107 protein-coding genes (2 of these 107 cut by a window edge) are annotated in these 113,464 nt (G+C 70.2%); 76 read left to right on the plus strand and 31 right to left on the minus strand.

What is annotated here, in order from left to right:
* From OHA25_RS32775 to OHA25_RS32790, 4 genes are all read right to left on the minus strand, one after another.
* On the minus strand, positions 1-637 hold the 5' portion of the coding sequence (locus tag OHA25_RS32775) for an RNA polymerase sigma factor (protein WP_327580799.1). The gene continues 626 nt to the left of window position 1, outside the view; 637 of the gene's 1,263 nt are visible here — the first part of the coding sequence; its start codon is at positions 635-637; its stop codon lies beyond the left edge, outside the window.
* Positions 634-1,014, minus strand: coding sequence for a YciI family protein (locus OHA25_RS32780; protein ID WP_305921245.1), 381 nt, complete (start codon positions 1,012-1,014; stop codon positions 634-636). The genes OHA25_RS32775 and OHA25_RS32780 overlap by 4 nt, the downstream gene beginning before the upstream one ends.
* A gap of 13 nt (positions 1,015-1,027) precedes the next feature.
* Positions 1,028-1,441 carry a hypothetical protein gene (locus tag OHA25_RS32785; RefSeq protein ID WP_327580800.1) on the minus strand — a complete coding sequence of 138 codons (414 nt, stop codon included), beginning with the start codon at positions 1,439-1,441 and terminating at the stop codon, positions 1,028-1,030.
* Between the two features lie 209 nt (positions 1,442-1,650).
* Positions 1,651-2,601: an MBL fold metallo-hydrolase gene (locus tag OHA25_RS32790; RefSeq protein WP_442941926.1), complete on the minus strand. Its 951-nt coding sequence runs from the start codon at positions 2,599-2,601 to the stop codon at positions 1,651-1,653.
* Positions 2,602-2,687: 86 nt separating this feature from the next.
* Between OHA25_RS32790 and OHA25_RS32795 the strand changes: the two genes are divergently transcribed.
* Complete coding sequence (locus OHA25_RS32795) at positions 2,688-3,098, plus strand: single-stranded DNA-binding protein (RefSeq protein ID WP_327580802.1); 411 nt, start codon at positions 2,688-2,690, stop codon at positions 3,096-3,098.
* Between the two features lie 228 nt (positions 3,099-3,326).
* Here OHA25_RS32795 and OHA25_RS32800 read toward each other — a convergent pair whose 3' ends face one another.
* Positions 3,327-4,748 carry a DUF1015 domain-containing protein gene (locus OHA25_RS32800; protein ID WP_327580803.1) on the minus strand — a complete coding sequence of 474 codons (1,422 nt, stop codon included), beginning with the start codon at positions 4,746-4,748 and terminating at the stop codon, positions 3,327-3,329.
* 299 nt (positions 4,749-5,047) lie between these two features.
* Between OHA25_RS32800 and OHA25_RS32805 the strand changes: the two genes are divergently transcribed.
* Together OHA25_RS32805 and OHA25_RS32810 are read left to right on the plus strand one after the other, a co-directional pair.
* A complete protein-coding gene (locus OHA25_RS32805; RefSeq protein WP_305921250.1) occupies positions 5,048-5,470 on the plus strand; it encodes a tetratricopeptide repeat protein in 423 nt (140 codons plus the stop codon).
* A gap of 184 nt (positions 5,471-5,654) precedes the next feature.
* On the plus strand, positions 5,655-6,629 hold the full coding sequence (locus OHA25_RS32810) for an HAD-IIA family hydrolase (RefSeq protein WP_327580804.1): 975 nt from the start codon (positions 5,655-5,657) through the stop codon (positions 6,627-6,629).
* Between the two features lie 126 nt (positions 6,630-6,755).
* Here OHA25_RS32810 and OHA25_RS32815 read toward each other — a convergent pair whose 3' ends face one another.
* Positions 6,756-7,103, minus strand: coding sequence for an SCP2 sterol-binding domain-containing protein (locus OHA25_RS32815; protein WP_327580805.1), 348 nt, complete (start codon positions 7,101-7,103; stop codon positions 6,756-6,758).
* Between the two features lie 127 nt (positions 7,104-7,230).
* Between OHA25_RS32815 and OHA25_RS32820 the strand changes: the two genes are divergently transcribed.
* The 13 genes from OHA25_RS32820 to OHA25_RS32880 all read left to right on the plus strand — a co-directional run bounded on the left by OHA25_RS32820 (position 7,231) and on the right by OHA25_RS32880 (position 20,190).
* Complete coding sequence (locus tag OHA25_RS32820) at positions 7,231-7,449, plus strand: hypothetical protein (RefSeq protein ID WP_305921253.1); 219 nt, start codon at positions 7,231-7,233, stop codon at positions 7,447-7,449.
* The gene (locus OHA25_RS32825) at positions 7,446-8,258 is read left to right on the plus strand and encodes a TlyA family RNA methyltransferase (protein ID WP_305921254.1); all 813 of its coding nucleotides are present in this window, start codon (positions 7,446-7,448) and stop codon (positions 8,256-8,258) included. Before OHA25_RS32820 ends, OHA25_RS32825 begins: the two co-directional genes overlap by 4 nt.
* Positions 8,255-9,154: an NAD kinase gene (locus OHA25_RS32830; protein ID WP_327580806.1), complete on the plus strand. Its 900-nt coding sequence runs from the start codon at positions 8,255-8,257 to the stop codon at positions 9,152-9,154. The genes OHA25_RS32825 and OHA25_RS32830 overlap by 4 nt, the downstream gene beginning before the upstream one ends.
* Before the next feature lie 117 nt (positions 9,155-9,271).
* A complete protein-coding gene (gene recN, locus OHA25_RS32835) occupies positions 9,272-10,981 on the plus strand; it encodes a DNA repair protein RecN (protein WP_327580807.1) in 1,710 nt (569 codons plus the stop codon).
* Between the two features lie 73 nt (positions 10,982-11,054).
* Positions 11,055-12,251: a putative cytokinetic ring protein SteA gene (gene steA, locus OHA25_RS32840; protein WP_327580808.1), complete on the plus strand. Its 1,197-nt coding sequence runs from the start codon at positions 11,055-11,057 to the stop codon at positions 12,249-12,251.
* The gene (locus tag OHA25_RS32845) at positions 12,248-13,225 is read left to right on the plus strand and encodes a copper transporter (protein ID WP_327580809.1); all 978 of its coding nucleotides are present in this window, start codon (positions 12,248-12,250) and stop codon (positions 13,223-13,225) included. Before steA ends, OHA25_RS32845 begins: the two co-directional genes overlap by 4 nt.
* A 1-nt stretch (position 13,226) precedes the next feature.
* The gene (locus tag OHA25_RS32850) at positions 13,227-14,090 is read left to right on the plus strand and encodes a hypothetical protein (RefSeq protein WP_327580810.1); all 864 of its coding nucleotides are present in this window, start codon (positions 13,227-13,229) and stop codon (positions 14,088-14,090) included.
* A gap of 111 nt (positions 14,091-14,201) precedes the next feature.
* The gene (locus tag OHA25_RS32855) at positions 14,202-15,956 is read left to right on the plus strand and encodes a murein biosynthesis integral membrane protein MurJ (RefSeq protein ID WP_327591072.1); all 1,755 of its coding nucleotides are present in this window, start codon (positions 14,202-14,204) and stop codon (positions 15,954-15,956) included.
* 3 nt (positions 15,957-15,959) lie between these two features.
* Positions 15,960-17,141 carry a glycosyltransferase gene (locus OHA25_RS32860; RefSeq protein WP_327580811.1) on the plus strand — a complete coding sequence of 394 codons (1,182 nt, stop codon included), beginning with the start codon at positions 15,960-15,962 and terminating at the stop codon, positions 17,139-17,141.
* Between the two features lie 183 nt (positions 17,142-17,324).
* Positions 17,325-18,308: a TerC family protein gene (locus OHA25_RS32865; protein ID WP_327580812.1), complete on the plus strand. Its 984-nt coding sequence runs from the start codon at positions 17,325-17,327 to the stop codon at positions 18,306-18,308.
* A gap of 107 nt (positions 18,309-18,415) precedes the next feature.
* Positions 18,416-19,066 (plus strand): phosphatidylserine decarboxylase, encoded by a 651-nt coding sequence (locus tag OHA25_RS32870; RefSeq protein WP_327580813.1) that lies wholly within the window; start codon positions 18,416-18,418, stop codon positions 19,064-19,066.
* Positions 19,053-19,877: a CDP-diacylglycerol--serine O-phosphatidyltransferase gene (gene pssA, locus OHA25_RS32875; RefSeq protein WP_305921264.1), complete on the plus strand. Its 825-nt coding sequence runs from the start codon at positions 19,053-19,055 to the stop codon at positions 19,875-19,877. The genes OHA25_RS32870 and pssA overlap by 14 nt, the downstream gene beginning before the upstream one ends.
* A 37-nt stretch (positions 19,878-19,914) precedes the next feature.
* Positions 19,915-20,190 carry a hypothetical protein gene (locus OHA25_RS32880; protein WP_327580814.1) on the plus strand — a complete coding sequence of 92 codons (276 nt, stop codon included), beginning with the start codon at positions 19,915-19,917 and terminating at the stop codon, positions 20,188-20,190.
* Positions 20,191-20,254: 64 nt separating this feature from the next.
* Here the strand turns inward: OHA25_RS32880 and OHA25_RS32885 are convergent, their stop codons facing one another.
* Positions 20,255-20,914 carry an MBL fold metallo-hydrolase gene (locus tag OHA25_RS32885; RefSeq protein ID WP_327580815.1) on the minus strand — a complete coding sequence of 220 codons (660 nt, stop codon included), beginning with the start codon at positions 20,912-20,914 and terminating at the stop codon, positions 20,255-20,257.
* A 466-nt stretch (positions 20,915-21,380) separates the two neighbouring features.
* Here OHA25_RS32885 and uvrA point away from each other — a divergent pair, with 466 nt between their 5' ends.
* Positions 21,381-24,221, plus strand: a complete 2,841-nt coding sequence (gene uvrA / locus OHA25_RS32890) for an excinuclease ABC subunit UvrA (protein WP_327580816.1) — start codon at positions 21,381-21,383, stop codon at positions 24,219-24,221.
* A 50-nt stretch (positions 24,222-24,271) separates the two neighbouring features.
* On the opposite strand, the gene OHA25_RS32895 is transcribed toward uvrA, so the two are convergent.
* Complete coding sequence (locus OHA25_RS32895) at positions 24,272-25,006, minus strand: DUF2306 domain-containing protein (RefSeq protein WP_327580817.1); 735 nt, start codon at positions 25,004-25,006, stop codon at positions 24,272-24,274.
* Between the two features lie 253 nt (positions 25,007-25,259).
* Here OHA25_RS32895 and OHA25_RS32900 point away from each other — a divergent pair, with 253 nt between their 5' ends.
* The 7 genes from OHA25_RS32900 to whiA all read left to right on the plus strand — a co-directional run bounded on the left by OHA25_RS32900 (position 25,260) and on the right by whiA (position 32,569).
* Complete coding sequence (locus OHA25_RS32900) at positions 25,260-25,691, plus strand: Rieske (2Fe-2S) protein (protein ID WP_327580818.1); 432 nt, start codon at positions 25,260-25,262, stop codon at positions 25,689-25,691.
* A 104-nt stretch (positions 25,692-25,795) separates the two neighbouring features.
* On the plus strand, positions 25,796-26,263 hold the full coding sequence (locus OHA25_RS32905; RefSeq protein WP_305921270.1) for a Rieske (2Fe-2S) protein: 468 nt from the start codon (positions 25,796-25,798) through the stop codon (positions 26,261-26,263).
* A 46-nt stretch (positions 26,264-26,309) separates the two neighbouring features.
* Complete coding sequence (locus tag OHA25_RS32910; RefSeq protein WP_327580819.1) at positions 26,310-26,774, plus strand: Rieske (2Fe-2S) protein; 465 nt, start codon at positions 26,310-26,312, stop codon at positions 26,772-26,774.
* A gap of 371 nt (positions 26,775-27,145) precedes the next feature.
* Positions 27,146-29,143, plus strand: coding sequence for an excinuclease ABC subunit UvrC (uvrC, locus tag OHA25_RS32915; protein WP_327591073.1), 1,998 nt, complete (start codon positions 27,146-27,148; stop codon positions 29,141-29,143).
* Between the two features lie 387 nt (positions 29,144-29,530).
* Positions 29,531-30,397 (plus strand): RNase adapter RapZ, encoded by an 867-nt coding sequence (gene rapZ / locus OHA25_RS32920; protein WP_305921273.1) that lies wholly within the window; start codon positions 29,531-29,533, stop codon positions 30,395-30,397.
* A 200-nt stretch (positions 30,398-30,597) separates the two neighbouring features.
* Entirely contained in the window at positions 30,598-31,515 is a 918-nt protein-coding gene (locus OHA25_RS32925) for a gluconeogenesis factor YvcK family protein (RefSeq protein WP_327591074.1), read from the plus strand.
* A gap of 73 nt (positions 31,516-31,588) precedes the next feature.
* On the plus strand, positions 31,589-32,569 hold the full coding sequence (gene whiA / locus OHA25_RS32930) for a DNA-binding protein WhiA (RefSeq protein WP_185103354.1): 981 nt from the start codon (positions 31,589-31,591) through the stop codon (positions 32,567-32,569).
* A gap of 505 nt (positions 32,570-33,074) precedes the next feature.
* Here the strand turns inward: whiA and OHA25_RS32935 are convergent.
* A complete protein-coding gene (locus tag OHA25_RS32935) occupies positions 33,075-33,704 on the minus strand; it encodes a hypothetical protein (RefSeq protein WP_327580820.1) in 630 nt (209 codons plus the stop codon).
* A 183-nt stretch (positions 33,705-33,887) separates the two neighbouring features.
* On the opposite strand from OHA25_RS32935, the gene gap reads away from it, so the two are divergent.
* The 5 genes from gap to OHA25_RS32960 all read left to right on the plus strand — a co-directional run bounded on the left by gap (position 33,888) and on the right by OHA25_RS32960 (position 37,889).
* On the plus strand, positions 33,888-34,892 hold the full coding sequence (gene gap / locus OHA25_RS32940; RefSeq protein WP_327580821.1) for a type I glyceraldehyde-3-phosphate dehydrogenase: 1,005 nt from the start codon (positions 33,888-33,890) through the stop codon (positions 34,890-34,892).
* 274 nt (positions 34,893-35,166) lie between these two features.
* Entirely contained in the window at positions 35,167-36,354 is a 1,188-nt protein-coding gene (locus tag OHA25_RS32945) for a phosphoglycerate kinase (RefSeq protein WP_327580822.1), read from the plus strand.
* A 3-nt stretch (positions 36,355-36,357) separates the two neighbouring features.
* Entirely contained in the window at positions 36,358-37,140 is a 783-nt protein-coding gene (gene tpiA, locus OHA25_RS32950) for a triose-phosphate isomerase (RefSeq protein ID WP_305921277.1), read from the plus strand.
* Positions 37,141-37,239: 99 nt separating this feature from the next.
* Positions 37,240-37,470, plus strand: coding sequence for a preprotein translocase subunit SecG (gene secG / locus OHA25_RS32955; RefSeq protein WP_305921278.1), 231 nt, complete (start codon positions 37,240-37,242; stop codon positions 37,468-37,470).
* A 74-nt stretch (positions 37,471-37,544) separates the two neighbouring features.
* Entirely contained in the window at positions 37,545-37,889 is a 345-nt protein-coding gene (locus tag OHA25_RS32960; RefSeq protein WP_127934367.1) for an RNA polymerase-binding protein RbpA, read from the plus strand.
* A 52-nt stretch (positions 37,890-37,941) separates the two neighbouring features.
* Here OHA25_RS32960 and OHA25_RS32965 read toward each other — a convergent pair whose 3' ends face one another.
* Together OHA25_RS32965 and OHA25_RS32970 are read right to left on the minus strand one after the other, a co-directional pair.
* Complete coding sequence (locus OHA25_RS32965; protein WP_327580823.1) at positions 37,942-39,549, minus strand: amidohydrolase; 1,608 nt, start codon at positions 39,547-39,549, stop codon at positions 37,942-37,944.
* 19 nt (positions 39,550-39,568) lie between these two features.
* Positions 39,569-40,945 carry an NAD(P)/FAD-dependent oxidoreductase gene (locus OHA25_RS32970; RefSeq protein WP_327580824.1) on the minus strand — a complete coding sequence of 459 codons (1,377 nt, stop codon included), beginning with the start codon at positions 40,943-40,945 and terminating at the stop codon, positions 39,569-39,571.
* 220 nt (positions 40,946-41,165) lie between these two features.
* Here OHA25_RS32970 and OHA25_RS32975 point away from each other — a divergent pair, with 220 nt between their 5' ends.
* Positions 41,166-42,188, plus strand: coding sequence for a GNAT family N-acetyltransferase (locus OHA25_RS32975; RefSeq protein WP_327580825.1), 1,023 nt, complete (start codon positions 41,166-41,168; stop codon positions 42,186-42,188).
* A gap of 9 nt (positions 42,189-42,197) precedes the next feature.
* Here the strand turns inward: OHA25_RS32975 and OHA25_RS32980 are convergent, their stop codons facing one another.
* Positions 42,198-42,800: a Clp protease N-terminal domain-containing protein gene (locus tag OHA25_RS32980; RefSeq protein ID WP_442941927.1), complete on the minus strand. Its 603-nt coding sequence runs from the start codon at positions 42,798-42,800 to the stop codon at positions 42,198-42,200.
* 74 nt (positions 42,801-42,874) lie between these two features.
* On the opposite strand from OHA25_RS32980, the gene OHA25_RS32985 reads away from it, so the two are divergent.
* From OHA25_RS32985 to OHA25_RS32995, 3 genes are read left to right on the plus strand one after another with little or no spacing between them, the layout of a single operon-like run.
* Positions 42,875-43,639, plus strand: coding sequence for a hypothetical protein (locus OHA25_RS32985; RefSeq protein ID WP_327580826.1), 765 nt, complete (start codon positions 42,875-42,877; stop codon positions 43,637-43,639).
* A gap of 47 nt (positions 43,640-43,686) precedes the next feature.
* Entirely contained in the window at positions 43,687-44,556 is an 870-nt protein-coding gene (locus OHA25_RS32990; RefSeq protein ID WP_327580827.1) for an oxidoreductase, read from the plus strand.
* Positions 44,557-44,568: 12 nt separating this feature from the next.
* Complete coding sequence (locus tag OHA25_RS32995) at positions 44,569-45,144, plus strand: TetR/AcrR family transcriptional regulator (protein ID WP_327580828.1); 576 nt, start codon at positions 44,569-44,571, stop codon at positions 45,142-45,144.
* Between the two features lie 31 nt (positions 45,145-45,175).
* On the opposite strand, the gene OHA25_RS33000 is transcribed toward OHA25_RS32995, so the two are convergent.
* Positions 45,176-45,922 (minus strand): class I SAM-dependent methyltransferase, encoded by a 747-nt coding sequence (locus OHA25_RS33000; protein ID WP_327580829.1) that lies wholly within the window; start codon positions 45,920-45,922, stop codon positions 45,176-45,178.
* A 99-nt stretch (positions 45,923-46,021) separates the two neighbouring features.
* Here OHA25_RS33000 and add point away from each other — a divergent pair, with 99 nt between their 5' ends.
* On the plus strand, positions 46,022-47,059 hold the full coding sequence (gene add, locus OHA25_RS33005; protein WP_327580830.1) for an adenosine deaminase: 1,038 nt from the start codon (positions 46,022-46,024) through the stop codon (positions 47,057-47,059).
* Positions 47,060-47,137: 78 nt separating this feature from the next.
* Here add and pgl read toward each other — a convergent pair whose 3' ends face one another.
* The 6 genes from pgl to tkt are packed head-to-tail and all read right to left on the minus strand — an operon-like array spanning position 47,138 to position 55,305.
* Positions 47,138-47,911 carry a 6-phosphogluconolactonase gene (pgl, locus tag OHA25_RS33010; protein ID WP_327580831.1) on the minus strand — a complete coding sequence of 258 codons (774 nt, stop codon included), beginning with the start codon at positions 47,909-47,911 and terminating at the stop codon, positions 47,138-47,140.
* 32 nt (positions 47,912-47,943) lie between these two features.
* Entirely contained in the window at positions 47,944-48,858 is a 915-nt protein-coding gene (locus OHA25_RS33015) for a glucose-6-phosphate dehydrogenase assembly protein OpcA (RefSeq protein WP_327580832.1), read from the minus strand.
* Positions 48,858-50,459 carry a glucose-6-phosphate dehydrogenase gene (gene zwf / locus OHA25_RS33020; protein ID WP_327580833.1) on the minus strand — a complete coding sequence of 534 codons (1,602 nt, stop codon included), beginning with the start codon at positions 50,457-50,459 and terminating at the stop codon, positions 48,858-48,860. Before zwf ends, OHA25_RS33015 begins: the two co-directional genes overlap by 1 nt.
* A gap of 1 nt (position 50,460) precedes the next feature.
* A complete protein-coding gene (locus tag OHA25_RS33025; RefSeq protein ID WP_327591075.1) occupies positions 50,461-52,113 on the minus strand; it encodes a glucose-6-phosphate isomerase in 1,653 nt (550 codons plus the stop codon).
* The gene (tal, locus tag OHA25_RS33030; RefSeq protein WP_327580834.1) at positions 52,113-53,204 is read right to left on the minus strand and encodes a transaldolase; all 1,092 of its coding nucleotides are present in this window, start codon (positions 53,202-53,204) and stop codon (positions 52,113-52,115) included. Before tal ends, OHA25_RS33025 begins: the two co-directional genes overlap by 1 nt.
* A 7-nt stretch (positions 53,205-53,211) precedes the next feature.
* A complete protein-coding gene (gene tkt / locus OHA25_RS33035; RefSeq protein ID WP_327580835.1) occupies positions 53,212-55,305 on the minus strand; it encodes a transketolase in 2,094 nt (697 codons plus the stop codon).
* A 273-nt stretch (positions 55,306-55,578) separates the two neighbouring features.
* Here tkt and OHA25_RS33040 point away from each other — a divergent pair, with 273 nt between their 5' ends.
* Together OHA25_RS33040 and OHA25_RS33045 are read left to right on the plus strand one after the other, a co-directional pair.
* On the plus strand, positions 55,579-56,523 hold the full coding sequence (locus OHA25_RS33040) for a heme o synthase (RefSeq protein ID WP_327580836.1): 945 nt from the start codon (positions 55,579-55,581) through the stop codon (positions 56,521-56,523).
* Positions 56,524-56,612: 89 nt separating this feature from the next.
* Positions 56,613-57,806, plus strand: coding sequence for a PrsW family intramembrane metalloprotease (locus tag OHA25_RS33045; RefSeq protein WP_327580837.1), 1,194 nt, complete (start codon positions 56,613-56,615; stop codon positions 57,804-57,806).
* Positions 57,807-57,811: 5 nt separating this feature from the next.
* On the opposite strand, the gene OHA25_RS33050 is transcribed toward OHA25_RS33045, so the two are convergent.
* Positions 57,812-58,792 carry a COX15/CtaA family protein gene (locus OHA25_RS33050; protein WP_327580838.1) on the minus strand — a complete coding sequence of 327 codons (981 nt, stop codon included), beginning with the start codon at positions 58,790-58,792 and terminating at the stop codon, positions 57,812-57,814.
* Between the two features lie 96 nt (positions 58,793-58,888).
* Between OHA25_RS33050 and OHA25_RS33055 the strand changes: the two genes are divergently transcribed.
* From OHA25_RS33055 to OHA25_RS33090, 8 genes are read left to right on the plus strand one after another with little or no spacing between them, the layout of a single operon-like run.
* Positions 58,889-60,031 carry an NAD(P)/FAD-dependent oxidoreductase gene (locus OHA25_RS33055; RefSeq protein ID WP_327580839.1) on the plus strand — a complete coding sequence of 381 codons (1,143 nt, stop codon included), beginning with the start codon at positions 58,889-58,891 and terminating at the stop codon, positions 60,029-60,031.
* Positions 60,028-60,279, plus strand: a complete 252-nt coding sequence (locus OHA25_RS33060) for a (2Fe-2S)-binding protein (RefSeq protein WP_327580840.1) — start codon at positions 60,028-60,030, stop codon at positions 60,277-60,279. The genes OHA25_RS33055 and OHA25_RS33060 overlap by 4 nt, the downstream gene beginning before the upstream one ends.
* Positions 60,276-61,766 (plus strand): FAD/NAD(P)-dependent oxidoreductase, encoded by a 1,491-nt coding sequence (locus OHA25_RS33065; RefSeq protein WP_327580841.1) that lies wholly within the window; start codon positions 60,276-60,278, stop codon positions 61,764-61,766. The genes OHA25_RS33060 and OHA25_RS33065 overlap by 4 nt, the downstream gene beginning before the upstream one ends.
* Before the next feature lie 24 nt (positions 61,767-61,790).
* Positions 61,791-62,684 carry a dihydrodipicolinate synthase family protein gene (locus OHA25_RS33070; RefSeq protein ID WP_327580842.1) on the plus strand — a complete coding sequence of 298 codons (894 nt, stop codon included), beginning with the start codon at positions 61,791-61,793 and terminating at the stop codon, positions 62,682-62,684.
* Entirely contained in the window at positions 62,681-63,682 is a 1,002-nt protein-coding gene (locus tag OHA25_RS33075; protein WP_327580843.1) for a proline racemase family protein, read from the plus strand. Before OHA25_RS33070 ends, OHA25_RS33075 begins: the two co-directional genes overlap by 4 nt.
* Positions 63,679-64,647: a proline racemase family protein gene (locus OHA25_RS33080; RefSeq protein ID WP_327580844.1), complete on the plus strand. Its 969-nt coding sequence runs from the start codon at positions 63,679-63,681 to the stop codon at positions 64,645-64,647. The genes OHA25_RS33075 and OHA25_RS33080 overlap by 4 nt, the downstream gene beginning before the upstream one ends.
* A complete protein-coding gene (locus tag OHA25_RS33085) occupies positions 64,644-65,906 on the plus strand; it encodes an ornithine cyclodeaminase family protein (RefSeq protein WP_327580845.1) in 1,263 nt (420 codons plus the stop codon). The genes OHA25_RS33080 and OHA25_RS33085 overlap by 4 nt, the downstream gene beginning before the upstream one ends.
* A 12-nt stretch (positions 65,907-65,918) precedes the next feature.
* The gene (locus tag OHA25_RS33090) at positions 65,919-66,587 is read left to right on the plus strand and encodes a GntR family transcriptional regulator (RefSeq protein ID WP_327580846.1); all 669 of its coding nucleotides are present in this window, start codon (positions 65,919-65,921) and stop codon (positions 66,585-66,587) included.
* 279 nt (positions 66,588-66,866) lie between these two features.
* Here the strand turns inward: OHA25_RS33090 and OHA25_RS33095 are convergent, their stop codons facing one another.
* On the minus strand, positions 66,867-67,781 hold the full coding sequence (locus tag OHA25_RS33095) for an EamA family transporter (RefSeq protein ID WP_327580847.1): 915 nt from the start codon (positions 67,779-67,781) through the stop codon (positions 66,867-66,869).
* An 81-nt stretch (positions 67,782-67,862) separates the two neighbouring features.
* Between OHA25_RS33095 and OHA25_RS33100 the strand changes: the two genes are divergently transcribed.
* The gene (locus OHA25_RS33100) at positions 67,863-69,068 is read left to right on the plus strand and encodes an MFS transporter (protein WP_327580848.1); all 1,206 of its coding nucleotides are present in this window, start codon (positions 67,863-67,865) and stop codon (positions 69,066-69,068) included.
* A 7-nt stretch (positions 69,069-69,075) separates the two neighbouring features.
* Here the strand turns inward: OHA25_RS33100 and OHA25_RS33105 are convergent, their stop codons facing one another.
* Together OHA25_RS33105 and OHA25_RS33110 are read right to left on the minus strand one after the other, a co-directional pair.
* Entirely contained in the window at positions 69,076-69,867 is a 792-nt protein-coding gene (locus tag OHA25_RS33105) for an ABC transporter permease (RefSeq protein ID WP_327580849.1), read from the minus strand.
* Complete coding sequence (locus OHA25_RS33110) at positions 69,864-70,772, minus strand: ABC transporter ATP-binding protein (protein ID WP_327580850.1); 909 nt, start codon at positions 70,770-70,772, stop codon at positions 69,864-69,866. Before OHA25_RS33110 ends, OHA25_RS33105 begins: the two co-directional genes overlap by 4 nt.
* Positions 70,773-70,918: 146 nt before the next feature.
* Between OHA25_RS33110 and OHA25_RS33115 the strand changes: the two genes are divergently transcribed.
* The 13 genes from OHA25_RS33115 to OHA25_RS33175 all read left to right on the plus strand — a co-directional run bounded on the left by OHA25_RS33115 (position 70,919) and on the right by OHA25_RS33175 (position 86,376).
* Positions 70,919-71,695, plus strand: coding sequence for a VOC family protein (locus tag OHA25_RS33115; RefSeq protein WP_327580851.1), 777 nt, complete (start codon positions 70,919-70,921; stop codon positions 71,693-71,695).
* A gap of 94 nt (positions 71,696-71,789) precedes the next feature.
* Positions 71,790-73,031 (plus strand): multidrug effflux MFS transporter, encoded by a 1,242-nt coding sequence (locus OHA25_RS33120; protein WP_327580852.1) that lies wholly within the window; start codon positions 71,790-71,792, stop codon positions 73,029-73,031.
* A 90-nt stretch (positions 73,032-73,121) separates the two neighbouring features.
* Entirely contained in the window at positions 73,122-73,820 is a 699-nt protein-coding gene (locus OHA25_RS33125) for a helix-turn-helix transcriptional regulator (RefSeq protein ID WP_305921504.1), read from the plus strand.
* Complete coding sequence (sufB, locus tag OHA25_RS33130) at positions 73,817-75,229, plus strand: Fe-S cluster assembly protein SufB (RefSeq protein ID WP_305921309.1); 1,413 nt, start codon at positions 73,817-73,819, stop codon at positions 75,227-75,229. Before OHA25_RS33125 ends, sufB begins: the two co-directional genes overlap by 4 nt.
* On the plus strand, positions 75,229-76,350 hold the full coding sequence (sufD, locus tag OHA25_RS33135) for a Fe-S cluster assembly protein SufD (protein WP_327580853.1): 1,122 nt from the start codon (positions 75,229-75,231) through the stop codon (positions 76,348-76,350). The genes sufB and sufD overlap by 1 nt, the downstream gene beginning before the upstream one ends.
* Positions 76,347-76,664 (plus strand): non-heme iron oxygenase ferredoxin subunit, encoded by a 318-nt coding sequence (locus OHA25_RS33140; protein WP_327580854.1) that lies wholly within the window; start codon positions 76,347-76,349, stop codon positions 76,662-76,664. Before sufD ends, OHA25_RS33140 begins: the two co-directional genes overlap by 4 nt.
* A gap of 5 nt (positions 76,665-76,669) precedes the next feature.
* Positions 76,670-77,416, plus strand: coding sequence for a Fe-S cluster assembly ATPase SufC (gene sufC, locus OHA25_RS33145; RefSeq protein WP_327580855.1), 747 nt, complete (start codon positions 76,670-76,672; stop codon positions 77,414-77,416).
* Positions 77,413-78,669 carry a cysteine desulfurase gene (locus OHA25_RS33150; protein WP_327580856.1) on the plus strand — a complete coding sequence of 419 codons (1,257 nt, stop codon included), beginning with the start codon at positions 77,413-77,415 and terminating at the stop codon, positions 78,667-78,669. The genes sufC and OHA25_RS33150 overlap by 4 nt, the downstream gene beginning before the upstream one ends.
* A 2-nt stretch (positions 78,670-78,671) precedes the next feature.
* Entirely contained in the window at positions 78,672-79,112 is a 441-nt protein-coding gene (gene sufU, locus OHA25_RS33155) for a Fe-S cluster assembly sulfur transfer protein SufU (protein ID WP_305921314.1), read from the plus strand.
* 56 nt (positions 79,113-79,168) lie between these two features.
* Positions 79,169-79,468 (plus strand): metal-sulfur cluster assembly factor, encoded by a 300-nt coding sequence (locus OHA25_RS33160; RefSeq protein ID WP_305921505.1) that lies wholly within the window; start codon positions 79,169-79,171, stop codon positions 79,466-79,468.
* 308 nt (positions 79,469-79,776) lie between these two features.
* A complete protein-coding gene (locus OHA25_RS33165) occupies positions 79,777-81,642 on the plus strand; it encodes a DEAD/DEAH box helicase (RefSeq protein WP_327580857.1) in 1,866 nt (621 codons plus the stop codon).
* Between the two features lie 206 nt (positions 81,643-81,848).
* The gene (locus OHA25_RS33170) at positions 81,849-84,392 is read left to right on the plus strand and encodes a glycosyl hydrolase 2 galactose-binding domain-containing protein (RefSeq protein WP_327580858.1); all 2,544 of its coding nucleotides are present in this window, start codon (positions 81,849-81,851) and stop codon (positions 84,390-84,392) included.
* Positions 84,393-85,041: 649 nt separating this feature from the next.
* Positions 85,042-86,376, plus strand: a complete 1,335-nt coding sequence (locus OHA25_RS33175) for a transposase (RefSeq protein WP_327580859.1) — start codon at positions 85,042-85,044, stop codon at positions 86,374-86,376.
* Between the two features lie 109 nt (positions 86,377-86,485).
* On the opposite strand, the gene OHA25_RS33180 is transcribed toward OHA25_RS33175, so the two are convergent.
* The 4 genes from OHA25_RS33180 to OHA25_RS33195 form a co-directional block, all read right to left on the minus strand.
* Complete coding sequence (locus OHA25_RS33180; protein WP_327580860.1) at positions 86,486-87,439, minus strand: carbohydrate ABC transporter permease; 954 nt, start codon at positions 87,437-87,439, stop codon at positions 86,486-86,488.
* A complete protein-coding gene (locus tag OHA25_RS33185) occupies positions 87,439-88,350 on the minus strand; it encodes a carbohydrate ABC transporter permease (protein ID WP_327580861.1) in 912 nt (303 codons plus the stop codon). Before OHA25_RS33185 ends, OHA25_RS33180 begins: the two co-directional genes overlap by 1 nt.
* A gap of 56 nt (positions 88,351-88,406) precedes the next feature.
* On the minus strand, positions 88,407-89,633 hold the full coding sequence (locus OHA25_RS33190) for an extracellular solute-binding protein (protein WP_327580862.1): 1,227 nt from the start codon (positions 89,631-89,633) through the stop codon (positions 88,407-88,409).
* 243 nt (positions 89,634-89,876) lie between these two features.
* Positions 89,877-90,893, minus strand: a complete 1,017-nt coding sequence (locus OHA25_RS33195) for a LacI family DNA-binding transcriptional regulator (protein ID WP_327580863.1) — start codon at positions 90,891-90,893, stop codon at positions 89,877-89,879.
* 199 nt (positions 90,894-91,092) lie between these two features.
* On the opposite strand from OHA25_RS33195, the gene OHA25_RS33200 reads away from it, so the two are divergent.
* Together OHA25_RS33200 and hisG are read left to right on the plus strand one after the other, a co-directional pair.
* Positions 91,093-91,356, plus strand: coding sequence for a phosphoribosyl-ATP diphosphatase (locus OHA25_RS33200; protein WP_020547470.1), 264 nt, complete (start codon positions 91,093-91,095; stop codon positions 91,354-91,356).
* A 60-nt stretch (positions 91,357-91,416) separates the two neighbouring features.
* Positions 91,417-92,262: an ATP phosphoribosyltransferase gene (gene hisG / locus OHA25_RS33205; RefSeq protein ID WP_327580864.1), complete on the plus strand. Its 846-nt coding sequence runs from the start codon at positions 91,417-91,419 to the stop codon at positions 92,260-92,262.
* A 33-nt stretch (positions 92,263-92,295) separates the two neighbouring features.
* On the opposite strand, the gene OHA25_RS33210 is transcribed toward hisG, so the two are convergent.
* Positions 92,296-93,603, minus strand: coding sequence for an aminotransferase class V-fold PLP-dependent enzyme (locus OHA25_RS33210; protein WP_327580865.1), 1,308 nt, complete (start codon positions 93,601-93,603; stop codon positions 92,296-92,298).
* Between the two features lie 44 nt (positions 93,604-93,647).
* A complete protein-coding gene (locus tag OHA25_RS33215; protein ID WP_327580866.1) occupies positions 93,648-94,676 on the minus strand; it encodes an EAL domain-containing protein in 1,029 nt (342 codons plus the stop codon).
* 131 nt (positions 94,677-94,807) lie between these two features.
* On the opposite strand from OHA25_RS33215, the gene OHA25_RS33220 reads away from it, so the two are divergent.
* Complete coding sequence (locus OHA25_RS33220; RefSeq protein ID WP_327580867.1) at positions 94,808-95,470, plus strand: acVLRF1 family peptidyl-tRNA hydrolase; 663 nt, start codon at positions 94,808-94,810, stop codon at positions 95,468-95,470.
* Between the two features lie 134 nt (positions 95,471-95,604).
* Complete coding sequence (locus OHA25_RS33225) at positions 95,605-96,210, plus strand: Uma2 family endonuclease (RefSeq protein ID WP_327591076.1); 606 nt, start codon at positions 95,605-95,607, stop codon at positions 96,208-96,210.
* A gap of 41 nt (positions 96,211-96,251) precedes the next feature.
* Here OHA25_RS33225 and OHA25_RS33230 read toward each other — a convergent pair whose 3' ends face one another.
* Positions 96,252-97,076 carry an NAD(P)H-binding protein gene (locus OHA25_RS33230; protein WP_327580868.1) on the minus strand — a complete coding sequence of 275 codons (825 nt, stop codon included), beginning with the start codon at positions 97,074-97,076 and terminating at the stop codon, positions 96,252-96,254.
* Positions 97,077-97,172: 96 nt separating this feature from the next.
* Here OHA25_RS33230 and OHA25_RS33235 point away from each other — a divergent pair, with 96 nt between their 5' ends.
* The 13 genes from OHA25_RS33235 to OHA25_RS33295 all read left to right on the plus strand — a co-directional run bounded on the left by OHA25_RS33235 (position 97,173) and on the right by OHA25_RS33295 (position 112,077).
* On the plus strand, positions 97,173-97,748 hold the full coding sequence (locus OHA25_RS33235) for a TetR/AcrR family transcriptional regulator (protein ID WP_327580869.1): 576 nt from the start codon (positions 97,173-97,175) through the stop codon (positions 97,746-97,748).
* Positions 97,749-97,835: 87 nt separating this feature from the next.
* Positions 97,836-98,855, plus strand: a complete 1,020-nt coding sequence (locus OHA25_RS33240) for a LacI family DNA-binding transcriptional regulator (RefSeq protein WP_327580870.1) — start codon at positions 97,836-97,838, stop codon at positions 98,853-98,855.
* A gap of 87 nt (positions 98,856-98,942) precedes the next feature.
* On the plus strand, positions 98,943-99,602 hold the full coding sequence (locus OHA25_RS33245) for a DUF1961 family protein (RefSeq protein WP_327580871.1): 660 nt from the start codon (positions 98,943-98,945) through the stop codon (positions 99,600-99,602).
* Between the two features lie 124 nt (positions 99,603-99,726).
* Positions 99,727-100,356 carry a YesL family protein gene (locus OHA25_RS33250; protein ID WP_327580872.1) on the plus strand — a complete coding sequence of 210 codons (630 nt, stop codon included), beginning with the start codon at positions 99,727-99,729 and terminating at the stop codon, positions 100,354-100,356.
* A gap of 20 nt (positions 100,357-100,376) precedes the next feature.
* Positions 100,377-101,912: an extracellular solute-binding protein gene (locus tag OHA25_RS33255; protein ID WP_327580873.1), complete on the plus strand. Its 1,536-nt coding sequence runs from the start codon at positions 100,377-100,379 to the stop codon at positions 101,910-101,912.
* Positions 101,913-101,963: 51 nt separating this feature from the next.
* A complete protein-coding gene (locus OHA25_RS33260) occupies positions 101,964-102,926 on the plus strand; it encodes an ABC transporter permease (protein WP_305921337.1) in 963 nt (320 codons plus the stop codon).
* Positions 102,927-102,934: 8 nt separating this feature from the next.
* Positions 102,935-103,810 carry a carbohydrate ABC transporter permease gene (locus tag OHA25_RS33265; RefSeq protein WP_327580874.1) on the plus strand — a complete coding sequence of 292 codons (876 nt, stop codon included), beginning with the start codon at positions 102,935-102,937 and terminating at the stop codon, positions 103,808-103,810.
* On the plus strand, positions 103,807-104,427 hold the full coding sequence (locus tag OHA25_RS33270) for a rhamnogalacturonan acetylesterase (protein WP_327580875.1): 621 nt from the start codon (positions 103,807-103,809) through the stop codon (positions 104,425-104,427). Before OHA25_RS33265 ends, OHA25_RS33270 begins: the two co-directional genes overlap by 4 nt.
* Positions 104,424-107,006: an exo-rhamnogalacturonan lyase family protein gene (locus OHA25_RS33275; protein ID WP_327580876.1), complete on the plus strand. Its 2,583-nt coding sequence runs from the start codon at positions 104,424-104,426 to the stop codon at positions 107,004-107,006. The genes OHA25_RS33270 and OHA25_RS33275 overlap by 4 nt, the downstream gene beginning before the upstream one ends.
* Positions 107,007-107,117: 111 nt before the next feature.
* The gene (locus OHA25_RS33280; protein ID WP_327580877.1) at positions 107,118-108,716 is read left to right on the plus strand and encodes an ABC-F family ATP-binding cassette domain-containing protein; all 1,599 of its coding nucleotides are present in this window, start codon (positions 107,118-107,120) and stop codon (positions 108,714-108,716) included.
* Positions 108,717-108,829: 113 nt separating this feature from the next.
* Positions 108,830-109,045 carry a helix-turn-helix domain-containing protein gene (locus OHA25_RS33285; RefSeq protein ID WP_020547488.1) on the plus strand — a complete coding sequence of 72 codons (216 nt, stop codon included), beginning with the start codon at positions 108,830-108,832 and terminating at the stop codon, positions 109,043-109,045.
* Positions 109,046-109,169: 124 nt separating this feature from the next.
* Positions 109,170-109,991 carry an enoyl-CoA hydratase/isomerase family protein gene (locus tag OHA25_RS33290; protein WP_327580878.1) on the plus strand — a complete coding sequence of 274 codons (822 nt, stop codon included), beginning with the start codon at positions 109,170-109,172 and terminating at the stop codon, positions 109,989-109,991.
* Between the two features lie 199 nt (positions 109,992-110,190).
* The gene (locus OHA25_RS33295; RefSeq protein ID WP_327580879.1) at positions 110,191-112,077 is read left to right on the plus strand and encodes an ABC transporter ATP-binding protein; all 1,887 of its coding nucleotides are present in this window, start codon (positions 110,191-110,193) and stop codon (positions 112,075-112,077) included.
* On the opposite strand, the gene OHA25_RS33300 is transcribed toward OHA25_RS33295, so the two are convergent.
* Positions 112,055-112,930: a sulfotransferase family protein gene (locus OHA25_RS33300; protein WP_327580880.1), complete on the minus strand. Its 876-nt coding sequence runs from the start codon at positions 112,928-112,930 to the stop codon at positions 112,055-112,057. The genes OHA25_RS33295 and OHA25_RS33300 overlap by 23 nt on opposite strands.
* 158 nt (positions 112,931-113,088) lie before the next feature.
* Here OHA25_RS33300 and OHA25_RS33305 point away from each other — a divergent pair, with 158 nt between their 5' ends.
* Positions 113,089-113,464, plus strand: the 5' end (the start) of a protein-coding gene (locus OHA25_RS33305; RefSeq protein ID WP_327580881.1) for a S66 peptidase family protein. Its footprint extends 518 nt past the window's final position; the window shows 376 of its 894 coding nt (coding positions 1-376); its start codon is at positions 113,089-113,091; its stop codon lies beyond the right edge, outside the window.

A 113,464-nucleotide genomic window follows, 5' to 3' on the forward strand; every position in this document is an offset into this window, starting at 1 on the left:
CCGCCGCCAGATCGGTGCGCTGCAGGTCCGGGCCGGCCGTGGCGACGTACCCCTCGTTGAAGACGAGGTAGAGCACCTGCAGCACGGCGTCGAGCCGGGGTGCGTACTCACTCGGTGGCGGCGGCTGGAAGCCGATTCCCGAGGTCTTGATCTGTTTCTTGGCCCGGCTGATCCGCTGCGCCAAGGTCGGCTCCGGGACGAGGAAGGCGCGCGCGATCTCGGGGGTGGTGAGCCCGCCCACGGCCCGCAAGGTGAGCGCGACCTGGGACGGCCGGCTGAGCGCCGGATGACAGCACACGAACAGCAGCACCAGCGAGTCGTCCGTGGGCAGGCCGGCATCCGCCGGTGACGCCAGATACTGCTCGGGAAGGATCCGGACCGCCTCGGCGGCCTCCCGGTCGCGGCGGGACTGCTCGCTGCGCAGCATGTCGATCAGACGTCGCGAGGCGACCCGGATCAGCCAGGTGCGCGGCTCCTGCGGGATCCCGTCGGCCGGCCACTGGGCCGAGGCCGCGACCAGGGCCTCCTGCACCGCGTCCTCGGCGGTGTCGAAGTGCCCGTAGCGGCGGACGAGCGCGCCGAGGACCTGCGGCGCGTGCTCGCGCAGCAGGTCCTCGATCCGGGGCGGCACCGTCACGACAGGGGCGTGTCCTCCGCCAGCGGACCCTGGCCGATCGGCCGCACCTCCACCGTGTCGCCGACCGCCGCGACAATGCGGGCGGCGATCGCCATGGCCCGGTCGTGGCTGGCGCAGTCCACGATCCCGAAGCTCGCCAGCACCTCCTTGGCCTCCGCGTAAGGGCCGTCCACGGCGACCGGGCCGTCCTCGCGCATCCGTACGGTCCGGGTCAGGGACGGATGCGCCAGCCCTTCCGTGGAGACGAACTCGCCCGACTCGGTGAGCTCTTTGCCGAGGTTCTCGTAGAACGCGCACATGGCCTGGAACTCCGGGCTGTTCACGTCGACCGAGTCCCAGTCCGCCTTTTTCGTGTACGCCAGCAGCAGGTACTTCAAGCGTGCCTCCTGGTCACCTGTCGGTCCGGGTTCCGATGGTGTCATAGCCGCCACCGGGCCAGACCCACGATGCGGTGAACGAGTCGCCGTCCTCACCGACGGTGGTCCGGCAGTACGCAGGGGAGCCCTTCTCGCCGCCCCAGATGGTGAGACTGCCGTCGTCGTGCGGCTCGTACACGTAGTCCAGGGTGTTGCCGGTGGAATCGTAGAAGCGGGACTTGATCTCCTCGCTGGGCTCGGCGCCGAAGAGCCGCTCGTGGCCGATCACCTCCAGGCCCTTGATCTGGCGGCCCTCGTGGACCAGGTCGACGTGCTGGAGGAGGAAGAAACCACCTTCCATCCACTCGAACCGCACCGTCCCCTTGGCGCCGCCCGACAACTGCCAGGTGCCGACCATCCCGGCCAGCTTGCGCATCTGCTCGCTCATCGCCGTCTCCTCGTTCTGGCTTCACTCGCCCCTCTGGGCGGGTTCTGCTGATACCTCGGAGCCGGCACACCGGTTTTCGACATCCTCCCCGCTGTTTCTCCAAGATTTTTTCGGGAGCGCTATTCCTGCGGGCCGCGCGGCCGCGCGGCCTGGTCGGCGAATGTGCGGTGCCTGCCCCTCGCCGGCGGAGATCATGAGAACACTGAGGCTCAGGGAGAGACGCGGTCGAGCCAGTGGAGGATGCCCGCGACGTTCGACGGGGCGCCACTCAGCAGCTCGAACTGCTCCGCCGTCGGGTCATCCGACTTCAGTGCGGTATAGCGCTGCTTCGTCCGGTCCCTGACCATGGCGACGGCGTGGTCCAGATCCATGCCCTCGGAATGGGCCTGCCGAGTGAGGTCGACCCAGACGCGAAGCTCTTCGGCGGAGCGTTCGAGCGTCTCCTGGACCGCCTCTACCGGGCCGTAATGGCTGAACAGCAGCCGTTGCGGGCCGAGCGCCCCGAACAGCGCGATCGAGTCCAGTGCTGTCTGCAGGTCGAAGTCCGGTGGGGGCGTGGCCGGACGCAGGTCGCCCGTCTGGGGGAGGTAGACGCCGGCCGCGTCGCCGACGTACAGGTCGCCCGTGGCGGAGTCGACGAGGCCCACGTGGTGCTTCGCGTGGCCGGGGGAGTAGTGGCTGTTCAGCGTGCGTCCGTTGCCCAGATCGATGGCGCCGGTGTCGCCCAGGGCGACGATGCGCTCGGCCTCGGTGGGTGACAGTTCGCCGAAGAGGGTGTCGAGCCGGTCACCCCACACCATGCGGGCGCTCGCCATCAACCGTGACGGTTCGGCCAGGTGGCGGGCGCCCTTCTCGTGGACCACGACCTGCGCCGACGGGAAGAATCCGGCGATGTCGCCCACCCCGCCGGCATGATCCAGATGAATGTGGGTCACGACGACGGTGGCCAGATCCTCCGGGCCGACGCCCAGCGAGGCGAGCGCGTCGCGCACCACGGGAGCGGAGGTCGAAGTGCCGGTCTCCACCAGGCATGGGCGGTCGCTCAGGATCAGATAGCCGGCCGTGATGCCGGAGTAGCCGGCCATCCTGGTGTCGATCTCATAGACGTCGCCGCCTAGAGCGGTGATGTTGTCCACAGGCACTCCCGAGCGCGCAACCATTGTCCCCAGAACGGCGTTCGAGCCGATCCGGCCTCCCCTTCATCGTAAAGAGTGATCTCCACCAGAGCATCGACAGGAGGATGGCAGTGGACCGAAACGAGGTCGTGCTGATGGGGAGGCTCTCGGCGGCCGTCGAAGAGTTTTCGTTGCCGAGCGGCGACACCGCGACGAAGTGGCGCATCATCGTGCGGCGCCGGCGGCGGGACAGGCGAGGGGGCATCGTGACGGACAGCATCCCGTGCGTCACCTACAACGGCGAAGCGGCCGCCGTGGTCCGTGGTCTCAAGCCTCGCGACTACATCGAAGTGACGGGCGCGTTCCGCTGCCGCGTCTTCGGCCCTGCGGCGGCCAAGATCTGGAAGTACGAGGTGGAGGTGAGCACCGCCAAAGCGGTCACCGCGGCCGCGCCTCTTCCCGCGCCGGAAGACGACCGCCCTGCGGAGGTGCCTGCCGCCCTGGTGCCCAGACAGGTGTCCCGCTTGGCCCAGGCAAGCTGACCCGCCCCCTCCCGACCGGTTCGGGCCGACTCCCGACCGGTCGGGGCTGGGGGGCGGGGCCGGTCCTCTGCGCGAAGCGAGGATTTGGGCGCCGCTGCGGGACGGGGCGGCGCTCGCGGCATCCCTTTGTGCGCGGAGCGAGGCTGGAGGCAGCTGTTGCGTTGGTCGGACGGCGTGGGGGTGAGGGGATGGGTTCCGCTCTGGCGGAGGACCGCGGGGTTGCGCTGCTCAGTCGATCGCGAACGTGCGGAGGACCAGGCCTGTTCTGGGTTTGGGGCCGAAGGAGGTGGACTTGCGGGGGACGCGTTCACCGCCCGCGGCGACGGCCAGCACGTCGTCGATCGCCAGTGGCTTGAGGATCACGGCGGTGCCCCCGGTTCGGGCGGCCAGCCGTACTGCGGCCTCCGCGTCGTGGTGGACGATCCGTACGGTCTCCTCGTCGTCACGCATGCCCCAGACCTTGGGCAGGATGAACTCGGTGAGGATGGAGGTGTTGAGGGCGTTCCAGCGGTCGGAGTGGTCGGGCGGCATGGCATGGGCGAGCTGGACAGGATCGGGATCCGTGAGGAGGTGCACGCCGTTCCCGCCGGCGAGCAGGAACGCCGGTTCCTGGGCGTTCTCGAGCTCGGCCAGGCCCTCGGCCAGGTCGTCATAGTCGCGGACCCGCCACGAGCCCCTGGCCTTGGCGGTCGCCTCGGCCGGCGGGAGGCCGGGGATCACGCGATGGATGGCCTTGAGGTCGGGCGGATAGGCGGTGGAATCGACGAGCAAGGCGAGGCCGTAGTCCCACGGGGCGAGCAGGCCTCCCACGGGGGATGGCCGGCCCTCCTCGGCGTGCTCGGCGGCTCGGTTGTCGCGTTTCGGGTGGTCGGGGCGCGGAGGTTGGCGGGTGGCTCGTTCTTGGCGTTGGAGTACGCGGTACGTCGCGTACCTGTGATGGCCGTCGGCGATCAACGCCTGCCGATCACGGAGGTCGGCGTTGATCGCGGCGATCTCTGTCTCGTCCGTGATCGCCCATAGGCGGTGCGTGAGGCCGTCCTCCGTGTGGGCGGTCACGAGGGGGTGGCGCTTCGTGGCCACCTCGTCCACCAGGCGGGAGGCGGCGCGGTCAGCGCCCTCGTAGAGGAGGAAGATCGGTTCGAGGTTGGCCTTGGTGGTGCTCATGAGCGCGAGCCGGTCGGCGACCGGGCCCGGCATCACGTCCTCGTGGGGCAGGATGATGTGCTGGCCGGGGTCGGCCAGGCCCACGTCGCCGATCAGGCCGCGCTGGACGACGTCCGGTCCGCTCTGCTCGTACACGTAGAGCGCCGGAGCCTCGTCCGGGACCAGGATGCCCGCCTCCAGCCAGGCGCGCAGCGTATCCCGGGCGTCGGCGTACCGTGCTTCGAGCGGGACCGCGGCGGGTGGGGCGCCCGTAGCGCCGGAGTCGGTCGTTGTGGCTGTGGGGGAGGAGTTGCCCGGATCGGGGCAGGGGAGGATGAGGCGGACGACGTTGTTCGGGTGAAGCTTCAGGAGGGCGTCCACGTCCGCGTCAGAGATCAGGTCGTAGGGTGGGGAGGTCACCTTGGCGGGATCTTCGACGGCGAAACGCACCCCTCGGAAGGGCCGCAGCACGAGTCCGTTCGGCACCGGCAGTTCAGGAATCCCCATACCGGGCATGCTCCCATAAATGCTTGCGCCTTCCGGGAGTCGCCCCTTGGTTGCAGCCGTGCCCGCTCCACAGCGGGGCAGAGCGGGTCTGTCGTCCAGCGGCCAACTGCACACCCACCTGGAAGGAGGGGGCTTGCTCTCAAGACTTCCGGTCGGCTCCCGGACGACCGTGGCGTCCGGGCGGTTGACAACGTCCAGGTGGCACGTTGTAACCATGGTATCACTCATCGTCACTTCAGGCTTACTCCGTCCTGAAGGCGGAGTCTCCGGCAAAGGATCAAGAAAGGGAGTCTTCACCCATGGCTCCAGATGGAAACCCCAATGATGAGAACTCGGGCACTCCCCGGGGCACTGTTTACGATTGGTACCAGCGCGGGGTCAAGCTGCTCCAAGAAGGCAGTCCCGCCGCCGCGGCCGCCCTGCTCGAGCGTGCCGCCGCGGCCGAGCCGGAATCGCGCAGCATTCTTGAGGCGCTGGCCCGGGCCCAGTTCAATTCCCGGCAGTACGCCGAGGCCGCGGCCAGTTTCCGGCAGATCGTGGACGCCAATCCGGCGGAGGATTACGCCTACTTCGGGCTGGGGTTGTCGTTGTGGCGGACCGGTGATGTGGAAGGGGCGCAGGAACCGCTGGCCATCGCGGTCGCCATGCGACCCGATGAGCGGCATTACGTGTCGGCGTTGAAGAGCGTCCGCGCAACCTTGCGCGCTCGCCGGGAAATGTAGGCTCATTGCGTTTCGTTGCCGGGCGCTTTCCCCGGGCGTTGTGGTGGCGGGGCATTGGCCGTCAGGGGCCCGGATGGCCCGGTGGTGGGTGACCAGGCCCGTCGGGGCTGGTGGCGCGTGAGGAGGCCGGATTGTTCGGCGCTAGAGTCTCACGCGGCCTGAGAGGCAAACGGGAAGAGGCGCTGTGCTGATCGACGGGTACGACACCCTGCTGCTCGACCTCGACGGCGTGGTCTACTTGGGCAGCCACGCGGTGCCCGGGGCGCCGCAGGCCCTGGAGGAAGCGCGCGGGCAGGGCGTGCGGCTGGCCTACGTCACGAACAACGCCTCCCGTACACCGGCCGCCATCGCCGCCCATCTGCGCGAGCTCGGCGCGCCTGCCACGGCCGAGGATGTGGTGACCTCGGCACAGGCCGCCGCGCGGCTCATCGCGGAAAGAGTGCCGCCCGGGTCGAACGTGCTCGTGGTCGGCGGCTCCGGGCTGCGGATGGCCGTACGGGATCGAGGGCTTCGACCGGTTTCGACGGCCAACGAGTCGCCTGTCGCCGTGGTGCAGGGGATCGCGCCGGGGCTGTCGTACGGACTGCTGTCCGAAGGCGCGCTGGCGGTGCGGCAGGGTGCGTGGTTCGTGGCGTCCAACCGCGACAGCACGATGCCCACCGGCCGGGGTGAGTTGCCGGGCAACGGGGCTATGGTGCGGGTCATCGCCGCGGCCACCGGGGTGGAGCCGGTGTACGCGGGCAAACCGGATCCGCCGCTGCACCGGGAGTCGATGATCCGTACGGGGGCTCGGCGGCCGCTGGTCGTGGGGGATCGGCTGGACACCGACATCGAGGGTGCGGCCAATGCCGGGGTGGACAGCTTGCTGGTGCTGACGGGAGTGGCCGCGGCCGTCGACGTGCTGACGGCGGAGCCGCGGCACCGGCCCACATACATCGCGGCGGATCTGCGAGCGCTGCGCCTGCCCTATCCCGAGGTGCGGCACGGGGCCTGCGGGGGCTGGCGGGCCCTGTGGAAGGACGGGGCGCTGCGGCTGGAAGGGGACGGGAGCAGGATGGACGGGCTGCGGGCGGCTTGCGATGCGGCTTGGGCGGCGGCTGGAGAGGGACGGGTCGAGGAGGACGCGGTCAAGCCTGTGCTGGACCGCATCGCCGGGTGAGCTGATGCGCGCGTCGGGGCTTGGCGCGTGGTAGGGCCGCCTGCACCACGTTGCTGGTCGCCCATCGCCAAATGATTAACGCTGTCAGTAAATAACGTGGGCGACAGGGGTGGTCGATCGGCTCGTCTAGATCAGCTTTCGTAGCCGCAACAGGTCTCCGAAGCTCGCGTCGATTTTCACCCGGCCGCCGAGCAGCGCACGCGCCAGGTCCAGCTCCCCGTCGACCAGCGCGATCAGGTCGTCGCTCGCGATCGTGATCTTCACGTTGGCGGGCTTGCCGTCCGCCGGCGGCTGCTCCGTGAACGGGTCGAGCCCCCCGTGATGCAGCCGGCCATAGAAGATCACGTCAAGGTCGGGCACACGGCAGCTGACCGTGCGTTCCACCACGTGCTTGGCCCGGTCCTCCTCGTCGATCTCGTCGAACTGGGCGACGAGCTTCACCAGTGCCGCCCGGCACTCCTCGACGCTTGCCATGATGCGCATCCTTTCTCTTCCTTTACGGACCGTAGCGTTCCACATCGCTAGCACCCCCGTATGACCTTCAACGCGTGACACGCCTGCCAAGGTCCCGCGCGCTCGCGGGAGGCGTTACGGTCGAATCATGAGTGAGCTGCCGGAGGAGACCGGCGACGAGCGGGTCGACGCCATCGTGGCCGGCCTCGGCCGTCTGGGCGAGCTGCCGGTCGGCGCCCACGTGGCCGTCTTCGACGAGGCGTTTTCCGAGCTCGAGGCCACGCTGGCGGCCGTCGAGGCCGCGGAGGCCACGCAGGTCCCAGCAGCCCCAATAGCCGCGGGCGAGCCGGCGCCGGGTGAGCGGTGACCCGGAGGATCCGCCTCGACAGCGAGCTGGTGCGCCGGGGCCTGGCGAGGTCACGCGAGCAGGCGGCCCAGCTCATCGACGACGGCCGGGTCACCGTCGGCGGCCAGCTGGCACGCAAGCCCGCCACCCAGGTCGACACCGCCTCCCCCATCGTCGTCGCCGCCTCGGATGACGGCCCCGACTACGTTTCGCGCGGAGCGCACAAGCTGCTCGGCGCGCTGGACACGTTCCGGAGCCTGACCGTCGAGGGCCGCAGGTGTCTCGACGCGGGGGCCTCCACGGGCGGGTTCACCGACGTGCTGCTGCGCCGCGGCGCGGCGCACGTGCTGGCCGTCGACGTCGGCTACGGCCAGCTGGCCTGGTCGTTGCGGACCGACGAGCGAGTGACGGTGATGGAACGGGTCAACGTCCGCGATCTGACCCCCGGCATGGTCGGCGAGCCGCCCACACTGATCGTGGGCGATCTGTCGTTCATCTCGCTGCGGCTGGTGCTGCCCGCTCTGGCCGCGGTCGCCGCCCCCCAGGCGGATTTCGTGCTGCTGGTCAAGCCGCAGTTCGAGGTGGGCAAGGACCTCGTCGGGGCGGGCGGCGTCGTGCGCGATCCCGAGCTGCGGCGGCAGTCCGTGCGCGACGCCGCCGCCAAGGCCCGGGAGCTGGGGCTGACCGTGCGCGGCGTGACCGCCAGCCCGTTGCCCGGACCGTCGGGAAATGTGGAATATCTGCTCTGGCTGGGCAAGGGAGAGGGCGAGCCGCCGGTCGCCGACCTCGAAGCCGAAATCCAGCGTGCCGTCGCGGAAGGGCCGCAATGAACCGGACCGTGCTGGTCGCCGTGCACACCGGGCGGGACGCCGCCGTCGAGAGCGCCCGCCTGGTCATCAACCGGCTGGTCGACGCCGGGATCACCGTCAGAGTGCTCGAGTCCGAGGCGGGCGAGATCGGTTGCTCCGGGGTCAAGGCGGTGCCCGGCGACCCGAGCGCGGTCAAGGACGCCGAGGTCATGATGGTGCTCGGCGGCGACGGCTCGCTGCTGCGCGCCGCCGAGCTGGCCAGGCCCGCCGGCACACCGCTGCTGGGGGTCAATCTCGGGCATGTCGGGTTCCTGGCCGAGGCGGAGGTCGACGACCTGGCGTCGGCGGTCGACAGCGTCGTGGCCGGCCGCTACGACGTCGAGGAGCGCATGACGATCGATGTGATCGCCCGGCTGAACGGCCGCGTGCTCGCCGACACGTGGGCGCTCAACGAGGCCACCGTCGAAAAGCAGGAACGCATGCTCGAGGTGGTCACCGAGATCGACGGCCGGCCCCTGTCGCGCTGGGGCTGCGACGGCGTGATCTGCGCCACGCCGACGGGTTCGACCGCCTATGCCTTCTCGGCGGGCGGGCCCGTGGTGTGGCCGGAGGTCGACGCGCTGCTCATGCTGCCCATCAGCGCCCACGCGTTGTTCGCCAAGCCTCTGGTGGTCTCACCACGCTCCACGCTGGCCGTGGAGATCCTGCCGGACACACCGGGCGGCGTCCTGTGGTGCGACGGGCGGCGCCGCTTCGAGCTGCCGTCCGGCTCGCGGGTGGAGGTGCGCAGAGGCGCCGAGCCCGTGCGCCTGGCGCGGCTGCACGGGGTGGAGAGCACCGGCGCGCCGTTCACCGACAGGCTGGTCGCCAAGTTCGAGCTTCCTGTTCAGGGCTGGCGCGGAAGGGTGCGACCCTGAGTGAATGGGAGGCGGAGCGCGTAGGATCACGTGGGCACACGTGTTCGGAGACGATCCGTGGACCATCAGTGAGACGATCCGTGTGACCGAAAGACACGGCAGTGACGGGAGTGGGCAGTGCGACCAAGGGTCGAGGAGGTCCGCATCCAGGGGCTCGGCGTCATCGACGAGGCCGTGCTCGAGCTTTCGCCGGGGTTCAACGTGGTCACCGGCGAGACGGGCGCGGGCAAGACGATGGTCGTCACCGGGCTCGGGCTGTTGTTCGGCGGCCGGGCCGACCCCTCGCGCATCCGCCCGGGCGCCGACCGTGCGAGCGTGGAGGGCACGCTGGTCATCGAGTCCGGCGGGCGGGTCGCCCAGCAGGTCGAGGACATCGGCGGCGAGGTCGAGGACGGCATGCTGATCATCTCGCGGGCCGTGTCGGCGGAGGGCCGGTCCAGGGCCTGGCTCGGCGGCCGCACGGTGCCCGTCGGCACCCTGACCTACCTGGCCGACGACCTGGTGGCGGTGCACGGGCAGATGGACCAGCAGCGGCTGCTCCAGCCCGCCAGACAGCGGGCCGCGCTGGACCGATACGCCGGAAACGAGCTGGTCAAGCCGCTGCGGGCCTACGCGCAGACGTACAAGCGGCACAAGCAGGTCGCCGCGCTGCTGGAGGAGCTGACCACCAGGGCGAGGGAGCGGGCACAGGAGGCCGACATGCTGCGCTTCGGCCTGGAGGAGATCGAGAAGGTCGACCCCAAGCCGGGCGAGGACGCCGACCTGCGCTCGGAGGAGGAGCGGCTCTCGCACGCCGACGCGTTGCGCAGCGCCGCGACCACCGCGCACACCGCGCTGCTCGGCGACCCGATGGAGGCGGCCGGCAGCCCTCATGATGTGATCTCGCTGCTCGGCGAGGCGCGTGCGGCCGTGGAGACGGTGCGCGACTTCGACACCCAGCTCGCCGGCGTGGCCGACCGGCTGGCCGAGGCCGGATACCTGATCTCCGACGTGGCCACGGATCTGGCGGCGTACGCCGAGTCGATCGAGTCCGATCCGGCGCGGCTGGCGGCCGTGCAGGAACGCCGCTCCGTGTTGTCCGGACTTATCAGGAAATATGCCGAGGACAGTGCCGGGGTCCTGGCGTGGGCGCAGCAGGCCGCGGACCGGCTGGCCGAGCTGGAAGGCGACGACGAGCGCATCGACGAGCTGACCCGCGAGCACGATGAGCTGACCGACAAGCTCACCGACCTGGCCGGCGAGCTGACCAGGGTGCGCGAGGCCGCCGCCGAGCGGTTCGGTCAGGCCGTCACCGAGGAGCTGACGGCGCTGGCCATGCCGCACGCCAGGGTCGTCGTGCAGCTCAGCCGGAGCGCGGAGTTCGGCCCCGAAGGGGTCGACGAGGTGGAGCTGCGGATGGCCGCCCACCCCGCCGCGCCGCCACTGCCGCTCAACAAGGGCGCCTCCGGCGGTGAGCTGAGCCGGGTGATGCTCGCGATCGAGGTGGTGTTCGCCGGGGCGGATCCGGTGCCGACGTTCGTGTTCGACGAGGTCGACGCGGGTGTCGGCGGCAAGGCGGCGGTGGAGATCGGGCGCCGGCTCGCCCGGCTGGCCCGCACCGCCCAAGTGATCGTCGTCACGCACCTGCCGCAGGTGGCCGCGTTCGCCGACCAGCACCTCGTGGTCGAGAAGGCGAGCGACGGCAGTGTCGTGCGCAGCGGCGTCACCGCGCTCGACCACGAGGGCCGGGTGCGCGAGCTGTCCCGCATGCTGGCCGGCCTGGAAGACTCCGAACTCGGCCGGGCGCACGCCGAGGAACTCCTGGGGCTCGCCGCGACGGATCGGTGATCCTGGGTGACATAGCGGACACGCCGCGTCATGCGTGGCCTCTGCGCTGTTTCGCTCTGGCAGGATGGTCTTGATGAAGGTTCCGGGAAGCAGGATGCCGGGCCTCCGCGGCAGGAAGGTCGGTGACCTTCCCGGCATAACGGCAGTGGCGAGAATCGACCGGCGCACCAAGAGGCTCACCAAGCGCCTCCAGCCGGGGGAAATTGCGATTATCGACCATGTCGACGTGGACCGGGTCAGCGCGGAGGCGCTTGTCGCATGCGGAGCGGCGGCCGTCGTCAACGTCGCGTCCGGCATCAGCGGCCGCTATCCCAACCTGGGGCCGCAGATCCTGCTGGACGCGGGCGTGCCGTTCGTCGACAACGCCAACACGGAGCTGTTCGAGCGGGTCAAGGACGGCGACGTCGTCAGGCTCTGCGACGGGGTCGTCTATCTCGACGAGGACGCGGTCGGCAAGGGTGAGCAGCAGACCGCCGAGGCCGTCGAGGCCGCCATGGCCGAGGCGCGCGCCGGGCTGGCCGTGCAGATCGAGGCGTTCGCCGTCAACACGATGGAATACGTCCGCGGCGAGGGCAAGCTGCTCATCGACGGGGTCGGCGTCCCCGAGATCCGGACGAAGCTGGAGAGCAGGCACGTCCTCATCGTGGTGCGTGGCTACCACTACAAAGAGGACATCGCCACCCTTCGCCCTTACATTCGCGAATACCGGCCCATCCTCATCGGCGTCGACGGCGGGGCCGACGCGCTGATGGAGGCCGGCTACCTGCCCGATGTGATCGTGGGCGACTTCGACTCGGTCTCCACCAAGGCCCTGACGTGCGGCGCGGAGCTGGTCGTGCACGCCTACCGCGACGGCCGGGCCCCCGGACTGGAGCGCGTGCACCAGCTCGGCCGTGAAGCCGTGATCTTCCCCGCCACCGGCACCAGCGAGGACATCGCGATGATCCTGGCCGACGACAAGGGCGCCGAGCTCATCGTCGCCGTCGGCACCCACGGCACGCTGGAGGAGTTCCTCGACAAGGGGCGCTCCGGCATGGCCAGCACCTTCCTCACCCGGCTGATCATCGGGAGCAAGCTCATCGACGCCAAGGGCGTGAGCAGGCTCTACCGCAGCCGCATCTCCACCCCGTCGCTGCTGCTCCTCGTGATCACCGCGTTGATCACGATCGTCGTCGCACTCGTCTCCGCGCCGATCGGCCGCACCTGGCTGAACGGCCTGCAAGACGCCTGGAACGCGTTCATCTTCTGGCTGGTCGGACTCTTCTCGTGATCGATTTCCGCTATCACCTCGTCTCCATCGTCGCGATCTTCCTGGCGCTGGCGGTGGGCATCGTGCTGGGCACCACCTTGCTCCAGGACCCCGCGATCGACCTGGCCAAGAGGACCAGCGACGAGCTGACCAACACCAACAACGGGCTGCGGGCCGACCTCGACATCCTGCGCGGCAGAGAGGCCGGCAACGACGCGTTCGTCACCGCCCAGACGCCGGAGCTGGTGTCCGGCGCCCTGGTCGGCCAGCGCGTGCTGCTCATCGAGTCGCCCGGCTCGAGCACCGCCGTGCGCGAGGCCACCCAGCAGGTGATCGTCCAGTCGGGAGCGGAGGTCTCCGGTCGCCTCACCCTGGCCGAGAAGTTCCTCGACCCCGCCGGCAAGGGCGTGCTCGACGGCCTGGTCAACCAGCTCAAGCCAGCCAACATGATCTTCCCGGCCACCGCAACCAGCTGGGACCGGGCCGCCTCGCTGCTCGCCGCGTCCCTCATGACCAACGACCCCGCCCAGGCCAACACGCCCAACGCCGCCACCGGTGACGTCCTCAGCGCGTTCGAGACGGGCGGGCTGCTCAGCACCGATGGCGATCCCGCCAAGCGGGCCACGCTCGCCGTGATGTTCGCGCCGGAGAAGCCGTACGAGGGGGAGAGCGCCGAGGTACAGGCCGAGGCGCTGGCCTCGGTGGCCGACGGGTTCGACGCGACGGGCAAGGGCACGGTGCTGGCCGGGGCCGCGGCCCCCACCACCGTGACGGGCGACGCGATCAGCTCCGTCCGCGACGAGAGCGAGATCTCCAGGCGCGTCTCGACCGTCGACACCGCCGATATGCCCGCGGGCCGCGTCGTGATCGTCTACGCTCTGCGGGAGCAACTGGCCGGGCGCGCCGGCCAATACGGCGTCGGCAAGGGGGCCTCGGCCATGCTGCCCCCGGTGACGTCCGCCAGCCCCACCCCCACCAATCAGTCAGGGAGCTGACATGCCTGCCATCCGGGCCCGTGGCCTGCTCTCCGCCCTCGCCGGCGCCGCGATCGGCGCCGTGGCCGCCCGCGCCGCCTACGCGGCGTTCACCCGCAACCGGCCGGCCGACCTGGCCGGCCGCTGGACGCGGAAGAACCACCGCGGCGAGCCCATCACCCTGCTCGAGGGCCCCGCGTTCGTCGCCGGCGCCGGCGCGGCGGCCGCACTCACGCCCGGCCTGCCCGGCAAGCTGCGGCTGGCCGCCCTGGTCGCGGGCGTCGGCAGCGGCACGCTCGGCGCCTACGACGACCTTTACGGCACGACGGCGTCCAAGGGCTTCAAGGGGCACCTGACCGCGCTCGCCCGTGGCGAGGTCACCAGCGGCGCCGTCAAGATCCTCGGCATCGGCGCCACGGGTCTCGGCGCGGCCGCCCTCGTGTCCAACGGACCCGCCGACACGCTGGTCAACGGCGCCGCCATCGCCGGCGCCGCCAACCTGGCCAACCTCTTCGACCTGCGCCCGGGCCGCGCCATCAAGGTCGGGCTGCTGACCGGCGGCCCGCTGCTGGCCGCCTCGCTCTTCCGCGCCACGCCCGCGGCGGCGGCACTGGCCGCCGTGCCGCTCGGGGCCGCGGCGGCGCTGCTGCCCGAGGACCTCGGCGAACGCGCCATGCTCGGCGACGCGGGCGCCAACGCCCTCGGCGCGCTGCTCGGGCTGGCCGCGGTCACCAAGCTGAGCAGGCCCGGCCGCTACGCGCTCCTGGGGACCGTCGTGGCGCTCACCGCCGCCGCCGAAAAGGTCAGCTTCACCAAGGTCATCGCCGGCAACCCCGTGCTCAACCGCCTCGACATGCTCGGCCGCCGGCCCGTCGACCCCGTGTGACGCGATTGTCGGTGCGACCTGCCAGGATGATGTCCGCGTGACCGGGTGTTCGACGCGGACCGGGGAGGCCGGGTGGGGGTGGTGACGGCGCGAGGCGTCGCCGGTGGGGCCATGCTCATCGGGGCGATCACCGTGCTCGCGCGCATCACCGGCTTCGCCAAGCAATATGCCTTCGCGCAGACGGTCGGGACCAACTGCCTGGCCACGGCCTATATGACGGCCAACCAGATCCCCAACATCGTGTTCGAAGTGGTCGTCGGTGGAGCGCTGGCGGGGATGGTGGTCCCGGTGCTGGCCGGAGCGGCGGCCAGGCGGGCGCCGGACGGCCCGGCGCGGGGCGGTGCGCCCGACGGGCCGTCGGAGGCCGGGCCGGCGCAGGCCGGGGGGCCGGACGGCTCGGCCGGGCTCGCCGGGGCGCCCGACGGGCCGATGGGGGTCGGCTCGGCGCAGGCCGGAGGGTCGGCCGGGCTCGCCGATGCGTCCGCGCAGGCGGACGGTCAGGACGCTGCGCGGGTGAGCTGGATCAGCTCGGCGCTGCTCACCTGGGTGATCGTGGTGCTCGTCCCGGTCGGCGTGCTCACGGCCCTGTTCGCCGGGCCCATCGTCGGGGTGTTCTTCGGCTCCGCGATCGACGGGTGCACCGACGTCGGGGCGGTGACCGCGGTCGCCGCCCGCATGCTGGTCGTCTTCGCGCCCCAGATCCCCCTCTACGGCGTCGCGGTGGTGCTCTACGGCGTGCTGCAGGCGCACAAGCGGTTCGCCGGACCCGCCGTCGCGCCCCTGGTGTCCAGCATCGTGGTGATCGTGGCCTATCTGCTGTTCGTGCCGCTCAGTGGTGGCGTGACCGATCCCGCCGCCGTGCCGGGGCCGGCCGAGCTGGCGCTGTCCGTGGGCACCAGCCTGGGGGTGCTGTCGCTGGTGCTGGCCGTGCTCGGGCCCCTGACCCGGCTGGGACTGCGGTGGCGGCCGGTCCTGCGGTTCCCCGACGGTGCGGCCGCACACGTGCGCAGGCTCGCCCTGGCGGGCATCGCCGCCTTGCTCGCCCAGCAGGCGGCCATGATCGTGGTGTTGGTGCTGTCCAACAACGCCATCGGCAACGGGGCCATCGCCGTTTACAACTACGCGTGGGCGATCTACCTGGTGCCGTACGCGGTGCTGGCCGTACCCATCGCCACCAGCGCGTTTCCCCGCCTCTCCGCGCAGGCCGGGGACCCGGCGGGGTTCGCGGCGCTGACGGCGCGCACCACGCGAGCCGTGGTGCTGGTGTCCGGGCTGGCCGCAGGGGTGCTGGCCGCCGCCTCGGGACCGGGGGCGGTGGTGTTCCTGGGGATGAAGAGCGACGTGCCCGCGCCCGAGCTGGCGCGGGCCATCGCGCTGTTCGCGCCCGGGCTCATCGGCTACGGGCTCATCGCGCATCTGAGCAGGGTGCTCTACGCGGCCGGGCGCGGCCGGGCGGCCGCCACCGGGACGGTGGCGGGCTGGGTGGTCGTGATGGTCGCGCAGGCCGCCTTCGTGGCGGTGCTGCCCGAGGGGTGGCAGATCGGCGGGATGGCGCTGGGGATGAGCGTGGGGATGAGCGTGGGCGGGGCGTTGCTGCTCGGCTCCGTGACGCGGGCCAGGGGACGGGCGGCAGCGGCCGGGCTGCTCAGGGCCTTGTGCGCGGCTGTTGCCGGTGGGCTGCTGGGATACCTGGCGGGAGGCGCCGTGGTGGGATGGCTCGCGGCGCAGGGTCTGTGGCCGAACGTGGGCGCCGCCGCCCTGGCCGCAGCCGTGGCACTGGCGGCGGGGGGCGTGGTGGTGGCCATGGTGGACCGGGCCGACGCGGGTGCGGTGGCCGGGCTGCTCAGGCGGAGCGGGAGGAGCTGAGCCGTGCGGGTGGCGTTCGTGCTGGGCACCACGTCCGGCGGCACGGGGCGGCACGTCCTGATGCTGACCGAAGGGCTGGTGCGGCGCGGGCACCGGGTGCTCGTCGTGGGACCGCGCAGCGTCGAGGAGCAGTTCTCCTTCGCCGCCGCGGGGGCCCGGTTCGTGGAGGTGGCCGTGTCGGATCGGCCACATCCGGGCAACGACCTGCGTGCGGTGCTCGCGATCAGGCGGCTGACCCGGGAGGCCGAGGTCGTGCACGCCCATGGGCTGAGGGCGGGGGCGCTGGCCGCGCTCGGAGCGGGCGGCCGGCGAGGGAGGCCGGCGGCGCTCGGGGCGGGCGGCCGGCGGGGGAGGCCGGCGGCGCTCGGGGCGGGCGGCCGGCGGGGGAGGCTGGTCGTCACCCTGCACAATGCGCTGACCGCGGGCGGCCTCGTCGGATTCGTTTACGGGGTGCTCGAGCGGATCGTCGCGCGGAGAGCCGATCGGGTGCTGGTCGTGTCGCCGGATCTCGGAGAGCGCATGACCCGGCTCGGGGCTCGGGACGTGCGTGCCGCCGTGGTGCCGGCGCCTGCCCTGCGGCCGGCCAAGCGCACACCCGAGGAGGTCAGGGACGAGCTGGGGGCCGGGCAGCGGCCCCTCATGCTGACGATTGCCCGGCTCGCCCAGCAGAAGGGACTCGAAACGCTCCTCGATGTCGCCGCCGGGCCCTGGAGGGAGAGGACCGGCCTGCCGGCGGACCTGGCCGGGGGGCCGCTGTTTCTGGTCGCCGGAGAGGGGCCGTTGCGGGCGGAGCTGGAAGGCAGGATCCGGCGGGAGGCGCTGCCTGTGAGGCTGCTCGGAAATCGGGATGACATTCCCGACCTGCTGGGCGCGGCCACCGCCGTGCTCACCGCCGCCCGGTGGGAGGGGCAGCCGCTCAGCATCAGGGAGGCGCTCATGGCCGGGAAGCCAGTGATCGCTACTGCTGTGGGAGGAATTCCGGAGATTGTGGGGGACGCCGGGATCCTCGTTCCCTACGGGGATGTCCAAGGCTTGCGTGGTGCCGTACGGACGCTGCTGGAGGAGCCGGGAGCTGCGGAAACGCTCGCCGCGGCGGCCGCGCGGCGCGGGCGCGAGATGCCCGGCGGCGACGCCGCCGTGGCGAGCGTGCTGGAGGCGTACGGGCCGCAAGATCCAACGGGATGATTAGGTGGGGATAAGGCGTTCTCGTATACTGCCTGGGTTAGGGAGGGGAGTATCCCTTCGCGACAGCCTCGTCATCACGGTGCAGCCCCGCTCCACGGGGCCCCCGGGGCTGCCGGTCCGCGCTTTTCGCGGGCGGGAGAGACCTCCGGCACTGAGTCCTGCAATGCCGGAGGGTCTTGAGACGTGAGCGTACCCGTGTGGGCCTGGATCGCCGTGATCGGCGGTCTCATCGTTGTCCTTGCCATTGACTTGTGGATCGTCGACCGCGGAGAAGCACGTGAGTTCTCCATGCGGCAGGCCGGCTACTGGGTGACGTTCTATGTCGTCCTCGCCATAGCGTTCGGGGTGGTCATGTGGACCACGGTGGGGGCGGACAAAGCCGGGGAGTTCTTCGCCGGCTATATCACTGAATACAGCCTGAGCGTCGACAATCTCTTCGTCTTCTTCATCATCATGAGCAGGTTCGCCGTGCCCCGGGCCTACCAGCACAAGGTCCTGCTCGTCGGTATCCTGCTCGCGCTGGTCATGCGCGGCATCTTCATCGCGCTGGGCGCCGCGGCGCTCGAGCGGTTCAGCTGGCTGTTCTACGTGTTCGGCGCCTTCCTCGTCTACACCGCGATCAACATCGTCCGCCAGCACCTCAAGGGCGAGGAAGAAGAAGTCAACGAGAACATTCTGCTCAGGTGGGTGCGTAGGACGCTCCCGTCCACCGAGGGCTACGTCGGGTCCAAGGTCACCGTCAAGATCGACGGCAAGCGCCTGGTCACGCCGATGCTCATCGTGATGATCGCCATCGGCAGCACCGACCTGCTGTTCGCGCTCGACTCGATTCCCGCGATCTTCGGGCTCACCAAGGACCCCTTCATCGTCTTCACGGCCAACGCATTCGCCCTGATGGGGCTGCGTCAGCTCTACTTCCTCCTGGGTGGCCTGCTGCAGCGGCTCGTCTACATCAGCTACGGTTTGGCGTTCATTCTCGGGTTCATCGGGGTTAAGCTTGTCATGGAGGCGTTGCACGCCAGCCATGTCTCCTGGGCGCCCGAAATTCCCATCTGGGTCTCGCTCTCGATCATCGGCGCCACCATGGTCATCACCACTGTGGCCAGTCTGGTGAAAGCCCGCATGGACGCGCGCAAGGGCGAGGAGACGACCCCGGAGCAGGTCTAGCGAAAAGGGCTTCGAGGCGCTTTGCTTGTGTAGTTGTGCCGTGCATAGTTGCTGGTTCTGTAACATCACGGCAAAGCGCCCAGTCCAGTCACCACCAAAGGTTGTACGTGTCCGACGATTCTGCTAAGCCCACCCGCCCGAGCTCTGTCAGGCTCGCCCGCGGCGTGTCTCCTTGGCTCCTTCCGACGGCGGCCGCGGCGGCCGCGACCGCGCTGCTGACGCGCAAGGACCGGCGATGGGCGCTCGCGGCGCTGCCGCTGAGCGCGCTCACCGGGGGCATGCTCTGGTTCTTCCGCGACCCCGACCGGACCCCGGGAGAGGGCCGCGTCCTGTCGCCCGCCGACGGCGTGGTGCAGAGCATCGACCCGTGGCCGGACGGCCGCACCAGGGTCGCGATCTTCATGAGCCCGCTGAACGTGCACGTCAACCGTGCCCCTCTTGCGGGAAATGTCACCTCCGTGCAGCATGTGGCAGGTGGGTTCCTGCCGGCGTTCAACAAGGACAGCGACCAGAACGAACGCGTGGTGTGGCATTTCGAGACCACGCTGGGCGACATCGAGATGGTGCAGATCGCGGGCGCGGTGGCGCGCAGGATCGTGCCCTATTTGAGCGCGGGCGCGAAAGTCGTGCCAGGCGAGCGGATCGGGCTCATCCGGTTCGGCTCGCGGGTCGACATCTACCTTCCCGAAGGGATCTCTCCCGCGGTGTCCGTGGGTGAGAAGACGGTTGCGGGGGTGACCAGAATTGACCGAGGCTGACGCCGGTAGTTGGCAGGCGGAAGAGGAAGAGCCTCGAGGTCCCGTCGGCAAGGCGTTCCGCCTCTCCGCTGCCGACTCCCTCTCGCTGGGCAACGCGGTCTGCGGGTTCCTCGCGGTGTGCGTCCTGGCGTACTCCGCGATCCAGCAGCTCCAAGTCGAGGGCGGCCGTTTCACACCCAACCCCAGCTACTTCGCCACCGCCATCGTGCTGCTGCTCATCGGGGCGACGTGCGACCTGTTCGACGGTCTCGTCGCACGGCGCTTCCGCGCCTCGGCGATGGGGGCCGAGCTCGACAACCTCGCCGACGTGATCAGCTTCGGGTTCGCGCCCGCGTTCATGGTCGTGATCTGGGGCGGGTTCACCGATCAGGTGCCGTTCACCGCGGTGCTGGTGGCGGCGGCGTCCGTGCTGGTCGCCGGGGTCGTCCGGCTGGCCAGGTTCGCCTGCGTCAAGACCAAGAGCGGCGACTTCATGGGGCTGCCCATCCCGATGGGCGCCATGACCGTGATCTCCATCGTGCTGCTGTTCCAGCCGAGCATCTGGGCGCTGCTCGCCGTGCTCGGCGTGGCGTGGCTGATGGTCAGCCGGATCGAATACCCGAAGCCGAAGGGGCAGCTCCTGGCGGTGGTCCTCGGGTGGATCATGGTGAACGTGGCGTTCCTCACCGTCTGGGTGGCCTGGCCGGAAGGCGGCGACCTGCCGATCAAGATCGGCGCGTCCATGCAGATCGCGCTCGTGGCGGCCATCCCGTTGCGGATGTTGTTCTACAAGCGCGAGCAGCGTAAAGAAGCCGAGCGCATCAGCAACTGACCGGGATTTTTCGTCTTACTTCGGCTTTGATGGAGCCATGTCGGCCACGCCGCGCGAGCACACGCGCACGTACTACCTCGGCAAGCTGGCCACGGAGCTGGAGCAGCGCGGGCTGACGGCGGCACTGCGGCCGTATCCGCCCGCGTTGCGGATCAGCGACCCCGACACCGTCATGCTCGTGGAGACGGTCGACTGCGTGCCGATGTCGGAGGGCTGGTTCTATCGGTGGTCGTGGGGCGAGCTCGTCGGGCTCGCTGACGATCCCGCCCTCGCGGCCGAGCGCATCGTCCGGGTCCTGGCCGCCCGCCGGTGAGCCTTGTGCCCCCGGCGGCCGGCACGGCGCCGGTCACCAGCCCTGCCGACCGGCCGGGCGCCGGTTACCAGCCGCGGGCCTTCCACTCCGGGAGGGAAGGGCGTTCGGCGCCGAGGGTCGTGTCCTTGCCGTGGCCCGGGTAGATCCAGGTCTCGTCGGGCAGGCGGTTGAAGACGCGCTCCACGACGTCGGTGTAGAGCTGGTCGAAGCGCTCCGGGTCCTTCCAGGTGTTGCCGACGCCGCCGGGGAACAGGGAGTCGCCCGTGAACAGGTGTGTGCCCGCCTCCTCGCCTCCGTCGTACAGGAGCGCGATCGATCCTGGCGTGTGGCCACGCAGGTGGATGACCTCCAGGGTGACGTCGCCGACGGTGATGGTGTCGCCGTGCTCCACCGTGCGGTCCACCGGCAGCGGGAGTGCGGCCGCGTCCAGCGGATGGGCGATCACCTGGGCTCCCGTGACCTTGACGACCTGCCCCAGCGCCTGCCAGTGGTCGCCGTGCTGGTGCGTCGTGACGATCGCGCCGATCGGCTGGTCGGCGATCAGGGCGAGCAGGCGATCGGAGTCGGCCGCCGCGTCGATGAGCAGGCCGTCACCGGTCTGCGTGGAGCGCAGCAGATAGGCGTTGTTGTCGTACGGGCCGACGGCGAGCTTGCAGATCGTCAGCGCGGGCAGCTCGCGCACGTCGGCGGGACCGCCGACCTGGACGTCACCTGTGTAGGTCATCAATAGTCCTTCGGGGGCGTCGCGGGCAGATCTGCGGGGGCCGGTCAGCCACGGCGGCGGCTCTGGAAAGCCTGTCCCCCCGGGGCCTGGCATGAACGACTGCCCCGCAGGCACCAGGGTAACGCCCCGGCCGTCCGACCTGCCGGTCAGTCAGGCCAGCATGTCGCGTGGCGTGCCCTGGACGACGGGTCCGCCGCCGAGGTCGCGTCCGTGGGCGACTCCGCCTGCAGCGCGGATAGGACCCGCCATATCTGGATATTTCAACATCTGGGCTCCTCGTCTGAGGGCGGGCATAAAGCCGCAGGTCGGATCGTTAGATGTCGAAGGCCTCCTGCCGAGGTGGCTGATGGCCGTAACCTGTGAGGGACGGATTTTTCGGGGGCCGGGATGCGGGCCGCCGAATTTGTCGGAGCTCCCGTCTACCATCCCCCGTGGACCTATCCGCCTTTCGACTTCCGGGATCGCCGTGGCAGACCGCCTGATCGTGCGTGGTGCACGAGAACACAACCTCAAGGACGTCTCGCTCGACCTGCCGCGAGACTCGCTGATCGTCTTCACCGGCCTGTCCGGCTCGGGCAAGTCGAGCCTGGCCTTCGACACGATCTTCGCTGAGGGGCAGCGGCGCTACGTCGAATCGCTGTCGGCGTACGCTCGCCAGTTCCTCGGGCAGATGGACAAGCCCGACGTCGACTTCATCGAGGGCCTGTCCCCGGCGGTGTCGATCGACCAGAAGGCCACCAGCAAAAACCCCCGCTCGACCGTTGGCACGATCACCGAGGTCTACGACTACCTGAGGCTGCTGTGGGCCAGGATCGGCAAGCCGCACTGCCCGGTGTGCGCGCGCCCGATCGCCAGGCAGATGCCGCAGCAGATCGTCGACCGGGTGATGGACCTGGAGGAGGGCACCAGGTTCCAGGTGCTCGCCCCGGTCGTGCGCGGACGCAAGGGTGAATACGCCGAGCTCTTCCGCGAGCTGCAGACCAAGGGCTTCGCCAGGGCCAGGGTGGACGGCACCGTCGTGCGGCTGGAGGACCCGCCGACGCTGAAGAAGTACGAAAAGCACGACATCGAGGTCATCGTCGACCGCCTGTCGGTCAAGGAGTCGGCGCGGCGCCGGCTCAACGACTCGGTCGAGACGGCGCTGCTGCTGTCCGGCGGCACGATCACGCTCGAGTTCGTCGACCGGCCCGAGGACGACCCCGGCCGCGAGCGGTTCTACTCCGAGCACCTCTACTGCCCCTACGACGACCTGTCGTTCGAGGAGCTGGAGCCGCGCTCGTTCTCGTTCAACTCGCCGTTCGGCGCCTGCCCCGAGTGCACGGGCCTGGGCACGAAGATGGAGGTGGACCCCGACCTGGTGGTGCCCGACCCGGAGCGCACGCTCCGCGAGGGCGCGCTGCATCCCTGGTCGGGCGGCCACACCAGTGAATACTTCGTCAGGCTGATCGAGGCGCTGGGCAACACCGTCGGGTTCACGCTCGACACCGCGTGGGAGGGGCTGCCGAAGAAGGCGCAGAAGTCGCTGCTGTACGGCCACGACGAGCAGGTGCACGTCCGCTACAGCAACCGTTACGGCAGGCAGCGCTCCTACTACACCACCTACGACGGCGTCATCCCGTGGGTGCAGCGCAGGCACGCCGAGGCGGAGAGCGACTCGAGCCGCGAGCGGTTCGAGGGCTACATGCGCGAGATCCCGTGCCCGGCCTGCAAGGGAGCCAGGCTCAAGCCGGTGACGCTGGCGGTGACGGTCGCCGACAAGTCGATCGCCGAGGTCGCGGCCATGTCGATCGGCGAGTGCGCGAAGTTCCTGGCCGCGCTCAAACTGTCCGACCGCGACATGCAGATCGCCGAGCGGGTCGTCAAGGAGATCAACGCCCGCCTGGGCTTCCTGCTCGACGTCGGCCTCGACTACCTGACCATGGACCGGGCCGCCGCCACCCTCGCGGGTGGCGAGGCGCAGCGCATCAGGCTCGCCACCCAGATCGGCTCCGGCCTGGTCGGCGTCCTCTACGTGCTGGACGAGCCGTCCATCGGCCTGCACCAGCGCGACAACATGCGCCTGCTCGACACGTTGGTCAGGCTGCGTGACATGGGCAACACGCTGATCGTGGTCGAGCACGACGAGGACACGATCGCGGCCGCCGACTGGGTGGTCGACATCGGTCCCGGCGCGGGCGAGCACGGCGGCCAGGTCGTGGTGTCCGGCACCGTGCAGCAGCTGCTGTCCAGCGAGGAGTCGCTGACGGGGCAATACCTGTCCGGGCGCAGGAGCATCCCCATCCCCGCCATCCGCCGCCCGCGCAACAAGAAGCGGCAGATCACGGTCAAGGGGGCGCGCGAGCACAACCTCCAGGGCGTGGACATCGAGTTCCCGCTGGGGCTGTTCACGGCCGTGACGGGTGTGTCGGGGTCGGGCAAGTCGACGCTGGTCAACGACATCCTCTACAACGCGCTGGCCAAGGAGCTCAACGGAGCGCGCACGGTGCCGGGCCGGCACTCGCGGATCAACGGCATGGATCTCGTGGACAAGGTCGTCCACGTCGACCAGTCGCCGATCGGGCGCACCCCGCGCTCCAACCCGGCCACCTACACCGGCGTCTTCGACCACGTTCGCAAGCTCTTCGCGGCCACGACCGAGGCGAAGGTGCGGGGCTACCAGCCCGGGCGCTTCAGCTTCAACGTCAAGGGCGGGCGCTGCGAGGCGTGCGCCGGCGACGGCACCATCAAGATCGAGATGAACTTCCTGCCGGACGTCTACGTGCCGTGCGAGGTCTGCCACGGCGCCCGCTACAACCGGGAGACGCTGGAGGTCCACTACAAGGGCAAGACGATCTCCGAGGTGCTGGACATGCCGATCGAGGAGGCCCTGGGCTTCTTCGACGCGATCCCCGCGATCAAGCGTCACCTGCAGACGCTCCACGACGTGGGTCTCGGCTACGTCCGGCTCGGGCAGCCGGCCACCACGCTGTCCGGGGGCGAGGCCCAGCGCGTCAAGCTGGCCTCCGAGCTGCAGCGGCGGCAGACCGGGCGGACGATCTACGTGCTGGACGAGCCGACCACCGGGTTGCACTTCGAGGACATCCGCAGGCTGCTCGGCGTGCTGGGGCGGCTGGTCGACGGCGGTAACACGGTGATCGTCATCGAGCACAACCTCGACGTGATCAAGACGGCCGACTGGATCATCGACATGGGTCCCGAAGGCGGCTCACGCGGCGGGACCCTGGTCGCCAGCGGCACGCCCGAGGAGGTCGCGCTGGTGGAGGAGAGCCACACCGGGCGCTTCCTGCGGAAGATCCTGTCCTTCTGAGGTCACCCGGCCTGGTGGCCGCGAGGGTCATGCGCCCTGGCGGGCATGGGTCATGCGGTTTGGCGGGCGCGGCGGCGGCGTTTGGCGGCGTCGCCGCGCTCCAGCCACCACTCGGCGAAGAGCAGCGGCAACACCCAGCCGAGCCAGGCGCTCAGCGCCGACACCGCGCTCGCCAGAAGTGTCTCGTCGCCGTGGAAGGTGGTCTCCAGTTGCGGCGACAACACGATGAAGAACACGGTCCCCCACAGGCGGTTCGTGATGATCGACATGGTGAGGGCGAAGCTGCGCACCATCCACCGGCGATGGTCGACGAATCTGCGCTGCCTGGCCATCCTCCAGCCCGCCAGCGTGCATCCCAGCCAGACAAGTGCCAGCACGACGCCGCTGGCGGCGGTCACCGGGCCGAAATACGGGGTGGTCACGGAGACGATCAGACCGAGCAGGCCGGCGGGGAGGCAGCCGGCGAAGACGTACACGCGGCCGATCAGGCGATGGGCGCGCGGGTAGCGGCCGCGGAACCACGGCCAGACCTGCAGGCAGCACGTGATCATCGCGATCGAGCCGAAAACGACGTGCAGCGACAGGACGACGAAATGCGGCGGGAAGAAGTCCGGGGCGGGGACGCGCGACTGGCTCGGGTCCATGGACAGGTACGGGGGCAGGGAGAAGGCGACGAACGCGACCGCCACCACCGCCAGCGGCGCCACCCATGGACGGCGCCACCATCGGGGACGGCGGGGTGGGGCGGGGGAGACCGGTGGCTGCTGCTCTGTCGAAAGCGTCATGGCCGCAAGGGTCAAGGCGGTCGCTGACCGCCGGCCTACCAGCCGCTGACGTGCCGCCCTGGAGGGCGGTCAGAGGTGCCCGCCGGGCGCTGCGACCTGCCACCCGCGGACGGGACCGGCGGGCGGCGCCCATAGACTTGACTCTGGGTGACGACTTGACCGCAGTGGGTCAGCATCGACTGTTAAGGGGCAGCAGGCCGCGCCACCGAATGTCACACGCTGACCACGAAGAGATATGGGATAGCTCTCGAACATGAACACCTGGGGTTCGACGGAAGTGGCCGCTGAAAGCGGCCTCGGACGGCGCGAGATGCTGGGGGCGGCCGGAGTCGCGGCGTGCGGGCTGGCGCTCGCGGCATGCGGCACGGGGGACATCAAGGCTCAGCAGAGCATCAAAGGCAAGGTCATCGCCAAGACGGCCGACGTGCCGGTGGGCGGCGGCAAGCTGATCGAGGACCTGAAGATCGTGGTGATGCAGCCCGCGCAGGGCGTCTACAAGGCCTACAGCGCGATCTGCACGCACATGGGCTGCGCCGTGAGCATTCCCGAGGGCAAGATGATCAAGTGCGCCTGCCACGGCAGCGAGTTCGCCGCTGACAGCGGCAACGCCACCAAGGGGCCCGCCACCGCTCCGCTGACCGCATTCCCGGTCAAGGTCGAAGGCGACGGCATCGTGATCGTCTGAACCGGTAATTGTGCGTAGTCGCCGGGATTGGTCTCGGGCACGCTGAACCGGCGCCATGGCGCTGGCCGTACCTGAAGTGAAGACAATCCTGGGAGGAACGCACAATGACGGAAACGACGCGCCGGACAATGATGCTCGGCGCCGGTGGCGCGGGGCTGGCGGCGGTTCTGACAGCGTGTGCGAGCTACGGTTCGCCGACGACGGAAGCGAGCGCCGACCCTCCGGCCGAAGAGCCGGCCGAGGAGGCGTCGTCCGCGGCACCCAAGAAGAAGCAGGCATCGAAGGGCAAGGCGCTGGCCGCCACCAGCGACATCCCCGAAGGGGGCGGGAAGGTCTTCGAGGGTCAGAAGATCGTGGTCACGCAGCCGACCGCAGGCGATTTCAAGGCGTTTACGGCCGTCTGCACCCACGCGGGCTGCACGGTGGCCACCGTCTCCAACAACACGATCAACTGTCCTTGTCACGGCAGCAAGTTCAGCATCGAGGACGGCTCCGTCACTGATGGGCCCGCGGGCGAGCCGCTCGCGGAAAAGAAGATCACGGTGGACGGAGACAAGATCAGGCTGGCGTGAACACGCGTCTCATGAATTTCTCACCTGGGTGCGTTTGGGTGAGCGCATGGGAGAAGACCTTCGTAGCCGCCGGGTGGTGATCGCAGGCGTGGGCGCAAGCGGCCTGGCACTGGCGATCACCGCATGTGGCGGCGGTACCGATACCGCGACGAGCGCCGGTGGCGCCACCGAGTCGAGCGCGCCTCAGTCCAGCGCCGCTAAGTCCAGCGCCGCGCCGCAGGGCGGGAGTGCGCTGGCCACGACCGCCGACATCCCCGTCGGCGGTGGCACGATCTTCAAGGACCAGAAGATCGTGGTCACGCAGCCCACGTCGGGTGAGTTCAAGGCGTTCAGCGCGGTGTGCACGCACAGCGGCTGCGCGGTCGGCAGCGTCGCGGACGGACAGATCGTCTGTCCTTGTCACGGCAGCAAGTTCAACATCGCGGACGGGGCCGTGACGAACGGGCCCGCCGACAAGCCGCTGCCCGAGCAGCAGATCAAGGTCGACGGCGACCAGATCACGCTCGCGTAGCGCCGCCGCCGGGAACGGCCCGGCGCGAGCTGGGCCGTCCAGCGGCCGTTCGCGCCGGCCGGGCCGGGCGAGTGCCCGTGTGCCCGTGTGCCCGTGTGCCCGTGTGCCCGTGTGCCGATCAATGTCGGCCAGTGCCAGTCGGCCAGTGCCAGTCGGCCAGTGCCAGTCGGCCAGTGCCAGTCGGCCAGTGCCAGTCGGCCAGTGCCAGTCGGCCAGTGCCAGTCGGCCAGTGCCAGTCGGCCAGTTGTGCCGGTGTGTTGGCCAGTGCCAGTTGGGCAGTGCCGGTGTGTCGGCGAGTGCCCGTGTGTCGGCCAGTGTCGGTCGGAACCGGGGTGGTGTTGGTCTTGGTCGCGTTTGGGGGCGCGGCCGGGATGCCTGGTCTAGCCGGTCGTGCCCGCGACGGGGCGACCTTGTCGGTGTGGGCTACTAGGCTTTTGTTCGTGGCGAGATCAGCGGGCAGCCCTTTGAGTTTCCGGCCCAAGCCGGGTTCGATCCCCGATTCCCCGGGGGTCTACCGGTTCAGGGACGCGCACGGCCGGGTGATCTACGTAGGCAAAGCCAAGAGCCTGCGGCAGCGGCTCAACTCGTACTTCGCGGACTTCTCCGCGCTGCACCCGCGAACGCAGACGATGCTGACCACCGCCGTCGACGTCGACTGGACGGTCGTCGGCACCGAGGTGGAGGCGCTGCAGCTCGAATACTCCTGGATCAAGGAGTTCGACCCGCGCTTCAACGTGAAATACCGCGACGACAAGTCCTACCCCTACCTCGCGGTCACCTTGGGAGAGGACTTCCCGCGCGTGCAGGTCATGCGTGGGGCCAAGCGCAAGGGCACGCGCTATTTCGGGCCCTACTCGCACGCCTGGGCCATCAGGGAGACAGTCGATCTGCTGCTGCGGGTCTTCCCGGTGCGCACCTGCAGCGCGGGGGTGTTCAAGCGGGCCGGGCAGATCGGCCGCCCCTGCCTGCTCGGCTACATCGACAAGTGCTCGGCGCCCTGCGTCGGCCGGGTCAGCCCAGAGGAGCACCGCGCGCTGGCCGAGGACTTCTGCGACTTCATGGCAGGCAACACCAGCCGCTTCATCAAGCGTCTGGAGAAGGAGATGCGCGAGGCCGCCTCCGAGCAGGAATACGAGCGCGCCGCGCGGCTCAGGGACGACATCCAGGCCCTGCAGCGGGCGCTGGAGAAGCAGGCGGTCGTGCTCGGCGAGGGCACCGACGCCGACGTGATCGCGCTGGCCGAGGACCCGCTCGAGGCCGCCGTACAAGTCTTCTACGTGCGCGGCGGCCGCATCCGCGGCCAGCGCGGGTGGGTGGTCGACAAGGTCGAGGAGACCACGCCCGGCGAGCTGGTCGAGCAGTTCCTGCTGCAGATGTACGCCGAGGCCGCCCCCGAGTCGATGCCCCGCGAGGTGCTCGTGCCCGCCCTGCCGCCCGACAACGAGGCGGTCACGGAGCTACTGGGCGAGCAGCGCCGCGCCCGCGTCGACGTACGCGTGCCGCAACGCGGCGACAAGCGGGCGCTGATGGAGACCGTCGAGCGCAACGCCAAGGAGTCGCTCGCGCAACACAAGATCCGCCGCGCCAGCGACCTGACCACGCGCAGCAAGGCGCTGCAGGAGATCGCCGACGCGCTCGACCTCGACCAGGCGCCGCTGCGCATCGAGTGCTACGACGTCTCCCACCTGCAGGGCGAGAACGTCGTGGCGTCGATGGTGGTGTTCGAGGACGGGCTGGCGCGCAAGATCGAATACCGGCGCTTCGCGGTCAAGACCAAGGAAGGCGACGTCGCCTCGATCTACGAGGTGATCATGCGGCGGTTCCGCCGCTACCTGGAGGAGCGTTCCGCCACCGGCGAGCTGGCACCCGACGACCAGGACGCGCACGGCCCCATCGACCCCGAGACGGGCAAGCCGCGCAAGTTCGCCTACCCGCCCAACTTGGTCGTGGTCGACGGCGCGGGCCCCCAGGCGGCCGCCGCCCAGCGGGCGCTCGACGAGCTCGGCATCGACGACGTGTCCGTGTGCGGGCTCGCCAAGCGGCTGGAGGAGGTGTGGCTGCCCGGCGACGACCAGCCGGTGATCATGCCTCGCTCGAGCGAAGGCCTCTACCTGCTGCAACGCGTCCGAGACGAAGCGCACAGGTTCGCCATCACCTACCATCGTTCCAAGAGGGCGAAGACGGTGAAGGAGAGCGCGCTCGACAGCGTGCCCGGCCTCGGCCCCGCCCGGCGGCAGGCGCTGCTCAAGCACTTCGGCTCCGTGAAGAAGCTGCGTGAGGCCACCGCCGACGAGATCTGCGAGGTTCCGGGCATCGGCCCTTCGATCGCTGAGGTCATCGTCTCGACGCTGAAGGGAGACTCGCCTTGATGCCGCCACGGTCATTCAGAGCGGCGAGCCTGGGGCGGAGAGCGGTCGCTTGCGTGGCCGGCGGAGCCCCGTGCGAGCGCGACCATGGGCACAGAGCGGGGAGCTTGGGGCGGGGAGCGGTGGCTTGCGTGGCCGGCGGAGCCCCGTGCGAGCGTGACCATGGACACGAAGCGGCATGGCCAAGGCGCGTTCCCGCATTCGCTAGTGTGAAAGGGCGTGCCGCGATGACTCAACCGGGCGTGCCGGGCGGCCGCCGTGCGGTGAGCGCCCGGGCCGCTGAGCCGGCGGACGACGCCGGCCGGAGAGGGCGTAGACATGGACACCGGTGAGGCAAAGCCGGACGGGCGAAGCACTGGTGAGACGGTGCCGGACGGGCGGAGTGAGGCGATGAGCACCGGGCCGGCGTTCGTCATCGTGACCGGCATGTCCGGAGCGGGACGCAGCACCGCGGCCAAAGCGCTCGAGGACCTGGGCTGGTTCGTCATCGACAACCTGCCGCCGGGCCTGCTGTTCGCGATGGCCGAGGAGGCGGGCAAGGTCAAGCTGGCCGCCGACAAGGTGGCGGCCGTCGTGGACGTGCGCAGCCTCGCCTTCACCACCGACCTCAACGCCGCCATCGAGGAGCTCGAAGGGCGCGGGGTGCGGGTGCGCGTCGTGTTCCTGGAGGCCAGCGATGAGGAGCTGGTGCGGCGCTTCGAAAACGTCCGCAGGCCTCACCCGCTGCAGGGCGAGGGACGGCTGGTCGACGGCATCGCACGGGAGCGGGGGATCCTGCGGGAGGTGCGGGCCAACGCCGATCTGGTGATCGACACCTCCTCGCACAACGTGCACGATCTGAGAAACAAGATCGTGGCATACTTCGGCGGCGAGGACCGGCCGGGGCTGCGGGTCAACGTCGTGTCCTTCGGGTTCAAATACGGTCTGCCGGTCGACGCCGACCTCGTCGTGGACTGCCGGTTCCTGCCCAACCCGCACTGGGTGCCCGAGCTGCGGCCGATGAACGGGTTGGAGGCGCCGGTCCGCGACTACGTGCTGGGGCAGCCGGGGGCCAAGGAGTTCCTGGACGCCTACGAGGAGGTCCTGCGGGTGGTCGCCGCCGGCTACGCGCGTGAGGGCAAGAGTTACGCGACGCTGGCGGTGGGCTGCACGGGTGGCAAACACCGCAGCGTGGCCATGGCCGAGCAGGTCGCCGCCCGCCTGCGCGACCGCGGGATGGAGGTCCAGGTGAGCCACCGGGATGTGGGGCGGGAGTGACCGATGAAGGTTTCGAAGCAGCGACTGTGCCGGATCCGGCAGGCGGCGGTCCCATCCCGGTAGAGCGTTCGCGGCCGGCTGATGCTCCCCTGCGCGACGTGGGCGACGCCTCGGCAGGGCGTGGTGTGGCCGGAGGCGTCCCGCCTGGTGAGGAGGGGCGGTTCGGCCCTCCCGGGCGGCACGCGGAGTTCGGGCCGGGCGTGGTCGCGCTCGGCGGCGGGCACGGGCTGTTCGCGTCCCTGTCCGCATTACGAATGGTCACCGACACGCTGACCGCGGTGGTGACCGTGGCCGACGACGGCGGCTCCAGCGGGCGGCTGCGCCGTGAGCTCGGTGTGCTGCCGCCCGGCGACCTGCGCATGGCGCTGGCCGCGCTCTGCGGCGACGACGAGTGGGGCAGCACCTGGAGCGAGGTCGTGCAGCACCGCTTCCGCAGCGAGGGCGAGCTGCACGGGCACGCCGTCGGCAACCTGCTGATCGTGGCGCTGTGGGAGCTGCTGGGCGACCCCGTGGCCGGGCTCGACTGGGTCGGGCGGCTGCTGGGCGCGCACGGGCGGGTGCTGCCGATGGCGTCGGTGCCGCTGGACATCGTGGCCGAGGTGGAGCTCGACGGCGTCATCTCGACCGTACGCGGTCAGGTGGCGTGTGCTCTGACACCGGGTCGCGTCCAGGCCATCTCGCTGGTCCCCGAGGACCCGCCCGCACGGCCCGAGGCCGTCACGGCGGTGCTGGAGGCGGACTGGGTGGTGTTCGGTCCGGGGTCGTGGTTCACCAGCGTGCTGCCGCACCTCAAGGTGCCCGAGCTGGCCAGGGCCCTGCACGAGACCCGGGCCAAGCGGCTGGTCACGCTCAACCTGGCTCCCCAGGCGGGCGAGACCGACGACTTCTCCCCCCAGCAGCATCTGGAGGTGCTCGCGCAGCACGCGCCTGACCTGTCGATTGACGTCGTGCTGGCCGACACCGGAGTGGTCGACGACCCCGACGCGCTGGAGAAGGCCGCCGCCGCGCTCGGCGCGCGGCTCGTCATGGCCGACGTGGCCGCCGCCGACGGCTCTGCGCGGCACGACCCACGACGTCTTGCCTCCGTCCTGGACGAGATTTTCCTCCAGAAGCGTTGATCCTGGTCGGCGTGGCGCGAAGGTGCGAGAGACTGACGAGAGCCGGTCTGAATGGGGGAGAGGACTAACGCTTATGGCGATGACAGGTGTGGTGAAAGACGAACTGAGCCGCCTGCCGGTGCTGAAGCCGTGCTGCCGCAAGGCGGAGGTTTCCACGTTGCTGCGGTTCGCCAGTGGCCTGCACCTCGTGGGCGGGCGGATCGTGATCGAGGCGGAGCTCGACACCAACGCCACCGCGCGGCGCCTGATCAAGGACATCGGCGAGGTGTTCGGCCACAAGGCGGAGGTGCTCGTTCTCGCGCCCGCCGGGCTGCGCAAGGGCTCTCGCTACGTCGTGCGCGTCTACCGCGACGGTGAGGCGCTCGCCCGCCAGACGGGCCTGATCGACAACCACGGCCGCCCGGTGCGCGGCCTGCCCCGCCAGGTGGTGGCGGGGGCGGCATGCGACGCTGAGGCCGCCTGGCGCGGCGCCTTCCTGGCGCATGGCTCGCTCACCGAGCCGGGGCGGTCGATGTCGCTCGAGGTCACCTGCCCGGGGCCGGAGGCGGCGCTCGCGCTGGTGGGCTCGGCACGGCGGCTGAAGATCCACGCCAAGGCGCGGGAGGTGCGCGGGGTGGACCGGGTCGTCGTACGCGACGGCGACGCGATCAGCGCCCTGCTCACCCGCCTGGGGGCGCACGACAGCGTGCTGGCCTGGGAGGAGCGGCGGATGCGCCGCGAGGTGCGGGCCACCGCCAACCGCCTGGCCAACTTCGACGACGCCAACCTGCGGCGCTCGGCCCGTGCCGCGGTGGCGGCCGGGGCGCGGGTGCAGCGGGCGCTGGAGATTCTCGGGGAGGAGGCTCCGGAGCACCTGGTGGTGGCGGGGCGGCTGCGGGTGGAGCACAAGCAGGCGTCGTTGGAGGAGCTGGGGCAGATCGCTGATCCGCCGCTGACCAAGGACGCGATCGCGGGGCGGATCCGGCGGCTGCTCGCCATGGCCGACAAGCGCGCCTCCGATCTCGGCATCCCCAACACCGAGGCCAACCTCACCGTCGACATGCTCGCCCCTTGACGGCGACACCAGCTGAGGGCGTCGTCTGCTGCGGCCGATGATGGGCCGTGCGGCTGGGGTCGTGGTGGTGGCGGTGCGGCTGGGGTCGTGGTGGTGGCGGTGGCGGCGGTGCGCCTGCAGGCCCGTTGATGGTGGCCCTGCGACTATGCGGGGCCGTGATGGTGGGGCTATGTCTGGTTCTGCAGGGCCGTGATGGCGCTTTGTGTGGTTCTGCGGGGTCGCGATGGGGCTTTGTGTGGTTCTGCGGGGCCGTGATCGTGCTTTGTCCGGATCTGCGGGGCCGTTGTGGTGGCGGGGCTTTAGGACCCGTTCTTTACGGCGAGCCGAGTGGGCCGCACGCGCCGACGTGGGTTTCCGTCCGTCATGGCCGGTCGTGAAGGCTCACGGGTCGCTCGCCGTGACGGAGCGCATGCTTGACCAGCTTCCGTGGTCGGATGACCCGGGGCGGGGCCGTTCGTGCGTGTCCCCTTCTTGGGTGAGCTGGGCGGCGTCAGCCCGGACCGCGTCAGTCGCCGGCCGGTTTGCGGGGTGTGAACAGGTCACCCGCCGGCTGCTTGGCCGGGGACTGGGCGGGCTCGAACGGGGCTCGGTAATCGGGCTCCTCCGGCTCCTCGGTCGCCGCCTCGGTGCGCTGGGCGCGGCGGACGCGTGACACCACGCGCAGAGTGAGCAGCAGGAGTGCGGCCAGGGCGGCCACGCCGATGGAGAGCCAGATCGGCCACGTCTGCCCCAGCGGGGAGCTGTAGATGCTCAGGGCGGGGAAGAAGCCCCCGAAGAAGTTGTCGAGGGTGATGTCGGCCAGGTCGATGGGCGTGCCCCGTCCCCGCGTGAGGGCGCCCCAAATGATCGCCTTGCCGATGATCTGGCCACCGGCCACGGCGCCGCCCGCGTACAGCGCCGCCACGGCCGGCAGGGCGACGCTGCGCGGACGTGCCATACCCATGGCCAGGGCGACGATCAGCGCGACCACGAGGGACAGCGCGATCGAGAGGGGATACCCGTTGCCGAACGTCCGGACTTCGATGGGAAGGCTTCTCTGGAACGCGATGGCCATCCCCATACCGGCCGCGCAGACCAGCGCCGCAACGAGTCCTGCGGCTAGTCCGGGAAGCAGCCCGGACCGCTTATGTGACATCTCAGCCCCCAGAGAATGCACGAATTTACTCCGATGAGTCGGGCACTTTACTCGAACGCCTCAAAACTAGTGTGCAGAACCGTCATTCAGACTGCGGGGGTGGCAGTGGTCTAAACCAATTTGGGTCCGATAAGGTTCGTGGTTGAGGTTCAGCCCGCCATCTGTTCGAGGAGTTCGGTTCCCGTGAGCATCCGCGTAGGCGTCAACGGCTTCGGCCGTATCGGTCGCAACTTCTGGCGCGCTGTCGCCGCCAGTGGCAAGGACATCGAGATCGTCGCGGTCAATGACCTGACCGACAACGCGACGCTCGCTCACTTGCTGAAGTACGACAGCATCTTGGGCCGCCTGCCCTATGAGGTGAAGGCCACCAGCGATGAGATCATCGTGAACGGCAAGGCGATCAAGGTCTTCGAGGAGCGCGACCCGGGCAAGCTGCCCTGGGGCGACCTCGGTGTGGACGTGGTCCTGGAGTCGACGGGTCTGTTCACCGACGCCACCAAGGCCAAGGTGCACGCCGACAACGGCGCGAAGAAGGTCATCATCTCCGCCCCGGCGAAGAATGAGGACTTCACCGTCGTCATGGGCGTCAACGACGGCGACTACGACCCGGCCAAGCACACGATCATCTCCAACGCCTCCTGCACCACCAACTGCCTGGCGCCGATGGCCAAGGTCCTGCACGACACCTTCACCATCGAGAAGGGTCTGATGACCACCATCCACGCCTACACGCAGGACCAGAACCTGCAGGACGGCCCGCACAAGGACCTGCGCCGCGCCCGCGCCGCCGCGCTCAACGTGGTGCCCACCTCCACCGGCGCCGCCAAGGCCATCGGCCTGGTCCTGCCCGAGCTCAAGGGCAAGCTCGACGGCTTCGCCATGCGGGTGCCGATCCCCACGGGCTCGGCCACCGACCTCACCGTCGACGTCAGCCGCGACGTCACGGTCGAGGAGGTCAACGCCGCGGTCAAGGCCGCCGCCGAGGGCCCGCTCAAGGGCATCATCAGCTACACCGAGGACGAGATCGTCTCCTCCGACATCGTCACCGACCCGGCCTCCTGCATCTTCGACGCCGGCCTCACCAAGGTCATCGGCAACCAGGTCAAGGTCGTCGGCTGGTACGACAACGAGTGGGGCTACTCCAACCGGCTCGCCGACCTGATCGAGCTGGTGGGCCGCGGTCTCTGACGCCGGATCCCGCGAGGGAGCGCCGCCGCCTGGACCCCTGCTTCGCATGATCGGTCTCGCCGCCCACTCGTCGCATCGTGCGATGCCCGGGCCGGCGAGAACGACCTCCCTGTGAGCGTCGCACCGATCACCCGCGCGAGGTGCCGGATCGCAGGAGAGCCGATCCGAGGACGAGCGCCGGGAGCGGAGCGACCGGGGCGCCGGAAGGCGGCGGCATGGGCGACTGAGCCGGCTCACGGAGTGAGGCCATGTACACAGTGACGGGAGAATGAGCATGCGCACGCTCGATGATCTCGACGTGAAGGGGCGGCGCGTGCTCGTACGCGCAGACCTCAACGTCCCCCTCGACGGGGAGACGATCACCGACGACGGCCGCATCCGCGCGTCGGTGCCGACGATCAAGGCCCTGCTGGACGGGGGCGCCAAGGTCGTCGTCTGCGCCCATCTGGGCCGGCCCAAGGGCCAGGTCAATCCGAAATACTCGCTCAAGCCCGTGGCCAGGCGCCTGGGCGAGCTGCTCGGCCAGGACGTGGCCTTCGCCGCCGACGTGGTGGGCGACAGCGCACGCAGCACCGTTGAATCGCTCCAGGACGGCCAGGTGGCCCTGCTGGAAAACCTGCGATACGAGCCGGGCGAGGAGTCCAAGGACGATGCCGCGCGCGGCGCCTTCGCCGAGCAGCTGGCCGGGCTGGCCGAGCTCTATGTCGGCGACGGGTTCGGCGCGGTGCACCGCAAGCACGCCAGCGTCTACGACGTGCCCAAGCTGCTGCCGCACGCGGCGGGCGGGCTGATCGTGGCCGAGGTGGAGGTGCTGAAGAAGCTCACCGAGGATCTCGAGCGGCCCTACGTGGTGGTGCTGGGCGGCGCCAAGGTCTCCGACAAGCTCGGCGTCATCGCCAACCTGCTGACCAAGGTCGACCGGCTGCTGATCGGCGGCGGCATGGCCTACACCTTCCTCAAGGCCCAGGGCCACGAGGTCGGCAGGTCGCTGCTCCAGGAGGACCAGCTCGACCAGGTACGCGGCTTCCTCGAGGAGGCGGCCAAGCGGGGCGTCGAGCTCGTCCTGCCCGTGGACGTGCTGGCCGCGACCACGTTCGCGGCCGACGCCGAGCACGAGGCGGTCGAGGCCACCGCGATCCCGGCCGACCGGGAGGGGCTCGACATCGGGCCCAGGACGCGGGAGCTGTTCGCCGCCAAGCTGGCCGACGCCAGGACGGTCTTCTGGAACGGGCCCATGGGCGTGTTCGAGTTCGACGCGTTCTCCGGCGGCACGAGGGCGGTGGCCGAGGCGCTGATCGCCGCCGACGCCTTCACCGTGGTGGGCGGTGGCGACTCCGCCGCCGCCGTACGCAAGCTGGAGCTTCCCGAGGACGGCTTCTCGCACATCTCCACCGGCGGTGGAGCCAGCCTCGAATACCTGGAGGGCAAGACCCTCCCCGGACTCGCCGCCTTGGAGGAGTGACCATTGAGCACGCGCAAGCCGCTCATCGCCGGCAACTGGAAGATGAACCTCAACCATCTCGAGGCCATCGCGCTGGTCCAGAAGCTCGCCTTCGCACTCAACGACAAGGACTTCGACAAGGTCGAGGTCGCCGTCCTGCCCCCGTTCACCGACCTGCGCAGCGTCCAGACCCTCGTGGACGGCGACAAGCTCAGGATCGTCTACGGCGCCCAGGACCTCTCTCAGCACGACGGCGGCGCCTACACCGGTGAGATCTCCGGCGCCATGCTGGCCAAGCTGGGCTGCACCTACGTCGTGGTCGGCCACTCCGAGCGGCGGCAATACCACGGCGAGGATGACGACCTGGTCAACGCCAAGGTCCAGGCCGCCTACCGGCACTCGCTGACGCCCATCCTGTGCGTCGGGGAAGGGCTGGCGGTGCGCCAAGAAGGCGGCCACATCGCGCACAGTCTCGGCCAACTCGACGGAGCGCTGCGCAAGATCTCGGCCGAGCAGGCAAAATCGATAGTGGTGGCCTACGAGCCGGTGTGGGCGATCGGCACCGGCGAGGTGGCCACCCCCGAGGACGCCCAGGAGGTCTGCGGAGCATTGCGAATCAGACTCGCTGAGCTCTACGACGCCGAAGTGGCCTCGGCGGTCCGTATCCTTTACGGAGGTTCGGTCAAGTCAGGCAATATCGCAGGGATCATGGCACAGGCGGATGTCGACGGCGCACTGGTGGGCGGCGCCAGCATCGACGCAGGTGACTACGCCAAGATCTGCCGATTCTCCGAAATGCCTGGCTAACTGAGTCGTTCTGGGGGTGCGACTTGACAACAGGTCGTACCCTCAAGAGGCAAGTTTGAATCGTCACGCGTAACAGAGCATTGAAGGAACAGGCATACCGTGGAAATCGGAATCTCCATCGCCCTCATCCTGGCGAGCCTTCTCATGATCCTGCTCGTCCTGCTCCACAAGGGCAAGGGTGGTGGCCTGTCTGACATGTTCGGCGGCGGCTTCTCGTCGAACTTCGGTGGTTCCTCGGTGGTGGAGCGCAACCTTGACCGGCTGACCGTCATCACGGGCACGGTCTGGTTCGTCTGCATCATCGCGCTCGGCCTGCTCCTGCGGCCCTGAGCAACAAGTTAAACGCGTGACAGTGATTCTCCCCCCGTGTCCGCACACGGGGCGATCGAGCGAGGAGTTCATCCGTGGGTAGTGGCAACGCGATCCGTGGCAGCCGAGTCGGCGCCGGCCCTATGGGGGAGGCCGAGCGTGGCGAGGCGGCTCCGCGAGTGCGGGTCTCGTTCTGGTGCGCCAACATGCACGAGACGCGCCCCAGTTTCGCCAGTGACGCGGCGGTCCCCGAGCTGTGGGACTGCCCGCGTTGCGGCCTCCCAGCCGGACAGGACGAGGAGGCCCCGCCTGCCCCGCCTAAGAACGAGCCGTACAAGACGCACCTGGCGTACGTGAAGGAGCGCAGGAGCGACAAGGACGGCAAGGCGATCCTCGAGGAGGCACTGGAGCGCCTGCGCGCCAACAAGTCCCCCTGGTAGTCGAGTCACCGCGAAGGGCCCCGGGCGATCGCCCGGGGCCCTTCGCGGTTCGTCAGGAGCTTTCGTAGACCGGCTCGCCGTCCACGAACGTCATGCGCACCCGTGTCGTCCAGATGTCCTGCGGCGGCAGGGCGAACGGGTCGCGGTCCAGGACCACCAGGTCGGCCGGGCGGCCGGGCTCGAGCACACCGGCGGGGGAGCGGTTGATCCAGGCGGAGCCGGAGGTGTACGCGGCCATGGCGGTGGCCAGATCGAGGCGCTGCCCGGGCAGGAACGGCGTTCCCGCGGTCGGGTAGCCGGCGTGGACCGAGCCGCCCGGCTCCGTGCGGTTCACCGCCACGTGCATGCCCTGCAGCGGGTCGGCGTCCGAGACCGGCCAGTCGCTGCCGGCGCAGAAGCGCGTGCCGTGGTCGAGCAGGTCCTTGAACGGGTACTGCCACGACGAGCGCGGCTCACCCAGGTACGGCAGCGTCAGCTCGTCCATCTGGGCGTGGTGGGTGGCCCACAGGGGCTGCAGGTTGGCCGTGACGCCCAGGGCGGCGAAGCGCGGCACGTCCGAAGGCTCGATGATCTGCAGGTGGGCGATGTGGTGGCGGTTGGCCGGGTTCGTGCCCTCGAAGCTGTCCAGGGCCTCGCGGACGGCCCGCTCGCCGATGGCGTGGAAGTGCACCTGGAAGCCGAGCCGGTCCAACTCGGCGACGTACTCCTTGAGCTTGTGCGGGTCCACGTACGACAGGCCCGTGCCGCCGCACAGGCAGTACGGCTCCAGCGTCGCGGCCGTGAAGTTCTCCGTGATGCCGTCCTGCATGATCTTGACCGAGGTGGCCTTGAAACGATCGAGGCCGTCGGCGGCGGCCCGGCGCTCGACCAGGTCACCGATCTGGTCCAGGCCGCGCGTCCTGTCCCACCACAGAGCGCCGGTCACGCGGGCCCTCAGCCGCCCTGAGCGGGCCGCGGACACGTAGGTGGGCAACTGGTCGACGGAGCCCGCGTACGAGCCCACGATGGCGTCCTGCCAGCCTGTGATGCCCAGGGAGAACAGATGCCGCTGCGCGTCCTCCAGCGCGTCGTCCAGATCCTGGGCGGCCGGTCGGGGGGTGAGCAGGCCGACCAGGTCCATGGCGCCCTCGTGCAGCACGCCGGTGGGCGCCCCGTCGGGGCCGCGCTCGATGCGGCCGTCCACCGGGTCCGGGGTGTCCTTCGTGATCCCGGCCAGGTCGAGGGCGCGGGTGTTGACCCAGGCGGCGTGGTGGTCACGCTGGATCAGGTAGGCGGGCCGGTCGAGGAAGTCGAGGTGGTCGCGGTGGGGGAGGCCGTTCGGGAACGCCGACATGTCCCAGCCGCCGCCATCAATCCACTCTTTATCAGGATGTTTCGCGGCGTAGTCCGCGATCTTCGCTATGTAGGCGTCAAGACCGAAAAGCTCGGACAAATCGCACTTCGCCCGTTCCAGGCCCGCCTGGACCGGGTGGATGTGCGCGTCCGTGAAGCCCGGCACCAGCAGTCCGCCGGCCAGATCCACCGTGTCATGGGACGGTGCCTGGCGGGCCAGCTCGCCCTCGGGGCCCACGGCGGCGATCACGCCGTCGCTCACCAGCACGGCCGCCTGCCGGACGCCTCCCGGAGTGAAGACGCGGCCTCCTCGGAAGAGGATGTCCATCAAGATCTCCCTTCTGCGATCAGTGACCGGTGATGAGGTCGGCGAAACGGGCCAGGGCCGAGGTGCGGGGCATGGCGCGCTCGCGGTGGTCCGCGACCCGGTACAGGCGGTACATCGTGTGCACGCCGAGCCAGCGCAGCGGCTCCGGCTCCCACGGGCGCACCCTCCGGCCCACCCACGGCAGGGACGTCAGCTCCGTCTCCTCGTCCAGGATCAGGTCGCGGAGGGTGCGGCCGGCCAGGTTCGTCGTGGTGACGCCGTGGCCGGTGTAGCCGCCCGCCCAGCCCAGTCCCGTGGCGCGGTCCACGTGGACCGTCGAGCACCAGTCGCGCGGCACGCCGAGCACGCCGGACCAGGCGTGTGCGATCGACGAGGAGCGGGCGGCCGGGAAGAACTCGGTGAGCAGCCGCCACAGCGCCTCCACGGTCCACTCGTGGGTGTGGCCCCGGGCGTCGACGCGCGAGCCGTACAGGTAGGGGCGGCCGCGGCCGCCGAAGGCGATGCGGTCGTCGGCGGTGCGCTGGGCGTACATGTAGTAGTGCGCCATGTCGCCGAGCAGCTCGGCGCCGCGCCAGCCGACCTCGTCCCAGAACGACGCGGGCAGGGGCTCGGTGACAATCATGGAGCTGTTCATGGGGAGCCACTGGCGGCGCAGGCCGCGCAGGCGGGCGGTGAAGCCCTCGGTGGCGCGGATCACGTGCCCGGCCGTCACGACGCCGTACGGGGTGACCGCCCGGTGCGGGACGATCTCCGTGACCGGAGTGCGCTCGTAAAGGGGCACGCCCAGGTCGCGTACGACCCTGGCCAGGCCCTGGGCCAGCTTGGCGGGCTGGATGCGGGCGCAGTGCGGGCTCCAGGAGGCGGCCTGCGCCCCGGCCACCCGTACGTGCTCCGCCGGGTCCACCAGTCGCAGGTCGGGCTCCTCGATGCCCCACGAGCGGGCCGCCGACACCGACGCACGGAGCCTGGCGACCTGGGCGGGAGTCCGGGCCACGTTCACGACGCCGCCCTTGACCAGGTCGCAGTCGATGCCCTCCTTCTCACAGACCGCGATGACCTCGTCGATCGAGGCGTACATCTCGCGCTGCAGGCGCCGCGCGTCCGCGCCGTAGCGTTCGTGCGAGCCGGCCAGGTCACCGGTCAGCCAGCCGCCGTTGCGGCCGGAGGCGCCGAATCCGGCGAACTCCTGCTCGAGCAGCACGACCCGCAGGGACGGGCGGGCCCGCTTGAGGTAGTACGCGGTCCACAGGCCCGTGTAGCCGGCGCCGACGATCGCCACGTCCGCCTCCAGGTCGCCGTCGAGCCTGGGGCCGGGGGCGGGCACGCCGGCCGATCGGTACCAGAAGGACACGTCGCCGTTCACGAACTCTGACGACAAGGGAACACGCACGCTCATGCCCCCGTATCCTGCTATATCCGGACACTGTGTCGCATCTCACGACGAAATTCGTGATCGATGCGGTACGGGGCGCGGAGGTCGTCGGCGCGCCGCTCGGCGTCGCGGCGGGGCAAGCGGGACGACAACCATCCTCCGGCTATATCCGGATATATAGGTTCATTCCTGATGAAACACGTCGTTAGCGGAGGCGTAACAGCTGCCCGGCATCCTGATGGGCATGGGATTCTTGCGCATCCGCACCACGGTGGACGAGCGGCCCGGGCGGCTGGCCTCCCTCGCCTCGGCCCTGGCCGACAGGGGCGGCAACATTCTCGGCCTGAGCGTGCAGTCCGACACCGACGGAACCGTTGACGAGTTCGTCGCCGACATCCCCGCCAACCCGGAGACCGTGCGCGAGGCCCTGGAGGCGGCCGGCGGTCGCCGCGTCCAGGTGGTGCCGGCCACCGCCCACGAACTGACCGACGAGCCCACCAGGGCCCTGCTGCTGGCCTCCAGGCTGCGCTCGATGCCGTGGCGGCTGCCCGAGCTGCTGGCCGAGCTGCTGCGCGCGGACGACGCCCGGTGGATCTATGGTGAAGCGGTGAGCGATCTTCCCGACCCGACCCAGCTCGTCGTGCCCGTGGCCGCCCGTCGCGCGGTCCGCCTGCGCCGCGCCGAGCTGCCCTTCACCCTGACCGAGGCGGCCAGGGCCGCCGCCTTCGCCAGGCTCGCCCAGCCGGCGGTCGAGCAGAGCGGCGCCGACCGCACGGTCAAGCTGGGCGACGGCGCCGAGGTCACGGTCCGCCCGCTCACCTCGATCTACCGCGAGGCCGTACGCGACCTGCACGACAGGTGCTCGCCGGAGTCGCGCAGGTTCCGCTACTTCACCTCGATGCCCACGCTGCCGGTGCGCATGTTCGACCGGCTGTGCGACAGGAGCCGGGGATATTCGCTGGTCGCCGGGCACGACGGGCAGGTCGTGGCGATGGCCAACCTGTTGTTCACGCCCGACCCGGGCATCGCGGAGATGGCGTTCCTGGTCGAGGACCGCCGGCAGGGCCAGGGCCTGGGCACGGCCATGGCCAGGATGCTGGTGGCGGCGGCGCGCGACCTCGGGTACGCCGAGGTCAGGGCCACCATGTTGTCCGACAACGCCAGGATGCGCAGGCTGCTGGTCTCCCTGGGCGCCACGCTCAGCTACACCGAGGACCCGGGCGTGGTCGAGGCCCGGTTGCCGGTCGGCGCGCTGGCCCCTGCCTGACGGACGGGCCTAGCCGACGCCTTCCTCGTCGTCGCCCCGCCGGTCTCCGGGCTTCTGCTCGGGCCGCTGGATGCCCAGATGGCGCTCGATGCGCTCCAGGCTCTCCTCGACCCGCGTGAGCCGCTCGCTCAGCATGGACCCGCCGGCGAAGAACATCTCGCTCGGGCGCTCCTTGGAGCCGCGGCCGACGCGGTCGAGCAGGCGCTGCCGTACGTCGGCCAGGTCCGCGCCGGCGTTCGTGAGCGCGTGCGCGGCCAGCCCCTCGCCCTCCCTGATCAGCCCGAGCAGGATGTGCTCGGTGCCGATGTAGTTGTGGCGCAGCTGGAGCGCCTCGCGCAGGGACAGCTCCAGGACCTTCTTGGCCCGGGGTGTGAAGGGGATGTGCCCGCTCGGCGGGTTGCCGTCGTGGCCGGTCTCGCGCTCGACGAAGGCGCGTACGTGCTCCAGCTCCACGCCGCAGCCGTCGAGCACCAAGGCCGCCAGCCCCTCACCCTCGTGGATGAGGCCGAGCAGGATGTGTTCCGTGCCGATGTATCCGTGGTTCATCATCCGCGCCTCCTCCTGAGCGAGGACGACGACCCTGCGCGCGCGGTCGGTGAAGCGTTCGAACACCGGGAGGCCTCCGTTCGACTGGGGCTGCCTCCACTATGCGCTACAAACCCCGGCATGTGGGGTATTTGTCCTGTGTGGATCTTGACGAGGTGGCCGACCGCCTTTACGCGCTCCCCCCGCCGGAGTTCACCGCCGCCCGCGAGGCCGAGGCCCGCGCGGCCAAGGACGCGGGCGACGTACGGCTCTCGCGCGACATCGCGAAATTCCGCAAGCCCACGGTGTCCGCCTGGGCCGTGAACAAGGCCGCTCGCGAGCATCCGAAGGAGCTGGCCGAGCTGCTCGAGGTGGGGGAGCGGCTGCGCGCGGCCTGGCAGGAGCAGGACGCCGACGCCCTCGCCGAGCTGACCCAGCGCCGCAACGCGGCCACCGGCAGGCTCAGCAGGCTCATCAGGCAGTCCGGCGGCCTTTCGCCGGCCGCCGCCACCGAGGTCGACCAGACGCTGGACGCCGCGGTCGTCGACGCCGACGCGGCCGATCAGGTGCGTCGCGGCCACCTGGCCAAGCCGCTCAGCTACAGCGGCTTCGCGCCCGCCCCCATCCCCCGGGAGCGGCCCGCCAGGAAGAAGAAGCCCACCCCGGAGGAGGAGGCGGACCAGGCCAGAGAGCGCGCCGAGGCCGAGGCCAGGAAGGCGAGGGAGCGGCAGGAGGCCGAGGCCGCGCACCGGGAGTGGCAGAGCGCGCTGGAGGCCGCGACCAGGGAGTACGACGAGCGTGCCGAGAAGGTGGCCACGCTGGAGCGCATGCTGGCCGAGGCACGCAAAGAGCTGGACGACAGCAGGAAACGGGTCGAGGTGACGCGGCGCGAGGAGCGGAACGCCCGGCAGCGGATCGATCGTTAGGCTATGGTGTACGAAACGGTTTCGTACACCTCTGGATCGGAGTGGCGATGACTACGTGGACCCCCGCCTCCATGCCGGACCTGACCGGCAAGAGCGCCATCGTGACCGGCGCCAACAGCGGCATCGGCCTGCCGACCGCGCTCGAGCTGGCCCGGCACGGCGCGCGGGTCATGGTGGCCACGCGCTCGCCCGAGAAGGGCGGCGCCGCGGTCGAACGGATTCTGCGGGAGGTGCCCGGCGCCCAGGTCGAGTACGCCCGCATCGACCTGGCCGACCTGGCCTCCGTCAGAGAGTTCGCCGAGGGTGTCGGCGAGGTGGATCTGCTCATCAACAACGCGGCCATCGCGATGATCCCCAGGCGGGAGACCAGGGACGGCTTCGAGATGCAGTTCGGCACGAACCACCTGGGGCACTTCGCCCTCACGGGGCTGCTGCTGCCCAAGCTGCTCGCCCGCCCGGGCGCGCGAGTGGTGACCGTCTCCAGCGACGCGCACGCCGTGGGCAAGCTGGACTTCGCCAACCTGGATCTGGAGCGTGGCTACGGCCGCATGAGCGCGTACGCGCGGTCCAAGCTCGCCAACCTGCTCTTCACCCTGGAGCTGCGGCGACGCGCCGAGAAGGCGGGAACGGGCCTGATCTCCGTCGCCTGCCACCCGGGCACCACCGCCACGAACATCGTCAAGCTGGGGCCCCTGCAGCCCCTCTTCCGCCTGATCTTCAAGTCGCCCGAGAAGGGCGCCCAGCCCTCCCTGTACGCCGCCACCTCGCCCGCCATCCGCGGCGGCGAGTTCGTCGGCCCCAAGCTCACGATCCTCACGCCGTCGGAGACCGCCAGGTCAGAAGAGCTCGCCAGGCGGCTGTGGGACGTGTCCACCGAGCTGACGGGCGTACGATTCGAGGAGATCTCGTATAGCTAGAAGGACGTGTACGTGGCTCCACTCGACCCCGAGCGTGACAGGGCCATCCTCGACGCCACGATGGAGCTGCTGTCGGAGGTCGGCTACGACCGCATGACGGTCGACCAGATCGCCAAGCGGGCCAGGGCGAGCAAGGCCACCATCTACCGGCGCTGGGCGGGCAAGCCCGAGCTGGTCGTGGACGTCATCTGCCGGCGTTTCGACATGGACATGCCGCGCGGGCAGGACACCGGCTCCCTCCGCGGCGATCTGGCCGCCATCTTCAGCAGCCTGTGCCAGGCGGTGGAGCGCAAGCACACGCTGGTCATCGGGCTGTCCTCCACCCTGGTGTCCAACCAGGAGCTGGCGCGCACGCTGCGCACCCACATGCAGGCCAAGGACCTGGGTGACGTCAAGACGCTGCTCGACCAGGCGGTGGAGCGGGGAGAGCTGGCCGGGGCCGTCGATCCCGCGCGGCTGTTCGCGATCGCGGAGGCGCTCGTGTGGCACCGCATGATCTTCAACGGGTCGCCGTTCGACGAGGCTTTCGTCGCGGAGTCCGTTGACGGGGTGCTGCTGCCGGTGGTGACCGCCTGGGCGGCGGGCTAAGGGGGCGGTGGCGGGTCCCCGCGAGCCGGGTCTAGCCGGGGCTGCGCCTGGCATGGGCCAGATAGGCGCAGACCGGGAAGCCGTCGCGCGCGTACGGGGCCGCCAGGCGCGTGTAATGCGCCTGGATGCGCGAGACGACCTCCGGCGGCTGGCCGGCGATCACCGCGAACCGCGGCCCGCCCGCCTCCACGATGTCCGTCCACCAGGCCCCGAGATCCACCTGGTGCCGCCACCGGACGGTCTCCACGGCCGCCTCCTCGAACCCCGCGGTCGTGAGCAGGGCGGCGAAGCGGTCCGGGGTGTCGTTGGCGGTGAACGGGCGGGGCGGCGGCTCGTAGGACACCCCGGCCGCCTCGATGGCCTCGGCGAAGATGTTCGTGGCCGTCATCTCGTCGGCCTTCCACCACGTCAGGGCGATCCTCCCGCCCGGACGCAGCACCCGGTGCAGTTCCCTGAGCGCCTCGGCGGTGTCCGGCACGTGGTTGATGATGAAATTTCCGGCCACGGCGTCGAACTCCGCGTCCGCGAACGGGAGCTCGGGCAGTGCGGCCTGCCGGATCGTGGCGTAGGGATGGCGGCGGGCGGCCAGCTCCAGCATGTGCGGGTCGGCGTCCACCGCGGTGACCTCCGCCCCTAAGGCGAGCGCCGCGGCGGTCACCACGCCGGTGCCGCAGCCGACGTCGAGCAGGCGGGCGGCGTGTGCCCGCTCGAGCAGGGGGCCGACGGTGTGGGAGCTCAGCTGAGCGAAGCCGCGGTCGTACGCTTCGGCGTTGATCACACGACCTAGCGTAACCTAAGCATTTAATTTAACATTTTACTGTGAGATTTCGGTGTTCAGGCTAGGAAAAGCGGAGACGTGCGACCTAAGGTCGTCGTCATGACCACCATCGACGCCTCCACCGACGCCTTCATTCACGCGCTGCCCAAGGTCGAGCTCCACGTCCACCTGGTCGGCTCGGCCTCCGTCGCCACCGTCCTGGAGCTGTCACGCCGCCACCCCGGGAGCGGCGTCCCCTCGACCGAGGAAGAACTGCGCCGCTTCTACACCTTCCGCGACTTCCCGCACTTCGCTCGGGTGTACCGGGCCGTCAACCAGTTGGTGCGCGAGCCGGAGGACGTGGCGACCCTGGTGCTGGGCCTGGCCCGCGACCTCGCGTCACAGGGCGCCCGCTACGCGGAGCTGCAGGTCACGCCGTACGCCCATCACATCGTCGGCATGCCCATGCGCGAGATCACCGAGGCCCTCGACCTCGCCGCCGCCCGCTCCCTGGCCGAGCACGGGGTGGAAATGGCGTACATCTTCGATATTCCCGGCGAGTTCGGCGAGGAGGCCGCAAAGATCACCCTGGACCACGCGCTCCAGGAACCTCCCACCGCGCTGGTAGGTTTCGGCATCGGCGGTATTGAGCAAGAACGCCTGAAATATCGCGACGCCTTCCGTTCCGCGTTCTCCGCCGCCCGCGCCGCCGGCCTGCACAGCGTCCCGCACGGCGGCGAGATGACCGGCCCCGAGACGATCTGGGAAGTCATCGAGGGCTACGGCGCGGAGCGCATCGGCCACGGCATCAACTGTCTCGCCGACACCCGCCTGGTCGCCTACCTGCGCGACACCCAGCTCCCCCTGGACGTCTGCCCCACCTCCAACGTCTGCACGGGCCAGATCGCCGCCATCGAGGACCATCCGCTGCCCCGGATGCTGGAGGAGGGCCTGTACGTCACGCTCAACAGCGATGACCCGCCCATGTTCGCCACCACGCTGGCCGAGGAGTATCGCGTGGCCGCGAAGGTCTTCGGGCTCGGCACGGCGGAGCTGGCCCAGCTGGCCAAGAACGGCGTCCAGGCCTCGTACCTGGCCGGAGAACGCAAGGATGCCTTGCTGAAGGAGATCGACGACCTCGCGTCCGCGTCCAGCTGAGGAAAACAGGCGGGCGGCGGTCCGCCGAGATGCTCACGTGCACGCTCGGCGGCCCGCCGCCCGGCTGAGGTCAGACGATCAGGGCGACGACAGTCGCCCCAGCTCCGGCGGGATCTTCCCCGCCGCCGCCCGGTCCAGCAGGAACAACGTCCGCCCGCGCCCGCGAGCGCCGGCCGCCGGCACCTGGACGGGGCCCGAGTGAGACAGAGCCAGGCGGACGGCCCCGGACTTCTCCTCGCCGGCCGCCACCACCCACACTTCCCGCGCCGCCTGGATGGCGGGCAGCGTCAGTGAGATGCGGGTGGGCGGCGGCTTGGGGGAGCCGTGGACGGCCACCACCGGGCGGGTGTCGTACAGGGCCGGCATGCCGGGGAACAGCGAGGCCACGTGCGCGTCCGGGCCCATCCCGAGCAGCATCACATCGAAGTTCGGCACCGGGCCGTGGTCCTCGGGACGGGCGGCGGCCCCCAGCTCGGCGGCGTAGGCGTTGGCGGATTCCTCGGCCGTCATGCCCGAGTCGGGGCCGCGCATGACGTGGACCCGCTCCGGATCCACGTCCACGTGGTCCAGCAGGGCCTCGCGGGCCCCGGTCTCGTTGCGTTCCTTGTCCCCGGAGGGCACGAAACGTTCGTCGCCCCACCAGATGTCCAGACGCCGCCAGTCGATGGCGTCACGGGCGGGCGTGGCGGCGATGGCCGCCAGCGTGGCGATGCCGACCGTGCCGCCGGTCAGCACGATCGAGGCCGAGCCCTTGGCCGACTGCGCGTCGACCAGACGGGTGATGATCCGTGCGGCCACCGCCTTGGCCAGGACGTCGGCGTTGCGGTGGACGACGACGGTGGGGACGCTCACAGACATTACTTTCTCAGCCACGGTCTCTCAGGTCACCCCTTGAAGGTCTGGGCGAACCGCTTGACCGCCGCCTCGTAGATCTCGTCGCTGTCGAGCCTGCGCATTTCCTCGGCCATCAGCTCCGAGGTGTGCCGCCTGGCCAGGGCCACGTTCCGGTCCGGCTGACCGGGCCGCGACAGCGTGGCCAGCCGCGCGTCGGTCCTGACCACGGCCAGCTCGCCCGCGTCCAGCTGCAGGCGTACGGCGGTGAGGCCGGGGCCGGGCGAGTCGGCGACCTCGATGGGCGCACCGAGCCGCTCCGACAGCCAGGCGGCCAGCAGCGGCGCGCTCGGATTGCCCGTGGAGGCCTCCACCACGCCGTCGCGTACCTGGCCCACCGGCTGGTCGAACGCGGCGGCCAGCAGGCTGCGCCACGGCGTCAGGCGCGCCCAGGCCAGGTCGGTGTCGCCGCGGGCATAGCCCTTGGCCCTGGTCACCAGCGACCTGACGCCGCCGTCGGACATGCCCCTGGCGTCGGTGATGCGCCGCTGGGCCAGGGCGCCGATCGCGTCCTTGGAGGGCACGTCCGGGGCCATGCCCGGCCACCACACCACGACCGGCGTGTCGGGCAGCAGCAGCGGGCTGACCACCGAGTCGGCGTGCTGGGTGAGCTCGCCGTACAGGCGCAGCACCACCACCTCGCCCGGCGTGGACTCGCCGATGCGCAGCTCGGCGTCGAGCCTGATGGGCTCCTCGACCTCACGGTTGATCACCACGATGATGCGCGACGGGTGCTCCCGGGCCGCCTCGGCGGCGGCGCGGAGCGCGTCGTACTGGTGGCGCTCCTCGCAGACCACCACGAGCGTCAGCACCATGCCGATGGCGGGCGCGCCCATCTGATGGCGCAGGTGCATGAACTGCGCCGAGATCTTCCCCGCCGTCGTGTCCGACAGCATGAAAGTTGTCACTAAAGTCTCCTCCACACGCGGCCGTCACGCGCCATCATCGCGTCCGCCGACGGCGGCCCCCACGAGCCCGATTCGTAGGGCTCGGGCTGGCCCTGAGTGGCCCAGAACTCCTCGATCGGGTCGAGGATCTTCCACGACAGCTCCACCTCCCGCTGGTGCGGGAACAGCGGCGGGTCGCCGATCATCACGTCGAGCAGCAGCCGCTCGTACGCCTCGGGCGACGACTCCAGGAACGACTCGCCGTAGGCGAAGTCCATGGAGACGTCGCGCACTTCCATGGCCGTCCCCGGCACCTTCGAGCCGAAGCGCACCGTGATGCCCTCGTCCGGCTGGACGCGCACCACGAGCGCGTTCTGCCCGAGGATCTCGGTGTCGTCCTTGCTGAAGGGCAGGTGGGGCGCGCGCTGGAACACCACCGCGACCTCCGTCACCCGGCGGCCCAGGCGCTTGCCGGTGCGCAGGTAGAACGGCACGCCCGCCCACCGCCGGTTGGCGATCTCCAGCTTGATGGCGGCGTACGTCTCGGTGGTCGACGCGCGCGAGATACCCTCCTCCTGCAGGTAGCCGACGACCTTCTCGCCGCCCTGCCAGCCTGCCGAGTATTGTCCGCGCGCCGTGTTGAGCCCCAGGTTGGAGGGCAGGCGCACGGCCTTGAGCACCTTCTCCTTCTCCCGTCGCAGCGCCTGGGCCTCGAACGAGGTCGGGTCCTCCATCGCCACCAGCGCGAGGAGCTGGAGCAGGTGGTTCTGGATCACGTCGCGGGCCGCGCCGATGCCGTCGTAGTAGCCGGCCCGCCCGCCGATGCCGATGTCCTCGGCCATCGTGATCTGCACGTGGTCGACGAAACTCCGGTTCCAGATCGGCTCGTAGAGGTTGTTGGCGAACCTCAGCGCCATGATGTTCTGGACGGTCTCCTTGCCCAGGTAGTGGTCGATCCGGAAGATCGAGCTCTCCGGGAAGGCCGACGTGGTGATCTCGTTGAGCTCGTGCGCCGACTGCAGGTTGTGCCCGAACGGCTTCTCGATGACCACGCGCCGCCACGACCCCTCGGGCGCGTCGGCCAGCCCGGTCCGCTTGAGCTGCTCCACCACCAACGGGAAGAACTTCGGCGGCACCGACAGGTAAAAAGCGTAGTTTCCGCCGGTGCCGCGGGTCTGGTCGATCTCCGCCAACGCCATGGACAGCGCGTCGAACGCGCCATCGTCGGAGAACTCGCCCGGCACGAAGTGGATGCCCTCGAGCAGCTGCCTCCAGACCTCCTCACGGAACGGCGTCCTCGCGTGCGCCTTGACCGCGTCGTGCGTCAGCTGGGCGAAGTCCTGATCCTTCCAATCCCGCCGGGCGAACCCGACCAGCGAGAACCCCGGCGGCAGCAGCCCGCGGTTGCCGAGGTCATAGATCGCCGGCAGCAGCTTGCGCTTGGCCAGGTCACCGGTCACGCCGAACAACACCATCACGCAGGGGCCGGCCACTCTGGGCAGGCGCTTGTCACGCGGATCCCGTAGCGGGTTCGCGGCGACCACCTCCTCCGTGGTGGCGGTCCCCGCCACGGCCGCCGCTACGGTGGCGGCCTCCTCCGCGGGTGCTCCAGGGTCTGTCATCTCAAACCTCCTGTGCGGCTGCGAGCAGGTGCGCGACCCCTGCAGCGCGGTCGGTCAAATGCAGGCGTACGGCGGGCCGTCCGCGCGTTTCGAGGGCCTCCAGGTCGCCGAGCGCCTGGGCGAGCTGGAGACGGCCCAGCGTGTAAGGCTTGCCCGGGACCGCGACGTCCTCCGCCACCGCCCCGGTGATCTGCAGGAACACCCCGTTCTGGGGCCCGCCCTGGTGATATTGCCCGGTCGCGTGCACCGAGCGCGGCCCCCACCCGAACGTCACCGGCCTGTCGGTACGCAGCGCCAGCAACGCCCGCAGCGTGGCCGGGTCGGCCATCATCCAGGCGTCGGTCATCTGCTCGAAGTCGGCGCCGTCGGGCACCGGCGCGTCGAAGGCCGCCAACCGGTCCAGGTAGGCCGTCACCGCCAGGTAACCGTCGGCCGGAAGAGCGTGCAACAGCTCGATGAACACCCCGGGCAGGTCCTTGGCCGTCACCGGGCCGTAGACCTCGACCGGGCCGTCCACCAGCGCGGGCGCGCCCGCGGGCAGCTCGGGCAGCGCCAGCAGGGCTTCGGTGTTGCCGGCGGGCTCGGCCTGGTCGGGCCGGTCTGCCGGGTCGACCTCCAGCAGGAGCGCGGCGACGGCGGCGGCGTACTGCCAGACCAGGAACTGCGCGCCCAGCGGTCCGTCCACGCGCACGTCGCCGATGTCGGACTCGATGGCGACGACCAGCTCGTCGTGGGCACGGTTGGGGTCGGCGCCCACGACGGGCAGGATCCCTTTGCCGCGCTTGCCGGTGGACGCGGCGACGAGCCATTCGATCCAGTCGGGCAGCCCGGCGATGGCGGACAGCTGGTCCTCCAGCAGGAGCTTGTCCCGGCCGCTCAAGGCGGCGCCGCCGAGCACCGCCCCCAGGGCGAGCCCGGGGTTGCCGCTGTCCCGCGACAGCAGCGGCAGCACCTCCTCGGCGTCGTCGAGCAACCGCGCCACGTCAGCCCCGGCCAGCGCCGCGGCCACCAGCGCGGCCGTCGGCACGGCCGCGCCCCAGCCGCCCGCCGGCGACGCCGGACCCGGCCCGCCGGCCGGTGACGGTGTGTCGGGGGCGCTCGACGGCACCAGGCGGTAGCCGCGCTCCACGGCCCGCCGCTGCAGCGGCGAGCCGGGGACGGCGACGGCCACGATGCGCTGCGCGGCGTCGATGCCCGCCGCCGCGAACCGCTCCTCGTAGATCCGCAGGCAGCAGTCGGTCTCCACGGCCGGGCCCGCCACCACCATGACCGTGGACTCCAGGGGCTCGGCCAGCGCCCGCCGCACCTGTCCGGGGTCGGACGTGTCGAGCACGGTGAGCGGCACGTCGGCGGTGTCGCAGATGACCTCCGCCGCCAGCGCCGCGCCGTCCGTGGCGGCCAGCACCACGGTGGTCAGGCCGGCGGCCCGGGCCTGCTCGGCGAGCTCGCCCAGTTCGGGCAGCAGCTCGCGTGAGGCGTGGAACGGCAGCCCGTCCGCCCACGCCTCGGCGTCTCTGGGAGCTTCGCTCCCTTCGCGACCCCACAGCGTGGGGTCGCCGGCGGCGAGCCGCGCGGGCACGCCGTCGGCGACGAGACGCCCCGCGACGGAGGAGGCGGCCGAGGCCGCCCTCTCGTCGCGGTAGAGCACATCCATCACGGAACCAGGTTCTTGGTGACGCTCTCGAGCAGCTCGTTCCAGGACGCCTCGAACTTCTGCACGCCCTCCTCCTCGAGCACCTTCACCACGTCGTCGTAGTCGACGCCGGCCTCCTTCAGGGCGGCCATGGTGTTCCAGGCGTCCTCGTAGAACGGCCGGATGGTGTCACCGGTGATGTTGGCGTGGTCGGCGGTCGAGTCGAGCGTCTTCTCCGGCATCGTGTTGACGGTGCCGGGGGCGACGAGCTGGTCGACGTAGAGCGTGTCGGCGTATTCGGGGTTCTTCACGCCGGTCGAGGCCCACAGCGGGCGCTGCGGCCGGGCGCCGGCGGAGCGCAGCCGCTGCCACCGCTCGGTGTTCATGACGTCCTCGTACGCCGCGTACGCCAGCCGCGCGTTGGCCACGCCCGCCTTGCCCTTGAGCTCCGGCTTGCCGACCTTGTCCAGCCGCTTGTCGATCTCGGTGTCGACCCGGCTGACGAAGAACGAGGCCACCGACTCGATCGTGGCCAGGTTGAGCCCCTTGGCCTGCGCGGCCTCCAGGCCGGCGAGCCAGGCGTCCATGACCGCGCGGTAACGCTCCAGCGAGAAGATCAGCGTCACGTTGACGCTGATGCCCTCGGAGATCGCCTGCGTGATCGCCGGCAGGCCCTCCACGGTAGCCGGGATCTTGATGAACAGGTTGGGCCGGTCCACCATCCACCACAGCGCCCGCGCCTCGGCCACGGTCTTCTCGCTCTCGCGGGCCAGGCGCGGGTCCACCTCCAGCGACACGCGGCCGTCCACGCCGCCGGTGGCGTCGTAGACCGGGCGCAGCACGTCGCAAGCCCAGCGGATGTCATAGGCCGTGATCGCCCGCACGGCCTCGTCCACGTTGACGCCACGGATGGCCAGGTCGTGCAGCTGCACGTCGTAGGCGTCGCCCTTGCTGAGCGCGCCGGCGAAGATCGTCGGGTTGGAGGTGACCCCGACGACGTTCTTCTCCCTGATCAACTGCTCCAGGTTGCCGCTGCGCAGCCGCTCACGGCTGATGTCGTCGAGCCAGATGGCCACGCCCTGGCCGGACAGCTTGTTGAGGATCTCGCTCATGTCTTCTTCAGTTTCCCGTCGTCTCGCCTTTTTCCTGACCAAGCTTGGCCAGGCTCGCATGTGCCGCCGCCGCCACGCGCTCGGCCGTCAGCCCGAACTGCTCGTACACAGTCCTGTACGGAGCCGACGCACCGAAGTGTTCGAGGCCGACCACTTCGCCGCATTCGCCGACGAACTGGTGCCAGCCGAGCGCGATGCCCGCCTCGACCGCCACCCGAGCCCTGATCGACGACGGCAGAACCGTCTGCCTATATGCGGAATCCTGCCCGTTGAACCACTCCACACACGGCATGGAGACCACTCGCGTGGGGATGCCCTGCTGCTCGAGCAGCTCGCGGCCCTCCACGGCCAGCTGCACCTCGCTGCCGGTGGCGATGATGATGACCCTGGGCTGGCCGTCGGACGCCTCGCGCAGCACGTAGCCGCCGCGGGCCACGCCGTCGGCGCTGGTGCCCTCGTACACCGGCAGGTTCTGCCGGGTCAGCGCGAGCGCGGCGGGCCGGTCCTTGTGCTCGAGCACGGCCTTCCACGCGTACGCGGTCTCGTTGGCGTCGGCCGGGCGGACCACGTCGAGGCCGGGGATCGCGCGCAGCGCCCACAGGTGCTCGATCGGCTGGTGGGTGGGGCCGTCCTCGCCCAGGCCGATGGAGTCGTGCGTCCACACGTAGGTGACCGGCAGCTTCATCAGCGCGGCCAGGCGCACCGCCGGGCGCATGTAGTCGGAGAAGACCAGGAACGTGCCGCCGTAGGGGCGGGTGCCGCCGTGCAGGGCGATGCCGTTGAGAATGGCGCCCATGGCGTGCTCGCGGATGCCGAAGTGCAGCGTGCGGCCGTAGCGGTTACCGGGGAACTCCTTGGTCTGGTATTCCTCCGGGATGAAGGACGGCTCGCCCTTCATCGTGGTGTTGTTGGACTCGGCCAGGTCGGCCGAGCCGCCCCACAGCTCGGGCAGCACCGGCGCCAGCGCGCTCAGCACCTCGCCCGACGCCTTGCGGGTGGCCATCGACGCGTCCACCTCGAACGAGGGCAGCGCCTTGTACCAGCCGTTCGGCAGCTGGCGGTGGGAGATGCGGTCGAGTTCCTCGGCGCGCTCGGCGTTGGCCAGCCGCCATTCGGCGTAGCCCTTCTCCCACTCGGCGTGCGTGGCGCGGCCGCGCTGGGCCACCTCGCGGGCGTGCGCGAGCACGTCGGCCGGCACGTCGAAGGTCTTGGCCGGGTCCATGCCGAGGACTTCCTTGGTGGCGGCCACCTCCGCCTCGCCCAGCGCCGAGCCGTGGATCTTGCCGGTGTTGCGCTTGTTGGGCGCCGGCCAGCCGATGATCGTGCGCAGCCGGATGAACGACGGCCGGTCGGTCTCGGCCTTGGCCGCCTCCAGCGCGTCGTACAGGGCCTGCACGTCCTCGTGGTAGTTGTCGCCTGCGGTCCAGTCGACGCTCTCCGTGTGCCAGCCGTAGGCCTCGTAGCGCTTGACCACGTCCTCGGACTTGGCGATCAGCGTGTCGTCCTCGATGGAGATGTGGTTGTCGTCCCACACGACGATGAGGTTGCCGAGCTTCTGGTGGCCGGCGAGGGAGCTGGCCTCGTGGCTGATGCCCTCCTCGATGTCGCCGTCGCTGACGAAGCACCAGATGTGGTGGTCGAACGGCGAGGCGCCGAGCTCGGCGTCGGGGTCGAACAGGCCGCGCTCGCGGCGGGCGGCCATCGCCATGCCGACCGCGTTGCCCAGGCCCTGGCCGAGCGGGCCGGTCGTGGTCTCGACGCCCGCGGTGTGGCCGTACTCGGGGTGGCCGGGGGTGAGGCTGTCCCACTGGCGCAGCCGCCTGAGGTCGTCGAGCGTCAGGCCGTAGCCGGAAAGATAGAGCTGGAGGTAGAGGGTCAGGCTGGTGTGGCCGCACGACAACACGAAACGGTCGCGCCCGATCCAGTTGGGATCGGTGGGGTCGTGGCGCATCACACGCTGAAACAGCAAGTATGCGGCGGGGGCCAGGCTCATGGCGGTGCCGGGATGACCCGAGCCCGCCTTCTCCACTGCGTCCATCGCCAGGGCTCGAATGACGTCGACCGCCTGCTTGTCCAGGTCGGTCCAGTCAAGGGCTGGCACGAGTTCGGTGCTCAAGTGCTCGATCTCCGGAATCTAGTTGTCATTGGTCATGCCGGTTGGCTATCCCGCCCACACGGACCCTAACCGAGTGGACGTGGCGATCAATTCCATATCCACCCGCGCGTGTCCATGTATGGCGCAAGCCCCCCATTGGCCGGACCGGCCCACCCTGCGACTACAGTTTGTTGGGTTCGCAGAGGCGTCACCGGCGCCCACCCATGGATCCGCTCTTATCAGAGGTTACGCGTTGACTCCGCACAGGCTGGAAGCGCCTTGACGGTGCTGACCAACAGGCAGGCGACGGCGCCATCTCCGCAGGTGGAGGCGCCGCGCACGATCGGCACGATCGTGAAGGCCTACATCGCGCTCACCAAGCCGCGGATCATCGAGCTGCTGCTGATCACCACGCTGCCGGTGATGTTCCTCGCGGCGGGCGGCCTGCCGCCGCTGTGGACGTCCATCTCGGTCATGGTGTTCGGCACCCTGTCGGCGGGCAGCGCCAACGCGCTCAACTGCTATGTGGACCGCGACATCGACCAGAAGATGCGCCGCACCCGCCGCCGGCCGCTGGCCAGGCACCAGGTGTCGCCGCGCGGCGCGCTGATCTTCGGGATCGTGCTCGGCGTGCTGTCCCTGGTCGGGCTGTGGGTCACCACCAACTGGCTGGCGGCGCTGCTGTCCACCGCGGCGATCCTGTTCTACGTGCTGGTCTACTCGATGATCCTCAAGCGCCGCACGGCCCAGAACATCGTGTGGGGCGGCATCGCGGGCTGCATGCCGGTGATGATCGGCTGGGCGGGCATCACCGAGCGGCTGGACTGGGCGCCGCTGGTGCTGTTCGGGGTGGTGTTCTTCTGGACGCCGCCGCACACCTGGACGCTGGCCATGCGCTACAAGGAGGACTACGCGGCGGCCAAGGTGCCGATGTTGCCGGTCGTGGCCACCGAGCGGCGGGTCATCCTGGAGTCCATCGGCTACACGTGGGCGACCGTGCTGTGCTCGCTGCTGCTCTGGCCGGTGGCGGGGACCACGTTGTTCTACCCGGTCGTGGCGGCCGTGCTGGGCGTGATGTGCCTGTGGGAGGTGCACCGCCTGCTGGCCCGGCTCAACGCCGGCAAGACCGGCGTCGAGCTGCGGCCCATGCGCTTCTTCCACTGGTCCAATGCCTACCTGGCGCTGCTCTTCCTCGCCGTCGCGATCGACCCGCTGCTGGCATGATCGCCGCCGCCGCCGCGGGTCCTTTCTGGACGGTGAGGACTGGCTATGCTGGCACGGCCACCGGCACTCTGATCCGTTAAAGTCACCCTATGGCGTCCCGTGATCCACGCTGGGTGTTGAAGGACCGCCCCTCATTGGCGTTGATCATCGGGCTGGTCCTCACCGGCATCTGCGCTCTGGTCTCCTTCTCGTTCGACGTGCTCAACGGCGAGCCGGTGCAGTTTTTCATCGCGCTCACGCTGGCGCTGGCGCCGGTGCCGATGCTGCTGGCCGCGGTGCTGGCACTGGACAGGATGGAGCCGGAGCCGCGCAGCAACCTGACCTTCGCCTTCGCGTGGGGCGCGGGCATCGCGGTGCTGGTCGCGGGTGTGGTCAACTCGCTCAACCTGCACTACATCATGGACACCGTCAAGCTGTCGGAGGCAAGCGCCCGCAACATCGCGGCCACGTTCGGCGCTCCCGTCGTCGAGGAGACGATGAAGGGCCTGGTGCTGCTGGGGCTGCTCAGGTTCCGCAGGGCTGAGCTCGACGGGCCCACCGACGGCGTCATCTACGCCAGCATGGTCGGCCTCGGCTTCGCCATGAGCGAGAACGTCAGCTACTACCTCGCCGCGCTCAACTCCGAGTCCGGCGTCAAGGGACTGGCGGTCACCGTGGTGCTGCGCGGCATCCTGTCACCGCTGGCGCATCCGTTGTTCAGCTCGATGATCGGGGTCGGCGTGGCCTACGCCGCCCAGCGCAGCGGCTCCGAGCGGGTGTTCTATATCCTCGCCGGCTGGTCGGGTGCGATGGTCCTGCACGGCCTGTGGAACGGCCTGGCCTCCTACGGCGGCTTTCCCGGGCTCGTGGTGGCCTATCTGACGCTGCTGGTGGTGCTCGTCGTGCTCATCGGCGTGGTGTTCAGGGACCGGCGCCGGATCGTGGCGCTCATCCAGCGCTATCTGCCGCCGTACGAGCCGACCAAGCTCGTCAACGGGGCCGACGTCTACATGTTGTCGACGTTCTCCCGGCGCCGTCAGGCCAGGCAGTGGGCCAAAGCGCACGGCGGCAAGCGCGGGCTGCGCGCGATGCGCGACTACCAGCTCGCCGCCACCGAGCTGGGGCTGCTGCACGAGCGGGCGGCCCGTCACATGGTCGACGAGCAGACCTTCCATGAAGAGCAGCGGGCGCTGCTGGAGTGCATGAGCACGGCCAGGGCGGACTTCCCTGTGCCGTCGGTGCACGCCGGGTCCGTCGCGAGGGGCACGCCGCCGCCCGGCTACGCCCCCGGCGCCCCGGGCTGATCCGCTCAGACGGTGGCGGGCGCTTCGATGGGGGAGTGGGGCGCGGGCACCGGGTCGCGGGTGCGCAGCGAGGTCACCACCCTGAGGGCGGCGATCCAGACCAGGGTCGAGCCGAGCACGTGCAGGAGGACCAGGGCGGCGGGCACGGCCAGGAAGTATTGGGTGTAGCCGATCACGCCCTGCAGCAGCTCCACCACGAACAGCGCCAGCGCGGCCCGCCGGGCCGGCCGCGTGGAGTCGCCCACGTGCAGGGCGAACAGCAACGCGAACGTCAGCCCGACGACGACGTAGGCGAGGTCGGCGTGCAGCCGGGCCACGGCCTCGATGTCGAGGTCGAAGCGCGAGGCCATCACATCGCCCGAGTGCGGGCCCGTGCCGCTCACCACCACGCCGGCCACCAGCAGCACGAAGACGGCGCCCACCAGCACGTAGCCCAGCCTGCGGACATCCCGGTGGGTCACTCGCCGTGCCGTGCCGTCGCCCTCGCCCGCGCGGGCGTACAACATCCAGCAGGCCGCGATCAGGCCGCTGGAGATGAGGAAGTGCATGCCGACCGTGAACGGGTTGAGCATCGTGTTGACCACCAGCCCGCCCCACAGGGCCTGGGCCAGGACGCCGACCGGCTGGAGCAGCGCCAGCCGCACCAGGGACCGCCGGCGGGGCACCATCCGCCAGGCCGCGATGACACACGCGGCCCCCACGGCCAGCACCAGGAAGGTCAGCAGCCGGTTGCCGAACTCGACCAGCATGTTGAGCATCGACACCTCAGGGTGCGCGACCGGGATGAAGCTGTCCGGGGTGCACCTCGGCCAGGTCGGGCAGCCGAGCCCGGAGCCGGTGACGCGCACGCCCGCGCCGGTCACCGTGATGCCCGCGTTGACGACCACGGATGCCATCGCCCAGCCCCGCATCGACCGCGTGGTCGGCACCCAGAAGGAGAACAGGTGGCGCACGAGAGGGTTGGAGTGATCCGTGGGTAGCTTCACGTCATCGATGGTACGGGCCGGTACGGTCGGTCCCGCCAGGGGGAACGGGCTTCTCAACCCGCATAGGTATGTGACATATTACTGGGGGAGGTGGTCATGTCCGACGTCATCGTCGTCGGCGCCGGTGTCGTGGGGGCGGCGTGCGCCTACTACGCCGCGCGAGCGGGACTCGACGTGACCGTGATCGACCGTGGGCCCGTCGCCGGCGGCACCACCGGCTCGGGCGAAGGCAACGTGCTGGTGTCGGACAAGGAACCCGGGCCGGAGCTGGAGCTGGCGGTGCTGTCCAACCGGCTCTGGCGCACACTGGCGGAGCACGGCGGGTTCGAGTTCGAGGCCAAGGGTGGGCTGGTCGTCGCCGAGACTCCCGAGATCCGGCGGCAGCTCGAGGACCTCGCCGCCAAGCAGGACGTCGACCACGCCGTCGTGGCGAGCGACGCGCTGCGTGACTACGAGCCGCACCTCGCGCAGGGGCTGGCCGGCGGCGTCTACTACCCGCAGGACGCCCAGGTCCAGCCCATGCTGGCCGCCGCCACCCTGCTCAAGCAGGGCGCCGACACGTTTGGGCGCGCCAGGCTTCGCCTGCGGCTCGGGGTCGGGGTGACCGGGTTCATCCGCTCGGGGGAGCGGGTGACCGGCGTGCGGACGACGCACGGCGACGTGCTCGGCGACGCGGTGATCAACGCGGCCGGCACGTGGGGCGGCGAGGTGGCCGCGTTGGCGGGGGTGCGGCTGCAGGTTCTGCCCAGGCGCGGGTTCATCCTGGTCACGGAGCCGTTGCCGGAGCCGCTGATCAGGCACAAGGTCTACACCGCCGCCTATGTCACCAACGTGGCCAGCGACTCGGCAGGGCTGGAGACGTCGGCCGTGGTCGAGGGGACGGTGGCGGGGACGGTGCTGATCGGGGCGAGCAGGGAGCGGGTCGGGTTCGACCGGACGACGTCCGTGCCGGTGCTCGCCCGGCTGGCGGCGCAGGCGGTCGCGCTCTTCCCGGTGCTGCGGGGCGTGCGGGTCATCAGGTCCTACTGCGGTTTCCGGCCGTACTGCCCCGACCACCTGCCTGTCATCGGCGCCGATCCGCGCGTGCCCGGGCTCTACCACGCGTGCGGGCACGAGGGCGCCGGCATCGGGCTCGCCCCGGCCACCGGTCACCTGCTCGCCCAGGTTCTCACCGGCGCCCGGCCCGACCTGGACCTGCGCCCTTTCCGCCCGGACCGCTTCCCCGAGGAGGCTTCTTGACCGTCCGCCCGTTCTCCATCACGGTCGACGGCCGGTCCGTGCCGGTCGTGCCCGGCCAGACGATCGGCGCGGCGCTGCACGCGGCCGGGATCCGCTCGTGGCGCGCCACCCGGTTCGGCGGGCGGCCCCGCGGGCTGTTCTGCGGGATCGGGGTGTGCTTCGACTGCCTGATCTCGGTCAACGGGCGGGCGCCTGAACGCGCCTGCCTGGCCGAGGCCGCGCCAGGGGACGAGGTGACGACCTCATGACGTACGGCTCAGCCGGCGGGCGGGCGGGCGACCGCGGGACGTACGACCTGGTGGTCGTCGGCGGCGGGCCCGCCGGGGTGGCGGGCGCGCTCACGGCGGCGCTGGCCGGACTGCGGGTGGCGCTCCTGGATTCCTCGGCGCGGCTCGGCGGCCAGTACTTCCGGCACACCGTCGTGCCCGGCCGGGCGCCGGGGCTGGACCGGTTCCTGCGGCAGGCGCGCGCCCTGAGCGACCGGGCCGAGGTGCTGTCGCGGCACCAGGTGTGGAGCGTGGCCCGCGAGCCGGACGGCGACCTGCTCGTGCACGCCGGCTCCCCGGACGGGCGTTCGGTCGCCGTGCGGGGGCGGCGGCTGCTGATCGCCACCGGCGCGTACGACCGGCCGCTGCCGTTCCCCGGCTGGGACCTGCCCGGCGTGCTCACGGCCGGAGGCGCGCAGGCGCTGCTCAAGGGCAACGGCGTGGTGGCAGGCAGGCGGATCGTCGTCTCGGGCACCGGGCCGTTCCTGCTGCCCGTGGCGACCGGGCTGGCCGCGGCAGGGGCGAAGGTGCTCGGCGTGTTCGAGGCGGGCGGGGCGCTCGGGCTGGCCAGGCATCCGCTGCTCGCCCTCGGCAAGGCCGCGGAGGCTGCCGGGTACGCGCTGAGCCTCGCCCGGCACCGGGTGCCGTACCTGACGCGCCACGCGGTCGTCGCCGCCCACGGGGAGCGCGAGGTGGAGGCCGTCACCGTGGCCCGCCTCGACCCGCGGTGGAACGTTCTCGACACCCGGATCGTCGAGTGCGACACCGTGGCGACGGGATACGGCTTCGTGCCCCAGATCGACCTGGGCGTGCAACTCGGCTGCGGGACCCGGCGCGACGTGGACGGCAGCCCCGTCCTGGAGGCCGACTCCGCCCAGCGCACCACCGTGCCCGGGGTGTGGGCGGCAGGCGAGCCCACCGGTGTGGGGGGATGGCGGCTGGCCGAGCTCGAGGGCCGCATCGCGGGCCGGTCCATCGTCGCGCACACCCGCCGCCGCCCGCCCGGAGCGGCGGGGGTCGAGTTGATGGCCGGCGAGGTCGCCGGGGCGCTGTCGCGGCGGCGGGATCGGTGGCGGGCCTTCGGCGCGGCGTTGCAGCAGGCGTACCCGGTCCGGGCGGGCTGGCAGGGGTGGCTGCGGGACGACACGCTGGTGTGCCGGTGCGAGGAGGTGCCGCTGGCGCGCGTCCGCGAGGCGCAGGAGCTCGGCGCCACCGACGCGCGCTCGATCAAGCTGCTGGCCCGGCCCGGGATGGGCTGGTGTCAGGGCCGCATCTGCGGGTACGCCGTCGCCTGCCTGGCCGGCGAGCCGCAACAACCGCCTCGCCGCCCCATCGCCCAGCCCATCACCCTCGGCGCCCTCAGCGAGGCCGCCGGACCTGGCGACGACCTCGCCACGAGCCGCGCCGGCGATCCCGGCGAGCCGGCCACGAGCCGCGCCGACAAACCCGACGATCCCCTCGCACACTGAAACACCCGACATGGAGGACTCCTGATGGAACATCGCAGCAAGCCATGGCACGGCGTCATGGTCGCCACCGCGCTGCCCCTGCGTGACGACCTGTCCGTCGACTTCGACGGTTACGCCGCGCACTGCCGCTGGCTGGTCGACAACGGCTGCGACGGCGTCGTGCCCAACGGCTCGCTCGGCGAATACCAGACGCTCACCCCGCAGGAGCGCGCCCGCGTGATCGAGACGGCGGTCGAGGCCGTCGGGGGCCCGAACGTGATGGCCGGGGCCGGCGCGTACGGCGCCGCCGAATCGCGCCGCTGGGCCGAGCAGGCGGCCGAGGCGGGCTGCGGCTCGGTCCTGCTGCTGCCGCCCAACGCCTATCGGGCCGACGAGCGGGCGGTCCTCGCGCACTACCGCGAGGTCGCCAAGGCCGGGGTGCCGATCGTGGCCTACAACAACCCGTACGACACCAAGGTGGACCTGACCCCCGCGCTGCTGGCCAAGCTGCACGAGGAGGGCCTGATCGTGGCCATCAAGGAGTTCAGCGGGGACCCGCGGCGCGCGTACGAGATCGCCGAGATGGCGCCCGAGCTGGACGTGCTGATCGGCTCCGACGACGTGCTGCTGGAGCTGGCCGTGGCCGGGGCGGTCGGCTGGATCGCCGGTTACCCCAACGCCCTGCCCGCCTCCAACGTGGCGCTCTACCGCGCCGCCGTGGCCGGTGACCTCGCCACCGCGCTGCCTCTTTACAGGAAGCTGCACCCTCTGCTGCGCTGGGACTCCAAGACGGAGTTCGTCCAGGCCATCAAGCTGTCCATGGACCTCGCCGGCCGGTACGGTGGCCCGTGCCGGCAGCCCAGGCAGCCGCTCACCGACGAGCAGGCCGCCGTCGTGCGGGCCGCGACCGAGAAGGTCTTGGCGGAAGGGCTGAGATGAGGACCAAGCGGGTTTTCCACGCCGTCGACTCCCACACCGAGGGCATGCCCACCCGCGTGATCACCGGTGGGGTGGGCGTGATCCCCGGCGCCACCATGGCCGAGCGGCGGATCTACTTCCGCGACAACCTCGACCACATCCGCACCCTGCTGATGACCGAGCCGCGCGGCCACGCGGCCATGAGCGGCGCCATCCTGCAGCCGCCCACCCGGCCGGACGCCGACTTCGGCGTGCTGTTCATCGAGGTGTCGGGGCTGCTGCCGATGTGCGGGCACGGCACGATCGGCGTGGCCACCGTGCTCGTCGAGACCGGCATGGTCGAGGTCGTCGAGCCGGTCACCACCGTGCGCCTGGAGGTGCCGGCGGGGCTGGTCGTGGTGGACGTGGCCGTCGAGGACGGCATGGCCATGTCGGTGACGCTGCGCAACGTGCCCTCCTACAGCGACCGGCTGGACGCCGTCGTCACCGTGCCCGGGTTCGGGGAGATCCGCTACGACCTCGCCTACGGCGGCAACTTCTACGCCATCGTCGACCTCGACTCCTACGGCCTGCCCTTCGACCGCAAGGCCAAGAACGAGATCATCGCGGCCGGTCTGGCCACCATGGAGGCGATCAACGCCGCCGACCAGCCCGTGCACCGCGAGGACGACCGCATCCGCGGCTGCCATCACGTCTACTTCGCCGCCCCCGGCTCCGACGCCCACCACTCGCGGCACGCCATGGCCATCCACCCCGGCTGGTTCGACCGCTCGCCGTGCGGCACCGGCACCAGCGCCCGCATGGCCCAGCTGCACGCCCGCGGAGAGCTGCCGCTCGGCCGGGACTTCGTCAACGAGTCGTTCATCGGCACCCGCTTCATCGGCCGCCTCCTGGAGGAGACCACCGTGGGCGGCGCGCCGGCCGTCGTGCCGTCGATCACCGGCCGCGCGTGGATCACCGGCACCGCCCAATACTTCCTGGACCCGCGCGACCCGTTCCCCGCGGGGTTCGAACTATGACGATCACCACCGTCGACTACCACACCGGTGGCGAGCCGTTCAGGATCGTCACCGGGGGCGTGGCCGAGATTCCCGGCACCGACGTGCTGTCCCGCCGCGCCGCTGCCATGGAGGGCTTCGACGACGTGCGGCGGCTGCTGTGTCACGAGCCGCGCGGCCACGCCGACATGTACGGCTGCTTCCTCGTCCCGCCGAACGATCCCGGCGCCCGCTTCGGCGCGCTCTTCTGGCACAAGGACGGCTTCTCCACCGCGTGCGGGCACGGCACGATCGCGCTGGGGGCGTACGCGGTGCAGGAGGGCCTCGTCGAGGCCGACCCCGACGGCGACACGGACGTGGTGATCGACGTGCCGTCCGGACGGGTCACGGCCCGGGTGCGCAGCTCCGGCAGCCGGGTGAAGGGGGTCACGTTCGTCAGCGTGCCGTCGTACGTGATGGCGCGTGACGTGGCCGCCGGCGGGGTGAAGGTGGACGTGGCGTGGGGCGGCGCCATCTACGCGTCCGTCCCGGCCGGGGCGCTGGGGGTGTCGGTGGAGCCCCGGCACCTGACGGCGCTGATCGAGCACGCCCGGCGCATCAAGGCCGACCTGGCCGGCCACCCGGCGTCCCGGCATCCTTCCGACGAGCGGCTGTCCGGCGTCTACGGCGTGATCTTCTACGACGAGCTGCCGGACGTGGACGGCATGACGCATCAGCGGAACGTGACGGTGTTCGCCGACGGGGAGGTCGACCGCTCGCCCTGCGGGTCCGGCACGGCGGCCCGGCTGGCGCTGCTGCACGACTCCGGGCTGCGCGGGACGCTGGTCCACAGCAGTATCGTCGGCAGCGTCTTCCGGGCTCGCGTGGCCGGCGTGGCCGGCGAGGGTGTCGTGCCGGAGATCGAGGGGATGGCGTACCGGACCGGGCGGCATTCGTTCGAGCTGGATCCGGAGGATCCGATGGGAACGGGGTTCACGCTGCGATGACCGACGCTCTGCCGTACCTCGACGCCTCCACCCTGGAGCGGCTGCTGCCCGTGGGGCGGGCCGTGCGGATCCTCGAGGACGCGCTGCGGGCCGGGCTCGACCCGGAGGCCACGCCGCAGCGGCCCGTCGTGGACGTGCCGGCCGGGCAGCTCCTCCTCATGCCCGCTGCCGCCGGGCGGTACGTGGGGGTGAAGGCCGTCACCATCGCGCCCGGCAACCCCGGGCGGGGGCTGCCCCGGATCCAGGGGACGTATCTGCTGCTGGACGGCGACACGCTCGCGCCGCTGGCCGCCATGGACGGGATCGCCATCACCTCCCTGCGCACCCCGGCCGTCTCCGCCCTTGCCGTCCGCCACCTGGCCGAGGCGCGTGGCGGGAAGCTGGTGGTGTTCGGGAGCGGGCCCCAGGCCTGGGGCCACGTGCTGGCCTTCCGCGAGGTCCGGTCCATCACCGAGGTGACGGTCATCGGTCGCGACCTGGCCCGCGCCGAGGCCCTGGCCACCCGCTGCCGCACCCTCGGCCTCCCCGCCCGCGCCCTCGCCTCCGGCCCAGCCGGTCCGGCGTCTGCGCCTGTCGGCTCCGCCCCCACAGCCCGCAACCATGCACCTGCCGGCTCGGCCGATGCACCCTCCAGCGCCGGTGCGCCCAACGCACCCGTCGCCTCACCGAGCCTGCCGACCGCGCCGACCGGACAGGCGCCGGACAGGGCGACGGGGGAGGCGTCGGACGCACCGGTTGGGCGACGTCCCGCAGTCGCGGCCGGTGCGTCCGCTCATGGGCCGGTCGCCTCGCGGGGGGCGCCGGATCCGGTGACCGGAGGGCGGGAGCGCGGCGCTGACCACATGTCAGGTGCCGCCGGAGCGCACGACGACGTCGTGGCGGAGGCGGTGGCCGAAGCCGATCTCATCGCGTGCTGCACGACCGCCAGAGAGCCCCTGTTCCCCGGTAAGCTCGCCCGCGACGGCGTCACCGTCGTCGCCGTGGGCTCCCACGAGCCCGGCGCCCGTGAGCTCGACGGCGACCTCATCGCCCGCGCCACCGTGGTCGTCGAGGCCAGGGCGGCCGCCCTGGAGGAGGCCGGGGATGTGATCATCCCGATCCGCCACGGTACGATCACCTCTGGTCATCTCGCCGGAAACCTCGCCGAGCTGATCGCCGGACAAGTGATCGCCGGTCCGGGGCCACGCGTGTTCAAGAGCACGGGCATGGCGTGGGAAGACCTGGTGATCGCGGCCGCCGCGTATGAGGCGTGGATTTAGGAGGATGGGCGGATGCCTGCCGAGGATCGGCTCGACCTGCCGATGGTGGGGGAGCGTCAGAGCCTGCGCGAGCAGGTCGCGCACGCGCTGCGCGCCGCGCTGATCACCGGCGAGATGCGGCCCGGGGTGGTCTACTCCGCGCCGGTGCTGGCCGCCCAGTTCGGCGTCTCGGCCACGCCGGTCCGTGAGGCCATGCTCGACCTGGCCAAGGAGGGCCTGGTCGAGGCGGTGCGCAACAAGGGCTTCCGGGTGACCGAGCTGTCCGACCGCGACCTCGACGAGCTCACCGAGATCCGCCAGCTCATCGAGGTGCCCACGGTGGCGCGGCTGGCCGACAGCTCGCGGGCGGAGGAGTTCGAGCGGCTCAGGCCCATCGCCGAGGAGATCGTCTCGGCCGGCGAGCGCGGCGACCTGCTCGCCTACGTCGACGCCGACCTGCGCTTCCACGTCGAGCTGCTGACCCTGTGCGGCAACGCCCACCTCGTCGAGGTCGTCCGCGACCTGCGGACCAGGGCCAGGCTCTACGGCCTGTCGCAGCTGTACGAGCGCGGCGTGCTGGGCGACTCGGCCAGGGAGCACCTGGCGCTGCTCGACGCGCTCAAGAGCGGCGACAGCGAGGCCGTCGCGCACGTCATGGGCGAGCACATCGGGCACGTGCGCGGCATCTGGGCCGAGCACTGACTTCCGACATTCGGGGATCGGGCACGCCTCGATCGAGGTAACCTCGATGCAGGCCGGTTGAGCGCGCTGACGCCCAACGGCCGGCAGACCGCCCCCTCCACCCGCGCCGGACGGGCTATTCGCGCGTGCCGGGGACCGGCGAGGGACGGCATCAACCCCGGTCCAGCGGAACCCCGCACTCCGCTGACCCTCCGCGGGCTCGGCACACCCCGCCCACCGAGAGCCGAGCCCTCCGCCGCGCGCCCGAGAGGCCCCATCCCTGGGCGCGCGGCGGTCCTCCTATTTCTTCGCCTTCTTGGTCGAGCCCAGGCTGGCGGCCACGACGCACAAGATCGCCGCCCACTGCTGCACGTGCAGGATCTCGCCGAGCAGCAGCAGCCCTATCATCGCCGCCACCGCCGGCTCCAGGCTCATCAGAATGCCGAACACATGCTTGGGCATGCGCCGCAGCGCCTGCAGCTCCAGCGAGTAGGGGATCACCGACGACAACAACCCCACGCCGAGCCCGATCAGCAGCAGCTCCGGCTGCAGCAGGTCGGCCCCGCCCGTCGTGACCCCGACCGGGGCGATCACCAGGGCGGACACGATCATCGCGAACGACAACCCGGTCGTCCCGGGAAACCGCTGCCCCGCCGCCGCCGACAGCAGGATGTAGCCCGCCCAGCAGGCCCCGGCCACCATCGCGAACGCGATGCCGACCCAGCTCACCGACGCCGACTCGCCCCACGGGGCCAGCAGCACCACGCCGGCTCCGGCCAGCCCGACCCACAGCAGGTCGATCCTGCGCCGCGAGGCCGCCACGGCCACGCCCAGCGGACCGAGGAACTCGATCGCCACCGCGATGCCCATGGGCAGCCGCGACAGCGCCTCGTAGAACGACAGGTTCATCACGGCCAGCGTCACGCCGAAGCCGATCCCCACCGCCCAGTCGCGCCAGGCCAGCCCCTTCAGCCGGGGCCTGATGAACGCCCCCATCACCAGCGCGCCCGCCGCGATGCGCAGGAACACCACCGCGCTCGGCGGCAACACCGCGAACAGCTCCTTGGCGAATCCGGCGCCGATCTGCACCGAGACGATCCCCAGCAGCACCAGCGAGGACGGCGGGATCGAGTCGGAGGCCGCCCGCAGCAGGCGCCCCGGCCGGGGCAGGCCGGAGCCACGATCGAGGGGCTCGTCCAGGGCGAAGGCGGTCATGGGGCTCCTCGGGTGAAACATCAGATGGTGGGTTGAGCCTACTGATGGCCGGTGACATTCCTGGACTTAGGGTGGTGCCACATGGAAGCCCCCGCCGCCCCCGTGAGCCTCGCCCGGCCTCCGCTGGGCCTGTCCGTCGCCTCGTTCGTCAGCAGCTTCGACCGCTTCGCCGTGAGCCCCATGCTCGTGGTGATCGCCGCCGACCTGCGTGTCCCGCTGTCGGCGTCGGTGGCCGCCGCCAGCGGCTACTACCTGGCGTATGGGCTGACGCAGCCGCTGTGGGGCGTGTTGTCGGACCGGTTCGGCCGGGTGCGGGTGATGCGCCTGGCGTTGCTGGGCGCGGCCCTGGCGGGGCTGGTGTCGGCGCTGATGCCGGTGCTGGGAGCGCTGGTGGCGGCCAGGGTCGTCACGGGCGCCTGCTTCGGCGCGGTGATCCCGACGGGCCTGACCTATGTGGGCGACACGGTCCGGCCCTCGGTACGCCAGCGCGCCCTGACGGACCTGATGGGCGCCGCCGCGCTCGGCACGGCCCTGGCCACGGGGCTCGGTGGCGTGCTGGCGGGTCTGGTGGACTGGCGGGTGGGGTTCATCGTGCCGGCCGCCTGCGCCCTCGTCTGCACGCTGGCCCTGCGCTCGCTGCCCGAGCCGCCGCGCGGCAGCGGGCGCGGGGGGCTCGGGATGGGGCGGTACCTGGGCATGGTGCTCGGGCAGCGCTGGGCCCTGCTCGTCTTCGCGCTGGCGTTCACCGAGGGCGCGATCATGCTCGGCACGATGCCGTTCCTGGCCACCGCGCTGGAGCACTCGGGGGTCGCGGCGGCCGTGGCCGGCCTGGGCATCACCGCGTACGGGCTGGGGTTGTGGGCGCTGGCGAAGGTGGTCAAGCGGCTGTCGGGGCGCTGGCCCGTGCCCGTGCTGATGGCCGTGGGCGGTGCGCAGATGTGCGCGGGGCTCGCGCTCGTGGCCGCCCACGTGAGCATGGCGACGGTGGCCGTCACCGCGCTGCTGCTCGGCGGCGGCTGGTCGTTCCTGCACTCCTCGCTGCAGACCTGGGCCACGTCGGTGGTGCCGGAGGCCAGGGGGACGACGATCGCGTTCTTCGCCTCCGCGTTGTTCGTCGGCAGCGCGGTCGCGTCGTGGGCGGCCGGGCCGCTGGCCGAGGACGGCCGATATGCGCTGCTGTTCGGAGTGGCCGCGGCCGCCGTCGTCCCGCTCACCGCGGTGGCCGCCCTCACCCGCCGCCGCTACGGCGCCCTCCAGACCGAGCGCCCCCGGCCGCAGCCCGAGTGAGGCCGCGTCACTCCCAGCGGAACGTGCGGGAGACCAGCGCCAGCGACAACACCGCCCAGGCGGCGAGCACGGCCAGCGGGCCGAGCGGCAGCGCCGCGCCCTGGGCGAGCACCGAGCGCAGGCCGCCGGTGAGGGCCGAGATGGGCAACAGCTCCAGGACCGGCCGCACCCCCGCGGGGAACTTCGACAGCGGGAAGATCACCCCGCCCGCGCCCAGCAGCACCAGGTAGACCAGGTTGGCCGCGGCCAGCGTCGCCTCCGCGCGCAGGATGCCGGCCATGAGCAGCCCGAGCCCGCTGAAGGCCGCCGTGCCCAGCACGATCAGCAGCGCCGCGCTCACGAACGACCCCTGCGGCCGCCACCCCAGCGCCAGCCCCACGGCCACGATCATCACGACCTGGATGCCCTCCACGGCCACCACGGCCGCGGTCTTGGCCAGCATGAGCCCGGCCCTGGACAGCGGCGTCGCGCCCAGCCGCTTCAGCACGCCGTAGCGGCGCTCGAAACCCGTCGCGATGGCCTGCCCGGTGAAGGCCGTGGACATGATCGCAAGCGCCAGCACGCCGGGGGCCAGGAAGTCGATCCGCCGCCCGCCGCCGACGTCGATCAGCGGCGCCAGCGAGAAGCCCACCAGCAGCAGCACAGGGATGATCAGCGTGAGCAGCAGTTGCTCGCCGTTGCGCAACATCGCGCGGACCTCCGCGCCCGCCTGCGCCAGCACCATCCGATGGAACGGCGCCGCGCCGGGCGCGGGGGTGAAGTCCAGCGGGGCCGCCCCGCCGGGGCCGTGCGCGCTCATCGCAGCTCCCTGCCGGTCAGCTCGAGGAAGACGTCCTCGAGGGTGCGCCGCTCGATGCTCAGGTCGTCGGCCGTGACACCCTCGGCCGCGCACCACGCCGTCACCGTGGCCAGCAGCTCGGGACCCACCAGGCCCTCGATGATGTAGTGGCCCGAGGGCGACTCCTTGGCCGCGCTGCCCGCCGGGAGCGCGTTGAGCAGCTCCTCCAGCCCCAGCCCCGGCCGGGCGCGGAACCTGAGCTGGCGCTCTGCGCCGGTGAGCGAGGCAGGCGTGCCCTCGGCCACCACCCGCCCCCTGTCGATGATCACCACGTGGTCGGCCAGCCGCTCGGCCTCGTCCATGTGATGCGTGGTCAGCACCACCGACACGCCCGCACTGCGCAACTCGCCCACCAGCTCCCAGCAGGCGTGCCTGGCCTGAGGGTCCAGCCCGGCGGTCGGCTCGTCGAGGAAGACCAGCTCAGGCCGTCCGATCACGGCCGCGGCCAGCGACAGCCGCTGCTGCTGCCCGCCCGACAACCGCCGGTAGGGGGTGCGCGCGTGATCGGTCAGCCCCAGGCGGGCCAGGAGGGCCTGGGCGTCGAGGGGCTGGGCGTAGAAGCGCGCCACCAGCCGCAGCCACTGGCCGCAGCGCATCGCCGGCGGCACCCCGCCCGCCTGCAGCATGACCCCCACCCGGGGCCGCAGCTCGGGCTGCTGAGGTGCCAGCCCCAGCACCTTGACCGTGCCGGAGTCGGCCCTGCGGAATCCCTCGCAGATCTCGACCGTGGACGTCTTGCCCGCACCATTGGGGCCGAGGACGGCCGTGACCGCGCCGCGCTCGGCACGGAGTGCGAGGCCGTCGAGCGCCGTGGTGCCGCCATAGCGCTTGACCAGGTCGACGATCTCGACGGCTGGGGATTCCATGGCCATGAGTTTAGGGACTACGCCACGCGGTCCGGCCCGCAGGTGAGGATGGCCGGATATGGACAGGTCTTGACCCGCACGTTCCCCGGAAATCGTCGTACCGGAGTGAGAGTCTGACGGTGAGCCCCACGTCACAGGAGGTTGCAATGTCGCAACGCAGTGGGTATGAGCCCGGTGTCCCGTGCTGGGTGGATCTGTCCAGCACCGACGTCGGCGCATCCGCCCGGTTCTACAGCGAGATCTTCGGGTGGCAGGCCGAGATGGTCGACGATCCGGCGGCCGGCGGCTACGGCCAGTTCACCTACGACGGCAAGAAGGTCGCCGGAGTGGGACCGGTCATGGGCGAGGGGATGCCCTCGACCTGGAACACCTATATGGCCACCGACGACATCGCCGCGCTCGCCGACCGGATCAAGAACGCCGGCGGCACCGTCGTCATGGAGCCGATGCAGATCTTCGAGGAAGGCAGCATGACCGTCTTCCGCGCTCCCGACGGCTCGCACGCGGCCGCCTGGCAGGCGGCTAACCATCACGGCGCCGAGCTGGTCAACGAGCCCGGCTCGTTCTGCTGGAACGAGCTGATCACCCGCGACCCGGCGGCGGCCGAGCGCTTCTACTCCGAGGTCTTCGGCTGGCGGCCCGAGCTGCTGGAGATGGGCGGCGTCAAATACACCGAGTGGCACGCGGGCGAGCCGGCCATCGCGGGCATGATGGAGATGCCCTCCGACTATCCCCAGGGCACGCCCTCGTTCTGGATGACCTACTTCGCGGTCGGCAACCTCGGCGCCACCACCGCGGCGGCCGAGCGGCTGGGCGCGCAGGTGCTCGTCCGGGCGATGGACGCGCCGCCGGGACCGTTCTCGATGCTCACCGACCCGCAGGGTGCGATCTTCTCGGTCATCCAGCTCAACGAACCTCAGTGAAATATCTGATAACCGGGAATTAGGAGGACCGACTCCTGGTTTGATTCTCTCGGCCCTCGTGGGCCACCGGCCTACGAGGGAGAGGGGATCACGCATGTCCGTGGCAGCCGAAGCCACGTCCACCGTCGTTGTGCCGAAGCAGAAGAGCGGCCGCGGATTACTGCTGGTCATCCTCGGCGCGCTGTCGGCGATCGGGCCGCTCTCCATCGACATGTACCTCCCGGCGCTGCCCGCCATCACCTCCGAGATGCTCAGCGCGCCCGCCCAAGTGCAGCTCACGCTCACCGCGTGCCTCATCGGCGTGTCGGTCGGCCAGATCATCGCCGGCCCGGTCAGCGACGTGCGGGGGCGCCGCGTGCCGCTCATCGTGGGCGTGGCCGGGTTCATGCTCGCCTCGCTGCTGTGCGCGTTCGCGCCGTCGGTTCCCATGCTCATCGCCTTCCGGTTGCTGCAGGGCATCCTGGGCGGCGCGGCACTGGTCATCGTGCGCGCGATCGTGCGCGACCTGTACGACGGCGCCGCCATCGCCCGCATCTTCGCCACGCTCATGCTGGTCGGCGGCCTTGCCCCGATCCTGGCGCCGATCGCCGGGGCGCAGCTGCTGTCGTTCACGTCCTGGCGGGGCGTGTTCGTGGCGCTCAGCCTCACCGGCCTGGTGCTGCTGCTGGCCGTGCTGGCGGGCGTGCGTGAGACGCTGCCCGCGCAGCAGCGCGAGGCCGGCGGGCTCAAGCACACCGCCCGCACGTTCTGGCGGTTGCTGCGCGAGCGCGCGTTCATGGGCTACGCGCTCACCGGCGGCCTGGCGTTCGCGGCGATGTTCGGCTACATCTCCGGCTCGCCGTTCGTGCTGCAGGAGGTCTACGGCGCCACACCGCAGCAATACTCGCTCATCTTCGCGCTCAACGCGTTCGGCCTGGTCATCGCGGCGCAGGTGGGCGGCCGGCTCTCGGGCCGGGTGTCGCCGGTCGCGCTGGTCGTGACCGGGCTGGTCGCCGCCCTGACCGGGGCGGGGGTGCTCATGGCCGCCGCGCTCGCGGGGCTCGGTCTGCAGGGCATCGTGGGCGGCTTGTTCGTCATCATGCTCGGCCAGGGTCTGCTGCTGCCGAGCACGGGCGCGCTGGCGCTGGCCTCGCAGCCCCCCCAGGTGGCCGGCAGCGCCTCGGCCCTGCTCGGCGTGCTGCAGTTCGCGCTCGGCGCCCTCGCGGCCCCGCTGGTCGGCCTGGCCGGGGCAGGTACCGCCGTGCCTATGGCGGCCGTCATGCTGGGACTCATCGCCTGCTCGGTGGCGACCTTCGCCGTGCTCGGCCGCCGGCCGCGATCAAATGAGGTTAGGTAAGCCTACCCTGCGTGACAAATTCCATCCCCGGGCTGGTCAGAACCGTTTGGAACCGGGAAGGAATTACGGCACACTGATGTTGTGAAAAACATGCCCATGATGGAGCCAGGTCACGAGCGCGGCACGCGTGCCCGCGTCGCCCGGCTGATTCTTGAGCATGGTCCCGTCGCGGCCGCCGCCCTGGGCGAGCGGCTCGGGCTCACGCCCGCCGCCGTGCGGCGTCACCTCGACGCGCTGGTGGCCGACGGGATGATCGAGCCTCGCATGGTGCGCCCGCGCGGTCAGCGCGGACGCGGGCGGCCGGCCAAGCTGTTCGCCATCACCGACGCGGGGCGCAGTGCCTTCGAGCACGCCTATGACGACCTGGCCGGGAGCGCGCTGCGCTTCCTGGCCGAGCGCATGGGACAGGACGCGGTGGCCGACTTCGCCCGCGCGCAGGTGTTGGGCCTGCTCAAGCGGCTGGAGCCGGTCATGCGGACGGTGCCGGCGGATCAGCGCGTTCAAGTGCTGGCGCAGGCGCTGTCGGCGGAGGGGTATGCCGCTTCGGCCAGCAAGGCCAAGTCGGGCGGCGACCAGCTCTGCCAGCATCACTGCCCGGTGGCACACGTGGCCGCGGAGTTCCCGCAACTCTGCGAGGCCGAGACGGAGGCGTTCGCGCAACTGCTCGGCACACCGGTGCAGCGCCTGGCCACGATCGCCCACGGCGACGGGGTCTGCACGACGCACGTGAGCCCACAGAAGCTGGGTGAATCCGCACATAGAGACAAGAGCAAGGAGACCGGAAGGTGACTGTCACCGACCGCCCGGAGCTGGAAGGCCTCGGGAATTACAAGTTCGGCTGGGCCGACCCGGATGCCGCGGGCGCGGCGGCCAAGCGAGGCCTGTCCGAGGAGGTCGTTCGCAACATCTCCGCTCTCAAGAACGAGCCGGAGTGGATGCTTGACCTTCGCCTGAAGGGCCTCCGCCTGTTCCACAGGAAGCCGCTGCCCACCTGGGGCTCCGACCTCACCGGCATCGACTTCGACAACATCAAATACTTCGTGCGTTCGACGGAGAAGCAGGCGGCGTCCTGGGACGAGCTGCCCGCCGACATCAAGAACACCTACGACAAGCTCGGCATCCCCGAGGCGGAGAAGCAGCGCCTCATCGCCGGTGTCGCGGCTCAATACGAGTCCGAGGTCGTCTACCACAAGATCCGTGAGGACCTTGAGGAGAAGGGCGTCATCTTCGTCGACACCGACACGGGCCTGAAGGAGCACGAGGAGCTCTTCAAGGAATACTTCGGCTCCGTGATCCCGGTGGGCGACAACAAGTTCGCCGCGCTCAACACCTCCGTGTGGTCCGGTGGCTCGTTCATCTACGTGCCGCCGAACGTCGAGGTCGAGATCCCGCTGCAGGCCTACTTCCGTATCAACACCGAGAACATGGGCCAGTTCGAGCGGACCCTGATCATCGTGGACGAGGGCTCCTACGTCCACTACGTCGAGGGCTGCACCGCGCCGATCTACTCCTCCGACTCGCTGCACAGCGCCGTCGTCGAGATCATCGTGAAGAAGAACGCCCGCTGCCGTTACACGACCATCCAAAACTGGTCGAACAACGTCTACAACCTGGTCACCAAGCGCGCCGTCGCCTACGAGGGCGCGACCATGGAGTGGATCGACGGCAACATCGGCTCCAAGGTCACGATGAAATACCCGGCCGTCTACCTCATGGGCGAGCACGCCAAGGGCGAGACGCTGAGCGTCGCGTTCGCGGGCGAAGGCCAGCACCAGGACGCCGGCTCGAAGATGGTGCACCTGGCGCCCCACACGAGCTCCAGCGTGATCTCCAAGTCGGTGGCGCGTGGCGGCGGCCGCACCTCCTACCGCGGTCTCGTGCAGATCGAGGAGGGCGCGCACGGCAGCGCCAGCACCGTCAAGTGCGACGCGCTGCTGGTCGACCAGATCAGCCGCTCCGACACCTACCCCTACGTCGACGTCCGCGAGGACGACGTCTCGATGGGTCACGAGGCCACGGTCTCCAAGGTCAGCGAGGACCAGCTGTTCTACCTCATGAGCCGCGGGCTCGACGAGGACGAGGCGATGGCGATGATCGTGCGCGGCTTCGTGGAGCCGATCGCGCGTGAGCTGCCCATGGAATACGCGCTCGAGCTCAACCGGCTGATCGAGCTGCAGATGGAAGGAGCCGTCGGCTGATGGGCCTGAACGAGAAGCCCTTGTCGACCCTGCACGAAAAGGCGTCGTTCGACCTCGGCGACTTCGAGGTCCCGACCGGGCGCGAGGAGTCGTGGCGCTTCACGCCGCTCTCGCGCCTGAAGGGCCTGCACAGCGGTAAGGCCGAGCCCGTGGGCCACGTGCGCCTGGACGTCGACGCGGCGCCCGAGGTCACCGTGGAGACCGTGGGCCGCGACGACACCCGGCTCGGCAAGGCGTTCGCGCCGACCGACCGGGTGAGCGCGCAGGCGTGGCACAGCTTCGAGAAGGCCACCGTGATCACGGTGCCGCGCGAGGCCGTCGCGTCCAAGCCGACCGTCCTGACGCTGACCGGCTCCGGCGACGGCGCGGCCTTCGGCCACATCGTGGTCAAGGTGGAGCCGATGGCCGAGGCCGTGGTCGTGCTCGATCACAAGGGCAGCGCGGTCTACGCCGACAACATCGAGTTCGCCGTCGGCGACGGCGCCTCGCTCAGGGTCGTCAGCCTGCAGGACTGGGACGACGACGCGGTCCACGTCTCGCACCACCACGCCCAGCTGGCCAAGGACGCGACGTTCCGCAGCTTCGCGGTGACGATGGGCGGCGACCTCGTACGCCTGTCGCCCAGCGTGTCCTACACCGCCCCCGGCGGCGACGCCGACATGGCGGGCGTCTACTTCGCGGACGCAGGTCAGCACCTGGAGCACCGCCTGCTGGTCGACCACTCGCAGCCCAACTGCAAGAGCAACGTCGACTACCGCGGCGCCCTGCAGGGCGAGGACGCGCACGCCGTCTGGATCGGCGACGTGATCATCAGGGTCGAGGCCGAGGGCACCGACACCTACGAGCTCAACCGCAACCTCATCCTCACCGACGGCGCTCGCGCCGACTCGGTGCCCAACCTGGAGATCCTCACCGGTGAGGTCGCCGGCGCAGGGCACGCCTCCGCCTCCGGCCGCCTCGACGACGAGCACATCTTCTACCTCCAGGCCCGCGGCATCCCCTACGACGAGGCCCGCCGCCTGGTCGTCAGGGGCTTCCTCGGCCAGCTCATCGAGAAGATCGAGGTCGAGGAGATCCGCGAGCGCGTGCTCACCGCGGTGGAGGCGGAGCTCGCACGATGAGCTACGAGAAGGTTTGCAAGGTCGAGGACATCCCTGAGCAGGGGGTCCTCGGAGTCGAGGTCGGGGAGACCCCGGTCGCGCTCGTCCGCAAGGGTGAGGAGATCTTCGCCCTGCACGACGTCTGCTCCCACGCCGAGGTGAAGCTCAGCGAGGGCGAGGTCTACGACGGCACGCTGGAGTGCTGGCTGCACGGCTCGTGCTTCGACGTCCGCACCGGCAAGCCCACAGGTCCGCCCGCCACCAAACCCGTGAACGTCTACACAGTCAAGATCGACGGCGATGACGTCCTCGTCTCGCTCTCGAAGGAGTCATAACCACCATGTCCACCCTTGAGATTCGCGACCTCCATGTCGCCGTCGAGGACAAGGAAATCCTGCGCGGCGTCAACCTGACCGTGAAGGCCGGGCAGACCCACGCCATCATGGGCCCCAACGGCTCGGGCAAGTCGACGCTCGCCTACGCCATCGCCGGCCACCCCAAGTACACGATCACCGGCGGCCAGGTGCTGCTCGACGGCGTGGACCTGCTGGAGCTGTCGGTCGACGAGCGGGCCCGCGCGGGCCTGTTCCTCGCCATGCAGTATCCGGTCGAGGTCCCCGGTGTGTCGGTGTCCAACTTCCTGCGCTCGGCCGTCACCGCCGTCCGCGGCGAGGCGCCCAAGCTGCGCGAGTTCGCCAAGGACCTCAAGGGCGGCATGGACGCGCTGTCCATCGATCCCGCCTTCGCCCAGCGCAACCTCAACGAGGGTTTCTCCGGCGGCGAGAAGAAGCGCCACGAGATCCTCCAGATGGAGCTGCTCAAGCCGAAGATCGCCGTGCTCGACGAGACCGACTCCGGCCTCGACGTGGACGCGCTGCGCGTGGTGTCGGAGGGCATCAACCGCTTCCGCGCCAACGGCGAGACCGGCGTGCTGCTGATCACGCACTACACCCGCATCCTGCGGTACGTGAAGCCGGACTTCGTGCACGTCTTCGCCGGCGGCCGCATCGTCGAGGAAGGCGGGCCCGAACTGGCCGAGAAGCTCGAAGCCGAGGGCTACGAGCAGTACACGAAGGCATCTGCATGACAATCGTCGGCTTCGATGTGGAGAAGATCAGGAAGGACTTCCCGGTCTTCTCCCGCGAGCTGCCCGACGGGCGCCCGCTCGTCTACCTCGACTCGGGTAACTCCTCGCAGAAGCCCGAGCAGGTCATCGAGACCATGCGGGAGCACCTGGCGCTGCACTACAGCAACGTCGGGCGGGCCATGCACGTCCTCGGCGCCGAGTCGACCGAGGCGTACGAGGGCGCCCGCGACAAGATCGCGGGCTTCGTCGGCGCGCCGTCGCGCGACGAGGTGATCTTCACCAAGAACGCCTCCGAGGCGCTCAACCTGGTCGCCTACGCCTTCGGCAACCCGATCAACACCGACCCGCGCTTCACCCTCGGGCCCGGCGACGAGATCGTCATCTCCGAGATGGAGCACCACTCCAACATCGTGCCGTGGCAGCTGCTCTCGCAGCGCACCGGTGCGACGCTGAAGTGGTTCGGCGTCACCGACGACGGCAGGCTGGACCTGTCGGCCGACGTGATCACCGAACGGACGAAGATCGTCTCGGTCGCCCACCAGTCCAACGTGCTCGGCACCGTCAACCCGGTCGCCGAGGTGGCCAGGCGGGCGCACGCGGTCGGGGCGCTCATCATGCTGGACGCCTCCCAGTCCGTGCCGCACCACCCGGTCGACGTGACCGAGCTGGGCGCCGACTTCGTGGCCTTCACCGGGCACAAGATGGTCGGCCCATCCGGCATCGGCGTGCTCTGGGGGCGGGCCGAGCTGCTGGAGGCCATGCCCCCGTTCCTGGGCGGCGGCGAGATGATCGAGGCGGTCTGGATGGACCACTCGACGTACGCGCCGGTGCCGCACAAGTTCGAGGCGGGCACGCCGCCGATCGTCGAGGCCATCGGGCTCGGCGCGGCCGTGGACTACCTCACTGGGATCGGCATGGACGCCATCGAGGCGCACGAGCGCGAGCTGACGGCCTACGCGCTGGACGCTCTGCGGGACGTGTCCACCCTGCGGATCATCGGCCCCGAGACGCTGGAGCAGCGCGGCGGCACGGTGTCGTTCACGCTGGAGGGCATACACCCGCACGATGTCGGGCAGATCCTGGACGACCAGTTCGGCGTCGCCGTACGCGTCGGGCACCACTGCGCGCGTCCGCTGCACCTGCGCTTCGGAATACCGGCGACCACGCGGGCGTCGTTCTACCTGTACAACACCACGGGCGAGATCGACGCCCTGGTGCGCGGCCTGCATCACGTTCAGAAGGTGTTCGCATAGCCATGATCGGCGAGTCGATGTACCAGGAGCTGATCCTGGAGCACTACAAGCACCCGCAGGGGCGGGGGCTGCGCGAGCCGTACGACGCCGAGGTTCACCACGTGAACCCCACGTGCGGCGACGAGATCACGCTCAGGGTCAAGGTGGGCGACGCCGGCAAGATCCTCGACGTCTCCTATGACGGACAGGGCTGTTCGATCAGCCAGGCCGCCGCCTCCGTGCTGCACGAGCTGGCCACCGGCTCGACGGTCGAGGAGTCGCTCTCGGTGGTCGACGAGTTCACCCGGCTCATGCAGGGCAGGGGACAGGTGGAGGCCGACGAGGACGTGCTCGGTGACGCGGTCGCGTTCTCGGGCGTGGCCAAGTTCCCGGCGCGTGTCAAATGCGCGTTGCTTTCTTGGATGGCCTACAAGGACGCTGTTGTGAGGAGTGCAGCCCAGTGAGCAAGCCAGTTGAGACCCCTACGGACTTCGATGGTGAGACCAGCCTCGAGGAGGTCATGGAGGCGCTCAAGGACGTCGTCGACCCCGAGCTCGGCATCAACGTCGTCGACCTGGGCCTGATCTACGGGCTCAACCTCGACCCCGCAGACGGCCAGCGGCCGGTGGCCACCATCGACATGACGCTGACCAGCGCGGCCTGCCCGCTGACCGACGTCATCGAGGACCAGGCCCACTCCGCGCTCGACGGCATGGTGTCCGACGTGAAGATCAACTGGGTCTGGCTGCCGCCGTGGGGCCCGGACAAGATCACCGATGAGGGCCGCGAGCAGCTCCGTATGCTAGGATTCAACGTCTGATCTTTTTCTGCTGTTACGGCTGGCGTCAAGTGTCAGCCGCTTCAGCATGCCAAAGAGGGTTTCGGAAGGTCCGGGCCCATCCGGGAAATATCCGATAACATCCCGGCGTTGGTAAAGATGCACCCCCGACGTCTCATTGCGCGTCTCGCGCCGCCTGCGGCCGGTGCCCGGTGTATCCCCCTTGTGGATTTGATCCGCCCCGATGGCGGGTCGCCCTGAACCCCTGTGCGGCTTGAGCCGCACATCCTGGCTCGTCCTTTCGCAGAAGTGACGTGCCACTTCGACTGAAAGGCACGACTTTCGTGACCATGCTTGACCCTGTCATGCCCTCGTTCGACGAGACCGGCTCCGACCTCACGGTCGAGGCCGCCTCGCAGCCGGGCCCCTCCGAGTTCGAGCTGCTGGGCCTGCCCAAGCCGCTCATCACCGGACTGGCCAGGCAGGGCATCGACAGCCCGTTCCCCATCCAGAGCGCGACGATCCCCGACGTTCTCGCCGGCCATGACGTGCTCGGCCGCGGCCAGACCGGCTCCGGCAAGACCCTCGCCTTCGGGCTGCCCACCATGGCCCGCCTCGCCGGCGTGAAGCCCGCGCCCGGCCGGCCCCGCGCCATGATCCTCGTGCCGACCCGCGAGCTCGCGCTCCAGGTCCACGACGCTCTCGAGCCCCTCGGCCGCGGCCTCGGGCTGCGCATGAAGGTCGTCGTCGGCGGCATGTCCATGGGCAAGCAGATCGAGGCGCTGCGGCGCGGCGTCGACATCGTCATCGCCACCCCCGGCCGCCTCGGCGACCTGATCCGGCAGGGCGAGTGCTCCCTGTCCGACGTCCAGGTGAGCGTGCTCGACGAGGCCGACCACATGTGCGACCTCGGCTTCTTCCCCGTCGTGACCGACCTGCTCGCGCAGACGCCGAGCGACGGCCAGCGGCTGCTGTTCTCCGCCACGCTCGACGGTGACGTCGACAAGCTGGTGAAGCGCTTCCTCACCAACCCGATCACCCACTCCGTGGCGCCCGCGACCTCGCCGGTCGACACCATGGAGCACCACGTGATGCAGGTCACGCGCGACGACAAGTTCGACGTCATCGCCGAGATCGCCAATCGCGAGGGCCGCACCATCATCTTCGTCAAGACCCAGCACGGCGTGGACCGGCTGTGCAAGCAGCTGGCCCGGGTCGGCGTCAAGTCGGGCGGCCTGCACGGCGGCAAGCGCCAGAACCAGCGCACCCGCATCCTCGCCGAGTTCCGCGAGGGCTCCGTCAACGTGCTGGTCTGCACCGACGTCGCGGCGCGCGGCATCCACGTGGACAACATCAGCCTGGTGCTGCACGTCGACCCGCCGCAGGACCACAAGAGCTACCTGCACCGGGGCGGCCGCACGGCCCGCGCCGGCGAGAAGGGCACCGTCGTCACGCTGGTGCTCCCCAACGAGCGCCGCTCCACCGACGCGCTCACCCGGCGCGCCGGGATCCACCCGTTCCGCCTGAAGGCCACCCCCGGTCACCCGCGGGTCGCCGAGGTGACGGGCGCCCGCACGCCCAGCGGCGAGTCCATCCCGGTCTGGGAGCCGGACGTCCGCAAGCCGCTGCGGCCCCGCCGCGAGGGCGGCCATGGGGGTTCGGAGCGTCGTGGCCGCCGCGGTGGCCGCCGTGACTTCGACGGCGATCGCCGCCCGCGCAGCCACGGTGACGGCGACCGCTCGTTCGGGCCCGGTGAGGACCGGCGTCCGCGCAGGCATGAGGACGGTGACCGGCCGTTCGGCGGCGCGCGGCGGCACACCGATGGTGAGCGGCCGGTCGGGCGCGCGCAGGAGCCGCGGACGTTCGGCGACGACCGCCGCCGAGATGGCAGGTCGGGCGGCGGCTACCGCTCCGACGACCGCCCGTTCCGGCAGGACGACCGTGGCCAGCGGGGTGGCGGATTCCGCTCCGACGACCGCGGCGGCCGCTACGGCTCCGACCGTGGCCGCCCGTTCTCGGCGGACCACCGTTCGGACGACCGCACTCCGCGCGACGGCTACCGCTCCGGCGACGGCTACCGCTCCGCGCCGTCGGGTGACGGCGGCTACCGCTCCGCACCGTCGGGTGACGGTTACCGCTCCGGCGGTGGCCGTGGCGACGACCGGGGCAACGGCGGATTCCGCCGCAGCCAGGGTGGCCCCCGCTTCGAGCGCTGACCCGGTCCGGCCCGCTCCGCTGCGGCGCCGTCACTGAGCATCACCTGCCCGCCGTACCTCGTTCATCGCGAGGTGCGGCGGGCAGTCGCGTTTACGGGCTGAGACCGATATGAATCGGTTCAGCAATGTGGGTGCCGAGCGCTGTAAATAGGGGAATAGGGGCTGATATCTTGCCTATTGCCTCAATCGACGTCCGGAGAGTTTTCATGGGCTTTCAGCGCGCCTTGCATGAGTCATGGACCGTCCAGGCGGCAGACGGCGAGGTGGACGCGCCCGCGCCTGTGCCTGCCACTGTGCCCGGATGTGTGCATACCGACCTGCTCGCCGCCGGTCTCATCCCGGACCCCTACCTGGACGACAACGAGGACGGACTCACCTGGATCGGCCGCACCGCCTGGCGGTACGAGACCGTCTTCGACTGGTCGCCGACCGGGCACGAGCGGACCGACCTGGTCTGCGAAGGGCTCGACACGGTGGCGCTGATCGAGTTGAACGGCAGCCGGGTGGGCGAGACGGCCAACATGCACCGGTCGTACCGTTTCGACCTCCGGGATCTGCTGCGTGAAGGACAGAACCGGTTAAGAATCACGTTCGGCTCGCCGTACGAATACACCGACAGGCTCCGCGACGAGCTGGGGGAGCGGCCCGGCTCGTACGCCGAGCCGTACCAGTTCATCAGGAAGATGGCCTGCAACTTCGGCTGGGACTGGGGGCCGACACTGGTCACGTCGGGCATCTGGCGGCCCATCGGGCTGCACGCCTGGAGCGGGGCCAGGATCGCCGAAGTGCGCCCGCTGGTCACCCTCGGGGACGGGGCGGCCAGGGTGGACGTCCACGTCCAGGTGGAGAAGTCCGGACCCGTCGAGGTGACGGCGACGATCAAGGGCGTGTCCGGACGTACCGTGATCCCCGAGGGCCGGAGCGAGGCCGTCATCACGCTGGAAGTGCCGGAGCCGGAGCTGTGGTGGCCGAGAGGGTACGGCGAGCAGGCGCTCTACGACCTCGAAGTGACCGCCGGCGAGGACGTCTGGCACCGGGAGATCGGACTCCGCGAGGTGCGGCTGCGCACCGAGGGCGGCGCGTTCACGCTGGCCGTCAACGGCGTCGACGTGTTCGTCAGAGGAGTCAACTGGATCCCCGACGACTGCTTCCCCACCAGGGTGACCCATGACCGCTACGCCGCCAGGCTCGCCCAGGCGTGCGAGGCGGGCGTCAACCTTATCCGGGTGTGGGGCGGCGGCCTGTACGAGAGCGAGGACTTCTACGACCTGTGCGACCGGCTCGGGCTGCTGGTCTGGCAGGACTTCCCGTTCGCCTGCGCCGCCTACCCCGAGGAGGACCCGATCGGGGCCGAGGTGGAGGCGGAGGCCCGCGAGCAGGTCGCCAGGCTGAGCCGGCACCCGAGCCTGGCCCTGTGGTGCGGCAACAACGAGAACATCGAGGGCTACGCCGACTGGGGATGGCAGGAGTCGCTCCAGGGACGCAGCTGGGGAGGCGGCTTCTACCTGGAGACGCTGCCGCGCGTCGTGGCCGAGCTCGACCCCACCCGCCCCTACTGGCCCGGCAGCCCGTACTCGGGCTCCATGGACCTGCCGCCCAACGACCCGGCCCACGGCACCATGCACATCTGGGACGTGTGGAACCAGCGCGACTACACCGTCTACCGCGACTACCGGCCCCGCATGGCCGCCGAGTTCGGCTTCCAGGGCCCCGCCGCGTACGCCACCATCCGCAGGGCGATCAGCGACGAGCCGCTGCTGCCCGATTCGCGTGGCCTGCTGCACCACCAGAAGGCGATCGACGGCAACCTCAAACTGGCCGCCGGACTCGAGCCGCACTTCCCCGTGCCCGGGACCTTCGACGACTGGCACTACCTCACCCAGGTGAACCAGGCGCGCGCCATCCAGCTTGGGGTGGAGCACTTCCGGGCCCTGTGGCCGCACTGCGCCGGCAGCGTCGTGTGGCAGCTCAACGACTGCTGGCCGGTCACCTCATGGTCGGCCGTGGACGGGGACGGCAGGAAGAAGCCGCTGTTCCACGCGCTGCGCAGGGCCTACGCCGACCGGCTGCTGACCGTGCAGCCGCGGGACGGCGGCCTGGCGCTGGTCGCCGTCAACGACACCGGCCGGCCGTGGCGGGCGTCGGCGCGGGCCGTACGGCACGGCTTCGACGGGGCCGAGCTCGCAGCCCAGGACCTCGCGTTGGACGTGCCGCCGCGTACGGCCGTCACCCTGCCCCTGACCCCGTCCGTCGCCGAGCCAGGCGACCCGGCGGCCGAACTGCTCGCCATCGCGATCATCGGGTCCGGAGCCGCCACTGCGATGGCCGAGCACGCCGTGGTCGACCTCGGCCGCCCCGCCGCATCCGCCGGGCCAGCGGCGAATGGGCCAAGGGCGGCGGACAGGCCACCGGCGGCGGACGGGCCGGGTGAGGCGGGGGAGCGGCCCGTGGGGCGGGCCTTGTGGTTCTTCGCGTCCGACAAGGACCTGCACCTGCCCGAGCCGGGCTACGACACGACGACGGCGCCGGCGCCGGAGGGCATGCTGCTGACGGTCACCGCCCGCACGCTCCTGCGCGACCTGGCCGTCTTCCCCGACCGGCTGGACCCGGATGCACAGGTCGACGACCAGCTCGTCACGCTGCTGCCGGGCGAGCGCGCCGAGTTCCTGATCCGTACGGCAGGCTTGGACGAGCGGGCCCTGGTCCGCGCGCCGGTGCTGCGCTGCGTCAACGATGTGGTGGTCCGATGAGGCGGTCATCGACATCGTCCCTATCTCGGTGGCGTCGCCCTGGTCTCGATAGCAGGATTGCGTCTACGTAGCGCCGTGGCTGCGGCAACGGCGCTGGGTCGGTGGCCGTCGCGCTCGCTTCCGAACCTATCGGCTGCTGATCCTCCGGCTCGGCGGCCACGCTTGCCGCGGGCAAGGGCGACCTCGCTGGGGGGTTCGTGAGTGCTGGCATTCCAGGTATCGATCACATGTTCTAGCCAGCAGTGCCGAATTCCGGTAGCCTACTGATCACTCAGCGTAAAGGGCTGGTGGGGTGACAAGTTCTGTGTGCGTACCGGCTCATGCTAGTCCGGACGTCCCGATCCTGTTGGGAGTCTGGTGGGCGGGCAACTCGGCGAAGGGGCGACGGGGTGGGCGGGCGTCTGAAGGCTGGGAAGAGGCTGCGGGCGATCGCGGCACCGTTCACCATCGCCCCACCTGCAGGGGCGCGGATCCGGGATCGTCTGCGGCTGTCCGAGCGTGACGTCGAGGTCTTGACCGCTGTCGGCCGTCATCTGGGCAGCCATGCCCGCGCTGATCTGGCCGAGCGCATCCGTATTGGGGATGTCGCGGTCGCACAGAACCGGAGGGCGGAGCGGAAGAGGAGGCTCACCGCGGTGTCCTCGTCGCGGTGGGCCGGGGCGATGACCCGTATACCTCGGAGGATCAGTACCAGCTGGCGCTGCGCTGCCTGCACGACCAGCGCGCTGGCCTGCGCCGCGCCATAGCCACGATCAGCAAGCGGCTGGCGGTGCCGTGCGGCAAGCGCAAGGGTCGGGTGCGCGGGTACGCCGATCAGGAGGAGCGGTGGAACAAGCAGCGCCGGCTGCAGGTCCTCACCGCCCGGTTGGCGCGCGTTGAGGACCGTATCGCACAAGGCCGACCGGCGATCGTGGTCGGCGGCCGTCGGCTGGCCAAACTCCGGCACAATCTTGCCGACGCCGATCTCTCCGAGCAGGAGTGGCGCCGGCGGTGGGAGGCGCGGCGGATGTTCCTGACCGCCGACGGGGAGTCCGGAGCGCCGTTCGGGAACTACACCATCACCGTCGACCCCGGTGACGGCTCGGTGTCGATCGTGCTGCCGGAGCCGCTGCGGCACCTGGCCAACGCCCCTCGGGGCCGCTACCGGCTGGCGGCCACGGTGGGCTTTCACCACCGGCGCGAGGAGTGGCTGGATCGCGTGCAGGCCAACCGGGCGGTGCGCTATGACATCACCTACGAACCGGAGCGGGACCGGTGGTATCTGGACGCCTCCTGGTCCGCCGATACCCCGACCTTGCCGTCCCCGGGCCGGCTGGCCGCCTCCGGGGCGCGGTTGCTGAGCGTGGACCTCAACGGCGACCACTTGGCCGCCTGCGTCGTCGACGCCTGCGGCAATCCGATCGGCCAGCCCATCACGATCCGCACCGAGCTGACCGGGCCCGCCTCCCAGCGCGACGGACGGCTGCGGCAGGCGATCAGCGACCTGATCCACCTCGCGCACCGTCATGGCTGCACGGGGATCGCGATCGAGAACCTGGGCTTCGATGACGCCCGCGCCACCGGCCGGGAGAACATGGGACGCGGACGGCGGGGCAAGAGCTTCCGCCGCACCGTCGCCGGCATCCCCACCGCACGCTTCCGGGAACGGCTGCGCGGCATGGCCTACCACCGCGGCCTGGTCGTGGTCGCCGTCGACCCGGCCTTCACCTCCAAGTGGGGTGGCCAGCACTGGCAACGCCCCCTCCAGCAGCAGACCAAGCAGAGCACGGCCACCCGGCATCATGCCGCTGCGGTGGCGATCGGACGACGCGCTTTCGGACACGGGATCCGGCGTCGGCCAGGTGTGACCGTCCGCCACCAGAGGATGGCGGCGCGGAGAGCTACCGGCCAGACCGCATCCCGCCCGCCGGCGCACGGGACCGCGAGCCCGCCCAGGACCGCAGGCACGCCCCCGGGGCGGCAAGACCTGCCGGGGCCGAGGTGACCAGCCCGCGCTGTTCCCAGCACCCAAGACCGTTCGGGGTGCACCCGGACCCAGCCCGGGCCCGGTCCACGACGATGCGGCCAACACCGGCCAACCCGCCTAGGAACGGTCAGCCCTTGATTCCGCTGAGCGCGATGCCTTTGGTGAAGTACTTCTGGAAGATCAGGAAGAAGACGATCGTCGGAACCGACGCGAGCAGCCCGCCCGCCATGATCGCGCCTTGGTGGTCGGGCCCCCCGAAGTAGGAGTTGAGCCTGGCCAGCGCGACGGGGATGTTCGCCATCTCGTCGCTCTGCACGATGATGAGCGGCCAGAGGAAGTTGTTCCACTCCGCCAGCACGATGAAGATCGACATCGCGGCGAGGGCCGGCCGTAGCAGTGGCAGCACGATCCTCCACCAGATCCGCCACTCCCCGGCGCCGTCCACCCTGGCCGCCTGGATCAGCTCGTTCGGTATCGACTGCAGAAACTGCACCAGGAAGAACAGCACGAAGGCCTTGGCCAGCGCCGGGACGATGTAGGCCGCGTAGCTGTCCAGCCAGCCCAGGTTCCGCATGATCACGTAGTTCGGGATCAGCGTGGTCTGCCAGGGCACCATCATCGAGGCGATGATCAACAGGAAGATGGTCCGGCGGCCCTTGATGTCGTGCTTGGCGATCACGTACGCGGCCAGGGAACAGATCAGCAGCGACCCGACGGTGATGGCGGTGGTGATGAAGATGCTGTTGAGCATGAACCGCCAGAAGCCGAGGTCCACCTGGTAACGCTGGAAGATGCCCTGCAGGTGGCCGGGGTTGATGGCGGCGGGGGACCATTCCGGGTCGTAGAAGTTGGCGAAAGTGGGGGACTCCGGCACGAACGACGGCGGTGTCCTGGCCAGCTCCCTCGGTGGCTTGAACACTGTGATGAGCAGCCAGTAGAACGGCGCGATCATCGTCAGCGCCAGCAGGTAGAACGGCAGGCGCAGCAGGTGTGCGTTGATCTTGGAGCGCCGGCTGCCGGTCGCCGTCCCGTGCGGGGACTGCTGGACCGGGGCGATCGTGTCCATCGGGGCGACGGCCATCACAGCTCCTTCATGGCGCGGCCCACGCGCAGGTTGACGAGGCTGAGCACGAAGATGATCAGGAAGAGCACCCACGCGATCGCGGAGGCATAGCCCAGCCTGAAGTGGGTGAATCCCTGGTCGTAGAGGTAGGGGACGATCATCAGGCCCGAGTCGAGCACGCCGCCGATGGTGTTGGCGCCCTGACTGAAGACGATGTAGACGGCCTCGAACACCTGGAAGGCGCCGATCAGGCCGGTCACCACCACATACGTGGTGACGGGGCGCAACAGCGGCAGCGTGATGTGGCGGAACTGCCGCCAAGCGGACGCGCCGTCGATCTTGGCGGCCTCGTAGTACTCCTCGGGGATCGAGCCGAGCCCGGCCACGTACAGCACCATGCCGTAGCCCATGCCGCCCCACACCGACATCAGCACCAGGATCGGGATCGTCAAGCCCGGTGTGGCCAGCCAGGCGACGGCCTGGCCGCCCAACCAGTCCACGATCGTGTTGGCAAGGCCCACGTCGCTGGGGTAGAGAACCCACTTCCACATCAGCATGAGCGCGATGGAGGAGGTCACCGAGGGCAGGAAGAACAGGGTGCGCATGATCCGGTGCGGCCAGCTACTGCCGTTGAAGGCCAGCGCCAGGCCCAGCGACAGCAGCGTGCCGAGCACGACCGACCCCACCACGTACAGGGCCGTGTTGCCCAGCGCGTGGCGGAACCTGGTGTCCGACGCCAGCTGCACGAAGTTGTCCACACCGTTGAACACCGCGGGATTGACCCCGTCGAACTTGGTGAAGCTCAGGTAGAGCGAGTTGGCCAGCGGCCAGAGCAGGAACCCCGCGAACAGGGCGAGGAACGGCAGCAGCATCGCATACGACGTGCCGTAGCGGCGCAGCCTGCCGCGCAGGGGGATGGGGGAGGCCATGTCAGACTCCTGGATCAAGGGCCGGGACCGGGCGGGGCCGGTCCCGGCGGGTGCGGCTATCCGGCGTTGCGTTCCATGACCTTGGCGGCTTCCGTCAATGCGGTCTTGACGTCCGCCTTGCCGAGGATCGCCGACTGGAGCTGCTTGGTCACGTCCGGCGCGCTCTCGTCCCAGCCGGGGCAGCCCGGCGCGGCCTTGCCGGCCTTGATCGCGGTCTCGAACACCTGGGCCTGCTCGGGAGCGAACACCGAGCCGTTCACGATCTTGTCGGGACGCGGCGGGATGTAGGAGATGTTCCGCTTCCTCGCCTCGTCCGCGATCGCGGTGATGGCCTCGTCGCTGTACATGAACTTGACGAAGTCCGTGCTCGTCTGGACGTACTTGCTGAAGGAGGTCACGCCGATGGCCCGGCCGCCGATGAACGTGGTCGGCCCGGCGGGGCCCGCGGGAATCGTGGTCATCGCCCACTTGTCCTTCAGCTTGGGCTTGTTGATGTCGATGCCCTTGGCGATCCAGTTGCCCGCCACCACCATCGCGGTCCCGGTGTCCAGCGCGTCGGCGCCCTCCACGGTGGCGGTGGGCGCGCCGTGCTCGCGGTAGAGGTCCACCCAGTACTTCAGCGCCTGCTCCGCCTGCGGGGTGTTGAGCGAGGGCTTGCAGTCGGCGGTGTAGAACGAGCCGCCCGCCTGGTAGAGGTAGTTGAAGTAGCCGATCCAGTCGAGGTTGCCCCAGTCCTGGCTGTAGGGCTTCTTGATCCCGGCCGCCTTGAGCTTGCCGATGGCCGCGGTCAGCTCCTCCCAGGTCTTGGGCGGCTCGACCTTGGCCTGCTCCAGCAGGTCGGTGCGGTAGTAGAGGGCGAGGGTCGACATGTCCAGCGGCACGCCGAACACCGAGCCGTCGGGGGAGATGGCCGACTCCCATTGGGCGGGCAGCGCCTGGGCCTTGAGCGAGTCGAGGCCGTGCTTGCGCAGGTCCACCATGGCGCCCTTGACGCCGAACTGGATGGTCCAGGTCATGCCGCCGGAGATGATGTCGGGTCCGCTGCGGCTGGTGGCCGCCGCCAGCAGCTTGGCGTACGCGTCGGACCACGAAAGGGTCTGCACCTTGACCGTCACGTTCGGGTGCTTCTGCTTGTAGAGGTCGGCGGCCTTCTGGAAGGTCGCCGTCTCGTCGTCACCGCCCGTGGACCAGAAGGACAGGGTCACGGGGGCGTTGGTGTTCTGGTCCGCCTGCTGGGTCTGCGTCTGGCCGCTAGTGGCGCAGGCCGCGCTCAGAACCGCCAACAGGACCGTGCTGCAAGCCGCCATTGTTCGTCGCATGGGCCATCCGATCTATCGGTCGGATGGGCGCCTTCGGGGGGCGTGCGGATGTGCGAGGGGCATCCCACGACCGGCGCCCACATTCATATGTGTAGGGATCTCACCACTTAAACGGGTAAGTTACAATAGGCCGTCGACAACGTTGTCAGGAGGTTTCCGCTCCACACGGCTCTGAGCTGTAAGGAAGCGGTCCATGAAACGGTTCGGTCACATCCGCGCGGGAGCGGTGCTGCCCCGGGGCAGCAGGCTCGCCGGCGGCCCCTCCAGGCTTCCCGTCTCCCCGCTTTCGATCAGCCGGAGCAGGGTCTGCGCGGCGTGCGCGCCGCCGGCGGGGATGTCCCGGGTCACCGCGGTCAGCGACGGCCGCACCACCTGGGAGAGCGGCGAGTCGTCCCAGGCCACGATCGACAACTCGCCCGGGACGTCCAGGCGCATCTCTTGGGCGACCGACAGCCCCGCCACCGCCATGATGTCGTTGTCGTAGACGATCGCAGTGGGCCTGGAGCGGGAGCTGAGCAGCCGTCTGGTCGCCCTGGCGCCCTGCTCGCCGGTGTAGTCGGTGTGGGCGACCGGATGCTCGGACACGCCCGACTCCTCGCAGATCTCCGCGAACGCCTCGTCCCTGATCCTGGTGTGGAGCAGCGCCGGCAGCCCGGCCACCCTGGCGATGCGCCGGTGGCCGAGCGCCGCGAGATACTCGATCACCTCACGCAGCACGACCACCTCGTCCGACCACACCGCGGGCAGCGAGCCGGTACCCGACGGGTGCCCGGTCACGACCGCAGGCATGCCGAGCTGCTCGACCACCGGGATCCGGGGATCGTCGACGTGCAGGTCGACCAGGATCGCGCCGTCCACCCTGCCCTCGCCCCACCAGCGCCGGTAGACCGCGATCTCGGTCTCGTGGTCGGGCACCACCTGGAGCATCAGCGCACGCGAGCTGGCCGCCAGCTCACCCTCGATGCCGCTGATCAGCTCCATGAAGAACGGCTCCACGCCGAGGAAGCGCGCGGGCCGGCAGAGCACCAGGCCGATCGCGTCGGCCCGGGCGCCGCTGAGCGAGCGCGCGGCCACGTTCGGCCGCCAGCCGATCTCCTGCGCGATCGCCTGGATGCGCGCCCTGGTCTCCTCGGAGACACCGGGCAGGCCGTTGAGCGCGTAGGAGACGGCGCCCTTGGACACGCCGGCCCGCTTGGCGATGTCGGCGATCGTCGGCCTTTTCACCCGGTCCGCCTCTCCATGAAACTTTCGCTGAACCGTATCAGCGACATGATGACAGAATTCCTGGGCGATCCGCCCTTTCGCGCGGGCACGCAAATCACTCGGGTCACCGGCGCCGTCTCGCGTGGCGGACGCGGGGCGGCGGCATCCCCTGTCGCAGACTAGGCTTGATGAGCACGTCAGCCGACCATCGAGAGAGATCATGAAGACCTTCGAAGAGCTGTTCGCCGAGCTGTCAGAGAAGGCCCGGACCCGGCCCGCGGGCTCGGGCACCGTGGCCGCGCTCGACGCCGGCGTCCATGCCATCGGCAAGAAGGTCGTCGAGGAGGCCGCCGAGAGCTGGATGGCCGCCGAGCACGAGTCAGACGACAGGGCCGCCGAGGAGATCTCGCAGCTCCTCTACCACGTGCAGGTGCTCATGATCGCCAAGGGCATCGGTCTCGACCAGGTTTACAAGCATTTGTAGGGCGCCGAGCGCCCCGCCGCCGACGACCCTGGAGAAGCGAGAGAAAACCGAGGACCTGACATGCTGCGTCTGGCAGTACCCAACAAGGGCGCGCTCAGCGAGGCCGCCCAGCACATGCTTAAAGAGGCCGGATACCGGTCGCGCAGGGACAGCAAGGAGCTGGTCGTGGTCGACCAGGACAACGGCTGCGAGCTGTTCTTCCTGCGCCCCCGCGACATCGCCGTCTACGTCGGGGAGGGCACGCTCGACCTCGGCATCACCGGCCGCGACATGCTGGTCGACTCCGGCGCCCCGGTTGAGGAGATCATGCCGCTCGGCTTCGGCGGCTCCACCTTCCGCCTGGCCGCCGCCGCGGGCACGATGACGTCGGTCCAGGACCTCGACGGTCGGCGCATCGCCACCTCCTACGCGGGCCTGCTCGAGAAATACCTGTCCGACCAGGGCGTGGACGCCCGAGTGATCAAGCTGGACGGCGCCGTCGAGACCGCCATCAGGCTCGGTGTGGCCGACGCGGTGGCCGACGTCGTGGAGACCGGCACCACGCTGCGCAACGTCGGGCTGGAGGTGTTCGGCGACCCGATCATGCGGTCGGAGGCCGTGCTGATCAAGCGGGAGGGCGGGCAGGAAACGCCCGGCTCCGGCCAGCTCGTCCGCCGCCTCCAGGGCGTGGTGCACGCCCGCGACTTCGTGATGATGGATTACGACATCCGCGCCGAGCGCATCGAGGAGGCCATCGCGCTCACACCCGGCATGGAGGGTCCGACGGTTTCGCCGCTGCACCGGGAGGGCTGGGTCGCCGTCCGCGCCATGGTCCCGCGCAAGGGCCACCAGCAGATCATGGACCAGCTGTGGGACATCGGCGCCAGGGCCATCCTGGTCACCGACATCTACGCCTGCCGCCTCTGACAGCCCCCCGCCGGCTCCGGGCAGCAGGCCCATTCATCTCAGCCCCGCCACCGCCTTGACGGCCCGATCGACCTGCTCGGGTGTGGTCACGATGCTCGTGCCGAAGCGCAGCAGCGGCTCGTTGTACGGCGTGACGCTCGCGATCACCTTCTGCGCATGCAGCCGATTCACCGCCTCCAGCGGTTGCATGCCACTGATCGAGCAGCACACCAGCCCCGCCGACAGCTCCTGCGCCTCGGGCGTGGCCAGCGTGACGTGCGGCAGCTCCCGCAGGCCGCTCTTGAGCCGGGCGGCCAGCTCCTGCGTGCGCCGCTGCACGCGGTCCTTGCCGATGGCCGTCATGAACGCGAACGCCTGCGGCATCGCCCACCGGTGCTCGAACGCCTTGTAACCACCCGGCGTGACCAGCTCGGCCGTGCTCGCGCCCGGCGACCCACCGCCCTGCCAGGCGTCGAACGCGGCCTGGCTGAAACTTGGGATGATCGGCGCGACCGCGTCCCAGGCCCGGCCCCACACGATGCCGGTGCCGCGCGGGCCGAACAGCCACTTGTGCGTGCCGCTGGCCAGGAAGTCGCATCCCAGGTCCGCGACCCCGTCGGCCATCGCGCCGAACCCGTGCACGCCGTCCACACACAGCAGCGCCCGATCCTGCTCGTCGCGGCCCTTGTTGACCTCGGCCAGCATGTCGGCGACGGCCCGGACGGGCACGCGGACGCCGGTGCTCGAATGCACCCACGTGACCGCCACCACCCGCGTACGCGGGCCGAGTCCCTCCTTGATCGCCGACACCATGCGGTCGGCGGAGGCCTTCGCTGGGGCGTCGTACAGGCGGACCCTGCGGACCTTCGCGCCGGTGCGCTCGGCCAGCAGCCTCAGGCCCTCGTGCGTGGCGAGGAAGTCGTGCTCGGTGGTCAGCACGTCCTGTCCCGGGCGCAGCCGGATGCCGGAGTAGAGCAGGCCGAGGCCCATCGTGGTGCTGTCGGTCAGCGCGATGTCGCGCGGCTCGGCGCGTATGCCCAGGTAGCGGGCCGCGGCATCACGTACCGCCTGGTCGGGGGCTTGGCCGCCGGGCGGGGTGTACTCGGGGTCGGCGTCCAGGGCGTCCCGGTGCTTCACGATCGCCTCGCGGACCGGCGCCGGAGCCGGGGCCAGCACGAACGCCGCGAACTGCCCGTACGCGGGGTCCAGCGCGAACTGCGCCCGGACGGACGCCCAGTCCTGCGGATCGAAGGCACGCCCCCGCGGCGTGTTCCGGGCGGGCGCGGGAGCGGGCGTGGACGTGCACGCGGAGACCCCGGCCAGCACCCCGGTGCTGAGCAGAGCCCGTCTGTTCAGGCGCATGCCTGGTTTCTACCCGGGGCGCGGCGCCGCCGCCCGTCCCGTTATCAGTTCCTGATCGAGGCCACCTGCCGGATCAGGTCCGAGACGCGCACGATGCCCAGGCAGCGGTTCATCTCGTCGGTCACCACCAGGTCGTCGTAGACGCGGCCGGCGTCCCGGCCGGCCGCCTGCATGGCCGCGATGGCCGGCGTCGTCCGCGGGACCGTGCGCGGCGGGTCGGCCAGCCGCTGCGCCGGCTTCGATCCGTGCAGGGCGTGACCGAAGCGGGCCGCGAACGACAGCAGGAACCGGCTGCGATCGAGGCTGCCCTTGGGCCGCTGGTACTCGTCCACCAGGATCACGCTGGTGATCGTCGGCTCGTGCCCGAACGCCTCCACGGCCTCTTCGGCCTTGGCCTCGGCCGGCAGCGTCACCGCGGGAATCAGCAGCTCCTGCACGCGCGGGCCCAGCAGGACGGCGTCCGGCGTGGCATCGGTGACAGGGAGCGGCACCCGTACCTTGCCGTCGGGACCGGGCGCGAGCAGCGGGCCGTGCGCGAGGCGCACGCCCAGGCCGCGGACCACCGACACCTGCGCCTCCCGCTCGACGCCCGGCGCCATCACGTGCGCGCCGATGCCGCGCGCCAGCGTCACCACCGACCGCGCCACCGCGGTCGCCCGGTGGTCGGCGGGGATGCGCGCCACCAGATCGGGGTCCAGGGCCAGCAGGTACGGCGAGGAGTCCGTGACCTGCTCCAGCGGCGCGCCATAGGAGCCCACGTCGGCGAAGCCGAGCAGGTAGCCGATGTTGCGCAGCCCGTCGAGCCCGACCTTCAGCAGGGGCCGGTCCTGCTCGTGGCACGGTCCCGTGAGCAGGAGGATCGCCTCGCGCGGATGCCTGCCCGCTCGGCGCAGCGCCTCGTGCAGCGGCGCCAGCGCGCCGGCGCCCGACAAGACCACCCGGACGGCGAGTTCCAGCATCATGGGCAGCGGGGTCGCCCGGAGCGTGCCCGCCTGGTCGACGACAGCGGGGTGCGCGATGACCGCCCCGGTATCGAGATCCACCATGGGGCTGGTGAGCAGGGAGGACGACACAAGCAGATGATTCCGCCTGAAGCTGGAGTCACAGAAGCCCCACGAAACAGAATTAACCGACATTTATCCTGCAGTTCCCTACTGGCCCGTAGGGGAATGCCGTTCGGTTTTAGTCCGCTAGCCTTCGGTGCATGAGTGCGCGTCCGGCGAAGGGCGGTGGCCGGTGGGTCATGGTGCCGCCCGAGCGCGTGCACCCGTGGATCGACGGCTTCGCCGATCGCCACGGCCCCTTCTCCGCGACGGGCGACGACCGGGTGGTGCGGCTGAGCGCCGCCGACGGGGCCCTGGCCGAGCTGCATGTGCCTTTCCCGCCCATGATCCCGGGGCCGCCCCACGTCACCAGGCTCGTGACGCATGCCCAGGCCGAGCGGCGGGTGGGGGTCTTCCTGGTGCGGCTCGGCGGCTACGCGGCCGGCGTCTTCCACGGCTCGGTGCTGGTGGCCTCGAAGGTGGGGTCGCGGCTGGTGCAGGGGCGGACGGCGGCCGGCGGGTGGTCGCAGCAGCGCTTCGCCAGGCGGCGCCGCAACCAGGCGGACAAGGCGTTCGACGACGCGGTGGAGACGGCGGTGCGGGTGCTGTCGCCGTACCTGGGGGAGCTGGACGGGGTGGTGCTCGGCGGGGACCGGCGGGCGGTGGACGCGTTGCGCGAGGACCGGCGGCTGGCGACGCTGCTCGCCCTGGAGACCGAGCCCTTTCTGGTCGTACCCGACCCCAAGCTCGCCGTGCTGCGGGATACCCCGGCGACCTTCCGCGCGGTCCGCGTCCGCGTGGTCGACCCTGGCCCTCTGGAATGATCGCTGGATCCTTGACGATGGCCATCTAGCGATCACGGGGGGCGGCGGTTCAGCCGTACCTAGCGGCTGTGCAGCTTCCCGACGATGCGATACTCTTCGTGTTTGTGTGAACACGTAGGGAGCCCAACATGGTTATGGCATCACGCAGGAGCCCCTGCCGGCTCACCCCCGAGACCGACACCGCACGGCTACCCGCCACAGCCCGCGAGCTGTTCGACGCCCTGCCGCCTCTTCCTGGCCTCCGCACCGAAGTCATCGATGGGAGATTGATCGTGAGCCCCGTCGGCACCCCCGAGCATGCAAGAGTCGCGATGCTGCTCCACCGCGCGTTGTTTCCTCTGCTTGTTCAACACGGCTGGGACGCCTTTGCGGGCAATGTGGATGTCTGCATGGATGGACCGCGGACCCCGGTCGAGCCCGATTTCGTGCTCGCCCCGCCTGACTGCCCTCGTTGGGGCGACCGGGAATTGCTGTCCTCGGGTCTGCTGATGGTGGCCGAGGTGATCTCACCGAGCAGCGTCGAAGACGACCGAGTGAAGAAGCCTCCCATGTATGCGGCAGGCGGCGTTCCCGTCATGCTTCTGGTGGACCCGATCGCCGTACCGCCCACCGTCACCGTGCTCAGCGACGCCAAAGAAGGCGAATACCAGACCGTCACCCGCGTCGCCATGGGATCCACGGTGCACATTCCCGACCCGATCGGCTTCGACCTCGACACCGCTGTCTTCACCAAGCCCTGAGGGCGTGCGGAACGCTGAGTTCGCCCCTCATGAGGGCAGCGTCAAAAGGCGTCCTTGTGGTCAGCCAGGTAGGCGGACAATGGGCGCGGCGGACGACCGGTCAGGTCCTCGACCGTCGTCGTGGTCGTCGCCCAGCGGCCGTCGCCGGTTTCGGCCATCAGCGCGGCCAGGTCGCCGGCGTGCGGCTGCGGGATGCCCTGCCGTTCCAGGTGGGCGGCCATCTCCGGCACGGGCAGGTCCACATACCGGACCGGGCGGCCGATGGCCTCGCCGATGGCCTCGGCGATCTGCTCGTGGGACAGCGACTCCGGCCCGGTGAGCACGTGGTCGCGGTCGGGGCCGACCGGACGGGTCAGCAGCGCGGCCGCCACTTCGGCGATGTCCCTGGTGTCGATGTAGTTGACCTGCTTGGGTCCGTACGAGCCGTAGAGACGGCCGTCCCGGACGTCGCGCCGGAGGTTCTGCATGAACCCGGTCGGCTGCAGGATCGTCCACGGCAGGCCCGACTTCCTCAGGTGGGCGTCCACCTCGCCGTGCATGCCGCCGCCCAGCTTCTCGCCGGGGCTCGCCCCCCGTACGGACACCGCGACCACCTGTGCCACGCCCGCCTGCGCGGCCAGGTCGATCACGGCGCGGTGCGCGTCGACGAAGCCCGGCCAGAGCGAGCTGTTGAGGAACAGGCGGTCGCCGGGTGACAGCAGCCTGCCGATCGTCTCGGGATCGGTGAAGTCGCCCAGCGCGTAGTCGCACCCCAGGTCCTCGGCGGGGCGGCGGACGACGGCGAGCACGTCGTGCCTGCCGGAGCTGGTCAGCCGTTCGACGAGCGCGCGTCCGATGGAGCCGGTGGCGCCCGTTACCACGATCATGTCGTCCTCCTCCTAAGTGGAATCTCAAATTCCGCTTAGGCGGGACGGTACACTAACCGGAATAGAGTCGTCCACTTCGGATTCCTGGAGTCGTACGTGCGCGCGGACGCGAGGCGGAACCTGGACAAGATCGTCGAGGCGGCCGCCGAGATCGTGGCGGAACGCGGGGTCAACGCGCCCATGGAGGCCATCGCCAAGCGCGCCGGGGTCGGCGTCGGCACGCTCTACCGCCGCTTCCCCGACCGGCACGCCCTCATCGCGGCCGTCGGCGACCACTACGTCCACACTATGGCGCAGGCCCTGGACGAGGCCGCGAGGAGCAGCTCGGATGCCTGGGGCGCGATCTGGGATTTCGTCTCCTGGGTCGCCGAGCCCGGCCGCGCCGCCCTGGCCACCGCGCTGGCGGAGCTGCCGGAGGAGGCGGTCGTGGACCGGGTGGAGTTCGCACGGTCGCGCGGACGGTGGATGGAGCAGCTCGACGCTCTCGTGCGGCAGGCCCAGGCGGACGGCTCGATCCGGCCCGACGTCGGCGTTGAAGACCTCGTTCATCTCTTGAACGTCTTCACCTGTCACCCCGACAAGCTGCCCGCTCCGGTGGCGGCCGACCCGGCGAAATACCTGCATCTGATGCTCGACGGCATGAAGTCCACCGCCGCAACATCGGCCTCGTGACCGTTTTGAGGTTTTGAGACGATTCAAAAGAATCTTGAAACCCGCTATGATGACCGAATTCACAGCAGCACGGCCTCGTGAGGATCGATGGCGACCAGGAACATCAAGGAGGTCGCGCAGCTGGCGCGCGTCTCAGTGGGCACCGTGAGCAATGTGCTCAACCGCCCGGAGATCGTGTCCCCCGCCACACGCGAACGCGTCTTCGAAGCGATCAAGAAGCTCGGCTTCGTCCGCAATGAGGTGGCTCGCCACCTGCGGGTGGGCCGCAGCCGCACGGTTGGACTTGTCGTGCTCGACGTGTCCAACCCGTTCTTCGTGGACGTGGCCCAGGGCGCCGAGTCACTGGCCGACGACCACGACACGATGGTGGTGCTCTGCAACAGCGCCGGCGACCCCGGCCGCGAGCGCCGCCACCTCGACCAGCTCGAACAGCAGCGGGTGATGGGCATACTGATCACCCCGGTCGAGACGGAGACCCCGTGGCTGGAGGAGCTGATCGCCAGGGGCACGCCCGTGGTGCTGGTCGACCGCCCGGCCGCCGGGCTGCAGTGCTCGGTGGCGGTCGACGACCGGCTCGGCGGGCAGATCGCCGGCGCTCACCTCGTCGAACGCGGGCACCGGCGGATCATGTTCGTCGGCGGGCCGCCGTCCATCAAACAGGTGGCCGACCGGCACGCGGGCCTGAGCAGCGCCGTCGCCGCGGCCGACGGCGCGGTCGAGCTGCTCACCGCCACCGCCCCCTCGCTGACCGTCGCCGAGGGGCGGGCCATCGGGGAGCGCGTGGCGGCCCTGCCACCAGGTAAACGGCCCACCGCCGTCTTCTGCGCCAACGACATGATGGCGCTCGGCTTCTTACAGGCGATGGCCACCCGCGGGCTGCGCGTGCCCGAGGACCTGGCCATCATCGGATACGACGACATCGACTTCGCCGCGGCGGCCGCGGTGCCGCTGTCCTCGGTGCGGCAACCGCGCGAGCTGCTCGGACGCACGGCCATCGACCTGCTCCTCGAGGAGGTCGCCGAGCCCGAGCAACATCGCCATAGACAGGTCATCTTCCAGCCCGACCTGGTGGTACGGGAGTCCAGCGCCATGCGTCGCGACGACTGACGCTCCACCGCTTCCTTGCCACCGACTCCGGGCCATGCCAGTGACAGGGCGAGGCCCCTGTCGGCGTGCCCACCGGAAGGAACCCCCTTGCCCGAGATCATTTATCACAACCCCCTCGCCACCCCCGATGACCTGGAAGGTTTCCGCATGGAGGGGGACGGCGCCGTCTCCTTCCCGCAGGGCCGCCTGCGCCTGGAGAGCCGAAGACCCGCCTCCGACGGCCAGGCGGCCAACCTGGTGCTGTGGTGTCCCGAGGAGTTCCCCGCCGACATCAGCGTCGAGTGGGACTTCTGGCCGGTCAGGGAGCCGGGCCTGGCCATCATGTTCTTCCATGCCCGGGGCAGGAACGGCGAGGACCTGTTCGACCCCGGCCTGGCCGAGCGCGCCGGCCCGTACGACCAGTACCACCACGGCGACATCGACGCCTACCACGTCTCCTATTTCCGCCGCATGTGGGCCTCCGAACGTGCCCTGCACACCTGCAACCTGCGCAAAAGCCACGGCTTCCACCTGGTCGCGCAGGGCCCGGACCCGCTCCCGGCGGTGCTCGACGCCGAGGGCCCCTACGCCGTCCGCCTCGACGTCAAGGGGTCGGAGATCACCTTCTCAATCAACGATTTGGTCTCGTTCCGCTGGGCGGACGACGGCTCGATCGGCGGGTCCGCCCTGGCAGGAGGCAAGGTCGGGTTTCGTCAGATGGCTCCGCTGATCGGAGAGTACGGAAATCTCCGCGTCTGGGCTCATTGACTTTGAGTCGATTCAACACTAATTTCGCACCAACCCGCCGTTCACTCGCCTGTAACGGGGCAGGAACTGCGGGGCAACAACCCACCCCCGATCCGTGCAGATGCCACGAAAGGTGGTATGCCGGATGAACCATCCCGCACTGTCGATCAGAATCCAAGCTGCCTGTTCAGAGCTGATCTGGGCGGTCCAGCTGAACCTGATGTGGATCGTCTTCACCCTCGCGGGAGGCGTGATCCTCGGGCTCGGGCCCGCCACCGTAGCCGCCTACACCCTGGCTCGGAGGCATGCTCGTAATGAATCGTTTCAGGCTTGGCGTGAATTCTGGACCGTCTACCGACGGGAGTTCGTCCGGGCCTCGTTGCTGGTCCTGCCGGTGGCGCTGCTCGCCACCGTCCTGATCGGCAACTACCTGTACTTTGCCGTGCAAGGTACGGAATCGGGCGGGCTGCGGATTGCGACGTTCGTCGCACTGCTCGCCCTGGCCGCGGTCGGCACGTACATCGGACCGTTGTACGTGCACTACGAGCTGCCGCTCTGGGGTTACATCCCCAAGGCGTCACTCCTGGCAATGACCCGGCCGGCCTCCACCGTGCTGTTGCTGTTCGCGCTTTGGGCGATCGCCTACGTGACCGCGACGCTGCCCGTCCTCGCGCTGATCATCAGCGTCGGCGCGTGGATCTATCTCAACACCTGGCTCTGCCTGCGCTTCTTCCAGGAGAACGAGGCGCGCCTGCATTCGAAAGGGAACCTATGAGCGCATCTCGTAGTCGGCTCATGGCTGGTGCGTTAACGCTAGCGACCGCCCTGCTGGCAACCGCCTGCTCCGGCACCGGTGGTGGCGGAGAGTCGAGCCAGGCCGACGCCAACACCATCACCTTCATGACCAAGCTGTTCGGCACGGCCCCGAACCCGCAGGGCGAGCTGCACCAGGCGATCGAGAAGTTCCTCGGCAAGAAGATCCAGGTCACCTGGGTGCCGAACGCGGACTACCAGGAGAAGGTCAACGTCACGCTGGCCTCCGCCAACATCCCCGACGTCATGGTGGTCAACCCGAAGTCGCCGGCCTTCGGCAAGGCGGCGGCGGCCGGGGCGTTCTGGGACCTCACCGACAAGATCAAGAAGTACCCCAACCTGGTCGGTGACGAGCAGGTCCTGCTCAACTCCTCGATCAACGGCAAGATCTACGGCCCGTACCGGACCAGGCCGCTGCTCCGCTCCGCGGTCATGATCCGCGCCGACTGGCTGAAGAAGGTCGGCCTGGAGGCGCCCAAGACCACGGACGACCTCTACAAGATCGCCGAAGCGTTCACCAAGAAGGACCCGGACGGCAACGGCAAGGACGACACCTACGGCCTGATCATTCCCAAGTGGCCGGGCGTCGAGTTCGCGGCCTCCAACCCATTCAACGTGATCGACGTCTGGTTCGGCGCCCCGAACAACTGGGGCGAGCGCGACGGCAAGCTCGTGCCCGAGTTCGACACGCCCGAGTTCTTCGAGGCCAACCGCTTCACGAAGAAGATGATCGACGAGGGCCTCGTCAACCCGGACTGGAACACGCTCGACACCGCCAAGTGGAACGACCCGTTCGTCCAGAACAAGGGCGGCATCATCATCGACGTGGACGTCCGCACCACCCAGCTGCTCGACCTGCTCAAGGAGCAGGACCCGCAGACCTACGGCGACAAGGTCCTCACCGTCGGCAACCTCTCCCGTCCTGACGGCAAGAAGTTCTCCCTGCCGTTCAGCGGCTACAACGACATCCTGGCCGTCTCCAAGCAGCGGGTGAAGACCGAGGCTCAGCTCGACGAGCTGCTGAAGACCCTCGACAAGCTGGCAAGCAAGGAAGGCCAGGTCCTGCTCAGCAACGGCATCGAGGGACGCAACTTCAAGGTCGAGAACGGCGAAGCCGTCCTGATCAACCAGGAAGACCCCAAGGTCAAGCAGCTCCAGGACGACGTCGACAAGGCCTTCATCCAGCTCGGCACCCAGGCCAGCACCGGCACCACCGGTATCGCCTACCCGCGGGTTCCCCCGGAGGCGCCATACCGGAAGGACCTGGCCGAGCGCAAGGAGCGCGTGGCCGAGGACCTGAAGACGGCCGTGTTCGACCCGAGCCTGCCGGTGGTCCCGCCGACCCTGGTGGCCAAGGGCGCGACGCTCAACCCGATCGTCACCGACGCGCGGATCAAGTACCTCGCCGGCCAGCTCACCGAGGAGCAGCTGAAGGCCGAGATCAAGCGCTGGTACGACAGCGGCGGCACGCAGATCGCCCAGGAGATCAACGACCTGGTCTCCAAGCTCGGCCAGTGATGTGACCCGGGAGGGGCCCTCAACGGGCCCCTCCCTTAGAAAGGAGGCCGAGTGGCCACCGACCTGGCGCCGCCACCGGTCAAGGCGGCCAAGGTAGCCGGGCACAAGCCCGACAGAGCCCGCACGCTGTGGCGCTACCGATGGCTGTACCTGCTGCTCATCCCCGGGCTGGCGTACTTCTTCGTCTTCAAGTACGTCCCGATGCGCGGCCTGCAGATCGCCTTCCAGGACTTCGTGCCGTTCCTGGGCTACAACGGCAGCGAATGGGTGGGCTTCAAGCACTTCGTGGACCTGTTCACCGGGCCCGACTTCAACCGCTTGATGTACAACACGCTGTACCTGGCGTTCCTGAACGTCATCTTCGTCTTCCCGGCGCCGATCATCGTGGCGCTGATGCTGAACGAGCTGCGGATCAACATACTCAAGCGCTCGGTGCAGTCGCTGATCTACATCCCGCACTTCCTGTCCTGGACGATCGTCGCGTCGCTGACGTACATCCTGTTCTCCGTCGACTACGGCGTCCTCGCTGGCTGGGTCCACGAGTTCCTGGGCGGGCAGAAGATCGACTACGTCGCGCAGCCCGATTGGTTCCGGCCGATCATCATCCTGCAGACGCTCTGGAAGACCACCGGGTGGACCACGATCATCTATCTGGCGGCCCTGGCCGGGGTGAACGCGGAGCTGTACGAGGCGGCCAGGATGGACGGCGCGGGACGCTGGCGGCAGCTGTGGCACGTCACGCTCCCGGCGATCCGCCCGACGATCGTCGTCATGGCCATTCTCATGTCCGGCAACCTGCTCGACATGAGCTTCGAGCAGATCTGGCTCATGACCAACAACCTGAACCGCGGTACCGCCGACGTCTTCGACACCTTCGTCTACTACGTCGGCATCAACCAGGGCGCGTTCAGCTACGCGACCGCCGTCGGCCTGTTCAAGGGCGTTGTGGGAGTCCTGTTGATCTTCGGTTCCAACTGGCTGGCCAAGCGCCTCGGCCAGCGTGGCTTGTTCTAGGAGCGCTCATGACTGTGAACCAATACCGCTCTGTGGGCAGCCGCGTCTTCGACGCGATCAACATCGCCGTCCTCGTCGGGCTGGGGATGATCACCCTCCTGCCGCTGCTGTACGTCCTGGCCGGATCGTTCGCCTCCGAGTCGGAGATCTCCTCGCGGACGTTCTTCCTGTGGCCGGAGAAGTTCGTCACCAGCACCTACGAGTACATCTTCGCCACCGACGTGTTCATCAGGGCGCTGCTCACGACCATCGGGGTGACGATCGTCGGCACGGTCATCCAGGTCGCGCTCACGCTCACCATGGCCTATCCGCTGGCCAAGCGGTACCTGCCGGGCCGTACCCTGGTGCTCAATCTGGTGATCTTCACGGTGGTGTTCAGCGGCGGCATCATCCCCACCTACCTCGTCGTCCGCGACCTGGGGATGCTCAACAGCTACTGGGCGCTGATCCTGCCGCTCGCGATCAACCCCTTCTACCTGATCATCGTCAAGAGCTTCTTCCAGGAGCTGCCCGAAGCGCTGGAGGAGGCGGCGCGCATCGACGGCGCCACCGAGATGGGCGTCTTCTTCAAGATCGTGCTGCCGCTGTCCAAGCCGATCATCGCGACGTTCTCGCTGTTCTACGCCGTGGGCATCTGGAACGACTACATGTCGCCGCTGCTCTACATTGACGACTCCAGTAGATGGACGCTGCAGGTGCTGGTCCGCCAGCTCACCGGCGCGGACGCGCAGAACGCGCTGTCGGCCATGGAGACCGTGTTCTTCCCCACCCAGGGGCTGAAGTTCGCCGTCGTGGTCATCGCCACGCTGCCGATCCTGTGCTTCTACCCGTTCTTGCAGAAGCACTTCGTCAAGGGCGTGCTGATCGGGTCGGTCAAGGAATGACGCACACGGTCCTGCTGGCCGGCGACTCGACGGTCGCCTCGTGCCCGGCGTTCGAGGCTCCGATGTCGGGGTGGGGTGCGCAGCTCGGCGCGTACGTGGGCCGCCCGGTGCGTAACTTCGCCAAGGGCGGCGCCACCACGGCCAGCCACCGCGCCGAAGGGCTGTGGGCGGCGCTGCTGCGCGAGGTCGTGCTCGGTGACCTGGTGGTGATCCAGTTCGGGCACAACGACCAGAAAGACCCCGACCTCCCGTACCAGGACAACCTGCGCGCCTTCGTGAAGGAGACGCGCGGGGCCGGTGCACGGCCCGTCCTGTGCACGCCGGTGCAGCGGCGCCGCTGGGAGGGCGACCGGCTGGTCCCCACGCACGGCGGCTACCCCGACCAGGTCCGCGCGCTGGCCGCCGCCGAGGACGTGCCGCTGATCGACCTGACCGCCGCCACCACCGAGCTGTACGAGCGGCTCGGCCCGGAGGGGTCCACGACCCTGTTCACGCACTTCCCGCCCGGCGTGCACCCGCTCTATCCGGACGGGATCGCCGATGACACCCACTTCTGCTTCCGCGGCGCCGACGAAGTGGCGAGGATCGTCGCGGAGCGGCTGAAGGAGTTCGCATGACAGCACTGCGCTGGCTGGACCGACCGGGGGAGCAGGGGGTGACCTGGGGAGTCCCGTGGCCGCGCGGGGCGGTCGAGCGGGACGCTCCGTTCGCGCTGGCCGACGCGGACGGCCGCGAGGTGCCTGTGCAGAGCTGGGTGACCGCCACGTGGCCGGACGGCTCGGTCAAGTGGTCGGCCCACGCCATCGGCGCCCAGCCCGGCGCCGCGGAGTATGAGCTGGAGCCGGGCCGCGAGCCCGCCACGCCCCCCACGCCTGTCACCGTCACCCGCGAGGACGGCGTGCTGACCGTGGGCACGGGCGTGGTGACCTGGACGATCGAGGAGAGTGGCGGCACGCTGGCCCTGGCGATCTCGCGCGGGAGCCGCGAGATCGCCAGGGACGTCCGCCTCGTCAGCCTCCGCCAGCACGAGCCCACCCCCGACGAAGGCGGCCCGGTGGCCCGCGAGCAGGCCACGGGCGTGGTCGAGCGGGTCACGGTGGAGCAGGACGGTCCCGTGCGGGCCGTGGTGCGCCTGGAGGGCCGGCACGGCGACTGGCTGCCGTTCACCGTGCGCCTGTACTTCTACGCCGGCGCCGAGGACGTGCGGATCATGCACACGTTCGTCTGGGACGGCGACCCTGAGCGGGACTTCCTGGCCGGGCTCGGCCTGCGCGCCGACGTCGTCATGCGCGACGAGCTCCACGACCGGCACGTCCGGCTCGCCGGGACCGGGGGTTTCCTCACCGAGGCCGTGCGCGGCCTGACCGGCCTGCGCCTCGACCCCGGCGAGTCCGTACGCAGGGCGCAGGTCGCCGGCTTGCCGTGCGGTGAGATCGACCCGGAGGTCGGCAACCGCTTGCACCTCATCCCGGCCTGGAACGACTACACGCTCGACCAGGGCTCCGCCGATGGCTTCACCCTCCGCAAGCGCACCGCCGAAGGGCATGCGTGGGTGACGATCCCGTCGGGTACCCGGTCGGGCGGCTATGGCTACGTGGGCGGCGTCGGCGGCGGGCTCGGCTTTGGGCTGCGCGACTTCTGGCGCCTGCACCCCACCCGCCTCGACATCAGGAACGCGGCCACCGAGGTCGCCACCGCGACCGTCTGGTTGTGGTCGCCGTCGGCGCCCGCGATGGACCTGCGCTTCTACCACGACGGCATGGGCCAGGACACCTTCGCCGAGCAGCTGGAGGGCCTGGAGATCACGTACGAGGACTACGAGCCGGGCTTCGGCGACGCCCACGGCGTGGCGCGTACCCATGAGCTGACCCTGCGCGCCCTCGACGCCACGCCCTCCTCGGCCGACCTCGCCGCCTACGCGGCCGCCATGAACGAGCCCAGCCTGCTGGCCGCCTCCCCGGAGCGCGTCCGGGAGGCCGGTGTGTTCGGGATCTGGGAGCTGCCCGACCGCTCCACGCCCGCGCACGCGCGGATCGAGGACCGCCTGGACTTCCTGTTCGACCTGTACGTCCGGGAGCGCGAGCAGCGACGCTGGTACGGGTTCTGGGACTACGGCGACGTCATGCACACCTACGACCCGGACCGCCACACCTGGCGCTACGACGTGGGCGGCTACGCCTGGGACAACTCCGAGCTCTCACCCGACCTGTGGTTGTGGCTGCAGTACCTGCGCACCGGCCGGGCCGACGTCTTCCGCTTCGCCGAGTCCATGACCCGGCACACCGGCGAGGTCGACGTCTACCACCTGGGCCGCTGGAAGGGCCTGGGCAGCCGGCACAACGTTCAGCACTGGGGCTGCAGCTGCAAGCAGCTGCGCATCTCCAACGCCGCCTACCGGCGCTTCTACTACTACCTGACCGCCGACGAGCGCACCGGCGACCTGATGGACGAGCTGAGCACGCCGGAGGAGACGTTCGTGGTGATCGATCCCACGCGCAAGGTGCGTGAGGACGTCTACACCCCGGACCCGTCGGCGCTGTCGGTCGGGCTCGGCACCGACTGGGGCTCGCTTGCCGCGGCCTGGCTCACCCGCTGGGAACGGCACGGCGACGAGCGGGCCAGAGACCGGTTGCTGGGCACCATGGCGGACATCGGCGCGCTGCCGCAGGGCTTCCTCACCGGCGAGGCCCGGCTGAGCCTGGAGACCGGGCGCTTCGACACCGCGACTGACAAGATCTTCGTCTCGCACCTGTCGTCGTTGTTCGGGCTGCCGGAGATCTGCGCCGAGCTTATCGCGCTCGATCTGGGCATCCCCGGGTTCGAGCGGGCCTGGCTGGACTACTGCCGCCTCTACCTCGCCCCGCCTGAGCAGCAGAAGGCCGAGGTGGGGCGGCGGCTGAGGGGCATCTCGCTGATCCAGGCGCACAGCAGGCTCAGCGCGTACGCGGCCGCCCGCACTGGCGACGCCGGCCTGGCCGCGTGGGCGTGGCGGAAGTTCACCTTCGACGAGGGCGACCAGCTCAACAAGAACCCGTTGCAGCGGCAGGAGAACTGGGAGTTGACGCTGGTGGACGGCCCCGAGGTGCTGTCCCCGTTGCGGGAGGCGCCGTTCGTCAGCACCAACGGGGCCGCGCAGTACGGCCTGGCCGCGATTCACAACCTCGCCCTGATCGGCAAGCACCTGGCGGAACGTTAATCGGAGGTATGGCTCCGTGCGGGGCCATACACTGATCCCTATGCACACTCCCGATTGATCGGCGTCGCACGCCCAAAACCCTCGTTTCCTAGCCGGGAGTGTTCCGCCACCATGATCATCGCCAATGATATCGAGCTGCGCGCGGGCGCGCGCCTGCTCATTGAGAAAGCCACCTTCCGCGTCAACGCCGGTGACAAGATCGGGCTCGTCGGCCGCAACGGCGCGGGTAAGACGACGCTGACCAAGGTCCTGGCCGGTGAGGCGCTGCCCGCCGCGGGCGCCGTCACCACCAGCGGCAGCGTGGGCTACCTGCCGCAGGACCCGCGCACCGGCGACCTGCAGGTCCTGGCGCGCGACCGCATTCTGTCCGCGCGCGGGCTCGACGAGGTGCTGCGCCAGCTGCGCGAGGCGGAGGTCGGCATGTCCTCTGCCGATGATCGCACGCGCGAGAAGGCGGTCAGGCGGTACGGCCGGCTCGAGGACCAGATGCACGTCCTGGGCGGCTACGCGGCCGAGGCCGAGGCGGCCTCCATCGCCTCCAGCCTCGGGTTGCCGGACCGGGTGCTGACGCAGCCGTTGCAAACGCTTTCCGGCGGTCAGCGCAGACGTGTGGAATTGGCGCGCATTCTTTTCAGCGGGGCGGAGACTCTCCTTCTTGACGAGCCGACAAACCACCTAGATGCGGACTCAATCGGGTGGCTTCGTGATTTTTTGCGATCCCATCAAGGTGGGTTGGTGATCATCAGCCACGACGTCGGCCTTCTTGAAGCGACGGTCAACAAGGTCCTGCACCTGGACGCCAACCGGTCGGCGATCGATCACTACAACGTCGGCTGGACGGCCTATCTGGCCCAGCGCGAGACCGACGAGAAGCGCCGCAAGCGCGAGCGCGCCAACGCCGAGAAACAGGCCGGTGCGCTGCTGGCGCAGGCCGACAAGATGCGCGCCAAGGCCACCAAGGCGAAGGCCGCCCAGGACATGATGCGCCGCGCGCACCGGTTGCTGTCCGGCACCGAGGAGGTGCGCCAGAGCGACAAGGTCGCGCGGCTGCGTTTCCCCGAGCCGCAGCCGTGCGGGCGCACCCCGCTCATGGCCGAGGGCCTGTCCAAGTCCTACGGCTCACTGGAGGTCTTCACCGACGTCGACGTGGCCATCGACCGCGGCCACAGGGTCGTCATCCTCGGGCTCAACGGCGCGGGCAAGACCACGCTGCTGCGCCTGCTCGGCGGCATCGAGGTGCCCGACACCGGCGAGATCCGGCCCGGGCACGGCCTCAAGATCGGTTATTACGCGCAGGAGCACGAAACCCTCGACTCCGGGCGGACGCTGCTGGAGAACATGCGCTCGGCCGGTGGTGAGTTCACCGACACCGAGTTGCGCAAGGTGCTCGGCTCGTTCCTGTTCACCGGCGACGACGTCGACAAGCCCGCCGGCGTCCTGTCGGGCGGCGAGAAGACCCGGCTGGCGCTGGCCATGCTGGTGCTCTCGAGCGCCAACGTCCTCCTTCTCGACGAGCCCACGAACAACCTCGATCCGGTCAGCCGGGAGCAGGTTCTCACCGCTCTGAGGTCGTATTCAGGAGCAATCGTCCTTGTCACACATGACGAGGGTGCCGTTGACGCCCTGTCACCGGATAGAGTGATCTTGCTGCCTGACGGAACTGAAGACGCGTGGAGCGACGAATTTTCCGATCTTGTGGCACTTGCCTGATCTTAATTTGAGTGGGTACGGATCTTTTCCCGTGGAGTAGGTAGCCGATCCCGCTGAAATGACTGATCATGGCGGAGTAACGCTGCGGAAGTCCGGCACTACAGGAGGTACTCGTGGCCGAGACACTGAAGAAGGGCACCCGGGTCACCGGGGCCGACCGGGAAAAACTGGCTGGTGATCTCAAGAAGCGCTATGCCGCGGGCGAGAGCATCCGCGCGCTGGCCGCTTCGACCGGTCGGTCCTACGGGTTCATCCACCGCATCCTAAGCGAGTCCGGTGTGACTCTGCGTGGGCGCGGCGGGGCGACTCGAGGCAAGTCCAAGCGCTGAGGCCGCCTCGGAACGTGCGACCGCAGCCGCCCGTCCCTAGTCAGCCGCCGTCGCGCCCGAGCCCAGAATCATATTCTGTAAGCTCGGGCGCGACGGGCAGCACCGTGGCTGGAGGGAGCGGGCGATGACGGAAGCAGAGGCGCGGCAGCGCGGGGGGTACGCGGAGGACGTCTCAGCCGAGCGATTGGCGGAGATCGGCCTTCGATTCGAGGTGGACGGTGAGATAGCGACGATCACGCTGGACCGGCCGGACAAGCGCAACGCGCAGACGTTCGCGACATGGTCGGCACTGGCTCGCATCGGCGAGAGCCTGCCCGAGCAGGTGCGCGTCGTCGTCGTGAAAGGTGAGGGACCGTCCTTCTCGGCAGGGATCGACCTGCGAATGTTCACACCTGAGGGGGTGCCCGGACAGGGCTCGTTCAGCTCGGCGGTCAAAGTCGGGGACGCCGAGTTCGAGCAGCGCATCAGACAGGCCCAGGCGGGGTTTCTGTGGCTGCGCCGCCCGGAGATCGTCTCCGTCGCCGCAGTGCACGGGCATGCGATCGGGGCGGGGTTTCAACTCGCGCTCGCCTGCGACTTGCGGATTGTGGCCGATGATGTCGCGTTCTGTATGAAAGAGCCCGCACTGGGTCTGGTGCCCGATCTGACGGGGACCAAGCCCCTGGTGGAGCTGGTGGGCCTGGCCAAGGCGATCGACATCTGCCTGACGGCCAGGACCGTGCACGCGGACGAGGCCATGCGGATCGGCCTCGCGGAGAAAGTGGTCGCCGGGGGCGACCTGGCGCAAGCCGTACGAGACAAGGCCGCGGAGCTGCTGTCGACCAATCGGGACGCGGCCGCCGCGACCAAGCGACTCCTCCAGGGGGCGCGATCACGCACCCTGGAGGAGCAGAGTGTGGCCGAGGGCTTGGAGCAGGCGGCCCGCCTCAAAGCCCTCTTCCCCTAACCGGCGCGCCGGCCGCCGCCCACCCTGGACGTGCTTGCCGGCCGGCTCGCCGCCACACACGGCGGGCAGGGTGCCCGGGCGCGGCGAAGGCCGGGAACGCGGGTAGGGTGCGGGGCTGGGCGTTTTCGCGGTGAGCATAGGCGGGAATCGGCGCGTCGCGCGGGGCGCTCTTTGAGGGGGAGGAGGTGGGATCCCCCGGATGGCGATGATGGGTGGAGGCTTCGGGCCTCATGTGATGGCGTCGCTGCGCCGCGACGACTCGGTGACCAAGCAGCGGCTGCGCCCCGGCACGGTCCGGCGCATCGCGCGCTACGCCCGGCCGTACACGAAGCAGATCGCCGCGTTCCTGGCGCTCGTCGTGGCCGGCGCGGTCATCGTGATCGCCAACCCGCTGCTGATGAAGGCGATCATCGACGACGGCATCCTGCCCAGGCAGCCGGGCGTCGTGGTCGGGCTGGCGGTGGCGATCGCCGCGCTGGCGCTCGTGGACGCGGGTCTGACACTGGTGCAGCGATGGTTCTCGGCCCGCATCGGCGAAGGCCTGATCTACGACCTGCGCACCGAGGTGTTCGACCACGTGCAGCGCATGCCGGTGGCGTTCTTCATGCGGGCGCAGACCGGCGCGCTGGTGAGCAGGCTCAACACCGACGTGATCGGTGCCCAGCGCGCGCTGACGAGCACGCTGTCGTCGATCGTCTCCAACGTGGTCAGCCTGGTCCTCGTCCTGGGCGCCATGCTGGTGCTGTCGTGGCAGGTGACGCTGGTCGCGCTGGTCCTGCTGCCGATCTTCATCGTGCCCGCCAAGTTCGTCGGCCGCCGCATGTCGGCGCTGACCCGCGAGCAGATGCAGCTGGACGCCGAGATGAGCTCCGTCACGACCGAGCGGTTCAACGTGGCCGGCGCCATGGTCGCCAAGCTGTACGGCCGCCCCGAGGACGACGCCCAGATCTTCGGCAGCCGGGCGGCCAGGGTGCGCGACGTCGGCGTGACGGTCGGCATGTACGGCACCGTCTTCAGGGTCGCGCTCGGCCTGGTCGCGGCGCTGGCCACGGCCCTGGTGTACGGCATCGGCGGCGTCCTGTCCGTCTCCGGCGTGTTCGAGCTGGGCACCCTGGTGGCCCTGGCCGCGCTCTTGATGCGCCTGTACGGCCCTCTCACGTCGCTGTCCAATGTGCACGTCGACGTGATGACCGCGCTCGTCAGCTTCGACCGCGTCTTCGAGATCCTCGACCTGCGGCCCATGGTGGCGGAGAAGCCGGACGCCGCCCCGGTGCCGGGCGGCCCCGTGACGATCGAGTTCGACGACGTCCGGTTCCGCTACCCGGCCGCCGAGGAGGTCTCGCTGGCCTCGCTGGAGTCGGTGGCCAGGCAGGACACGGGCCCGTCGCATCCGGTGCTGAGGGGCGTGTCGTTCACCGCCCGCCCCGGGCAGCTGATCGCCCTGGTCGGCCACTCCGGCGCGGGCAAGACCACGATCACCTCGCTGGTCTCGCGCCTGTACGACGTCAACGAGGGCGCCGTCCGGATCAACGGCCTCGACGTGCGCGACGCCACGCTCGCCTCGCTCCGCGACACCGTGGGAGTGGTCATGCAGGACGCTCACCTCTACCACGACACGATCGCGGCCAACCTCCGCTATGCCAGGCCGGAGGCGAGTGATGAGGAGATCTGGGAGGCTCTCAGGGCCGCGCAGATCGGCGACCTCATCGAGAGCCTGCCCGACGGACTGGAGACGGTGGTGGGCGACCGCGGCTACCGGCTGTCGGGCGGCGAGAAGCAGCGGCTCGCGCTGGCCAGGCTGCTGCTCAAGGCGCCGCGCGTGGTCGTGCTCGACGAGGCCACCGCGCACCTGGACTCCGAGTCGGAGGCGGCGGTGCAGAAGGCGCTGAAGGCCGCGCTGGAGGGCCGCACGTCGCTCGTCATCGCGCACCGGCTGTCGACGATCAGGGAGGCCGACGAGATCCTCGTCATACACGAGGGCCGTATCGCCGAGCGCGGCCGCCACGAGGAGCTGCTGGCGCGCGGCGGCCTGTACGCCGAGCTCTACCGCACCCAGTTCCGTGCTACTGATAGCCCAGCCGCTTGAGCTCCTCGCGCGCCACCTTCTCCACCAGCGTCAGGTCATCCGGCCGCAGGCGGGTGCGCCAGGAGCCGGCCTTGGCGGCGTGCCCGTACAGCGGGACCTTGGACACCCGCGTCTCCAGGAAGTCCGTCAGCGTGGCCACCGCCTGCGCCGGCTTGAGCACCAGGTCCTCGTAACGCAGCGTGAGCAGCTGCTCGGCGGGCAGTGTCCTGCGCAGCTCGGCGCTCAGCCGCACGGCGCCGCGCCAGCGCAGGGCGCACTTGCCCGCCGCCGGCATGGCCTTCCACCGGTCGAGGTGCTCGTCCTTGTTGACGCCCAGGAACGCGTTGGGAAACTCGGTCTGCTCCGTCAGCATCGCGGGCCGGAACCAGGCCAGGCACGCCGGATCGGCCAGCATGTCGGCCGCGACGTCCCGGCCGTCCCGGATGAGCTGCACGAACCGGGCGTCGGGAAACGCTTGCAGCAGCACCGGGGCGCTGTAGATCAGGTCCGGGCTGCCGTCGCCGAAGCGGGTGATCTCGCCGGTGTCCACGCACGGCCCGGCGCCGGTGACGCCGCCCGCCTGCCTGCACGGCTCGGCGCACTGCCCGCACGAGCCGGGCAGCACCTGCCACGACTCGGCGAGCGCGTCGCGCAGGACGCGTACGGCCCCGGACGTGCGGCCGATGGACGGCCTGCGGGCGAAGGCGTACACCACGTGCGCCACGCTCGCGCGGCCCATCGTCACGTGGCAGCCGGGTGAGCGTTTCAGGGCGCGGGCGAGCAGGTCCGTGCCGGAATGCGGGGCTCCGAGCAGGAAGACGGGCCGGCGGACCTTGATGCCGTTGACCACGAGGATGTGGGGCGGAAGTCGCATACGGAGGTCAAGTGTGACACCGTTTACTTGGTGTATGAGCCATGCTCGTACACCAGGCCGCACGGCACCATGCACCGTGCTCAGTGCCTGCCCGCGACCTGATCACGCCGATGCCGGAGGTGGTCGCGAGGGTCCCATACTCGTCCAGGAGTTGATCGATGCAGCAAGGTGACACCGTCGCGATCGTCTCGCCGTCGGGCCCGCCCGACGCCGTCCTGCTCCAACGCGGCATCGAGCGGCTGGAGGGCCTGGGACTGAAGGTGGTGGCCGGCGCGCACGTCCTCGACCGGCAGGAGCTCGACTACCTGGCGGGCGACGACGCCGCCCGGGCCGCCGACCTGCAGGCCGCCTGGTGCGACCCGGCCGTCTCCGCGGTGTTCTGCTCCCGCGGCGGGTACGGCGCCGGCAGACTGCTCGGCCTGCTCGACTGGGACGCCATGCGGGCCGCGGGACCCAAGGTCCTCCTCGGGTCGAGCGACATCACGGCCCTGCACAACGCCTTCGCCATCGAGCTGGGCGTGCCCACGCTGCACG

It is taken from the genome of Nonomuraea sp. NBC_00507, assembly GCF_036013525.1.
Lineage (GTDB): Bacteria > Actinomycetota > Actinomycetes > Streptosporangiales > Streptosporangiaceae > Nonomuraea.

Excerpts from the sequence above, each read along its gene's own strand:
- OHA25_RS32785 (WP_327580800.1), bottom strand. The coding sequence starts at position 1,441 with ATGAGCGAGCAGATGCGCAAGCTGGCCGGGATGGTCGGCACCTGGCAG.
- OHA25_RS32790 (WP_442941926.1), bottom strand. The coding sequence starts at position 2,601 with ATGGTTGCGCGCTCGGGAGTGCCTGTGGACAACATCACCGCTCTAGGC.
- OHA25_RS32800 (WP_327580803.1), bottom strand. The coding sequence starts at position 4,748 with ATGGGGATTCCTGAACTGCCGGTGCCGAACGGACTCGTGCTGCGGCCC.
- OHA25_RS32805 (WP_305921250.1), top strand. The coding sequence starts at position 5,048 with ATGGCTCCAGATGGAAACCCCAATGATGAGAACTCGGGCACTCCCCGG.
- OHA25_RS32815 (WP_327580805.1), bottom strand. The coding sequence starts at position 7,103 with ATGGCAAGCGTCGAGGAGTGCCGGGCGGCACTGGTGAAGCTCGTCGCC.
- OHA25_RS32820 (WP_305921253.1), top strand. The coding sequence starts at position 7,231 with ATGAGTGAGCTGCCGGAGGAGACCGGCGACGAGCGGGTCGACGCCATC.
- OHA25_RS32830 (WP_327580806.1), top strand. The coding sequence starts at position 8,255 with ATGAACCGGACCGTGCTGGTCGCCGTGCACACCGGGCGGGACGCCGCC.
- steA (WP_327580808.1), top strand. The coding sequence starts at position 11,055 with ATGAAGGTTCCGGGAAGCAGGATGCCGGGCCTCCGCGGCAGGAAGGTC.
- OHA25_RS32850 (WP_327580810.1), top strand. The coding sequence starts at position 13,227 with ATGCCTGCCATCCGGGCCCGTGGCCTGCTCTCCGCCCTCGCCGGCGCC.
- OHA25_RS32855 (WP_327591072.1), top strand. The coding sequence starts at position 14,202 with ATGCTCATCGGGGCGATCACCGTGCTCGCGCGCATCACCGGCTTCGCC.
- OHA25_RS32880 (WP_327580814.1), top strand. The coding sequence starts at position 19,915 with ATGTCGGCCACGCCGCGCGAGCACACGCGCACGTACTACCTCGGCAAG.
- OHA25_RS32885 (WP_327580815.1), bottom strand. The coding sequence starts at position 20,914 with ATGACCTACACAGGTGACGTCCAGGTCGGCGGTCCCGCCGACGTGCGC.
- OHA25_RS32895 (WP_327580817.1), bottom strand. The coding sequence starts at position 25,006 with ATGACGCTTTCGACAGAGCAGCAGCCACCGGTCTCCCCCGCCCCACCC.
- OHA25_RS32900 (WP_327580818.1), top strand. The coding sequence starts at position 25,260 with ATGAACACCTGGGGTTCGACGGAAGTGGCCGCTGAAAGCGGCCTCGGA.
- OHA25_RS32905 (WP_305921270.1), top strand. The coding sequence starts at position 25,796 with ATGACGGAAACGACGCGCCGGACAATGATGCTCGGCGCCGGTGGCGCG.
- OHA25_RS32910 (WP_327580819.1), top strand. The coding sequence starts at position 26,310 with ATGGGAGAAGACCTTCGTAGCCGCCGGGTGGTGATCGCAGGCGTGGGC.
- uvrC (WP_327591073.1), top strand. The coding sequence starts at position 27,146 with ATGCCTGGTCTAGCCGGTCGTGCCCGCGACGGGGCGACCTTGTCGGTG.
- rapZ (WP_305921273.1), top strand. The coding sequence starts at position 29,531 with ATGAGCACCGGGCCGGCGTTCGTCATCGTGACCGGCATGTCCGGAGCG.
- whiA (WP_185103354.1), top strand. The coding sequence starts at position 31,589 with ATGGCGATGACAGGTGTGGTGAAAGACGAACTGAGCCGCCTGCCGGTG.
- OHA25_RS32935 (WP_327580820.1), bottom strand. The coding sequence starts at position 33,704 with ATGTCACATAAGCGGTCCGGGCTGCTTCCCGGACTAGCCGCAGGACTC.
- OHA25_RS32945 (WP_327580822.1), top strand. The coding sequence starts at position 35,167 with ATGCGCACGCTCGATGATCTCGACGTGAAGGGGCGGCGCGTGCTCGTA.
- OHA25_RS32965 (WP_327580823.1), bottom strand. The coding sequence starts at position 39,549 with ATGGACATCCTCTTCCGAGGAGGCCGCGTCTTCACTCCGGGAGGCGTC.
- OHA25_RS32970 (WP_327580824.1), bottom strand. The coding sequence starts at position 40,945 with ATGAGCGTGCGTGTTCCCTTGTCGTCAGAGTTCGTGAACGGCGACGTG.
- OHA25_RS32975 (WP_327580825.1), top strand. The coding sequence starts at position 41,166 with ATGGGATTCTTGCGCATCCGCACCACGGTGGACGAGCGGCCCGGGCGG.
- OHA25_RS32990 (WP_327580827.1), top strand. The coding sequence starts at position 43,687 with ATGACTACGTGGACCCCCGCCTCCATGCCGGACCTGACCGGCAAGAGC.
- add (WP_327580830.1), top strand. The coding sequence starts at position 46,022 with ATGACCACCATCGACGCCTCCACCGACGCCTTCATTCACGCGCTGCCC.
- zwf (WP_327580833.1), bottom strand. The coding sequence starts at position 50,459 with ATGACAGACCCTGGAGCACCCGCGGAGGAGGCCGCCACCGTAGCGGCG.
- OHA25_RS33025 (WP_327591075.1), bottom strand. The coding sequence starts at position 52,113 with ATGGATGTGCTCTACCGCGACGAGAGGGCGGCCTCGGCCGCCTCCTCC.
- tal (WP_327580834.1), bottom strand. The coding sequence starts at position 53,204 with ATGAGCGAGATCCTCAACAAGCTGTCCGGCCAGGGCGTGGCCATCTGG.
- OHA25_RS33045 (WP_327580837.1), top strand. The coding sequence starts at position 56,613 with ATGGCGTCCCGTGATCCACGCTGGGTGTTGAAGGACCGCCCCTCATTG.
- OHA25_RS33055 (WP_327580839.1), top strand. The coding sequence starts at position 58,889 with ATGTCCGACGTCATCGTCGTCGGCGCCGGTGTCGTGGGGGCGGCGTGC.
- OHA25_RS33065 (WP_327580841.1), top strand. The coding sequence starts at position 60,276 with ATGACGTACGGCTCAGCCGGCGGGCGGGCGGGCGACCGCGGGACGTAC.
- OHA25_RS33070 (WP_327580842.1), top strand. The coding sequence starts at position 61,791 with ATGGAACATCGCAGCAAGCCATGGCACGGCGTCATGGTCGCCACCGCG.
- OHA25_RS33075 (WP_327580843.1), top strand. The coding sequence starts at position 62,681 with ATGAGGACCAAGCGGGTTTTCCACGCCGTCGACTCCCACACCGAGGGC.
- OHA25_RS33080 (WP_327580844.1), top strand. The coding sequence starts at position 63,679 with ATGACGATCACCACCGTCGACTACCACACCGGTGGCGAGCCGTTCAGG.
- OHA25_RS33085 (WP_327580845.1), top strand. The coding sequence starts at position 64,644 with ATGACCGACGCTCTGCCGTACCTCGACGCCTCCACCCTGGAGCGGCTG.
- OHA25_RS33090 (WP_327580846.1), top strand. The coding sequence starts at position 65,919 with ATGCCTGCCGAGGATCGGCTCGACCTGCCGATGGTGGGGGAGCGTCAG.
- OHA25_RS33095 (WP_327580847.1), bottom strand. The coding sequence starts at position 67,781 with ATGACCGCCTTCGCCCTGGACGAGCCCCTCGATCGTGGCTCCGGCCTG.
- OHA25_RS33100 (WP_327580848.1), top strand. The coding sequence starts at position 67,863 with ATGGAAGCCCCCGCCGCCCCCGTGAGCCTCGCCCGGCCTCCGCTGGGC.
- OHA25_RS33105 (WP_327580849.1), bottom strand. The coding sequence starts at position 69,867 with ATGAGCGCGCACGGCCCCGGCGGGGCGGCCCCGCTGGACTTCACCCCC.
- OHA25_RS33110 (WP_327580850.1), bottom strand. The coding sequence starts at position 70,772 with ATGGAATCCCCAGCCGTCGAGATCGTCGACCTGGTCAAGCGCTATGGC.
- OHA25_RS33115 (WP_327580851.1), top strand. The coding sequence starts at position 70,919 with ATGTCGCAACGCAGTGGGTATGAGCCCGGTGTCCCGTGCTGGGTGGAT.
- OHA25_RS33120 (WP_327580852.1), top strand. The coding sequence starts at position 71,790 with ATGTCCGTGGCAGCCGAAGCCACGTCCACCGTCGTTGTGCCGAAGCAG.
- OHA25_RS33125 (WP_305921504.1), top strand. The coding sequence starts at position 73,122 with ATGCCCATGATGGAGCCAGGTCACGAGCGCGGCACGCGTGCCCGCGTC.
- sufD (WP_327580853.1), top strand. The coding sequence starts at position 75,229 with ATGGGCCTGAACGAGAAGCCCTTGTCGACCCTGCACGAAAAGGCGTCG.
- OHA25_RS33140 (WP_327580854.1), top strand. The coding sequence starts at position 76,347 with ATGAGCTACGAGAAGGTTTGCAAGGTCGAGGACATCCCTGAGCAGGGG.
- sufC (WP_327580855.1), top strand. The coding sequence starts at position 76,670 with ATGTCCACCCTTGAGATTCGCGACCTCCATGTCGCCGTCGAGGACAAG.
- OHA25_RS33150 (WP_327580856.1), top strand. The coding sequence starts at position 77,413 with ATGACAATCGTCGGCTTCGATGTGGAGAAGATCAGGAAGGACTTCCCG.
- sufU (WP_305921314.1), top strand. The coding sequence starts at position 78,672 with ATGATCGGCGAGTCGATGTACCAGGAGCTGATCCTGGAGCACTACAAG.
- OHA25_RS33160 (WP_305921505.1), top strand. The coding sequence starts at position 79,169 with ATGGAGGCGCTCAAGGACGTCGTCGACCCCGAGCTCGGCATCAACGTC.
- OHA25_RS33165 (WP_327580857.1), top strand. The coding sequence starts at position 79,777 with ATGCTTGACCCTGTCATGCCCTCGTTCGACGAGACCGGCTCCGACCTC.
- OHA25_RS33170 (WP_327580858.1), top strand. The coding sequence starts at position 81,849 with ATGGGCTTTCAGCGCGCCTTGCATGAGTCATGGACCGTCCAGGCGGCA.
- OHA25_RS33180 (WP_327580860.1), bottom strand. The coding sequence starts at position 87,439 with ATGGCCGTCGCCCCGATGGACACGATCGCCCCGGTCCAGCAGTCCCCG.
- OHA25_RS33185 (WP_327580861.1), bottom strand. The coding sequence starts at position 88,350 with ATGGCCTCCCCCATCCCCCTGCGCGGCAGGCTGCGCCGCTACGGCACG.
- OHA25_RS33200 (WP_020547470.1), top strand. The coding sequence starts at position 91,093 with ATGAAGACCTTCGAAGAGCTGTTCGCCGAGCTGTCAGAGAAGGCCCGG.
- hisG (WP_327580864.1), top strand. The coding sequence starts at position 91,417 with ATGCTGCGTCTGGCAGTACCCAACAAGGGCGCGCTCAGCGAGGCCGCC.
- OHA25_RS33210 (WP_327580865.1), bottom strand. The coding sequence starts at position 93,603 with ATGCGCCTGAACAGACGGGCTCTGCTCAGCACCGGGGTGCTGGCCGGG.
- OHA25_RS33220 (WP_327580867.1), top strand. The coding sequence starts at position 94,808 with ATGAGTGCGCGTCCGGCGAAGGGCGGTGGCCGGTGGGTCATGGTGCCG.
- OHA25_RS33225 (WP_327591076.1), top strand. The coding sequence starts at position 95,605 with ATGGCATCACGCAGGAGCCCCTGCCGGCTCACCCCCGAGACCGACACC.
- OHA25_RS33230 (WP_327580868.1), bottom strand. The coding sequence starts at position 97,076 with ATGATCGTGGTAACGGGCGCCACCGGCTCCATCGGACGCGCGCTCGTC.
- OHA25_RS33240 (WP_327580870.1), top strand. The coding sequence starts at position 97,836 with ATGGCGACCAGGAACATCAAGGAGGTCGCGCAGCTGGCGCGCGTCTCA.
- OHA25_RS33250 (WP_327580872.1), top strand. The coding sequence starts at position 99,727 with ATGAACCATCCCGCACTGTCGATCAGAATCCAAGCTGCCTGTTCAGAG.
- OHA25_RS33255 (WP_327580873.1), top strand. The coding sequence starts at position 100,377 with ATGGCTGGTGCGTTAACGCTAGCGACCGCCCTGCTGGCAACCGCCTGC.
- OHA25_RS33265 (WP_327580874.1), top strand. The coding sequence starts at position 102,935 with ATGACTGTGAACCAATACCGCTCTGTGGGCAGCCGCGTCTTCGACGCG.
- OHA25_RS33270 (WP_327580875.1), top strand. The coding sequence starts at position 103,807 with ATGACGCACACGGTCCTGCTGGCCGGCGACTCGACGGTCGCCTCGTGC.
- OHA25_RS33275 (WP_327580876.1), top strand. The coding sequence starts at position 104,424 with ATGACAGCACTGCGCTGGCTGGACCGACCGGGGGAGCAGGGGGTGACC.
- OHA25_RS33280 (WP_327580877.1), top strand. The coding sequence starts at position 107,118 with ATGATCATCGCCAATGATATCGAGCTGCGCGCGGGCGCGCGCCTGCTC.
- OHA25_RS33290 (WP_327580878.1), top strand. The coding sequence starts at position 109,170 with ATGACGGAAGCAGAGGCGCGGCAGCGCGGGGGGTACGCGGAGGACGTC.
- OHA25_RS33295 (WP_327580879.1), top strand. The coding sequence starts at position 110,191 with ATGGCGATGATGGGTGGAGGCTTCGGGCCTCATGTGATGGCGTCGCTG.
- OHA25_RS33300 (WP_327580880.1), bottom strand. The coding sequence starts at position 112,930 with ATGCGACTTCCGCCCCACATCCTCGTGGTCAACGGCATCAAGGTCCGC.